Raw genomic sequence first — 112,994 nt, 5'->3', positions numbered from 1 at the left:
CGAACCCGCGGCGGCGGTAGAGGCCCTGCGCCGTCTCGTTGTCCGCCCGCACCTCCAGCAGCACCACCGGCGCTCCCCGCCGGTCGGCCTCGGCCAGCAGCGCGTCGAGCAGCCGGGCGCCGATCCCCTCGCCCTGCCGTGCGCCGGTCACCCCGATGGTGGCCACGTGCGCCTCGTCGTCGTAGGCGATCAGCCCGGCGTACCCGACGATCCCGCCGTCGTCCTCGGCCACCAGGTAGTGGCGGGTGTCGGTGCGGGAGAGCTCGTCGCGGTACATCGCCGCGGTCCACGTGTCGGGGGCGAAGAGCTCCTCCTCCAGCCCCATCACGGCGGGCAGGTCCGCGAGCGTCATCGGCCGCAGCCGGGTCACCGCGTCACGGCCTTGATCGACGTGGGCGGCACGGCGTCCGGGCGGCGCAGGTACAGCGGCACCAGGGGCGCACCCACCGGCTCGGCGAGCTGCTCCGCGGCCGCGCGGAGCAGGCCCGCCGTCGTCACCTCCGCCGGCGTCACCGGGCTGCCGAGCCGCTCCGCGAACGCGGGGTCGCCCGCGAACGGGCCGGCCCCGCCGAACTCCTCCGGGCGGATGACCCCGGGGCCATCGACCCGCCGGCCGGCGTCGTCGTAGGCGGCCCAGTAGACCTCCTTGCGGCGGGCGTCGGTCACCACCGTGCGCGCGCCGCTCCCGATCGCGTCGAGGGAGCAGACGCCGACCACCGGCAGCCCGCGGGCGTCGGCGAGCGCGGCGGCGGTGACCACTCCCACCCGCAGCCCGGTGAACGGCCCGGGGCCCAGGCCGGTGACGACGGCCTCGACGTCGCCCAGCGCGAGGCCGGCGTCGGCGAGCGCGCCCTCGATGGCCGGGGTCAGCAGCTCGGCGTGCTTCGTGCCCGAGGGGACGGCGCGCTCGGCGAGCACGTCGGCGCCACCGTCGGGGGTCCACCGGGCGAGCCCCGCGACGAGCGTCGGGGTGGCGGTGTCGAGCGCGAGGACCAGCACGACCGATCAGCGTAGGCGAGTGCCGGCGGCCACCTCGTGGACGATCTCCAGCCCGTCCTCCTCGTCGACCTGCTCCCCCACGGCGACGAAGCCCTCGGCGAGCACCAGGGCCAGAGACGCAGCGTTCCCCGGCGACACCGACGCGCGCACGGTCGTGACCCCGGGCGCCGCGGCCGCCTCCGCCAGCAGCGCGCGCAACGCCGCCCGGGCGTACCCCTGCCGCCGGTACCGCGGGTCGGTGGAGTAGCCGACCTCGACCGCGCCGGATGCGTCCGGCGGTCCGTGGAACCCGGCCCGGCCGACCGTGACACCCCGCTCGGGGTCGTGGACCACCCGGGTGATCCAGCGGGCGCTCCCCGGGTCGGCGACCACCTGCTCGGCCCGGATCCGCCAGACCGCGCGGCATTCCGGCCCGGCGAGGTACGGGCTCAGCGGCACCGGTGCGGCCGCCTCGGCCGCGGCCAGGTCGCCGTCGGCGAGCGCGCGCAGGGCGGCCGCACCCAGCGCGACCAGCTGCACCCGGCGCTCCACGGCCGCGAGGCTAGCCGGGAGGAGTCCCCCGGCGGGTCACGGCCTCAGCTCGCGTCGAGCCGGGCGGTCCAGCCCGGGCCGTGCGGCACGAGCAGGGCGGTGCGGACGTCGTCGTCGCGCCGGTCCAGCCGCACCTCCAGGTGCTCGTCGGCCAGCTGCTCCACCAGGCCCTGGCCCCACTCGACGACGGTCACCGACTCGTCGGTCGAGGCGTCCAGGTCCAGGTCGTCGACGTCGGCGTGCCCGCCGAGCCGGTAGGCGTCGACGTGCACCAGCGGGAGGCGGCCGCCGCGGTGCACCCGGGCGATGACGAACGTCGGCGAGGTGACCGGCTCCCGGACGCCGAGCCCCGCGCCGATGCCCTGGGTGAGGGCGGTCTTGCCCGCGCCGAGCGGACCCACCAGGACCACCAGGTCGCCCGGGCGGACCAGGGCGGCCAGCGCCTCGCCCAGGGCGTGCGTGTCGGCGAGGTCCGGCAGCACGTGCTCGCGCTTCACCGCTGCTCCTCGAGCGATCCGGCGACGGCGGTCAGGTCGGCCAGCAGCCCGGCCCGCGGGGCGCCGTTCGGGCCGAACCGGATGGCGGCCGACGGGTGGTAGGTCGCCCACACGGCGCGGCCGTCGACCTCGTGCGCGTGCCCCCGGACGGCGGCCAGGACGGTGCGCGGCCCGAGGAACCACTTGGCCGAGGAGAGCCCCAGCGCGACGACGACGGGGCAGCCGAGCAGCTCCAGCTGGCGGCGCAGCCAGCCGCTGCACCGCGCCACCTCCGGCGCCTTCGGGGTGCGGTTGCCCGGGGGCCGGCACTTCACCACGTTGAGCACCGCAGCCTCCGCGCGGTCCAGCCCGGCCTCGGCGAGGAGCTGGTCCAGCAGCGCCCCCGACCTCCCGACGAACGGCCGGCCGGTCTCGTCCTCGTTCGCGCCCGGCGCCTCGCCCACCAGCACGAAGCGGGGGCGGCCGGCGCGGGGCACGTCCCCGACGACCACGTGCTGCCGGGCCGCGGCCAGCTCGGGGCACGCGACGCAGGAACGGGCGGTCTCCGCGAGCGCGGCCCAGTCGGGAGCGGCCGCCGCGGCGCGGGCGACCTCGTCGGCGGCGGCGTCGAGCCGGGGCGGACGGGGCGCGGCCACCCCAGCACCCTAGCCGCGGCCGCCGGGGCGCCCCGGGGGCCGGGTCAGCTGGTGGCGCCGACGTCCGCCCCGGCCGCCACCCGGCGGAGCAACCGGGCAATCGCGCCGCTGACCTCGTCGGGCTGCTCGAGCAGCACCATGTGCCCGGCTCCGGGCACGACGACGAACTCGACGGCGTCCTCCCCGGTGCGCGCGAGCCGCTCGACGATGAGCTCGCTGTGCTCCTGGGGGATCATCGTGTCCTTGTCACCGGTGAGCACCAGCGTGGGCACCCGGCGCAGCGGCTCGAGGCGGCCGGTCTCGTCCAGGCCGGCCAGCGCCGGGTAGAACTCGGCGATGACGTCGACCGGCGTGCCCGCGATCATCGCGTCGACGTAGCGCACCAGCGCCGGGTCCACGTCGGACGAGCCGAACGACAGCGCCTTCGTCGCCGCGGACACCAGGTCGGCCGCCACCCGGCGGGTCCGCTCGGCGAAGGTCGGCCGGTGGCGCATCGTCCACGCGGCGACCGGCAGGACCGCGGCGCGCAGGCGGGTGAGCATCTCCGGCAGCCCGAAGCTGAGCTCGGCGAGGTTGCCGCTGGAGGTGGAGACCAGGGCGGCGCCCCGCACCCGGGTGCCGAACAGCTCCGGCCGCAGCGCCGCCAGCCCCATGATCGTCATGCCGCCCATCGAGTGCCCCACCAGGACCACCGGGCCCCGGGGGGCGCGGGCGTCCAGGACCGCGAGCAGGTCCCGGGCCAGCTGCTCGATCGTGGAGTGCTCCGGTGCACCGCGGCCGGACGAGCCGTGGCCGCGCTGGTCGTAGAAGACCAGCCGGGCCTGCGGCCGGTGCCCGTTCCCCGTGGCGAGGTCCGCGGCCAGCGTCCGGCGCTGGAACGCCCAGGACGCCATCGACAGCGAGTAGCCGTGCACGAAGACGACCGTCAGCGGCGCGTCGCGGGGGCCGATCTCCTCGACGGAGAGCAGCACGCCGTCGTCGGCCTGGACCAGGGCGGTGCGGTCGGCCGGCCGGGCGTCCGCGCCGAGCGGGTCGGCCTGGCGCAGCCGGCTCTCGGCCAGCGCCGTCGCCACCTCCGCCGCCGGGCCCAGCTCGGCGGCGCGCACCCGGCGGGCCGCGATGCGGCTGAGGGCGACCCCGGCCGCGGTGCCCGCGGCGGCCAGCCCGACCACGGCACCGACCACGCCGGCGGCGCGCGCCTTCGGGTGCCCGGTCTTCGGGTGCTTGCGGGCCATCAGACCGCCCCCGCCGACCCGACGTAGCGGCGGGCGAAGCGGCCACCGATCCGGGTGACCAGCTCGTAGTGGATGGTGCCGACGGCGTCCGCCCACTGCTGCGCGGTCGGCTCCCCGCCGTCGCCCGGTCCCCACAGGACCACCTCGTCCCCGGCGGCGATCGGTGCGTCGCCGACGTCGAGGACGAACTGGTCCATGCACACCCGGCCGGCGATGACCCGCTGCGCCCCCGCCGCGAGCACCGGCGCGGCGTTCCCCGCCGCCCGCGGCACCCCGTCGGCGTAGCCGGCGGGCACCAGGGCCAGCGTCGTCTCCGCGGCGGTCGCGTAGGTGTGCCCGTAGGAGACCCCAGCGCCGGCGGGCACCCGCTTGGTCAGCGCGACGCGGGCACGCACCGTCATCGCCGGCCGGAGCCCGTGCGCGGCAGGGTCGCCACCGAGCGGGTCCAGCCCGTAGACGGCCACGCCGGGGCGCACCATGTCGTACCAGGTGGCGGGCAGCGCGACCGTCGCCGCGGAGTTGGCCAGGTGCCGGCGGGCATCGGTGAGCCCGGCCGCCCGGGCCACCGCGACCGCCTCCTCGAAGACCCGCACCTGTGCGCCGATGGTCGGGTGGGTCGGGGCGTCGGCGTAGGCAAGATGGCTCCACAGCCCGGTGACGACGACGTCGCCGTCTGCCTGCGCCCGGGCGGCGGCCGCGACGAGGCCGGGCCACTCGGCGACGGGGGCGCCCTCGCGGGAGAGGCCGGTGTCGACGAACAGGTGCAGCCGCGCGGTCCGGCCGGTCGCCCGGGCCGCGGCCACCACCTCGGCCAGGCCCCAGGTCGCGTTGACCGACACCTCGACGTCGGCGGCCAGCGCGGCGGCGACGTCGGCTCCCGGGCCGTTCAGCCAGGCCAGCACCGGCGCGGTGACGCCGGCGGCCCGCAGCGCCAGCGCCTCGCTCACGACGGCCACGCCGAGCTGGTCGGCGCCCCCGGCGAGCGCCGCCCGCGCCGCGGGCACCATCCCGTGCCCGTACCCGTCGGCCTTGACGACCGCCATCAGCGGCCGGCCCACCCGCTCGCGCAGCGCCGCGGTGTTCGCCGCGATGGCGTCGAGGTCGACGACCACCTCGGCACCGGTCCCGTTCGTCACGCCCCCGAGTCTGGCAGGCCCGCCGGCGCGGTCCCGCGCACCCGGGCGACCGCGTCGGGCAGGTGCCGGACGACGTCACCGGCGACGAAGGGCCCGCGCGCCGCGGCGGCCTGCCCGGCCCGCCCGTGCACGTGCGCGGCGACCGCCGCCGCCTCGACCGCCGGCAGGTCCGCGGCGAGCAGCGCGCCGCCGATCCCCGACAGCACGTCGCCGGTGCCGGCGGTGGCCAGCCACGGGGTGCCGGTGCCGTTGACGAAGACGGTGCCGTCCGGGTCCGCGACCACCGTGGCGTCGCCCTTCAGCAGGACGACGGCCCCGAGCTCCGCGGCCAGCCGGCGGGTGGCCCCGATCCGGTCGTCCCCGGGCTCGGCGCCGAAGCGGGCGAACTCCCGGTCGTGGGGGGTCAGCACGGTGGGCGCCGTCCGGCCGCGCACCAGCTCCGGCTCGCGCGCCAGCAGGGTGAGCCCGTCGGCGTCGACGAGCACCGGCAGGTCGGTGGCCAGCACCTCGGCCAGCACGCTGCGGGCGTCGTCGCCGGTGCCGAGGCCCGGCCCGATCACCCACGCCTGCACGCGGCCGGCGTCCCCCGGCCGGCCCTCGGTGACGATCGCCTCCGGCCACGCGGCCCGGACGCCGTCGGCCGCCGTCCCGGCGTAGCGCACCAGCCCGGGCCGGGTGCGCAGCGCCGCCCCGGTGCAGAGGACGCCGGCCCCCGGGTAGGTGGCCGAGCCGGCGACGACGCCGACGACCCCCTGCGAGTACTTGTCGTCGTCGGCGTCCGGGAGGGGCAGCCGGGCGGCGGCGTCGGCGTCGGTCAGCTGCCGGGCCGACGGCGCCGGCAGGTGCGGGCCCAGCCCGATGTCCACCAGGTGCACCTGCCCGGCGCGGCCGCGGCCGGCACCGGCGACCAGGCCCGGCTTCACGGCCCCGAAGGTGACCGTGTGCATCGCCGGGAAGGCGTTCCCGGCCACGCCTCCGGTATCGGCGTCGACACCGCTGGGCAGGTCGACGGCGACCATCAGCGCCGGGCCCCGCGCCGCGCGCTCGACCAGCCCGGTGGCCGGCTCCCGCAGCCCGCCGGAGCCGCCGAGGCCGACGATCCCGTCGAGCACGAGGTCGGCGCGGTCGAGCACCGGCCCGGCCGCCGTCGCGTCGACGGTGCGCCCGCCGGCCCGGTGGAAGGCGGCGAGCGCGGCGGGATGGGCGCGGTCGGGGCTCAGCAGGACCGCGGTCGCGCGTGCACCGCGGGCGGCGAGCCGGGCGGCGGCGAAGAGCGCGTCGCCCCCGTTGTTCCCGGCCCCCGCCAGGACGGCGACGCGGGCGCCGTAGGGGCGGCCCAGCAGCCGCAGGCAGACGGTGGCCAGGCCCGCGGCGGCGCGCTGCATGAGCGCGCCGTCGGGGAGTGTGGCGAGCAGCGGGGCCTCGGCGGCGCGGACCTCCGCCGCGGTGTGCAGGTCGATCATGTGGCCTCCCGGGTCAGGCCCTCGGCGACCACCACCGCCGAGGCGATCCCGCCGTCGTGGCTCAGCGAGACGTGCCAGGAGGTGACGCCGAGCTGGGCGGCGCGGCCGGCCACCGAGCCGCGCACGGCCAGGTGCGGCCGCCCGTGCGCGCCGACGGTCACCTCGGCGTCGTGCCAGCGCAGGTCACCGGGGGCGCCGAGCGCCTTGGCGAGCGCCTCCTTGGCGGCGAACCGGGCGGCCAGCGACTCACCGGTCCGCGGGGCGCCCGACGGCGTCCGCTGCTCGTCGGCGGTGAACAGCCGGTCGCGGAGCCCCGGCGTCCGGGTCAGGGACTGCGCGAAGCGGTCGACCGGCACGACGTCGATGCCCACCCCGATGATCACGACGCCCAGTCTGCCGCGCCGGCGGCGACGCTGCTGGAACGGCCCGGCTGCAGGGAGCCGCGGCGCGCAGAGCGTGTCGTGGGGAGCAGCCGGGTCCTCCTCCCTCACCGCAGCGCGTCCCCCCTCACCGCCTGCGGTGCGGGAGGACACCCGATGATCAGGGAACCTGATCGTGGCCGCGGGCGGCGGCTACTCCACGGTGACGCTCTTGGCCAGGTTGCGCGGCTGGTCGACGTCGTACCCGCGGGTGTCGGCGATCTCGCAGGCGAGCACCTGCAGCGGCACCGTCGTCACCACCGGCGCCATCAGCGTGGGCGTGCGCGGCACCCGGATCAGCTCGTCGGCGAACGGGACGACGTCCTCGTCGCCCTCCTCGGCGATCACGATGGTCCGCGCCCCGCGGGCCCGCACCTCCTGGATGTTGGAGACGACCTTGCCGTGCACCGAGTTGCGGCTGCGCGGCGAGGGCACGATGACGACGACCGGGGTGCCCTGGTCGATGACGGCGATCGGCCCGTGCTTGAGCTCGCCGGCCGCGAAGCCCTCGGCGTGGATGTAGGCGAGCTCCTTGAGCTTCAGCGCGCCCTCGAGCGCCACCGGGAAGCCGACGTGGCGGCCGAGGAACAGGATGGTGCCCGCGTCGGCGAGCGACCGGCCCAGCGCCCGCACCGGCTCCATCTGCTCGAGCACCTCCTCCACGGCGTCGGGGAGCTTGCGCAGGTCCTCGACGATCGCGGCGATCTCGTCCTCGTACTTCACGCCGCGCACCTGGGCCAGGAAGAGCCCCACGAGGTAGCAGGCGACGACCTGGGCCAGGAACGCCTTGGTCGATGCGACGGCGATCTCGGGGCCGGCGTGGGTGTAGAGGACGGCGTCGGACTCCCGCGGGATGGTCGAGCCGTTGGCGTTGCAGATGGCCAGCACGCGGGCCTTCTGGTCCTTGGCGTGCCGCAGCGCCATGAGGGTGTCCATCGTCTCGCCGGACTGGCTGATGACGACGACCAGCGTCGAGCGGTCCAGCACCGGGTCGCGGTAGCGGAACTCGCTGGCGACCTCGACCTCGACGGGGATCCGGGTCCAGTGCTCGATGGCGTACTTGGCGATCAGGCCGGCGTGGTAGCTGGTGCCGCAGGAGACGACGAAGATCTTGTCGATGTCGCGCAGCTCCTGGTCCGACAGCCGGACCTCGTCGAGCACCAGCTCGCCGTCCTCGCCCAGCCGGCCGAGCAGCGTGTCGGCGATCGCCTGCGGCTGCTCGGCGATCTCCTTGAGCATGAACCAGTCGTAGCCGCCCTTCTCGGCGGCCGCGGCGTCCCAGTCGACGGTGTAGGCGGTCGGCTCGGCCGGCGCGCCGTCGAAGCCGGTGACCGTCAGGCCCCGGGTGCGGTCGATCTCCACGACCTGGTCCTGCCCGAGCTCGCGCGCCTGCTTGGTGTGCCCGATGAACGCGGCGACGTCGGAGCCGAGGAAGTACTCGGGGGTGCCGTCGGCGGTCTCCCCCACGCCGACCACCAGCGGGCTGCTGCGCCGGGCGGCGACCAGGGTGTCGGGCTCGGCGACGTGCGTGGCGACGAGGGTGAAGGCCCCCTCCAGCCGCCGGCAGACCGCGCGCATGGCCTCGGCCAGCCGCCCGGGACCCTCCAGCGTCGAGGCGTAGACGTCGGCCAGCAGGTGGGCGACGACCTCGGTGTCGGTCTCGGAGCTGAACTCCACGCCTGCGGCCTCGCACTCGGCCCGCAGCGCGGCGAAGTTCTCGATGATCCCGTTGTGGATCACCGCGACCGCGCCGTCGGCGGAGACGTGCGGGTGGGCGTTCCGGTCGGTCGGGCCGCCGTGGGTGGCCCAGCGCGTGTGCCCGATGCCGATGGTCGCGGCCGGGAGCGGCTGGTCGGCGAGCACCTTCTCCAGGTTGGCGAGCTTGCCGGCCTTCTTCGCCGAGCTCAGCGCGCCGTCGGCGACGACGGCGATGCCCGCGGAGTCGTACCCGCGGTACTCGAGCCGGCGCAGACCCTCCAGCACGACGGCCAGAGCGTCCTGGGGGCCGACGTATCCCACGATGCCGCACATTGGACCGAGGGTACCGGGGACCGCACCCCGTCCACGGCCCTGCGCATCCGCACGGCCCGGACGGGTGAGGTCGGAGCGGTCAGCCGACGCCGGCGACGACGGCCGCGAGCCGTTGCGCGACGGCGTCGGCCTGTTCCTGCGTCGGGGCCTCCACCATCACGCGGACCAGTTGCTCGGTGCCCGAGGGCCGCAGCAGCACCCGGCCGGTGTCGCCGAGCTCGGCCTCGACCGCGTTGACCGCCGCGGCGACCTCGTCGCTGGCGGCCACGGCGAGGCGGTCGGAGACGGGCACGTTGACCAGCACCTGCGGCAGCCGCTGCACCACGGAGGCGAGCTCGGCCAGCGAGGCGCCGGTGCCGGCCATCCGGCCGAGCAGGGCCAGCCCGGTGAGCAGGCCGTCGCCGGTGGTGGCGTGCTCGAGGAACACCAGGTGCCCGCTCTGCTCGCCGCCGAGGCTGAGGTCGTGGGCGCGCAGGGCCTCCAGCACGTAGCGGTCACCGACCGCCGTCGTGCTCACCGAGATGCCGGCGTCGCGCATCGTGTGGTGGAAGCCGAGGTTGCTCATGACGGTCGCGACGACCGTGTCGGACTTCAGCGCCCCGCGCTCGTGCAGGTCCAGCGCGCAGATCGCCAGGATGGCGTCGCCGTCGACGACCTCGCCGTCGGCGGTCACCGCCAGGCACCGGTCGGCGTCCCCGTCGTGGGCCAGGCCGATGTCGGCACCCCGCGCCCGGACGGCCTCGACCAGCGGCCCGAGGTGCGTGGAGCCCACGCCGTCGTTGATGTTCCAGCCGTCGGGCTCGCAGCCGATGGCGTGCACCGTCGCGCCGGCGCGCCGGTAGACCTCGGGCGCGGCAGCGGCGGCTGCGCCGTGGGCGGCGTCGACGACGACCGAGAGCCCGCCCAGGGGCCGGTCGACGGTCGACAGCAGGTGCTCGACGTAGGCATCGGTGCCGTCGGCCAGCGCGCTGACGCGGCCGATCGAGGCGCCGGTGGGGCGGTGCCCGTCGGAGGGGCCGGCGGTGACGGTCTGCTCGATCGCGGCCTCGACGGCGTCGGGCAGCTTGTGCCCGCCGCGGCTGAAGAGCTTGATGCCGTTGTCAGGCATCGGGTTGTGGCTGGCCGAGATCATGACGCCGAGGTCGGCGCCGCTGCGGCCGGTCAGCCAGGCCAGCGCCGGGGTCGGCACGACGCCGGCGAGGAGAACCTCGGCTCCCGCGCTCGTGAGGCCCGCGACGACCGCGGCCTCGAGCATCTCCCCGCTGGCGCGGGGGTCGCGCCCGACGACCGCGACGGGACGCGAGGTCCCGTCGCGGTCGGCGAGCACGCTTGCGGCGGCACGTGCCACCGAGAGGGCCAGCTCCGGCGTGAGGTCGGAGTTGGCCCGACCCCGGACGCCGTCGGTCCCGAAGAGGCGACCCACGGACGTACCGGTCAGCGCTTGGAGTACTGAGGCGCCTTGCGGGCCTTCTTGAGGCCGTACTTCTTGCGCTCCTTGACCCGCGGGTCACGGGTCAGGAAGCCGGCCTTCTTGAGGGCCGGGCGGTCCTCCGCCTCGACCTCGATGAGGGCGCGGGCGATGGCCAGGCGCAGCGCGCCGGCCTGCCCGGTGACGCCGCCACCCTTGAGGATGCCGACGACGTCGTACTGCTCGGCCTTCTCGAGGGTCACGAACGGCTCACGGATGAGCTGCTGGTGCACCTTGTTCGGGAAGTACTCCTCGAGGGAGCGGCCGTTGAGCTTGAACTGGCCGGTGCCCGGGAGCAGCCGCACGCGGACGACGGCCTCCTTGCGCCGGCCGACGGTCTGCACCGGACGCCCCTCGGCGTCGGTCACGGTCAGTGCGCTGGTCACTGGGCCACCTGCTTGATCTCGTAGGTCTGGGGCTGCTGCGCGGCGTGCGGGTGCTCCGGGCCGGCGTAGACCTTGAGCTTCTTCAGCATCTGCCGACCCAGCGTGTTGTGCGGGAGCATGCCCTTCACGGCGCGCTCGATGACGCGGTCGGGGTGGGTGCGCAGCTGGTCACCCACGTTGATGGTCTTGAGACCACCCGGGTGGCCGGAGTGCCGGTAGGCGAGCTTGTCGTCCCGCTTGGACCCGGTCAGCGCGACCTTGCCGGCGTTGACGATGACGACGAAGTCGCCGACGTCCACGTGCGGGGCGTACTGGGGCTTGTGCTTGCCGCGCAGGAGCTGCGCGGTCTGGCTGGCCAGTCGACCGAGCACCACATCGGTGGCGTCGATGACGTGCCAGGCCCGGGCGACCTCGCCGGGCTTGGGGGTGTACGTGCGCACGGCGCGCGTCCTCCGTCGTCGTCGGGATGGCTGGTGGGATCGCCTCGCCGAGCACGGGAGACGGATCTGCACGCGCGGCACCAGCCGGCACGCGCGCCAACCGGGCACGATACCAGCAGAAGGACCCTCGTCCCCCTCCGCCCTCGCAGGCTCGGGCGGAGCCTCTGGACGAGGGCCGTTCCAGCACGTCACCAGGCCCCTGGACGGAGGCCGTTCCAGCACGTCACCGCGCTCGGGGTCAGGTGACCTCGCGCAGGCGCCCGGTGTCGACGTCGTAGACCGTCCCCCGCACCTCGCGCGAGACCAGGTACGGGCAGTCGCGGAGCAGCCGCATCGACTCGCGCACGTCGGCGTCGACGTCGGTGAAGGTGCGCGCCGACCACGGCGGCCGCCGCCCGGTCTCGCGCTCCACCAGGTCGGCGAAGTCCACGTCGTTGCTCTTCTGCAGCCCGCAGTCGGTGTGGTGCACCAGCACGATCTCGCGGGTGCCGAGCAGGTGCTGCGAGATGGTCAGCGAGCGCACGGTGTCCTCGGTGACGACGCCACCGGCGTTGCGGATGACGTGCGCGTCACCGACCTCCAGGCCCAGGAGGGGGAAGAGCGGCATGCGGGAGTCCATGCAGGCCACGACGGCGACCTTCCGTGCGGGGGCCACCGGCTTGCTGCCGGGGAACCGCTCGGCCCACTCCGCGTTCGCCTCGAGCATCCGGTCGATCTCAGCCACGCCCGGACGATAACCGGGTGCCACCGCCGGCGCGCTCCCGGGCGACCACCTCCGCCAGCGCACCCGGGTCCAGCGCCGGGCGCCCGCCCGCGTGCGCGACCGCGGAGGCCCCCGCCGCGGCGCCGAGCCACGCCGCCTCCTCCGGGCCCCGCCGGCCGCGCAGGGCGGTGACCAGCGCCGCGACCCACGCGTCACCGGCGCCGGTGGGGTCGACCGGGGCGCCGCCCAGCCGGGGCACCAGCACCTCGCCGTCGGCCCACGCCGGCTCGGCCTCCCCCACGCCCGCCGCCACCCCGGGTGCCGGGCCGGCACGCCACACCACCAGGTCGCCCTCCGGACCGGTCGCCAGGGCCACCAGCCGGGGGCCGGCCACGAGCAGCCGCGCCGCGGCGTCCCGCGCGTCATCGGGCCCGGAGAGCCGGTGGCCCACCAGCAGCTCGGCCTCGGCGGCGTCGGCCCGGACGACGTCCGCCCGGGCGAGCACCGCCTCCCGCGTCCCGGCGTCCTCGGGCGCCCCGTCGGCCACCACCAGCGCCGTGGGCGGAGCCAGCTCGAGCGCCGCGCGCACGGCCGCACCCGGCTGCTGCAGCTGGAGGCTCAGCACCTCGCAGCCCGCGACCAGCCCGGCGGCGGCGGTGACGTCGGCAGCGGTGAGCAGCACAGCGGGCGGGACGTGCTCCACCAGCCGCCGCCGCCCGCCGTCCTCGACCAGGTCCAGCAGGAGCGCCGTCGTCGCCCCCGGGCGGGCGACCACCCCGGAGACGTCGATGCCGTCCGCGGCCGCCTGCGCCAGCGCGTCCCGCCCCGCGGCGTCGTCGCCCACGACGCCGACCAGCGCCACCGGGACACCGAGCTGCGCCAGCGCGACCGCCTGGTTGGCGCCCTTCCCGCCGAGCACCTCCGCGCGCCCGGTGACGGCGGCCGAGCCGCCTGCCTCCGGCACCGCCGGGAGCCGCAGGACCAGGTCGCGGCCGACCTGCCCCAGCACGACGACCGCTGCCACGCCCGCACCTCCCGGCCACCGCCGCTGTGGGGAGCACGGCGATGGGTGAGGATGTGCCCCGTGCGGACGGTCGAGGAACACCAGGCGGCGGTCAGCGCCCTCCTGCCCGCCCTGCCCGAGGAGACGGTGCCCCTGGCCGAGGCGCACGGGCGGGTGCTGGCGCGCGACGTCGTCGCGGAGGTGTCGCTGCCCGGCTTCGACAACTCGGCGATGGACGGCTACGCGGGCCGGTGGGCGGAGCTCGCCGGCCCCGACGGCGGCCCGGTGCGGCTCCCGGTGGCCGAGGACATCCCGGCCGGGCGCACCGACGTCGTCCCGTTGTCGCCGGGCACCGTCCACCGCATCATGACCGGGGCGCCGCTGCCCCCGGGCGCCGACGTCGTCGTCCCCGTGGAGCTCACCGACGGCGGCACCGACGTCGTGGAGATCCGCGACCGGCCCGCTGCCGGCAGCCACCTGCGGGCGGCCGGTGAGGACATCGCCGCCGGCACCGTCGCGCTCTCCGCGGGCGCCCCGCTCGGCGCCGCCCAGCTGGGGCTGGCCGCCGCGGTGGGCGTCTCGGAGCTCGTGGTGCGGCGCCGCCCCCGGGTGCTCGTCCTCTCCACCGGCAGCGAGCTCGTCGCGCCCGGGCAGCCGCTGGTGCGCGGCCAGATCTACGAGTCCAACTCCGCGCTGCTGGCCGCCGCGGTGGAGGAGGCCGGGGGCCTCCCGCGGCGGCTGCACTTCGTCCCCGACGACGTCGACCAGTTCCTCGCCACGGTGCGCGCCGAGGTGGCGACGGCGGACCTGCTGATCACCAGCGGCGGCGTCAGCGCCGGCGCCTACGAGGTCGTGAAGGACGCCTTCCGGGCGCTGGGCACCGTCGAATTCGGCAAGGTCGCGATGCAGCCCGGCGGCCCCCAGGGCGCCGGCACCGTCGACGGCGTCCCCGTGGTCACCCTGCCCGGCAACCCGGTCAGCGCCTTCGTCTCCTTCGAGGTGTTCGTCCGACCGGCGCTGCGCCGCGCCCTCGGGCACACCTCCCCCGACCGGCTGCGCGCGCCGGCCCGGCTGACCGGGCCGCTGCGCTCCCCCGCCGGCCGCCGCCAGTTCCTCCGCGGCCGCTACGACGGGGGCGAGGTCTCCCAGGTCGGCGGCCCCGGCTCGCACCTGGTCGCGCACCTGGCCCGCGCCAACTGCCTGGTCGTCGTCCCCGAGGACGTCACCGAACTGCCCGCCGGCGCCTCCGTGGACGTCGTGCTGATCGAGGGAGCCCTGCAGTGAGCGAGCCACGCCTCACCCACGTCGACGAGTCCGGGGCCGCCCGCATGGTCGACGTCTCCGCGAAGGCGGTCACCGCCCGCGAGGCCACCGCCGCCGGCCGCGTGCTGGTCAGCCAGGAGGTCGTCGGCCTGCTGCGCGGCGAGGGGGTGCCCAAGGGCGACGCGGTGGCGGTGGCGCGGATCGCCGGCATCGCCGGGGCGAAGCGGACGCCGGACCTGGTGCCGCTGTGCCACCCGATCGCGCTCCACGGCGTCACCGTCGACCTCGAGGTGGCCGACGACGCCGTCGAGATCACCGCCACCGCCCGCACCGCCGACCGCACCGGCGTGGAGATGGAGGCGCTCACCGCGGTGACCGTGGCCGGGCTGACGATGATCGACATGGTCAAGGCGGTCGACCCGCGGGCGGCGATCACCGACGTCCGGCTGCTGCGCAAGACCGGCGGGAAGAGCGGGGAGTGGACCCGGTGACCGCCGCGCTGCCGCCGGATGCCCGCGCGATGGTGCTCACCGCCTCCAACCGCGCCTACGCCGGCGTCTACGACGACCGCAGCGGTCGGGCGCTCGCCGACGGCCTGGCCGCGCTCGGCTTCGACGTCGAGGGCCCGCACGTCCGCCCCGACGACGTGACCGAGCTGGAGAACGTGCTGCGCAACGCCGTCGACGCCGGGTTCGACGTCGTCCTCACCACCGGCGGCACCGGGCTCTCCCCCACCGACGTCACCCCGGAGGCGACCCGGGCGGTGCTCGAGCGGGAGGCGCCGGGCATCGCCGAGGCGGTGCGCCGGTACGGGGCGGGGAACGGGGTGCCGACGGCGGTGCTCTCCCGCGGGCTCGCCGGCATCGCGGGACGCACCCTGGTCGTTAACCTGCCGGGCTCGACCGGCGGCGTGAAGGACGGCCTCGCCGTCCTCGGGCCACTGCTCCCCCACGTGGTGAGCCAGCTCCGCGGCGGTGACCACGCCTGACCGCCGCGGCGGTCAGGCGTGGTCACCGGCCGGCAGCGCGCGCACGCGCCGCGCACCGGACGCCCCGGCGAGCAGGACCGTCCCGGCGACGAGGACCAGCCCGGTGACGACGACGGCCCGGTAGCCGGCCACGCCGTCGAGTGCCAGCTGACCCGCCAGCGACGGAAGCAGCGCGACCCCGAGGACGGCGACACCCAGCCGCCCCGCGGCGGTGGTCGAGGGTCGCGGGAGCGCGGCCGCAGCGACGGCGACGAGCGCCACCGCCCACCAGCCGGTCGGCTGCCCCAGCGCCAGCAGCCACGGCCCGGGCTCGTCCAGCGGCCGGGCTGCGACCCACCCGGCCGTCGCGACGACCGGCGCCAGGAGCGTGACGAGCGCCGGGACGGCGACCAGCCACCGGTCCCGCCGCGGCACCCGTTCCGCGGGGACGAGCACGGCGGCGAGCAACGTCACCGCGCACGTCACCAGGGACAGCACCGCCGGCACCGCCGACGGCCCGCCGAGTCGGGAGGTCGTGGCCAGCACCAGGCCGATCAGGGCGGCGGCGGCGAGCGGCCGGGCGGTCGCCGCACCGCGGACCAGGCAGACCGCCAGCGCCACGAGGAGGACGTCCACGGCGTGCGCGAGCACCGCGCCCGGCGCGGCGACCAGCGGTCCGGGCAGGGGCGGCGCGGGCACGCCGGGCACCAGGCCGTGGACCCACGCCGTCGTCGCCAGCCCGATCGCCCCCTGGGTGGCCAGCGCGACACCGCCCGTCAGGGCGACCAGGCGCACCGTCCGCCCGGCCGCGACGGCGCGGAGGGAGGCTCCCGGCGCACCGAGGCGCAGCCGCACCGCCAGGCGCAGGACGTCGAGGCGGTCGGCCGGCGTGGGGCTGCCGAACTCGGCGTACTCCGGGTCGTCGGTGGTGGCCGCGGCCAGGTACGTCTCCACCATGTCGTCGGCCCACCGGGACCTGGCCGGCTCGGGGAGGAGGCGGAGCAGCCTGCGGTACCGCTCCTCGAGGGGGCTCATGCCGGGCGCACCGCCAACCGCCCCCGGACCGCCCGGGCGTTGGCCTCGAGGCGCGCCACCTCCGTCTCCAGCACCTGCCGACCCGCGCCGGTGAGCCGGTAGTACCGGCGCACCCGCCCGGCGTGGACCTCCTCGCGCTCGGGCTCGATGGCCCCCTCCGCCGCCAGCCGGTCCAGGACCCCGTAGAGGGTGCCGACCCGCAGCCGCACCCGGCCCCCGGAGAGCTGCTCCACCTCGCCGATCACCCCGTAGCCGTGCCGCGGGCGGTCGGCGAGGGCGGCCAGCACGAGGAAGGCCGGCTCGGTCAGGGGCCTGGGCGTCACGTCCGGGATGCTATCGCTCGCATGCCTCGGATGACGATGCATCGGCCCACGAGGTACCGCTAACCGGAGATCGCGATCCGCTCGGTGCGGGTGTAGACGTTGCAGCCGTCACCGCGCAGGAAGCCGACCAGGGTGATGCCGACCTCGCGGGCCAGCTCCACCGCCAGGGACGACGGCGCCGAGACCGCCGCCAGCACCGGGATGCCGGCCATGGCGGCCTTCTGGGTCAGCTCGAAGCTGGCGCGGCCGCTCACCATCAGCACCTGCCCGGCCAGCGGCAGCCGGCCCTCGCGGACGCCGTCGCCGATCACCTTGTCCACGGCGTTGTGCCGGCCGACGTCCTCCCGGAGGGCGAGCAGCTCCCCGTCGGCGGTGAACAGGCCCGCCGCGTGCAGCCCGCCGGTCTTGTCGAAGACCTGCTGGGCGGCCCGCAGGCGGTCGGGCAGCGCCAGCAGCACCTCCAGCGGCAGCTCCACGGCGTCGGCGGCGACGTCGAACGCGGTCTTGGTGCGGATGGCGTCGATGCTGGCCTTGCCGCAGACGCCGCACGAGCTCGACGTGTAGAAGTTCCGCTCCAGCCCGGTGTCGGGCACCGGGACGCCGGGCGCGAGGTCGACGTCCACGACGTTGTAGGTGTTGCGGCCGTCGGCGTCCACCGAGTCGCAGTAGCGCAGGCCCGCGACGTCGTCGGCCCCGCGGATGACGCCCTCGGTCGCCAGGAACCCGTGCACGAGGTCGAAATCGTCGCCGGGCGTGCGCATGGTGATCGCGAGGGCGGTGCCGCCCAGGCGGATCTCGAGCGGCTCCTCGGCGGCGACCGTGTCGGGCCGGGTGGTGTGCTGCGGACCGCGGATGCGCAGCACCGGGGTGCGGCTGGTGACTCGTCCCACGCGGGCGACGGTACCCATGCCGCGGGCCTACGGTGACGACGTGGACCCCCTGCCCCCGTACGCGGCCGTGGTGCTGGCCGGCGGCCGGGCCGAGCGGCTCGGCGGGCAGGCCAAACCGCAGCTGCGGGTGGGCGGGCGGACGCTGCTCGCCACCGTCCTCGACGCGGTCGCCGGTGCGCGGCCCAGGGTCGTGGTCGGGCCGGCGCAGGAGGTCCCGGAGGGCGTCCTGCTCACGCGCGAGGCACCGCCCGGCGGGGGTCCGGTGGCTGCGCTCCGCGCCGGGCTCGAGCCGGTGGACGCCCCCACCGTCGTGGTCCTCGCCGCCGACCTCCCCTTCCTCACCGCCGGCCTGGTGTGGGAGCTGCTCCGGCGGCTGCGCCGCGACGGCGTGCTGGTGGTCGACGGCACGGGCCGGGACCAGTTCCTGCTCGGCGCCTGGCGCACCGGTGCGCTGCGCGCCGCGGTGGCCGACCCGGCCGGTCCCCGGGCCCTGCACCGCGTGGTGTCCGCGCTCGACGTCGACCGCTGGTCCCCGCCGGTCGAGCCGGGCCGGCCCGCACCCTGGCTGGACTGCGACACCCCGGAGGAGCTGGCACGGGCCCGCGCGGTAGCCGGCGGACCACCCGGGTAGGGCCCCGGGCATGCGCATCGTCATCGCCGGGGCCCACGGGCAGGTCGCCCGCCGCCTCGGCCGTCTCCTGTCCGGCCGCGGCGACACCGTCGTCGGCCTCGTCCGCAACCCCGACCACCGGGCCGACCTGGAGTCCGACGGCAGCACGCCCGCGGTGCTCGACCTGGAGTCCGCCTCGGTGGACGACGTCGTCGAGGTGGTGCGGGGTGCGGACGCCGTCGTCTTCGCCGCGGGCGCCGGTCCGGGCAGCGGGGCGGCACGGAAGGACAGCGTCGACCGGGGCGCCGCGGTGCTGCTCGCCGACGCCGCCGAGCGGGCCGGCGTGCGGACCTACCTGCTGGTCTCCTCCATGGGCACCGACCTGGTGGCCGGGAGCGGCACGCCCGAGGGGCTGGACGACGTCTTCGCGGCCTACCTGCGCGCCAAGCTCGCCGCCGAGCAGGACCTGCTCGCCCGCCCCGCCCTCGGGGTGACGGTGCTGCGCCCGGGCGGGCTCACCGACGACCCCGGGACGGGCCGGGTCACCCTCGACCGGCACGTCGAGCGGGGGGAGATCCCGCGGGACGACGTCGCCGCCGTCCTGCTGGAGTTCCTGGACCACCCGCGCGACGGCGCCGTCGTCGAGCTCGTGGCGGGCGGCACACCGATCCCCGAGGCGGTCGCCGCGGTGCCGTGACCGGGCCCCGGCGTCACCCGTCCCGGCGGGCCCGGGTGACGCCGGTGCGGGCGGCGAGCCCGGCGTCCGGCGGGTAGTCGACGGCGAGCAGGGTCAGCCCGTGGGCGGGCGCGACCGGCACCTCGCTGGCGCGTTCGGTGCGCCGGAGCAGGCCCACCGGCCAGTCGAGCGGCCGACGCCCCTCCCCCACCGCGATGAGCGCACCCACGAGGCTGCGCACCATCGAGTGGCAGAACGCGTCGGCCGAGGCGTCGATGCGGACCACATCGCCGCCGGGACCCTCGCCGGTGCGGGAGACGTCCAGCCGCAGCAGCGTGCGGATGGTGGTCGCGCCCTCGCGCCGCTTGCAGTAGGCCGCGAAGTCGTGCTCGCCGAGCAGCAGACCGGCGGCGAGGTCCATGGCCGTGGCGTCGAGCCGGCGGGCCCAGGCCACCGTGTCGGTGCGGCGCAGCGGCGGAGGCCCGGCGGGGTCGTCGGTCAGCCGGTAGGCGTAGTGGCGGGCCAGCGCGGCGAACCGCGCGTCGAAGTCCGGGTGGGCCTCGGTGACCGCGCGGACCGCCACGTCCGGCGGCAGCACCCCCCGGAGCCGGCGAACCAGCTTCGGCGCCTGCTTCACCCACAGCTCACGGGGCACGTCGCAGTGCGCGACCTGCCCGCTGGCGTGCACGCCGGCATCGGTGCGGCCGGCGACGGTGAGGTCGACGTCCCGCCGCAGCACCGTGGCCAGGCCGCGCTCGAGCTCCTCCTGCACGGTCCGCACCGCCGGCTGGCGGGCCCAGCCGTGGAAGCCGGTGCCGTCGTACTGCACGTCGAGCCGGAGACGGACGAGCCCGCCACCGGGTTCGGTGGCGGGCTCATCCTGGCGCTGGTGCGTGGTCAGCGGCCGGTCGCGTTCTTCAGTGTCAACGCGGGTCGGGCGCGGCGTCGCCGCCCTGGTACTGCTGGCTGGCCGTGGCGGCGTCGCCGAGCTCGGCGGCCTCGACCTCCGCGGCGGCGGCGCGGGCCACCTCCGGCGAGAGGGCGGGGTCCTCCACGACGGCGGCGTTCTCGCGCTGCGGCTGCGGCGTCACGTCGCCGTCGTCCTGGCGCTCGTCGTCGGGGTTGTAGAGGTCGGTGACGACCTCCTGTGCCTCGTCGCTGACGGTGCCGTCGGTCACGGCCGGCGAGGTGTCGCCACCGGGACCGGTGGTCTCACCCTCGAACGTGGCCCCCTGGTCGCCGCCGCCGGCGGAGACGCCGGAAGCGCCCGCGCCCGGGACGTCCTGGGGCTCGCTCATCGGGCGTCCGTGCCCTCGGCGTCGGCGTCCGCGGCCGGCGCCTCGGCGACGACCTCGTCCGGCGAGTCGGCCGAGTCGGCCGAGTCGGCGGAGTCCACGCTGTCGGCGGACTCCGGGCTGTCGACGGAGTCGGCGGAGTCCGTGGGCTCGACGACGTCGGCCGTGACCTCGCCGGCCGCCGCGGCGGCGCCGGCACCGCTGGCGAACTGGGTGCCGCGAGCACGCTCGGCCTCGCCGACGGCCTGCTGCCCCACGGTCAGGGCCTCGACCAGCTCGATGACCGCCATCGGGGCGTTGTCGCCCTTGCGGGGACCCACCTTGGTGATGCGGGTGTAGCCGCCCGGCCGGTTCTCGAAGCGAGGACCGATCTCGGCGAACAGCGTGTGGACGACGTCCTTGTCACGGATGGTCGTCATCACCTGACGACGGGCGTGCAGGTCACCGCGCTTGGCGAAGGTCACCAGCTTCTCGGCCAGCGGACGCAGCCGCTTGGCCTTCGCCTCGGTGGTGGTGATCCGCCCGTGCTCGAACAGCGAGGTGGCCAGGTTCGCCAGCATCAGCCGCTCGTGCGCCGGCGAGCCGCCGAGACGGGGGCCCTTGGTGGGGGTGGGCATGTCGGTCCTTCCTCAGGCGGCCGGGCGCTCGGTACCGGCTGCATCCGTGGTGCAAAGCGTCTGTGGTGCGTCGTCCAGTGTTGCGCCTCGGACGGCGGTGCCGGGCAGCGGGTCACCCCACCGCCCGGCTGCGCCGTCCTCAGAGCTGCTCGGTCTCCTGGTAGGAGCCGTCGTCGTACTGCGCCTGGTCGTAGCCCGCGGCGTACTCGCCGGTGCCCTGGTAGGCGTCGGTCTCGTACCCCTCGTCGTAGCTCTCGATCGAGGTGGGGATGAACCCGGGCGGGCTGTCCTTGAGCGCCAGGCCCATGGCCGCCAGCTTCATCTTGACCTCGTCGATCGACTTGGCCCCGAAGTTCCGGATGTCCAGCAGGTCGGCCTCGGAACGCGTGACGAGCTCACCGACGGTGTGCACGCCCTCGCGCTTGAGGCAGTTGTAGGACCGGACGGTGAGGTCCATGTCCTCGATCGGCATCGAGAAGTTCGCGATGTCGGCGGCCTCGGCCGGGCTCGGCCCGACCTCGATGCCCTCGGCGTCGACGTTCAGCTCGCGGAGCAGGCCGAACAGCTCGACCAGGGTCGACCCGGCGGACGCGATGGCGTCGCGCGGGGCGATGGAGGGCTTGGTCTCGACGTCGACGACGAGGCGGTCGAAGTCGGTGCGCTGCTCGACGCGGGTCGCCTCGACGGCGTAGGTGACCTTGAGGACCGGCGAGTAGATGGAGTCGACCGGGATGCGGCCGATCTCCTGGCCGGGCTGCTTGTTCTGCGGGGCCGGCACGTAACCGCGGCCGCGCTCGACCACCAGCTCGATCTCCAGCCGACCCTTGCCGTTCAGGGTGGCGATGTGGAGGTCGGGGTTGTGCACCTCGACCCCGGCCGGCGGCGCGATGTCCGCGGCGGTAACCTCGCCCGGGCCCTGCTTGCGCAGGTACATGGTCACCGGCTCGTCGGAGTCGGAGCTGACGACCAGGCCCTTGAGGTTCAGGATGATCTCGGTGACGTCCTCCTTGACGCCCGGCACGGTGGTGAACTCGTGCAGGGTGCCCTCGATGCGGATGCTGGTGACAGCGGCACCGGGGATGGACGACAGCAGCGTGCGACGCAGGGAGTTGCCGAGGGTGTAGCCGAAGCCGGGCTCCAGCGGCTCGATGACGAACCGCGAGCGCTGCTCGGTGATGGTCTCCTCGGTCAGCGTGGGGCGCTGTGCGATGAGCATTGCGTTTCTCCTTCAGGTCCTCCGGCACCCGCCATATGACGCCGTGAGGGGGTGGTGCCGGCGGGGCGGACATCTGTCCGCCCGCCCCGCCGTCGTGCAGGTGACGTGCTGGAACGGCCCCCTCGCAGGGTCCCGGCCCGAGCGGAGCGAGGGTCGGGGGGCGAGGGGGTCCTTCCGCTACTTGGAGTAGAGCTCCACGATCAGCTGCTCCTGGACCGGGGTGTCGATCACCTGGCGGGCCGGGATGCCGTGCACGAGCACGCGCAGCTGGCTGCTGATGACCTCCAGCCACGGCGGCACGGGGCGCTCACCGGCACGGGCCTGGGCGACCTCGAACGGCATCATGGTGCGCGACTTCTCGGCGACCTCGATAATGTCGTTCTCGCTGACCCGGTAGGACGGGATGTCGACCTTGCGGCCGTTCACCCGGATGTGGCCGTGGCGCACCAGCTGGCGGGCCATGTCGCGGGACTCGGCGAAGCCGGCCCGGTAGACCACGTTGTCCAGCCGCGACTCGAGGATCTGCAGCAGGACCTCACCGGTCTTGCCGGTCTTGCGGTTGGCCTCTTCGTAGTAGCCGCGGAACTGCTTCTCCAGCACGCCGTAGATGCGGCGGGCCTTCTGCTTCTCACGCAGCTGGAGCAGGTACTCGCTGTCCTTGCTGCGGCCACGGCCGTGCTCGCCCGGCGGGTACGGCCGGATCTCGATCGGGCACTTGGCGGACTCGCACTTGCTGCCCTTGAGGAACAGCTTCATCTTCTCGCGCCGGCACAGGCGGCAGTCGGCTCCGGTGTAACGGGCCACGTCTATCTACCTCGTTCGATCTCGTCGGTGGCCGGTCAGACCCGGCGGCGCTTCTTGGGGCGGCAGCCGTTGTGCGGCTGCGGGGTGACGTCCTGGATCTGCCCGACCTCGAGGCCGGTGGCCTGCAGCGAGCGGATAGCGGTCTCGCGGCCGGAGCCGGGACCCTTCACGAAGACGTCGACCTTGCGCATGCCGTGCTCCTGCGCCTTGCGGGCCGCGTTCTCGGCGGCCATCTGCGCGGCGAACGGCGTCGACTTGCGCGAGCCCTTGAAGCCGACGTGGCCGGCGGAGGCCCAGCTGATCACGTTCCCGGTCGGGTCCGTGATCGACACGATCGTGTTGTTGAACGTGCTCTTGATGTGCGCGGCACCGTGAGCGACGTTCTTCTTCTCCTTGCGGCGGACCTTCTTGGCACCGGCCGCGGCGCGAGCCCTGGGAGGCATGAGTCTGTCGGTTCCTTCTCTTCGTGGCCTAGAGAGGCAGCACGCGGGCGCCTCGTCGCTCCCCCCTCACGGGCTCTGCGACGACGCGCTCTCGCGGCTTACTTCTTGCCGGCCTTCTTCTTGCCGGCGATGGTCTTGCGCGGGCCCTTGCTCGAGCGCGCGTTGGTGCGGGTGCGCTGACCGTGCACCGGCAGGCCACGGCGGTGCCGCAGGCCCTGGTAGCAACCGATCTCCACCTTCCGGCGGATGTCGGCGGCCACCTCGCGGCGGAGGTCACCCTCGACGCGGAAGTGCTCGTCGATGTAGTCGCGCAGCTTCAGCAGGTCCTCGTCGCTGAGGTCCTTGGCGCGCAGGTCGGGGTCGACCCCCGTCGCGGCCAGGGTCTCCTGGGCGTGGTGCTTGCCGATGCCATAGATGTAGGTGAGCGCGATCTCCATCCGCTTCTCGCGGGGCAGGTCGACGCCAGCCAGTCGTGCCATGTTCGGGTACTCCCTCAGCCCTGGCGCTGCTTGTGCCGGGCGTTGTCGCAGATGACCATGACCCGGCCGTGCCGGCGGATCACCTTGCACTTGTCGCAGATCTTCTTCACCGACGGCTGGACCTTCACCGGTGCCGCCCCTCATTCCTCGAAATCGATGTGCCGGGACCCCGCACCTCGTGCGGGTCCGCGACGGTCACTTGTAGCGGTAGACGATGCGACCGCGCGTCAGGTCGTAGGGCGAGAGCTCCACGACCACGCGGTCCTCGGGCAGGATGCGGATGTAGTGCTGCCGCATCTTGCCGCTGATGTGGGCGAGCACCCGGTGCCCGTTCTGCAGCTCGACCCGGAACATCGCGTTGGGCAGCGGCTCGACGACGCGACCCTCGACCTCGATGGCCCCGTCCTTCTTCGCCATGCCGTGCACGCGCTCCTTGACTCGGTGGTACTGGTTCCTCGTGCGCCCGCGCCGGGACCCGGCTGGACGCGCTCGGAGATTGCAGATCGGGTGGTGCAGGCGCTCTCGCAGAGGGCGCTCCGGGTCATGCGGCCACAGCACGACGGCGGAACGGCGCTAGCGCCACAGAGGATCGTACCCCGCTGCCCCACGAGTCACCAACCCGCCCCTGGGGTGACGACCCGCACCCCCGCACCGCGCTGGAACGGCCCCGTCGCAGGGACCCACCGTGAGCGTGCGAACGGTGGGGAGCGACGGGGTCCTTTCTCAGGTGCGAGGGGTGATCCCGAAGGGGGCGAGGCCGGCGACGCCGCCGTCCTCGGCGGTGAGGACCCACGGACCCTCGGGCGTGATCGCGACCGTGTGCTCGAAGTGCGCGGCGCGCGACCCGTCCTTGGTGACGACGGTCCACCCGTCCTCGAGCTCCACCGTCGCCGGGTCCCCCACCGTCACCATGGGCTCGATCGCCAGCGCCAGCCCGGGGACGAGCTTGGGCCCGCGACCCGGCCGCCCGTAGTTCAGCACGTGCGGGTCCTGGTGCATCTCGGTGCCGATGCCGTGCCCGCCGTAGTTGTCCACGATGCCGTAGGGGTGCTGCTCCCGGCGGATCTCCTGCTCGACCGCGGAGCTGATGTCGGTGAGCCGGCCACCGGCCACCGCCCGTGCGAGACCTGCCCACATGGACCGCTCGGTGACGGCCATGAGCGCCGCGTCCTCCGCCGAGGGCTCCCCCACGGTCATCGTCACGGCGGAATCACCGTGCCAGCCGTGGAGGATGGCGCCGCAGTCCACGGAGATGTTGTCGCCGGCCGCGAGGGTCCGGTCCTTCCGCGGGATGCCGTGCACGATCTCGTCGTTGATCGACGCGCAGATGCTGCCGGTGAACCCGTGGTAGCCGAGGAACGAGGGCACGGCGCCGGCGCTGCGGATGTGGTCCTCGGCGATGGCGTCGAGCTCACCGGTCGTCACACCCGGCCGGACGGCCGCGCGGACGGCGGCGATGGCCCCGGCGACGACGAGGCCGGCCCCGCGCATCAGCTCGATCTCGTGCGGCGTCTTGATCTGGATCATGCGTCCACTCCACTTCGCGAGCAACGGAAGACGGCCGAGGAGCCCTGCCGTCATCCGCTGCGCCGCTTCTCCACCGCGCCCGACCGCCGGGTCAGACGGCAGCCGGCTGACCGGCCTCGCCGTCGCCGTCGGCACCGAGCGCGCGCAGTGCGCGGGAGGTGACCTCCTCGACGGAGCCGATCGCGTCGATGCGCGCGAGCAGCCCTTCGCCCTCGTAGAAGCCGGACAGCGGTGCGGTCTGTTCCCGGTACACCTCCAGCCGGTGCCGGACGGTCTCGGGCTTGTCGTCGTCGCGCTGCACCATCTGGCCGTCGACGAGCATGCGCCGGCCGGAGAGCCGGCGGACCAGCTCCTCCTCGTCGACGACCAGCTCGAGCACCCGGTCCAGCCCGTGCCCGAGCTCCTGCAGCGATTCGCGCAGCTGCTCGGCCTGGGCGATGGTCCGCGGGAAGCCATCGAGCAGGAAGCCGCCGACGGCGTCGGCCTCGGCCAGCCGGTCCTTGACCATGGCGACGGTGATCTCGTCGGGGACGAGGTCACCGGCGTCCATGAAGACCTTGGCCTTGCGGCCGAGCTCGGTCTGCCCGCTCACGTTGGCCCGGAAGATGTCGCCCGTCGAGATGGCGGGGACACCGAGCTTGCCGGCGATGATCTGCGCCTGGGTGCCCTTGCCCGCTCCGGGCGGCCCCAGGAGGACGACGCGCACTACTTCAGGAACCCTTCGTAGTTGCGCTGGTTGAGTTGCGTCTCGATCTGCTTCACCGTCTCCAACCCCACTCCGACCATGATCAGGACGGCCACGCCGCCGAACGGGAAGTTCTGGTTCTGCCCCTCCTGCGTGATGGCCAGGAAGAAGTTCGGCAGGACGGCGACCACGCCCAGGTAGATCGACCCCGGCAGCGTGATCCGGGACAGCACGTACTGGAGGTACTCCGCCGTCGGCCGACCGGGGCGGATGCCCGGGATGAACCCGCCGTAGCGCTTCATGTCGTCGGCCCGCTCCTCCGGGTTGAACGTGATCGACACGTAGAAGTACGTGAAGAAGACGATCAGGCCGAAGAAGACCGCGATGTGGACCGGGCTGCTCTGGTCGATGATGTACGTCTCGAAGAACTGGCGGACGCCACCGGTCTCGGTGCCCTGCAGCTGGACGACGAGCTGCGGCAGGTACAGCAGCGACGACGCGAAGATCACCGGGATGACGCCGGCCTGGTTGACCTTGAGCGGCAGGTAGGTGGACGTCCCCCCGTACATGCGCCGGCCGACCATCCGCTTCGCGTACTGCACCGGGATGCGCCGCTGCGCCTGCTCGACGTACACGACCGTGCCGATGATGACGACGGCGAAGGCGCAGACGACGGCGAAGACGATGCCGCCGCGGGTCTGCAGGATCGAGCCGCCCTCGGCCGGGATGCGCGCGGCGATCGAGGTGAAGATCAGCACGGACATGCCGTTGCCGATGCCCTTCTCGGTGAGCAGCTCGCCGAGCCACATGATCAGCGCGGTGCCGGCCGTCAGCGCGATCACCAGGACCACGGTCGTCCAGATGGACTCCGACGGGATGATCTGCTCGGAGCAGTTCGGGAAGAGCTGCCCGCTGCGGGCCAGCGCGATGATGCCGGTGCTCTGGAGCACGGCCAGCGCGATGGTGAGGTAGCGGGTGTACTGGGTCAGCTTGGCCTGACCCGACTGCCCTTCCTTCTTCAGCTGCTCGAAGCGCGGGATCACCACCACCAGCAGCTGCACGATGATGCTCGCCGTGATGTACGGCATGATCCCGAGCGCGAACACCGAGAGCCGCAGCAGCGCCCCACCGGAGAACAGGTTGACCAGCGAGTAGAGGTCGCGCTGGTCGGATGCCTGGGCCTGCTCGAGGCAGCTGTTGATCGCCTCGACCGAGACCCCCGGTCCGGGGACCGCGGCACCCAGCCGGTACACGGCGATGATCGCCAGGGAGAACAGCAGCTTGCGCCGAAGATCTGGCGTCCGGAACGCCGCGGCGAACGCCTGCAGCACGAGCCCTCCCCTTGTCGGTCGGTCGAGATTAGCAATCGGTCCGGCGGCCTAGCGGGCCGCCGGACCGAATGCGATAGAACGGCCACCCTTCAGGGGCCCGCGCCGAGCGTGCGAGGCGTGGGGGGAAGGGTGGTCCTTCTAGATGCGGGTGGTGCTGCCCCCGGCAGCGGCGATCTTGTCGGCCGCCGAGCCCGAGAACGCGTGGGCGTGGACGTGCACCTCGATGCCGCCGAGGTCGCCGGTGCCGAGCACCTTGACGGGCTGGCCGCGGCGCACCGCGCCGGCTTCGGCCAGCGAGTCGGGGTTGATCGACCCGCCCTGCGGGAAGAGCGCCGCGATCCGGTCGAGGTTGACGACCTGGAAGACGACCTTGTTGTTGTTCTTGAAGCCCGAGAGCTTGGGCAGCCGCATGTTCAGCGGCGTCTGCCCACCCTCGAACCGCGCGGAGACGGTGCCCCGCGCGCCGGTGCCCTTGGTACCGCGCCCGGCCGTCTTGCCCTTGGAGCCCTCACCGCGACCCACGCGGGTCTTCTTGGTGTGGGCGCCGGGGGCCGGCCGCAGGTGGTGGACCTTCAGAGTCATAGCGAGTCTTTCCTCAGACCTCTTCGACGGTGACCAGGTGCGGCACCGTGGCGACCATCCCGCGGATCTCGGGACGGTCCTCCTGGACGACCGAGTCGTTGATCTTCTTCAGGCCCAGCGAGCGCAGCGTCTGGCGCTGGTTGGGCTTGGTGCCGATCGCGGACTTGATCTGGGTGACCTTCAGCTGCGCCATCTCAGACCCCCTGACCCGCACGGGCACGGAGCATGGCGGCCGGGGCGACGTCCTCGAGGGGCAGGCCGCGGCGGGCCGCGATCTCCTCAGGGCGGACGAGGTCCTTCAGCGCCTGCATCGTGGCGTGCACGATGTTGATCGGGTTCGACGAACCGAGGCTCTTGGAGAGCACGTCGTGGATCCCGGCGCACTCGAGCACGGCGCGCACCGGGCCACCGGCGATGACACCGGTACCGGGGCTGGCCGGCTTGAGCAGCACGACGCCGGCGGCCGCCTCACCCTGCACCGGGTGCGGGATGGTGCTGGCGATGCGCGGCACCTTGTAGAAGTGCTTCTTGGCCTCCTCGACACCCTTGGCGATCGCCGCGGGCACCTCCTTGGCCTTGCCGTAGCCGACGCCCACGGTGCCGTCACCGTCGCCCACGATCACCAGGGCGGTGAAGCTGAAGCGCCGACCACCCTTGACGACCTTGGACACGCGGTTGATGGCCACCACGCGCTCGATGTAGTTGCTCTTCTCGGCGGGCGCGCCTCCGGGGCCCCGCCCGCCGTCACGGCGGTCCCGGCGGTCGTTGCCGCCGCCGGCGCCGCCGCCGCGTCGCTGTGGTCCTGGCATCAGACGTCCCTCTCGATCTGCTCGCTCGTGCTGGTGGGGTGGGTGGTCATCAGAAGTCCAGCCCACCCTCGCGGGCACCGTCGGCCAGCGCGGCGATGCGCCCGGCGTAGCGGTTGCCACCGCGGTCGAAGACGACCGCCGTGATCCCGGCGGCCTTCGCGCGCTCGGCGACCAGGGCGCCGACCTGACGGGCCAGGGCCGACTTGTCGCCCTGGGCCCCGCGCAGGCCGGCGTCCATGGTGGAGGCGCTCACCACGGTGCGGCCGACGGTGTCGTCGACGACCTGCACGTGGATGTGGCGGGAGCTGCGCTTGACCACCAGGCGCGGACGCTCCGGCGTGCCGGAGACCCGCTTGCGCAGCCGGTTGTGACGACGCAGCCGCGAGGTGCGGCGCGCCGTGCTGATGTCGGTGCCGACGGGCTTGCGGCCGCCGGCGGTCTTCCCGTTGGTGGGAGCAGTTGCCTGAGCCATCACTTACCCGTCTTCCCGACCTTGCGCTTCACGATCTCGCCCTGGTACCGCACGCCCTTGCCCTTGTACGGGTCGGGCTTGCGGATCTTGCGGATCTTGGCCGCCACCTCACCGACCAGCTGCTTGTCGATCCCGCTGACCCGCAGGCGGGTCGGGGACTCGACCGCGAAGGTGATGCCCTCGGGGGCCTTCACCGGCACGGGGTGGCTGAAGCCCAGGGCGAACTCGAGGTCCGAGCCGCGCGCCTGGACGCGGTAACCGACACCGACGATCTCGAGGGTCTTGGTGTAGCCCTCGGTGACGCCGGTGATCATGTTGGCGATCAGAGTCCGCGAGAGCCCGTGCAGGGCGCGGTTCTGCCGCTCGTCGTTGGGGCGCTGCACCCGCAGCGTGCCGTCCTCGTCGCGCTCGACGGTGATCGGCGTGGCGACCGTGTGGCGGAGCTCGCCCTTGGGTCCCTTCACGCTGACCGTCTGACCGTCGATGGCGACGTCCACACCACCGGGCACGGCGATCGGGAGTCGTCCGATCCGTGACATCTTCGCTCGCTCCTCTTACCAGACGTAGGCGAGGACTTCCCCGCCCACGCCCTTCTTGGTCGCCTGCTTGTCGGTCAGCAGCCCGGTCGAGGTCGAGATGATCGCCACGCCGAGCCCGCCGAGGACCTTGGGCAGTGCGGTGGACTTCGCGTACACCCGCAGACCGGGCTTCGAGACCCGGCGGACCCCGGCGATGCTGCGCTCGCGGTTGGGGCCGTACTTCAGGTCGATCACCAGCTGCTTGAAGGGGTTGCCGTCCTTGTCGACGTCGTCCACGCGCCAGCCGGCGATGTAGCCCTCCTGCTGGAGGATCTCGGCGATGTGCGTCTTCAGCTTCGACGACGGCATGACCGCGGAGTCGTGGTACGCCTGGTTGGCGTTGCGCAGACGCGTCAGCATGTCTGCGATCGGGTCGGTCATGGTCATGACGTGAGTGGTGCCTCTCTCGCCGCGGTTCCTCGTGCGCCGGGTCTCGGGGACTTGGCGCCGGGCCTCTCGGCGATCGGTGGTGCCTGGTGGATAGGTCGTGCTGCGTGCTCAGCCTGCGACAGGCCCCGTCCCGGGCCCCACCCCGAGCTTGCGAGGGGTGGGGAGGACGGGGTCCTTCACCAGCTGGACTTGCGCACGCCGGGAAGCTCCCCGGCGTGAGCCATCTCCCGCAGGCAGATCCGGCACAGGCCGAACTTGCGGAAGACCGAGTGCGGGCGACCGCACCGCTGGCAGCGGGTGTAGCCGCGCACCTTGAACTTCGGGGTGCGGGCCGCCTTGTTGATCAGCGCCTTCTTGGCCATCTCTTCTCTCCTGCCCGGCTCAGCGGACGGTCGTGACGACGGGCTGGCCGGCGAAGGGGAAACCGAGCTGGCGGAGCAGCTCGCGACCCTCCTCGTCGTTGGTCGCGGTCGTGACCAGGGTGATGTCCATGCCGCGGGGACGGTCGATCTTGTCGACGTCGATCTCGCGGAACATCGACTGCTCGGTCAGACCGAAGGTGTAGTTGCCGTTGCCGTCGAACTGCTTGGCGCTCAGCCCGCGGAAGTCGCGGATTCGCGGCAGGGCCAGCGACAGCAGGCGGTCGAGGAACTCCCACATGCGGTCGCCGCGGAGGGTGACCTTCGCGCCGATCGGCATGCCCTCGCGCAGCTTGAACTGCGCGATCGACTTGCGGGCACGGACGACGGCCGGCTTCTGGCCGGTGATGGCGGTCAGGTCGCGGACCGCGCCGTCCATCAGCTTGGCGTCGCGGGTGGCCTCGCCGACGCCCATGTTGACGACGATCTTCGTCAGGCGCGGGATCTGCATGACGTTCTCGTAGCCGAACTCCGACTGGAGGGCGGGGACGATCGTCTCGCGGTAGTGGGCGAGCATGCGGGGCAGCTCACGGGTGGGTGCGCTCATGAGGTTCAGAGGTCCTTACCGGTGCGCCGCGAGACCCGGATGCTGCGGCCTTCCTCGTCCTTGCGGTATCCGACCCGGGTCGGCTTCTCCTCGGAGTCGACCACCATCACGTTGCTCACGTGAATGGCCGCCTCCTGCGTGACGATCCCGCCCTGCTGGGCGCCACGCTGGTTGGAGCTGATGCGGGTGTGCTTGCGCACGCGACCCACACCCTCGACCAGCACGCGCTGCAGCTTCGGGTAGGCGGCGATGACGCGCCCCTTGGCACCCTTGTCCTTGCCGGACAGGACCAGGACGGTGTCGCCCTTCTTGACCTTCATCGACGGCGTCTTGCCGTTGCTGGCGGCAGCCATGATCACAGCACCTCCGGGGCGAGCGAGATGATCCGCATGAAGCGCTTGTCGCGGAGCTCCCGGCCGACGGGGCCGAAGATGCGCGTACCGCGCGGGTCGCCGCTGTCACGGATGATGACCGCGGCGTTCTCGTCGAAGCGGATGTAGGAGCCGTCGGGACGACGCCGCTCCTTGACCGTGCGGACGACGACGGCCTTGACCACGTCGCCCTTCTTGACGCCGGCGCCCGGCAGCGCGTCCTTCACGGTGCCGACGATCACGTCGCCGATGCCCGCGTAGCGTCGCCCGGAGCCGCCGAGAACCCGGATGCAGAGGATCTCCTTCGCACCGGTGTTGTCGGCGACCCGCAGCCGCGACTCCTGCTGGATCACGTCCTACTCCCCAATACTTGTGGTGACAGCCGGGCCGGAACGGTGAACCGGCTGTCCGGCACTCGCGTGCGGACGCACCGGCGGCAGCTGCCACCGGTGCGTCCGAAGCGCGGGTGCCGGGATGCGGCGCGCACCCGGGGTGCGCGCCAGTCGTCCAGGGTACTCCTACCCGTCACGACCCCGGAGGGCCGCCTCTTACTTGGCCTTCTCGATGACCTCGACCAGCCGCCACCGCTTGGTGGCCGACGTCGGCCGGGTCTCCATGATCTGCACGCGGTCACCGATGCCGGCGACCCCCTGCTCGTCGTGCGCCTTCAGCTTGCTGGTCCGGCGGATGACCTTGCCGTAGAGGCCGTGCTTCACGCGGTCCTCGACCTCGACGACGATGGTCTTCTCCATCTTGTCGCTGACGACCAGGCCCTCGCGGACCTTGCGGTAGCCGCGGCCGGCCAGGCCGGGGCCCGACGCCTGCTGGGTCTCGCTCATGCCACACCCTCGCTCGGGGCGACCGAGAGACCCAGCTCGCGCTCGCGCATGATCGTGTAGATCCGGGCGATGTCGCGGCGGACGGTCTGCAGTCGCCGGTTGTTGTCCAGCTGGCCGGTGGCCACCTGGAACCGCAGGTTGAACAGTTCTTCCTTCGACTCGCGCAGCCGCGAGGCGAGCTCATCCACGGAGAGCTCGCGCAGCTCGGGAGCGGTCAGACCAGCGGCCATCACACTTCTCCTTCACGCGTGATGAAGCGGCACTTCATCGGCAGCTTGTGGATCGCGCGACGCATGGCCTCGCGGGCCACGGGCTCGGCGACACCGGACAGCTCGAACAGCACGCGGCCGGGCTTGACGTTGGCCACCCACCACTCGGGCGAACCCTTACCGGAACCCATGCGGGTCTCGGCGGGCTTCTTGGTCAGCGGGCGGTCGGGGTAGATGGAGATCCACACCTTCCCGCCACGGCGGATGTGCCGGGTCATCGCGATACGCGCCGACTCGATCTGCCGGTTGGTGACGTAGGCCGGCTCCAGGGCCTGGATGGCGTACTCACCGAAGTTGATCTCGGTACCGCCCTTGGCCCGGCCGGAGCGGCTCGGGTGGTGCTGCTTGCGGTGCTTGACGCGCCGTGGGATGAGCATGGCTCAGCTCTCCGTGTTCTCGGTCGTCGCCTCGGCGGCGGCCGTGCCCTGCGGGCCGGCTGCCTCGGCGACGGTCTGCTCGGGAGCGACCTCACCGGAGGTCTGCGCGACGACGGCGTCGGTGGTGTCGGCCACCGGCCCCGTCGTGGACTCCGCCGCGGCGCGCCCGGCCTCGGTGCCACCGGCGGTGGTGCCCGAGGAGCCCGAGCGGCGCTGGGGCCGCTGCGCGCGCTCACGGCGCTGCTGACGCTGGGCGAGTGCCTCGAGGGCCTCCCGCTCGGCGCGCGAGCCGCTGACGTCGCCCTTGTAGATCCACACCTTGACGCCGATGCGACCGAAGGTCGTCCGGGCCTCGTAGATGCCGTAGTCGATGTTCGCGCGGAGCGTGTGCAGGGGCACGCGGCCCTCGCGGTAGAACTCCGACCGGCTCATCTCGGTGCCGCCCAGGCGACCGGAGCACTGCACCCGGATGCCCTTGACCTGCGGGCTGCGCTGGGCCGACTGCATGGCCTTGCGCATCGCGCGGCGGAAGCTCACCCGGCTGGAGAGCTGCTCGGCGACGCCCTGGGCGACCAGCTGCGCGTCCGACTCGGGGTTCTTCACCTCGAGGATGTTCAGCTGCACCTGCTTGCCGGTGAGCTTCTCGAGCTCGCCGCGGATGCGGTCGGCCTCGGCGCCGCGGCGGCCGATGACGATGCCGGGGCGGGCGGTGTGGATGTCGACGCGGACCCGGTCACGGGTGCGCTCGATCTCCACCTTGGAGATGCCGGCCCGCTCCATGCCCTTGGACATGAGCTTGCGGATCGCGACGTCTTCCTTGACGTAGTCCTTGTACAGCTTGTCCGCGTACCACCGGGACTTGTAGTCGGTGGTGATCCCGAGCCGGAACCCGTGCGGGTTGACCTTCTGACCCACTATCGGGTCCCTCCCCTCGTGTTGTTGGTGGACTGCTGGGTGGCCGGGCCCGACTGGCCGGTGTCCCGGCGCGCCTTGCGCGACTTCTGCGCGAGGACGGCGCTGCTGGCCACCTCGCTCACCTCGACGGTGATGTGGCTGGTCCGCTTGTTGATGCGGAACGCCCGGCCCTGCGCCCGCGGACGGATCCGCTTGAGCGTGGGGCCCTCGTCGACGTAGGCCGCGCTGACCACGAGCGCAGCCGGGTCCAGCTGCAGGTTGTGCTCGGCGTTGGCCACCGCGCTGGCGACGACCTTCGCGACCGGCTCACTGGCCGACTGCGGGGCGAAGCGCAGCAGCGCGAGGGCCTCGTCGGTCGGCAGGTAGCGGATCAGGTCCACCACGCGGCGGGCCTTCATGGGGGTCACGCGGACGAACCGGGCCGTAGCCCGGGCGACCGGCGCCTCCTGTCCCAACTGGGAAGTCATCTGAATCTCTCTCTACCTGGTCAGCCCCGCCGCGAGCGGCGGTCGTCCTTGACGTGCCCACGGAAGGTGCGCGTGGGCGCGAACTCCCCGAGCTTGTGCCCGACCATCGCCTCGGTGACGAAGACCGGGACGTGCTTGCGGCCGTCGTGCACCGCGAGGGTGTGGCCGAGCATGTCCGGGATGATCGTCGAGCGGCGCGACCAGGTACGGATCACGTTCTTGGTGCCCTTGGCGTTCTGGGCGTCCACCTTGGCGAGCAGGTGGTCGTCGACGAACGGGCCCTTCTTCAGGCTGCGTGGCATATCTGTCGGACTCCTCTACCCGCTCAGCGCTTCTTGTTGGTGCGCCGGCGGCGCACGATCAGGGCGTCACTGGCCTTCCGCTTGCGCGTCCGGCCCTCCGGCTTGCCCTTCGGGTTCACCGGGTGGCGACCACCGGAGGTCTTGCCCTCACCACCACCGTGCGGGTGGTCCACCGGGTTCATGGCGACACCGCGGACGGTCGGGCGCTTGCCCTTCCACCGCATGCGGCCGGCCTTGCCCCAGTTGATGTTCGACTGCTCGGCGTTGCCCACCTCGCCGACGGTCGCGCGGCAGCGCACGTCGACGTTGCGGATCTCGCCCGACGGCATGCGCAGCTGCGCGAACCGGCCCTCACGGGCGACCAGCTGGACGCTGGTCCCCGCCGAGCGGGCGATCTTGGCGCCGCCACCGGGACGGAGCTCGATGGCGTGAACCACGGTGCCGACCGGGATGTTCCGCAGCGGCAGGTTGTTGCCCGGCTTGATGTCGGCCGCGGGGCCGCACTCCACCGTGTCGCCCTGCTTGAGCCGGGCCGGCGCGATGATGTAGCGCTTCTCGCCGTCGGCGAAGTGCAGGAGCGCGATCCGCGACGTGCGGTTGGGGTCGTACTCGATGTGCGCGACCTTGGCCGGCACGCCGTCCTTGTCGGCCCGGCGGAAGTCGATCACCCGGTAGGCGCGCTTGTGCCCGCCGCCCTGGTGACGAGCGGTGACCTTCCCGTGCACGTTGCGCCCGCCACGACCGTGCAGCGGTCGGACCAGCGACTTCTCGGGGTGGTCCCGCGTGACCTCGGCGAAGTCGGCGACGCTGGAGCCGCGTCGGCCCGGCGTCGTCGGCTTGTACTTGCGGATAGCCATTGCTGACTCAGTCCTCTATCTCTGGTCCGAACGGTCACGGCGCTCAGGCGCCGGGACCACCGAAGATCTCGATGCGGTCGCCGGCAGCCACGGACACGATGGCGCGCTTGGTGTCCTTGCGCTTGCCCATCTGCGCGCCGCGGCTGCGCTTGCGCTTGCCCTGGCGGTTGATCGTGTTCACGCCGAGGACCTTCACCTTGAAGATCTGCTCGACCGCGATCTTGATCTGCGTCTTGTTGGCATCCGGGCGCACGATGAACGTGTACTGGTTGCCGTCGAGCAGCCCGTAGCTCTTCTCGGAGATGACCGGGGCGAGCAGGACGTCCCGGGGGTCGCGGACGCTCATGCCTTCTCCTCGGTGGTCTCTTCGACGGTGCCCTCGCCGGCGGCGGGAGCGATGGACGGGATGCCACCCGGGGTCTCGTGGGTGGCGAGGTCGGGCAGGTCGGCGCCGGAGCGCTTGCCCTTGGCCGGGCCCGCCACGAACTCCGCCAGCGCCGTCTCGGTGAAGACCACCTCGTCGGACACGAGCACGTCGTAGGTGTTGAGCTGGCCGGCCTCGATGAGGTGCACCTCGGGGACGTTGCGCAGGCTCACCCAGTTGAGGACGTCGTCGCGGTCGAGGACCACGAGGACGCGCGCGGCCTGGGTGACGGCCTTGAGCGTCGCGAGGGCGGCCTTCGTCTTCGGGGCGTCGCCGTCGACGAACGCGGAGACCACGTGCACCCGGCCCTCGCGGGCCCGGTCGGAGAGGGCACCGCGCAGCGCGGCGGCCTTCATCTTCTTCGGGGTCTTCTGCTCGTAGTTGCGCGGCTGCGGCCCGTGGACGGTGCCACCACCGGCGAACTGCGGCGCGCGGGTCGAGCCCTGGCGGGCGCGGCCGGTGCCCTTCTGGCGGTACGGCTTGGCGCCACCACCGCTGACCTGGCCCCGCGTCTTGGTGGCGTGCGTGCCCTGGCGGGCGGCAGCCAGCTGCGCGACGACGACCTGGTGCATCAGGGAGACGTTCGCGTTGGCGTCGAAGAGCTCACCGGGCAGCGTGACGCTGCCGGAGGTCTCCCCCGCCGGGGTGCGGACGTCGACCTGCCGGTCGGTGCGCGTCTCGGTCGATGAGGTCACTTGTCGTCACTCCCCACGGGACCGCCCTTGACGGCCGAACGGACGAGCACGAGGCCGCCCTTCGGGCCGGGGATGGCGCCCTTGATCAGCAGCAGACCGCGCTCGGTGTCCACCTTGTGGACGACCAGCGACAGGGTCGTGGTCTTGACCGCACCCATGCGGCCGGCCATGCGCAGGCCCTTGAAGACCCGGCCCGGCGTCGAGGCGCCACCGATGGAGCCCGGCGACCGGTGCTTGCGCTGGGTGCCGTGCGCCGCGCCGAGGCCCTTGAAGCCGTGACGCTTCATGACGCCGGCGGTGCCCTTGCCCTTGCTGGTGCCGATGACGTCGACCTTCGCGACGCCGTCGAACACCTCGGTGGTCAGCTCCTGGCCGACCGTGTAGCTCCCCGCGTCCGAGGTGCGCAGCTCCACCAGGTGGCGCCGCGGCGTCACGCCCGCCTTGGTGAAGTGCCCACCCTCGGGCTTGTTCACCTTGCGCGGGTCGATCTCACCGAAACCGAGCTGCACGGCCGAGTAGCCGTCCACCTCGGGGGTGCGCACCTGGGTCACCACACACGGGCCCGTCTTGACGACGGTCACCGGCACGAGGCGGTTGTTCTCGTCGAAAACCTGGGTCATCCCCAGCTTCTCGCCGAGGAGACCACGGAATGTGCTCGCCATGTCTGCTGACTGCCCTTACTGGATGTTGACGTCGACCGAGGCCGGCAGGTCGATGCGCATGAGCGCGTCGACCGTCTTCGGCGTCGGGTCGAGGATGTCGATGAGCCGCTTGTGGGTCCGCATCTCGAAGTGCTCGAAGGAGTCCTTGTACTTGTGCGGAGACCGGATCACGGCGTACACGTTCTTCTCCGTCGGCAGCGGCACCGGGCCGACGACGCGCGCTCCGGTCTTCGTCACCGTGTCCACGATGCGCCGCGCCGAGGCGTCGATGGCCTCGTGGTCGTAGGCCTTCAGCCGGATGCGGATCTTCTGTCCCGCCATCGCCTGTTCTCGCTCCTGCCGATCGGTTGTGAAAGATCAAGTGGGTCTGCTGACCCGGTGGGTCCGAGACCCGGGGGTTGGCTCCCGCGGTGCGTCCGCGGAGCCCATGGCCGGGCGGCGGCCGGAGCCCCGGCCGCCGCCCGTCAGGGTGTTACTTGATGATCTTGGTGACGCGCCCGGCGCCCACGGTGCGGCCACCCTCGCGGATGGCGAACCGCAGACCCTCCTCCATGGCGATGGGCTGGATGAGCTCCACCGTCATCTCGGTGTTGTCGCCCGGCATGACCATCTCGGTGCCGGCGGGCAGGGTCACGACGCCCGTCACGTCCGTCGTCCGGAAGTAGAACTGGGGACGGTAGTTGTTGAAGAACGGCGTGTGACGGCCACCCTCGTCCTTCGAGAGGATGTAGACCGAACCCTCGAAGTTGGTGTGCGGGGTGATCGAGCCGGGCTTCACGACGACCTGGCCGCGCTCCACGTCCTCGCGCTTGATGCCGCGGAGGAGCAGACCCACGTTGTCGCCGGCCTGGCCCTGATCGAGCAGCTTGCGGAACATCTCGACGCCGGTGACGGTCGTCTTCGTCGAACCCTCGCGGATACCGACGATCTCGATCTCCTCGGAGACCTTGACGATGCCACGCTCGACGCGGCCGGTGACGACCGTGCCACGACCGGTGATGGTGAAGACGTCCTCGACCGGCATGAGGAACGGCTTGTCGATCTCGCGCTCCGGCTCCGGGATCGCGGTGTCGACGGCGTTCATCAGCTCCATGAGCTTGTCGCCCCACTCGGCGTCGCCCTCGAGGGCCTTCAGCGCCGAGACGCGGACCACGGGGACGTCGTCGCCCGGGAACTCGTACTCGCTGAGCAGCTCGCGGACCTCGAGCTCGACGAGCTCCAGGATCTCCTCGTCGTCCACCATGTCGGCCTTGTTGAGGGCCACCACGATGTAGGGGACGCCGACCTGGCGGGCCAGGAGGACGTGCTCCTTGGTCTGCGGCATCGGGCCGTCGGTCGCCGCGACCACCAGGATCGCGCCGTCCATCTGCGCAGCACCGGTGATCATGTTCTTGATGTAGTCGGCGTGCCCGGGGCAGTCGACGTGAGCGTAGTGACGGCTCTCCGTCTGGTACTCGACGTGCGCGATCGAGATCGTGATGCCGCGGGCCTTCTCCTCGGGCGCCTTGTCGATCGAGTCGAAGGCGGACGCCTCGTTGAGGTCCGGGTACTTGTCGTGCAGGACCTTGGTGATCGCCGCGGTCAGCGTCGTCTTCCCGTGGTCGATGTGCCCGATGGTGCCGATGTTGACGTGCGGCTTGGTCCGCTCGAACTTGGCCTTGGCCACTGGGTTCCTCTCCTCGTGGTTACGCAGGTGGTGCGTGCTCTGGGGGTTGCGGGCTGTGCTCGGGGAGCGCGGGCGGGGCCGCCCGCATTCCGGTTACTCGCCGGTCGCCTTGGCGATGATCTCCTTGGCGACGTTGGCCGGGACCTCGGCGTACGAGTCGAACACCATCGAGTAGCTCGCCCGTCCCTGGGTGCGGCTGCGCAGGTCGCCCACGTAGCCGAACATCTCCGACAGCGGGACCAGGGCCCGGACGACGCGGGCGCCGGAGCGCTCCTCCATCGCCTGGATGATCCCGCGGCGGGAGTTCAGGTCGCCGATGACGTCGCCCATGTTCTCCTCGGGCGTCGTGACCTCGACCGCCATCAGCGGCTCGAGCAGGGCCGGGTCGGCCTTGCGCGCAGCCTCCTTGAAGGCGATCGATCCAGCGATCTTGAAGGCCATCTCCGAGGAGTCGACCTCGTGGTACTGGCCGTCGAGGAGGAGCGCCTTGACGCCCACCATCGGGTAGCCGGCCAGCACGCCGTACTGCATGGCGTCCTGCATGCCCTGGTCGACCGAGGGGATGTACTCCTTCGGCACGCGGCCGCCGGTGACCTTGTTCTCGAACTCGTAGGTCGCCGAGTCGGAGCCCATCGGAAGCGGCTCGATCGCGATCTGGACCTTCGCGAACTGGCCGGAACCACCGGTCTGCTTCTTGTGGGTGTAGTCGTACCGCTCGACGGCCTTGCGGATCGTCTCGCGGTAGGCCACCTGCGGCTTGCCGACGTTGGCCTCGACGTTGAACTCGCGGCGCATGCGGTCCACCAGGATCTCCAGGTGGAGCTCGCCCATGCCCGAGATGACCGTCTGGCCGGTCTCCTCGTCCAGCTTCACCTGGAAGGTCGGGTCCTCCTCGGCGAGCTTCTGGATCGCGGTGCCCAGCTTCTCCTGGTCGCTCTTGGTCTTCGGCTCGATGGCGACCGAGATGACCGGAGCGGGGAAGGTCATCGACTCGAGGATCACCGGCTTCTGCGGGTCGCAGAGGGTGTCACCCGTCGTCGTCTGCTTGAGGCCGTTGACCGCGACGATCTGGCCGGCGCCCACGCCCTCGCGCTCCTCGCGCTTGTTCGCGTGCATCTGGTAGATCTTGCCGACCCGCTCCTTGCGGTCCTTGGTGCTGTTGAGCACCGGGGACCCGGCGTCCAGCCGGCCGGAGTAGACGCGGATGTAGGTCAGCTTGCCGAGGTGCTGGTCGGTCTGGATCTTGAACGCCAGCGCGGAGAACGGCTCGTCCTCGTCGGCGTGCCGCAGCACCTCGGTCTCGCCGTCCATCGCCGTACCGACGATCGACTCGACGTCCAGCGGGCTGGGCAGGTAGTCGGTGACCGCGTCGAGCAGGGGCTGCACGCCCTTGTTCTTGAAGGCGGTCCCGGTCAGGACCGGGTTCACCTGCGCGGCGATCGTCGCCTTGCGGATGGCGGCCTTGAGGCGCTCGACCGAGATCTCCTCGCCACCGAGGTAGGCCTCCATGAGCGAGTCGTCGAAGTCCGCGATGTTCTCGAGGAGCTTCTCGCGGTACTCGGCGGCCTGGTCGGCGAGCTCCGCGGGGATCTCCTCGACCGCGTAGTCCTCACCCATCTTGGTCTCGCCGCGCCAGGTGAGCGCCCGCATCTGCACCAGGTCGACGACGCCGATGAAGTCGGCCTCGGCACCGATGGGCAGCTGCAGCACCAGCGGGTTGGCCCCGAGGCGCTCGACCATCATGTCGACGCAGCGGAAGAAGTCGGCACCGGTGCGGTCGAGCTTGTTGACGAAGCACATGCGCGGGACGCCGTACTTCTCCGCCTGGCGCCAGACCTGCTCGGTCTGCGGCTCCACGCCGGCCACACCGTCGTAGACGGCGACCGCACCGTCGAGCACCCGCAGCGACCGCTCCACCTCGACGGTGAAGTCGACGTGCCCGGGGGTGTCGATGATGTTGATGTCGAAGCCGTTCCAGGAGCACTTCGTCGCGGCGGACGTGATGGTGATGCCGCGCTCCTGCTCCTGCTCCATCCAGTCCATCGTGGCCGCGCCGTCGTGGACCTCACCGATCTTGTAGTTGATACCGGTGTAGAAGAGGATGCGCTCGGTCGTGGTCGTCTTGCCGGCGTCGATGTGCGCCATGATCCCGATGTTGCGGGTCTTGGCGAGCTGGGCCTCGTTGCTGGCCATTCCTTACCCCTCTTGCTGGTTGTCCGTGTGCGGGTGCCGGGGATCGCCCGGGGGTCCCGCCGACGGCGGGCGCTGGTGGTTACCAGCGGTAGTGCGCGAAGGCCTTGTTCGACTCGGCCATCTTGTGCGTGTCCTCGCGCCGCTTCACAGCAGCACCCAGACCGTTGCTCGCGTCGAGCAGCTCGTTCATCAGGCGCTCGGTCATCGTCTTCTCGCGGCGGGCCCGGCTGTACTGGATGAGCCAGCGGAGGCCGAGCGTGGTGCTGCGCGAGGCGCGGACCTCGACCGGGACCTGGTAGGTCGCACCACCGACGCGGCGGCTGCGGACCTCGAGGGCCGGCTTGACGTTGTCGAGCGCGCGCTTGAGCGTGACGACCGGGTCGGTGTCGGTCTTGGCGCGGGCACCCTCGAGGGCGCCGTAGACGATCGCCTCGGCGACCGAGCGCTTGCCGTCGACCAGCACCTTGTTCACCAGCTGGGTGACCAGCGGCGACTGGTAGACCGGGTCGGCAACCAGCGGACGCTTCGGCGCGGGGCCCTTGCGCGGCATTAGCTCTTCTCCTTCTTCGCGCCGTACCGGCTGCGAGCCTGCTTGCGGTTGCGGACACCCTGGGTGTCCAGCGAGCCACGGATGATCTTGTAGCGGACGCCCGGCAGGTCCTTCACACGACCACCGCGCACGAGCACCATCGAGTGCTCCTGCAGGTTGTGGCCGACGCCCGGGATGTAGGCGGTCACCTCGATGCCACTGGTGAGGCGGACGCGAGCGACCTTGCGCAGCGCCGAGTTCGGCTTCTTCGGCGTCGTCGTGTACACGCGCGTGCAGACGCCGCGACGCTGGGGCGAACCCTTCAGCGCCGGGGTCTTGGTCTTCTCGACCTTGTCCTCGCGGCCCTTGCGGACCAGCTGGTTGATCGTGGGCATGGGTGGCCTGGATCTCCTACCTGCGCTGGGGTGGTGCTCGTCTGTTTGCTGCTCTACGGGTGGTGCTCGGGTGCCGGCTCCTGGTCGGAACCTCCCCGACCCCGGTCGTGTTCCACGTCCGGTCCACGCGGTCGGGCGTGTTGCCCTCCCCCGGACCGGTCCGCTGCCAGACCGAGCTCGGATGCCCCTCGCGACCCCGGCGCCGCCACCCTCCGGCGTGACCGGGGGGTGGTTTCCCGGCGACCGGAGGTTCGACACCTCCGGGCACCCAGGCGCACCGCGAACGGGAGCAGGCCCAGGACACCCTGGGCACGGCTGACCACGATACCCGGGCCCGGACAGGCGGTCAAAGCCGGGTCCCTCACACCGGTCGACACGTCGACCGGGGGCCCCTCCGGCAGCGCAGGTCGTCGGGACACTACCGCCGCCGGGAAGCCCGCGACAGCTCCCCCGCCCGCCCGCGCGGCGACCGCTACCGTGCGGGAGGCGCCAACCGTGGCGCCGCGGAGCAGAGGAGCGCACGTGCGGATCGGCATCCAGGCCAGCTACAGCGGCGGTTTCCAGGAGACGGCGGCGGAGATCCGCGACCTGGAGGCCGCCGGCCTCGACCTCGCCATGGTGGCGGAGGTCTACACGTTCGACGCGGTGAGCCAGCTGGGCTACCTCGCGGCGGTGACCGAGCGCGTGGAGCTGCTCAGCGGCATCCTGCCCATCTACAGCCGGACGCCGGCGCTGACTGCCATGACCGCGGCCGGCCTGGACTTCGTCTCCGGCGGGCGGTTCACCCTGGGCCTGGGCGCCTCCGGTCCGCAGGTGATCGAGGGCTGGCACGGCCTGCCCTACGACGCCCCGCTGCAGCGCACCCGCGAGATCGTCGAGATCTGCCGTCAGGTGTGGCGCCGCGAGCGGTTGCAGCACGAGGGGAAGAAGTACTCGATCCCGCTGCCCGCCGAGCAGGGCACCGGCCTGGGCAAGCCGCTCAAGCTGATCAACACGCCGGTCCGCGAGCGCATCCCGGTGATGCTCGCGGCGCTCGGCCCCAAGAACGTGGAGCTGGCCGCCGAGATCGCGGAGGCCTGGGAGCCGATCTTCTTCGTCCCGGAGAAGGCCGCGTCCGTCTGGGGCGACTCGCTGGCCGCCGGCAAGGCCAAGCGCGACACGGCCCTCGGCGAGCTGCAGGTGATCACCGGCGTCCCCGTGGCCATCGGCGACGACGTCGAGGGGCTCCTCGACTTCGTGCGCCCCTCGCTCGCCCTGTACATCGGCGGCATGGGCGCGCGGGGCAAGAACTTCTACAACGACCTCGCCGTCCGGTACGGCTACGAGGCCGAGGCGAAGACGATCCAGGACCTCTACCTGGACGGGAAGAAGGACGAGGCGGCCGCGGCGGTGCCCGACGAGCTGGTGCGGGCGTCGTCCCTGATCGGTCCTGAGGGGTACGTCGCCGAGCGCATCGCCGCCTTCGCGGAGGCCGGTGTCACCACGCTGATGCTGCAGCCGCTCGACGGCAGCCGCGAGGCCCGCCTGCGCACGGTGGAGACCATGAAGCGGCTCGCGGGCTGATCCTCCCCGCGGCGATCACCACGAGAGCCGCCCCGCAACCGCCACAGCCGCGGTGCGGGGCGGCTCTCGCCGTTGCACGGCGGGTCAGGCGCCGAGGTCGGTACCCGTCCGGCGTCCTCCCTCACCGCAGAGGGTCCTCCCTCACCGTCTGCCGTGGGGGTGGAAGCGCGATGATCAGGGAACCTGATCCCGGCGCGGCCCCGGACGCGGAAGGGCCCCCAGGTCAACTGCTGACCTGGGGGCCCTTTCGTCACTGCCTAGCGGGCGTCAGCCCCGCCAGTCGTACTCCTCGAGGCGGACGGCCTCGCCGGTGCCCTGACCGAAGACGTCCGGGCTGTAGTACTGCCCGTCCTCGTAGCCGGCCATGGTGTAGACGGCGGCGCGCGCCTCCTCGGTCGGCTCGACCGTGATGTTCCGGTAGCGGCTGATGCCCGTACCCGCCGGGATCAGCTTTCCGATGATCACGTTCTCCTTGAGGCCGAGCAGGCTGTCGCTCTTTCCCTGGATCGCGGCGTCGGTGAGCACCTTGGTCGTCTCCTGGAAGGAGGCGGCCGACAGCCACGACTCGGTCGCGAGCGAGGCCTTGGTGATGCCCATGAGCACCGGACGGGCCGAGGCCGGCTCGCCGCCCTCGGCGACGACGCGACGGTTCTCGGTCTCGAACAGCGTCCGCTCCACCAGCGCACCGGGCAGGAACTCCGTCGCGCCCGAGTCGATGATGGTCACCCGCTTCAGCATCTGGCGGATGATCACCTCGATGTGCTTGTCGTGGATCGACACACCCTGGCTCCGGTAGACCTCCTGGACCTCGCGGACCAGGTGCAGCTGCACCTCGCGGGGGCCCATGATCCGCAGCACCTCGTGCGGGTCGACCGCACCTTCGGTGAGCTGCTCGCCGACCTCGACGTGGGCGCCGTCCTCGACCCGCAGCCGCGAGCGACGCGACAGCTTGTCGTAGACGACCTCGTCGGAGCCGTCGTCCGGGGTGATGGTGAGCTTGCGGAACTGCTCGCCGTCCTCGATCCGGACCGTGCCGGCCAGCTCGGCGATCGGGGCCTTGCCCTTGGGGACGCGGGCCTCGAAGAGCTCCACCACACGCGGCAGACCGTGGGTGATGTCCTCACCCGCGACACCACCGGTGTGGAAGGTGCGCATCGTCAGCTGGGTGCCGGGCTCACCGATCGACTGGGCGGCGATGATGCCGACCGCCTCGCCGACGTCCACCAGCTTGCCGGTCGCGAGCGACCGGCCGTAGCAGGTGGCGCAGGTGCCGAGCAGCGACTCGCAGGTCAGGACGCAGCGGACCTTGACCTCCGCGACGCCGGCGTCGACGAGCTGCTGGATGAGCACGTCACCCAGGTCGGCGTTGGCCGGGGCGATGACCGTCCCGTCCTCGGCGACGACGTCGGCGGACAGCGCGCGGGCGTAGACGCTGGTCTCCACGTGGGGGTCACGGGTGACCACGCCGTCGACCAGCGTGCCGATCGGCATGAGGACGCCGCGGTCGGTGCCGCAGTCCTCCTCGCGGATGATGACGTCCTGCGAGACGTCCACCAGACGACGGGTGAGGTACCCGGAGTCGGCGGTGCGGAGCGCCGTGTCGGCCAGGCCCTTGCGGGCACCGTGCGTGGAGATGAAGTACTCCAGCACGGACAGACCCTCCCGGAAGTTGGCCTTGATCGGCCGCGGGATGATCTCGCCCTTCGGGTTGGCGACCAGGCCGCGCATACCGGCGATCTGGCTGATCTGCATCATGTTGCCTCGGGCGCCCGAGTTGACCATGACCCAGACCGGGTTGGTGGTCGGGAAGTTGTCCACCATCGCCTGGCTGACCTCGGCCCGCGCGCGGGTCCAGATCTCGATCAGCTCGCCACGGCGCTCGGCGTCGGTGATGACGCCGCGCTCGTACTGCTTCTCGATCTTCGCCGCCTCGGCCTCGTGCCGGTCGAGGATCTCCTGCTTGACCGGCGGCGTGACGACGTCGTCGATGGCGATGGTGACGCCCGACCGCGTGGCCCAGCGGAAGCCGGCCGCCTTGAGGGCGTCCAGCGTCGCCGCGACCTGCACCTTGGGGTAGCGCTCGGCGAGGTCGTTGACGATCGCCCCGAGCTCCTTCTTCGGCACCTGGTAGTTGACGAAGCGGTAGTCCTCGGGCAGGGCCTCGTTGAACAGCACCCGGCCCAGGCTGGTCTCGACGACCGCCGGCTGGCCCGGCGCCCAGTCCTCCGGCTGCTCCCACGGCTCGTTCACGGTGCCGTTGTCGACGCCGAAGACCTCGTCGAGCCGGATGTAGGCCCGCTCCTGCAGCGCCAGGGCACCCATGTCGAACGCCATGAGCGCCTCGGCCGGCGAGGCGTAGGCCGCGGGCTTGCCACCGTCGGCCTCGTGCCGCGAGGGCACGACGGTCGTCAGGTGGTACAGGCCCAGCACCATGTCCTGGGTCGGCGCGGTGATCGGGCGACCGTCGGCCGGGCTCAGGATGTTGTTCGAGCTCAACATCAGGATGCGGGCCTCGGCCTGGGCCTCGGCCGACAGCGGCAGGTGCACCGCCATCTGGTCACCGTCGAAGTCCGCGTTGAACGCGGTGCAGACCAGCGGGTGGATCTGGATGGCCTTGCCCTCGACCAGCTGCGGCTCGAAGGCCTGGATGCCCAGGCGGTGCAGCGTCGGCGCCCGGTTCAGCAGGACCGGGTGCTCGGTGATGACCTCCTCCAGCACGTCCCAGACGACGGGACGCGCGCGCTCCACCATCCGCTTGGCGGACTTGATGTTCTGCGCGTGGTTGAGGTCGACCAGCCGCTTCATGACGAAGGGCTTGAACAGCTCCAGCGCCATCTGCTTGGGCAGGCCGCACTGGTGCAGCTTCAGCTGCGGGCCGACGACGATGACCGAACGGCCCGAGTAGTCGACGCGCTTGCCGAGCAGGTTCTGGCGGAACCGGCCCTGCTTGCCCTTGAGCAGGTCGCTCAGGGACTTCAGGGGACGGTTGCCCGGGCCGGTGACCGGCCGGCCGCGGCGGCCGTTGTCGAACAGCGCGTCCACGGACTCCTGGAGCATCCGCTTCTCGTTGTTCACGATGATCTCGGGCGCGCCGAGGTCGAGCAGCCGCTTGAGCCGGTTGTTCCGGTTGATCACGCGGCGGTACAGGTCGTTCATGTCGCTGGTGGCGAAGCGGCCACCGTCGAGCTGCACCATCGGGCGCAGGTCCGGCGGGATGACCGGGACGCAGTCCAGCACCATGCCCATGGGCGAGTTGCGGGTCTGCTGGAACGCCGCGACGACCTTGAGCCGCTTGAGCGCGCGCAGCTTGCGCTGGCCCTTGCCGCTGCGGATGGTCTCGCGCAGCGAGGCGGCCTCGGCGTCGAGGTCGAAGCCGGCGAGCAGCTTCTGCAGCGCCGCGGCGCCCATGCCGCCCTCGAAGTACTCGCCGAAGCGGTCCCGCAGCTCGCGGTACAGCGACTCGTCGGCGATGAGCTGCTTGACCTCGAGCTTGCGGAAGGTGTCCATCACCTCGTCGAGGCGGTCGATCTCCCGCTGCGCGCGGTCGCGCAGCTGGCGCATCTCGCGCTCGCCGCCCTCGCGCACCTTGCGGCGCACGTCGGACTTGGCACCCTCGGCCTCGAGCTCGGCGAGGTCGGCCTCCAGCTTCTGCTGGCGGGCCTCCACGTCGGCGTCGCGCCGGTTCTCCAGGTTCGACTTCTCGGCGCTGATCTCGGCCTCGATGGTCGGGAGGTCGCGGTGGCGCGCCTCGTCGTCGACCGAGGTGATCATGTAGGCCGCGAAGTAGATGATCTTCTCGAGGTCCTTGGGCGCCAGGTCGAGCAGGTACCCCAGGCGGGACGGCACACCCTTGAAGAACCAGATGTGGGTGACCGGGGCGGCCAGCTCGATGTGCCCCATCCGCTCACGCCGCACCTTGGCGCGGGTGACCTCGACGCCGCAGCGCTCGCAGATGATGCCCTTGAACCGGACGCGCTTGTACTTGCCGCAGTAGCACTCCCAGTCCCGGGTGGGACCGAAGATCTTCTCGCAGAAGAGACCGTCCTTCTCCGGACGCAGCGTCCGGTAGTTGATGGTCTCGGGCTTCTTCACCTCACCGTGGCTCCACTGGCGGATGTCGTCGCCGGTGGCCAGACCGATGCGGAGCTCGTCGAAGAAGTTGACGTCGAGCAAGGTGTGACCCCTTTCAGGGGCTAGTGCTTCGCTTCTATGGCTTGGGGTGGGTGGCCGGCCGGCCCCGACTGCTCAGGGCCGGCCGGCGGCCGATCAGACGTCCTCGACGCTGGAGGGCTCGCGGCGGGACAGGTCGATGCCCAGCTCCTCCGCGGCCCGGAAGACCTCGTCATCGGTGTCGCGCAGCTCGATCGCCTGGCCGTCGCCCGACAGCACCTCGACGTTGAGGCAGAGCGACTGCAGCTCCTTGAGCAGCACCTTGAACGACTCGGGGATGCCCGGCTCGGGGATGTTCTCGCCCTTGACGATCGCCTCGTAGACCTTGACGCGGCCGAGGATGTCGTCGGACTTGATGGTGAGCAGCTCCTGCAGCGCGTAGGCCGCGCCGTAGGCCTGCATCGCCCAGCACTCCATCTCGCCGAACCGCTGGCCACCGAACTGCGCCTTACCACCCAGCGGCTGCTGCGTGATCATCGAGTACGGGCCGGTCGAGCGGGCGTGGATCTTGTCGTCGACCAGGTGCAGCAGCTTGAGGATGTAGACGTAGCCCACCGAGATCGGCTCGGGGAACGGCTCGCCGGAGCGACCGTCGAACAGGCGCGCCTTGCCGGTCGGCTGCACCATCCGGTCGCCGTCGCGGTTCGGCGTCGTCGAGCCGAGGAGGCCGATGATCTCGTCCTCCTTGGCGCCGTCGAACACCGGCGTCGCGGTGCGGGTACCCGGAGCCGCCGACCGCGCGGCCTGCGGCAGGTTCTTCGCCCAGTCCGGGTCGCCGTTGACCTCCCAGCCCTGCTTGGCGATCCACCCGAGGTGGGTCTCCAGCACCTGGCCGACGTTCATGCGGCCGGGCACGCCGAGCGGGTTCAGGACGATGTCGACCGGGGTGCCGTCCTCGAGGAAGGGCATGTCCTCCTGCGGCAGGATCTTCGAGATGACGCCCTTGTTGCCGTGGCGCCCGGCGAGCTTGTCGCCGTCGGAGATCTTGCGCATCTGGGCGACGTAGACCCGGATCAGCTCGTTGACGCCGGCGGGCAGCTCGTCGCCGTCCTCGCGGGAGAACACGCGGACGCCGATGACCTTGCCGGACTCACCGTGCTTGACCTTCAGCGACGTGTCGCGGACCTCGCGGGCCTTCTCGCCGAAGATCGCGCGCAGCAGCCGCTCCTCGGGGGTCAGCTCGGTCTCGCCCTTCGGCGTCACCTTGCCGACGAGGATGTCGCCGGGGACGACCTCGGCACCGATGCGGATGATGCCGCGCTCGTCGAGGTCGGCCAGCACGTCCTCGGAGACGTTCGGGATGTCCCGGGTGATCTCCTCGGCACCGAGCTTGGTGTCGCGGGCGTCGACCTCGAACTCCTCGATGTGGATCGAGGACAGGACGTCGTCCTGCACGAGGCGCTGCGACAGGATGATCGCGTCCTCGTAGTTGTGGCCCTCCCACGGCATGAAGGCGACGAGCAGGTTCTTGCCCAGCGCCATCTCGCCCTGGTCGGTGCAGGGACCGTCGGCGATGACCTGGCCGACCTCGACCCGCTGGCCCTCGTCGACGACGGGGGTCTGGTTGATCGAGGTGCCCTGGTTCGAGCGGCGGAACTTCAGCAGCCGGTAGGTCTGCCGGGTGCCGTCGTCGGCCATCACGGTGATGTAGTCGGCGGTGGAGTCCTCGACCACACCGGCCTTCTCCGCCACGACGACGTCGCCGGCGTCGACGGCGGCCCGCAGCTCCATGCCGGTACCCACCAGCGGGGCCTCGCTGCGCAGCAGCGGCACCGCCTGGCGCTGCATGTTGGCGCCCATGAGCGCGCGGTTGGCGTCGTCGTGCTCGAGGAACGGGATCATCGCCGTCGCGACCGAGGTCATCTGCCGCGGCGAGACGTCCATGTAGTCCACCTGCTCGGGCGAGAGGTAGTCGACCTCGCCACCCTTGGTGCGGACCAGGACGCGCTCCTCGGCGAGGCGGCCCTGCGCGTCGAGCGGGCTGTTGGCCTGCGCGACGACGAAGCGGTCCTCCTCGTCGGCGGTCAGGTAGTCGATCTGGGTGGTGACCTGGCCGTTCTCGACCTTGCGGTACGGCGTCTCGATGAAGCCGAAGGCGTTCACCCGGCCGAACGAGGACAGCGAGCCGATCAGGCCGATGTTCGGGCCTTCCGGCGTCTCGATCGGGCACATCCGGCCGTAGTGGCTCGGGTGGACGTCGCGGACCTCCATGCCGGCCCGCTCACGCGACAGACCACCCGGGCCCAGCGCCGACAGGCGGCGCTTGTGGGTCAGGCCCGCGAGCGGGTTGGTCTGGTCCATGAACTGGGACAGCTGGCTGGTGCCGAAGAACTCCTTGATGGAGGCGACGACCGGCCGGATGTTGATCAGGGTCTGCGGCGTGATCGCCTCGACGTCCTGGGTGGTCATGCGCTCGCGGACCACGCGCTCCATGCGGGAGAGGCCGACCCGGATCTGGTTCTGGATCAGCTCGCCGACGGTGCGCAGGCGGCGGTTGCCGAAGTGGTCGATGTCGTCGACGCCGTGGTCGGCCTCGCCGGCGTGCAGGCGCACCACGTACTCGATGGTGGCGACGATGTCGTCCTCGGTCAGCGTGCTGGTGCTCTGCGGCACCTCGACGCCCAGCTTCTTGTTGACCTTGTACCGGCCGACCTTGGCCAGGTCGTAGCGCTTGGGGTTGAAGAACAGGTTCTCCAGCAGCGCCTGCGCCGACTCGCGCGTCGGCGGCTCGCCCGGCCGCAGCTTGCGGTAGATGTCGAGCAGGGCCTCGTCCTGCCCGGCGATGTGGTCCTTCTCGAGGGTGGCCAGGACGGTCGGCGACCACTGGAAGTGCTCGCGGATGCGGTCCTCGGTCCAGCCCAGCGCCTTGAGCAGCACGGTGACCGGCTGGCGGCGCTTGCGGTCGATGCGCACGCCCACGGTGTCGCGCTTGTCGACGTCGAACTCCAGCCACGCACCGCGGCTGGGGATGACCTTGGCGCTGAAGACGTCCTTGTCCGAGGTCTTGTCCAGCGTCTTGTCGAAGTAGACGCCGGGGCTGCGGACCAGCTGGGAGACGACGACGCGCTCGGTCCCGTTGATGACGAAGGTGCCCTTGTTCGTCATGATCGGGAAGTCGCCCATGAACACCGTCTGCGACTTGATCTCGCCGGTGGTGTTGTTCATGAACTCGGCGGTGACGAACAGCGGCGCCGCGTAGGTCATGTCCTTGTCCTTGCACTCCTCGAGGGACGCCTTGACGTCCTCGAAGCGCGGGTTGGAGAAGGACAGCGACATCGAGCCGCTGAAGTCCTCGATCGGGGAGATCTCCTCGAGGATCTCGGCCAGCCCGCCGACGGCGTCGGCCTGCTCCTCGGGCGAGAGCGTCGCGCGCCACTCGGGGCTGCCCACGAGCCAGTCGAAGGAGGCGGTCTGGAGCGCCAGGAGGTCGGGGACCTCGAGGGGCTCGGAGATCTTGGCGAACGAGACGCGCAGCGGCGCGCCGGGGATCTTCTGCTGGTCGGCCTCGCCAGTGCGGGGACCGTCCTGCGTGGCCGGGGTCGTCTGGGTGGTACCGGACTCGGTGGTGCCGGGGGTGATGCTGGTGGGGCGAGAGCCTGCCAAGATGCGTCCTTCCAAGGACCTCACGACGTGCGGGCGGTGGGCTGCGGGGTCGTCCTGGGTCGTCGTCGGTGATGGCGAGGCTGTCCGCGACGGCCGCGATCGCTCGCCGGACAGGTCAGCACGGGCGTCGCCCGGGAGATTCCCGGGCACCCGTCGTGACCCGTCTCGGCGGGCAGGCAGTCAGAGGGCAGCGCAACAGGAGACCCTACCCCCACCGGAGCGCCGTGTCCACGTCGGGGGCACCGGTGGGACCGGTGCCACACCCGCGGGACGCGCAGGCCCGGAGGGACCCGGCGGGGGCGTGCGCCGGACCCATGATGACAGCGGAGGGTCCGTGGTGGGACCGCCACGCCGTCGGCCCTCCCGGACGGCCGCCGCTCAGGAGGTGGTGAGCAGCGTGAGCTCGCTGATCTTCCACCCGCCGTCCACGGTGACCATGCGCACCTGCACCGTCTGCACGCAGGACTGCGCCCCCTCGGGCGTGACCTGGCACTCCGACCCCTCGGGGGGCTGCTGCCCGCCGGTGTTCACCGAGCGGACCACGTACTGCCCGAAGACGACGAGCGTCGCGGTGTCCTGGGCCTCGTTGATCTGCTGCAGCCCGACGTCGCCGACCTCGTAGCTGGTCGTGGCCGACACCTGCTCGTAGGTGTCGATGATCCCGCCCTGCGAGAGGTCGCGCTCGTACTGCTCCCGCAGCTCCCCGGTGAGCACCGCGAGCTTGCCCTCGACGCTGCCCTGCGAGTCCTGGTAGTCGTAGGCGTAGAGCGCCCGGACGCCGTCCCCCGCGGCCTCGATGACGCCGGTCTGCACGTAGCGCGGGTCCAGCCGCTCCCGCAGCAGCACCCCGGTGCCGACGGCGGCCAGCAGGCACAGCACGGCGAGGACCGCGACCGGCGCGCGGCCGGGGCGCCGGCGGCGCGGGACGGGGTTCGCGCGCGGCGCCGCGGCGTGCCGGCGGGGCGATGCCGCCCGCCGGGTCGCGGGCCCGGCCGGGGCCTCCGGGGCGGCGACCGGGCTCCCGTGCGCGGAGACCGGGCCGTCCTCGCGCTCGCGCCGGCTCCCCGCGACGCGCGGCCGCGGGGTGGGCCGGGCCGCGGGTGCGGGCCGGGGACGCGCCGTGGGGCGCGGGCGGTCGGCCGGTTCCTGGCTCATCGGTGCCTCACCCTCCCCGGATCGCGGACAGCAGCCACCGGCCGTCGACCTCGGTCAGCTCGACCTCGATCCGGTAGCGCAGCAGCTGGGCCTGCTCGTCGGCGTTGCTCTTCTGGGTCGACTCGATGACCAGCAGCGCGGTCGCCTCGCCCGCGTCGGCCCGGGTGATGCCGGCCCCGACGACCTCGGTGCTGACGACGGCCTCGGACTCGACGATCTGCTGGCGGCGCTCCTCCAGCTGGGCGACGGTCTCCTCCCCCAGCTCACCGGTCGCCACCTGCTCGATCTCGCGGATGTCGTCGTCGAGGGTGAGGTGGTCGAAGGAGGTCAGGTCGACCACGTGCGCGCGGGCGGCCTGCAGCGCGTCGACGTAGTCGTCGGTGCGGATGGTCGACGGCTCCGGCCGGGTGGCGAGGAGGAAGGCGGCGGCGCCCAGCAGCACGACCAGCAGGACCGCGAGCAGCGGCACCACCGGGACCGCGGGGCGGCGGTCCGCGCTGTCGGCCGGGGCACCCTCGGCCACCGGATCCTCGTCGGCCGCTCCGACGGCGGCGACGGCGGGCTCCTCGTCCGCGGGGGCCTCGGGCGCACCGGCGCCCGGGGCGTCCCCGGGCGTCCGCGACCACGCGTTCCTGATCACCGGCGCATCCTCCTTCGTCAGCTCGGGGTCCGGGCCCGCGGCGCACCGCGACCGACCCGGACGGGTGGGGTCAGGCCGCGGTGCGGGCGAAGGGGCTGGCGCCCAGCAGCTCGCCGAGCAGCTCCTCCAGGCCGGCCAGCACGGGGGGCCGGGCGCCGCCGCCGCTCTGCGGCCCGGTCCCGCCGACGCCGCCGGAGCGCCCGATGTTCTGCTCCCCGCGGATGCTGGTGCCGGTCTCGTCGACGCCGTCCCCCGGGTCCGGGTCGGCCCCGTCGACGACCGCGCAGCGCACCGCGTCGGTGTCCAGCGCCTGCACCGCGCCGGGGCCCGGCAGCGCGCCGGTGGGGACGTAGCCGCTGGTGCACGCGTGCGGGTCGCCGGCGTTCAGGACGAACCCGAAGTGCGCCCGCATCGTCCCGCCGTCGTCGCGCACGACGCTGAAGCCGCCCGAGACCACGTCGGGGTAGGTCACCAGCAGCTGCTCGACGCCGTCCAGGCGCGGGACCGTGACCCGGTTCAGGACGTCGAGGTTGCGGATGAGCGGGCCGAGACCGGGGCCGGCCTCCTCGACGAGGCGCTGCAGGGCGTCGCCGGCCTCGGGCGCGGTGCCCAGCAGGCCGCGGAGGTCGGCGTCGCTGGCCACCAGCGTGTCGCTCACCAGCCGCAGGTCGGCCGCCCACTGCTCGATCGCCGAGCGCCCGGCCACCTGGGTGTCCAGCACCGTCCGGCTGTCGCGGATGAGCGCGAGCGTCTCGGGCAGCGACTCCTGGGCCCGGGCGAGCAGGAGGTCGCCGTTGTCGATGAGCCGGCCGAGGTCGTCCCCGGCCCCGGCGAACGCCCGGCCCAGCTCGTCGACGACGATCCGCAGGTTCTCCCGGTCCAGCGAGCCGACCAGCTCGTCGACGTTCAGCAGCAGCTGCTCGACCGGCACCGGGATCGCGGTCCGCTCCTGCGGGATGACCGCGCCGTCCTCCAGGAAGGGTCCCTCCCCGTCGTCGGGCACGAGGTCCACGTAGTGCTCGCCGACCGCGCTGCGGGTGGAGACCACGGCCCGGGTGTCGGCGGGGATGGGCTCGGCGCCGGGGTCGATGGTGAGCGTCACGCGCACCCCGTCCTCGACCAGGTCCATGCCGGTCACCCGGCCGACGGAGACCCCCCGGTAGGTCACCTCGGCGTTCTCGAAGATCCCGCCGGAGTCCCGGAAGTCGGCGGACACCTGGTAGCCCGTGCCGAGGAGCACCCGGTCCAGGCCGACGTAGGTGAACCCGAGGTAGGCCATCCCGAGGACGGCCACCAGGGCGAAGGCGGTGAGCTGCAGCTTCACGGTCCGGGTGATCACGGCCGGCCCCCCAGCAGGTCGGGGAGGCCGACGAGGCCGCCTTCCCCGGGGACCCGGCCGACGATGCCCTCCGGGAGCAGCGCGCCCAGCCCGGTCCGCCGGCCGGGGTCGGCCGTGCCCGCGCCGCCCGGCGGGGCAGCGGAGCCGTTGCCGGGCGGGGTGCCCGGGACGCCGCACCGCTCCCCGGTGAGGTCCCCGGGCGCGAGCTCCTCCAGGGCCCCGGTGAGCGGGTCGACGGCGTAGCGGCAGAGCACCTCGGTGAGGTCCAGGTCCAGCGCGGCGGTCATGTTGGTGAACAGGCCGTAGCCACCGGTGCGCAGGTCCTGCCGGTAGTTCAGCGCCGACAGCGAGCTCGCGGGGAACGGGTAGGTGAGCAGCAGGTCCAGCGAGCCGGCCAGGTCGGGGCCCGCGGAGGCGAGCTGGGTGAGGATCGGCTGCAGCAGCTCGAGGTCCTCCACGGTGTTCGCGCCCGCCTGCTCGATGACGCGGGTGCCGACGTCGCCCAGCCGGGCCAGGCTGTCCAGCATCGAGACCAGCAGGTCGCGCTGCTGGTCCACCACGTCGAGGCCGGGGCCGATGGCGTCCAGGGCCGTCTCGATGGTCCCGGTCCGCTCGGCCAGGCTCGCCGCGAGCGCGTCCACGCTCTCCAGCGCCCGGCTGATCTCCGACCGCTGGGCGTCCAGCCCGCCGAAGAACGTGTCCAGCTGCGCCAGCGTGCTGCGGATCGCCGTCTCCCGGCCCTCCAGCGCGGTCCCGAGCTCCCGGGTGATGGTCTGCAGCTGCGTCAGCCCGCCGCCGTTGAGGACGAGGGACAGCGCGCCGAGCAGCTCCTCGACCTCGACGTTGCGGTTGGTGCGGTCCAGCCCGATGCGCGCGCCGTCCGCCAGCACGCCCTGCGGCTCCTCGCCGCCGGGGGGCGCCAGCTCGACGAACTTCTCGCCCAGCAGCGAGGTCTGCTGGATCATCGCGACGGCGTTGGCCGGCAGCTCGACGTCGCCGTTGACCGACAGCGTCACCACGGCGGTCCAGTCCTCGCCCAGCTCGATCTCCTCCACCCGGCCGACCGGCACGTCGGCGACGCGCACCCCGGACTGCGGCACCAGGTCCAGCACGTCGAGGAACTCCACCTGCACGGTGAAGGGCTCGTCCCCGAGATCGGCCCCACCGGGCAGGTCCAGGGAGTAGGCGCCGCGGAAGCCGCACCCGGCGAGCAGCAGCACGCTGCCGGCGAGGGCGGTGACGCGCGCGAGGTGCCGGGTCACCGCGGGGCTCCGGCCAGGTCGGGCAGCCCGATGAGCGGACCACCGCTGCGGCCGCCGGGGGCGCCGCCGCCGAAGAGCTCGGTGAGCAGCTCCTGCAGGTCGCTCACGCCGTTGCCGTCGACGTCGTCGAGGGTGCCGTCGGCGTCCGCGTCCCCGGAGAGCAGCCGGGTGCAGATCTGCTCGATCGGCGGCAGCTGCAGGCCCTGGGTCAGCGGGTCGGTGAGCACGTCGGGCACCAGGTCGAGGTCGAGCCGCAGCCGCCCGGTCGCGCCCAGGAGCTGGCAGACGATGACCTCGGGGCTGGTGGCCCCCAGCGAGTTGTCCCGCGTGTCCAGGGTCCCGTAGTCGGGGTTGTAGGCGTGCGACAGGTTGCCCAGCGCGGCGGGCGCGACGTCGAGCACCTCGGCGAGCGCGTCGCGCTGCTGGACCAGCGCCAGGGTGACGTCGGCCAGCCGGTCGACGTTGGTGCGCAGCAGGTCGGTGTTGTCCCGGACGAAGCCCGCGACGTCCCCGAGCGCCTGGGACAGCAGCCGGATCGCGGTGGCGAGGTCCTCGCGCTCCCCCTCGAGCAGGTCTGCGACGGCGGCCAGGTTCTCGTTGAAGAGCCCGACCTGGTTGTCGATGCCGGCCAGCGCGCTGGTGAACCGCTGCAGGTTCTCGACCGAGTCGAAGAGGCCGTCGCGGTTCTCGGCCAGCGTCTCCACCGCCTGCGAGAAGCCGGTCAGCGTCCGGTTGAGGGCGTCCCCGTTGCCCTGCAGGTTCGCTGCCCCGACGTCGATGAGGTCCGCCAGAGCACCGTCCGCGTTCGCCCCCGTCGGCCCCAGCGCCGTCGACAGCTCGTCGAGCGCGCCGTAGACCGCGTCGAGCTCCACCGGGGTCGCGGTGCGCTCGACCGGCACCTCCGCGCCGTCCCGCATCGTCGGCCCGCCGGAGTACACGGGGGCGAACTGCACGTACCGGTCGGAGACCAGGGAGGGCGCGAGCACCACCGCGTCGGCGTCGGCCGGGATGTCGTAGCCGTCGTCGATCAGCATCTCCACCCGCACGCGGTCGCCCTCGGGCCGCACGTCGGTGATCTCGCCGACGTCGATGCCGAGGATGCGGACGTCGGAGCCGGCGTAGAGCCCCACCGCCTGCCCGAACCACGCGGTGACCCGGTACTGGCCGGCGGGCCGGAGCACCGTCCAGCCGAGGGCACCGACCAGGACCACCGCCGCGGCCAGCGCGACGCCGCGCTGCAGGGAGCCGCTCATCCGTTCCCCTCCCGGCAGGACACCGGCGCGCCCACGACGCCCGGCCCGCCGCAGACGATGCTGCCGACCACGCCGGGCAGCAGGTTGTCCACGAAGCTGTCGAACCACCGGCCGTTGCCCAGGGTGTTGGTGAACACCCGGACGAAGGGCGCCAGCCGGTCCACGGTCTGCGCGATGTTCTCCCGGTTGCGCGCCAGGATGTCGGTGACCCGGGAGAGCTGCGCCAGGGCGGGCGTCAGCGCCGCGCGGTTGTCGGCGACCAGCCCCGACAGCTGCGCGGACAGCTCCTGGGTGCTGGTCAGGATCGCGTCGATCAGCTGCCGCCGCTCCTGCACCTCGGCCAGCAGCGTGTTCGAGTCGACGATCAACCGGGTGAACTCGCCGTTGCGGTCGGCGAGCACCTCGGTCACCGTCCGCGTCGCCGAGAGCAGCTCCCGCAGCTGGGCGTCGCGGGAGGCGATGGTGCCCGACAGCCGGGCCAGCCCGTCCAGCGAGCTGCGCACCTCGTCGGGGGTCTCGGCGAAGGTCTCGGCCAGCACCTCGAACGAGCCGGCCAGCTGGGCGGTGTCCAGGTCCTGCACCGTCGTCGAGAGGTCGGCGAAGGCCTCGACGACGTCGTAGGGCGAGGCGGTGCGGGTCAGCGGGATGCGCTCGTCGGGGTCCAGCGGCGCGCTCCCCCGCGGCACGAGCGCCAGGTACTTCGCGCCCAGCACCGTCTCGATCTTGATCGCGGCCTCGGAGCGGTCGCCGACGAACGCGTCCCGGACGCGGAACTCGACGGTCACCGCGCCGTCCTCCAGCGAGAGGCTCTCGACGCTGCCCACCTTGACGCCGGCGACGCGGACGGGGTCGTCGGGCCGGAGGCCGGCCGCCTCGGAGAACTGCGCCCGGTAGACGGTGCCGCCCCCGATGAGCGGCAGCGACTGCGCGTTGAACGCCAGCAGCACGAGGACGACGATCACCGCCAGGCTGACCGCGCCGATCGGCACGGGGTTGCGGCTGCGGAAGGGCCGGGACGCGCGGGCCATCAGGCGCACCCCCGCTCACCGTTGCGCAGGCCACCGGTGGGGACCTCGACGGCGTTCTCGGTGCCGTCGGGGCCGCTCACGGGCAGGACGACGTTGCCCGAGGCCCCGCAGAGGAAGAAGTTGAACCAGCTGCCGTTGACCGCCGTCCGGGTGACCAGGTCGAGCTTGGTGGGCGCGAGCTGGAGGAAGTCCTCCAGCACGTCCCCGCTGTCGGCCAGGTTCGTCGACAGCGCCTCCAGCCCCCGGATGTCGGCGGTCAGCGGCGCGCGGACGTCGACGAGCAGGTCGGTGGTGGCCCGGGCCAGCCCGTCGACCGTCTGCAGGGAGTCGAAGATGGCCTCGCTGTCGCCGGCCAGCCCGGTGACGAACTGCTGCAGGCTCACGACCAGGCCCGACAGCTGCTCGTCGCGGGCGGCGACGCTGCCGAGCACGGTCGTCAGGTTGTCGATGACGCTGCCGATGACGGCGTCCTCGTCGGCCAGCGAGCCGCTCAGCGACGCGATGTGCCGCAGCAGGCTCTGCACCGTGCCGCCCTCGCCCTGGAAGACCTGGATGATCTCGAAGGAGAGCCGGTTGACGTCCGCCGGCGAGAGCGCCTGCAGCAGCGGCTGGAACCCGCCGAAGAGGGTGGTGAGGTCCAGCGCGGGGGTGGTCTGCGCCAGCGGGATCAGCGCGTCCTCCTCGAGGACGCGGCCGGCCGAGCCGTCCCCCTCCTCGAGGGCGACGTAGCGCTGCCCCACCAGGTTGCGGTAGCGGATGGTGGCCCGGACACCGGCCGGCAGCGGCACGTCGGCGCTGACCTCCAGGGCCACCTCGGCGACGGGGCGCTCGGTCCCCTCGGCCAGCCCGATGGCGGTCACCTGGCCGACCCGGACGCCGGCGATCCGGACCTCGTCCCCCTCGACGAGGCCGGCGACGTCGGTGAACTGCGCCCGGTACGCGCGGTGGTCCCCGTAGCCGGCGTTGGTGATGGTGCTGACCAGCACGTAGCTGGCCAGCACGGTGACGAGCGCGAACGCCACCAGCTTGGTCACCGGCGCGGCCAACCCGCGCAGCGCGCCCCTCACCGGAACGCCACCTGGGTGCCGCGCAGGACGGGGGCCAGCGAGGAGACGGCGAGGTCGGAGACCTGCTCGGGCCCGGTCCCGGTCTGGTGGGCGAGGATGCTGCGCACGAAGTCCAGCTCCGCCGTCGACCCGGCGAGGTCGGAGGGCAGGGAGTCGCCGAGCCGGGGGTTGGGGTCGCCCGCCCCCTCGGGCACGTCGTCGGGGTCCCGGCCACCGAGGCAGAAGGGGTTGCCCGAGACCGGGTTGTCGGCCGAGTCCACGCCGTCCTCCGGCGGGGTCGGGCAGTAGTACTCGCCGCGCTCGGCGGCCCGGATCAGCCCGTCGATGTCGTCCAGCCCCTGGCAGTCGGGGCCGCTGCGGTCGAGGTACGCGGGCTGGTCGCCGGGCACGTAGGCGTTGCGCGGCGGCAGCGTGACCACGATGTTCAGGTCGAGGGAAGGGTCGCCGTCGGCGCCGAACGCCTCGCTGATCATCGGGTTGAAGCGGGTGAGGCCCTCCAGCAGGCAGGGGTACACCGGCGAGTACTCGGCGAAGACGCCCAGCACCGGCCGTGCGGTCTCGGCCAGCGAGATGATGTTCCGCTCGTTGACCTCGAGGAAGCCCGCGGTGGCGTCACCGGCCGCGCGCCCGACGGTGAAGGTCCGGCGCAGCTGCTCCTGCTGGTCGACCAGGGTGGTGCTGGTGACGGCGAGGTTGTCGAGCACCGCCAGCAGGTCGTCGGCGGCCGACTCGTAGGTGTCGGCGAAGTCGGCCAGCCCGGTGATGTCGGCCTGCAGGTCCGGCAGCACGGTGTTCAGCTCACCGACGTACCGCCCCACCGCGGCCAGGTTGGCGCCCAGCCGGTCGCCCCGCCCGCGCAGCGCGTCGGCGACGGCGCCGAGCGTGGTGGCCAGGTCCTGCGGCTCGACCGCCTGGAGCAGCGGCAGCAGGCCGTCGATGACCCGCTGCAGCTCGATGGCGTTCTCGCTGCGGTCCTGGCCGATCACGTCGCCGTCGGCGAGGCGCTCGGCGGAGGGCTGCTCGGGCAGCTCGAGGGAGACGAAGCGCTCGCCGAACAGCGTCTTGGGCAGCAGGCGCGCGGTGACGTCGGCCGGGATCTCCTCCAGGAACTCGGGCCGGATGGCCAGCTCGATCTCCGCGCCGTCGGCGCGCGCCCGGACCTCGCGGACGTCGCCCACGATGACCCCCCGGACCTTGACGTCGGAGGCCTCCTGCAGCTGGTTGCCGACCGTGTCCGCCTGCAGCGTCACCCGGGCCACCTCGGTGAACGCCTTCTGGTAGGCGGCCACGGCCAGGCCCAGCAGCAGCACCAGCACGACCAGGAAGGCCAGCCCCTGCAGCCGCCGGCGGACCACCGCCCCGCGCGCGCTCATCTCCCGCTCACCCCGCGATCCGGACCGTCGTCGTGGAACCCCAGATCGCCAGCGACAGGAACAGGTCGATGACCATGACCGCGACGATCGAGAAGCGCACCGCGCGGCCGACCGCCAGGCCCACGCCGGCGGGGCCGCCGCCGGCGCGGAAGCCGTAGTAGCAGTGGCTCAGGATGATGACCACGGCGAAGACGAGGACCTTGAGGAACGACCAGAACACGTCCTGCGGCGGCAGGAACAGGTTGAAGTAGTGGTCGTAGGTGCCGGCCGACTGCCCGTAGGCCTGCGTGGTGATGGTGCGCGTGGCGAAGTAGCTGCTGAGCAGGCCGAGCACGTACAGCGGGATGACGGCGATGAAGCCGGCGACGATGCGCGTGGTCACCAGGAAGGGCAGCGACGGCACCCCCATCACCTCGAGGGCGTCGATCTCCTCGTTGATCCGCATCGCGCCGATCTGGGCGGTGAACCCGCAGCCGACCGTCGCCGACAGGGCAAGCCCGGCCACCAGCGGGGCGATCTCCCGGGTGTTGAAGTACGCGGAGAGGAACCCGGTGAAGGCCGAGGTGCCCAGCTGGTCGAGCGCGGCGTAGCCCTGGAGCCCGACCTCGGTCCCGGTGAAGAAGGAGAGGAAGGCGATGACGCCGACCGTCCCGCCGATCACGGACAGCGCGCCCGACCCGAACGTCACCTCGGCCAGCAGCCGGAGGACCTCCCGCTTGTAGCGCCGCAGGGTGCGCGGCACCCAGCCGAGGGCCCGCCCGTAGAAGCTGAGCTGGTCGCCGAGGTCGTCGAGCGTGTCGAGCGGCCGCCGGTACACGGTCGTGACGACGCGGCGCAGCCGGAGCCGGACCCGGTCGGCGGGTGAGAGGAGCGCCATCACGCCCCCTTCGGCGGGACGAGCTGGAAGTACAGCGCCGTCATCACGAAGTTGACCGCGAACAGCAGCAGGAAGGTGATCACGACCGCCTGGTTGACGGCGTCCCCCACCCCCTTGGGTCCGCCACCGGCGCCCAGCCCCTTGTAGGCGGCGACGATGCCTGCGATCAGCCCGAAGACCAGCGCCTTGATCTCCCCGGACCAGAAGTCCTCCACCTGGGCCAGCGCGCTGAAGGAGGCGAGGTAGGCCCCCGGCGTGCCGCCCTGCAGGACGACGTTGAAGAAGTAGCCGCCGGCCACCCCGACGACGCTGACCAGGCCGTTGAGCAGGGTGGCCACCACCATCGCGGCCAGCACGCGCGGGACGACGAGCCGCTGGATCGGGCTGATGCCCAGGACCTCCATCGCGTCGATCTCGTCGCGGATCTTGCGCGCGCCGAGGTCCGCGCAGATGGCCGACCCCCCGGCGCCGGCGATCAGCAGGGCGGTGACGATCGGGCTGGCCTCGCGCAGCACGGCGAGCACCGAGGCCGACCCGGTGAACGACTGGGCGCCCAGCTGGCGGGTGAGCGACCCCAGCTGCAGGGCGATGACGGCGCCGAAGGGGATCGCGACCAGCGCCGTCGGCAGGATGGTCACGCTGGCGACGAACCAGGTCTGCTGGACGAACTCCCGCACCTGGAACGGCCGCTTGGGCACGGCCCGCAGCACGTCGAGGGCGAAGGCGAACAGCTTCCCGCTCGCCGCCAGCGGCCGGGTCGGCGAGTACCTGCCGTCGAGCAGCCCGGGCGCGGCCGGCTTCCCGCCGGCGCTCACCCGTCGCCCCCTGCCCGCGGCAGCACGACCGTGGGGGCCGTCGCGCCGGGCTCCGCCGCCCAGTGCCGGCCACCCGGCGCCGGCGTCGGGCCGAAGAGGCCCGCGTCGGCCTGCGCGAGCAGGTCCGCGGGCAGGGATGCCCGGATGGCCGCGGCCGTGGCGGGGTCGAACTCGTGCAGCATGCGGGCGACCCGCTCCTGCCGGCGGCGCACGGCCCTGCGCTCCGGCAGGCCCGGGGAGGGGTCGAGCTGCGGCGGGACGGCGTCCCCACCGGTGGCGCCCTTGGGCCCGACGCCGTTGTGCTGGTCGCCGCCGCGCGCCTCCAGCGCCGCCATCTCGGCCTCGACCTGGGCGACGTCCTTCTCCTCACTCATGCCGATCGGGCCCTCGCGGCGGCCGTTGAGGAACTGGCGGACCACCGGCTCCTGCGAGGTGAGCAGTTGCTCCCGCGGGCCGAACATCGCCAGGTGGCGGCGGAAGAGCAGCCCCAGGTTGTCGGGCACGGTGCGGGCGGTGCCGATGTCGTGGGTGACGATGAGGAACGTCGCGTCGATCTGGGCGTTGAGGTCGACGATCAGCTGGTTGAGGTAGGCCACGCGGACCGGGTCGAGCCCGGAGTCGGGCTCGTCGAACAGGATGATCTCGGGGTCCAGCACCAGGGCCCGGGCGAGGCCGGCGCGCTTGCGCATGCCCCCGGAGATCTCGCCCGGGAGCTTGCCCTCGGCGCCCTGCAGCCCGACCATGTCCATCTTCTCCAGGACGATCCGCCGGATCTCGGACTCGCTCTTGCGGGTGTGCTCGCGCAGCGGGAAGGCGATGTTGTCGAACAGGTTCATCGAGCCGAAGAGGGCGCCGTCCTGGAACAGCACGCCGAAGAGCTTCCGGACCTCGTAGAGGCGGGACTCGCTGGTGCGCACGATGTCGGTGCCGGCGATGGCGATCGAGCCGCGCTCGGGCTTGAGCAGGCCGACCAGGGACTTCAGGAAGACCGACTTGCCGGTGCCGGAGGGCCCCAGCAGGACCGAGATCTCGCCGGGCGGCAGCGTGAGGGTGACGTCGCTCCAGATGTTCTGGCTGCCGAACGACTTGGTCAGCCCCGAGACCTCGACTGCGACGCCCACGTGCCCCTGCCTCCCGTCCCGGCTCCGCCGCCGGTTCCACGCCCTCCGCGTCGGCGGGTCCCGGCCGTGCGCTGCTCCGCGATCCCGCTGCGTGCGGAGGGATCGCACCGCTCCACTACCGGTCAGTAACGATCACGCTCGGCGGAGGTTACGTGTGTCACCGGGTTTCGGTGACGCGGGTCTCCACCTCCGGCCGCGAAACCACCCGGACATGCGACAGGGGCCGTCCTCCCGAAGGAGGACGGCCCCTGTGCGGCGAAGCCGCGAGGCAACGCGCTGGAACGGCCCGGCGCAGGGTCCCGGCCCGAGCGGAGCGAGGGCTGGGGGGGCGCCGGGTCCCTTACTTGACGGTGACGGTGGCGCCGGCGCCCTCGAGAGCGGCCTTGGCCTTCTCGGCGGCGTCCTTGGCGACCTTCTCCAGGACCGGCTTCGGCGCGTTGTCGACCAGGTCCTTGGCCTCCTTGAGGCCGAGCGAGGTCAGGCCGCGCACCTCCTTGATGACCTGGATCTTCTTGTCACCGGCGTTCTCGAGGATGACGTCGAACTCGTCCTGCTCCTCGGCGGCGGCACCGGCGTCGCCACCGCCACCACCGGCGGCGGGGGCGGCCCCGACGGCGACCGGGGCAGCAGCGGTGACCTCGAAGGTCTCCTCGAACTGCTTCACGAAGTCGGACAGCTCGAGGAGGGTCATCTCCTTGAACGCGTCGAGCAGCTCCGCGGTGGACAGCTTGGCCATGGTGTCTCCTTCTTGGGTCAGTCGGTGCTGGCCGCGGCGTCGGCGGCGTCAGCGTCGGGGGTGGTGTCAGCAGCAGCGGCTTCGGGAGCGCCGGCCTCGGCGGGCTTCTTCTCCTTGAGCGCCTCGGCGAGCCGGGCGACCTGCGACAGCGGGGCCTGGAACAGCCCGGCAGCCTTGGTCAGGTTGCCCTTCATGGCGCCGGCCAGCTTGGCCAGCAGCACCTCGCGCGGCTCGACGTCGGCCAGGGCGGTGACCTCGGCGGGGCCGACGGTGCGGCCCTCGACGACGCCGCCCTTGACGACGAGCAGCGGGTTGGCGCGCGCGAAGTCGCGGATGGCCTTGGCGGCCTCGACGACATCGCCCTCGATGAAGGCGATCGCGGTCGGGCCGTTGAGCAGCGGGGCCAGGTCGGAGTGCCCGACCGAGTCCGCCGCCCGCTTCGTCAGGGTGTTCTTGACGACGGCGTAGCTGCTGCCCTCACCGAGGGAACGGCGCAGCTGGGTCAGCTGCGCCACGGTCAGCCCGCGGTACTCGGTGAGCACCGCCGCGCTGGACGACTGGAACCGCTCGGTGATCTCGTCGATCACCGCGGCCTTCGCCTGCGTGGGCATGGGCCTCCTCTCGTCTGTCGGGCGACTGCTGGACGCTGCACGACTGCGTGCGACGGAGGGCCCGGAGACGAGGAACGCCCCGGCGCAGGACGCACGGGGCGAGGGGCGGGCGCGGACGCCGGCCGATCGAACCGTCCTCCTGCGCGGGTCGCCCGGAGCTCCGGGACCTTCGATCGCACGCGGACGTGCGACGACCAGCGGTCTTGGGGGGAACGGGAGCAAGAGTACGCGATGACCGCGGGAAGGCGGTAACCGCCCGGGTGGAAGACGCCGGATCACGTGATCTCGGCGCGCCACAGGGCCGGAAGGGCCGAGATCGCGGGATCCCGGCAGGGGGAGCAACGCGCGGGGCCCCGCTCCGCGGTGCGGAACGGGGCCCCGGTCGGGCGACGGGCTGCCTACGCGGTGGGCTCGTCCACCGTCAGGTTGCGGGTGCGGTTCGGGTCGACCGGGATGCCCGGGCCCATGGTGGTGGAGATGGTGACCTTCTTCAGGTACCGGCCCTTCGCCGAGGACGGCTTGGCGCGGAGCACCTCGTCGAGGGCGGCGGCGTAGTTCTCCACCAGCTTGGCCTCGTCGAAGGAGGTCTTGCCGATCACCAGGTGCAGGTTGGCCTGCTTGTCGACGCGGAAGTTGATCTTCCCGCCCTTGATGTCGTTGACGGCCTTGGTGACGTCGGGGGTCACCGTGCCGGTCTTCGGGTTCGGCATCAGGCCACGGGGCCCGAGGATGCGGGCGATGCGGCCGACCTTGGCCATCTGGTCCGGCGTCGCGATCGCGGCGTCGAAGTCCAGGAAGCCGCCCTGGATGCGCTCGATCAGGTCGTCGGAGCCCACGACATCGGCGCCGGCGGCCTCGGCCTCGGCGGCCTTGTCGCCGGTCGCGAAGACGATGACGCGGGCGGTCTTGCCGGTGCCGTGCGGCAGGTTGACCGTGCCGCGGACCATCTGGTCGGCCTTGCGCGGGTCGACGCCCAGGCGCATGGCGACCTCGACGGTGGCGTCGTAGGCCGTCGTCGACGTCTCCTTGGCCAGCGTGGCGGCCTGGAGCGGGCTGTACAGGTTGTCGCGGTCGACCTTCTCGGCCGCTGCGCGGAACTTCTTGCCGTGCTTCGCCATGGTGGTTCCTCTCCCCCGGACGTCGCCGGGGATCGCGTGGTTCACGGGCCAGGCGTGGCCCTCCCACGTGAAGGACCCCGTCCTCCTCAGCCCTCGCTCGCTCGGGCCGAGCCTCTGGACGAGGCCGTTCCATCGGGTGTCAGTTGGTGACGGTGATGCCCATCGACCGGGCGGTGCCGGCGATGATCTTCTCGGCCTGGTCGAGCGAGTTGGCGTTGAGGTCGGCCATCTTGGTGGTGGCGATCTCGCGGACCTGGTCACGGGTGACCGTGGCGACCTTGGTCTTGTGCGGCTCGCCCGAGCCCTTCTCGACACCAGCGGCCTTCAGCAGCATGCGCGCCGCCGGCGGGGTCTTGGTGACGAACGTGAAGGACCGGTCCTCGAAGACCGAGATCTCCACGGGGATGACGTTCCCGCGCTGCGACTCGGTCGCGGCGTTGTACGCCTTGCAGAACTCCATAATGTTGACGCCGTGCTGGCCCAGCGCCGGACCCACGGGCGGGGCGGGGGTGGCCGCACCGGCGTTGATCTGGAGCTTGATGACCGCGGTCAACCGCTTCCTGGGGGGCATGCTTCCTTCTCCGGTTCAGATCGGGTGGTGAGGTCTTCGGGCCTGTCGCTCAGATCTTCTGGACCTGGCTGAACGAGAGCTCGACGGGCGTCTCGCGGCCGAAGATGGAGACGAGCACCTGCAGCTTCTGCTGCTCGGCGTTGATCTCGTTGATGGTGGCGGGCAGCGTGGCGAAGGGGCCGTCCATGACGGTGACCGACTCGCCGACCTCGAAGTCGACGACGGCGGCCGGCGCGGCGGCGGCGCCGCCACCCGTGCTCGCGGCCGCGGTCTCGGTGGCCCGCGGAGCCTGCGGCGTGGTGGCCGGGGCGAGGATCTTCACGACCTCGTCGATCGTCAGCGGCGAGGGCTTGGAGGTCGCGCCGACGAAGCCGGTGACGCCGGGGGTGTTGCGCACCGCGCCCCACGACTCGTCGTTGAGCTCCATGCGCACCAGCAGGTAACCCGGCAGGACCTTGCGGTTGACCTGCGAACGCTTGCCGTTCTTGATCTCGGTGACCTCCTCGGTGGGCACCTCGATCTGGTAGATGTAGTCCTCCACGTCGAGGGACTGGATGCGCGCCTCGAGGTTGGTCTTCACCTTGTTCTCGTAGCCCGCGTACGAGTGGACGACATACCAGTCACCGGGGGCGATCCGCAGCGCCTTGCGCAGCGCCTCCACCGGGTCCTCGTCCTCCTCCACCGCGACGTCGGAGTCCTCGGCGGGCGCGGCCTGGGGGTCGGTGGCCAGGGTGTCGGGGTCACCGGTCTCGATCTCCGGCGCCGCGTCGGCGACCTCGCCGTCGGAGATCGCAGCACCCGCGGCCAGGTCGGCGGTGTCGCCGGACCCCTCGGCGGCACCGGCCTCGCCGGCGCCGGTCTCGACATCAGCGGTGCCGCGCTCGTCGAATCGGGCGTCGTCCAGGTCGGTGCCCTCGACCGCGTTGTCGGTCTCGAAGGGCTCGCGGGGGTCCGTCACAGGGGGTCTCTTCCTTGTCAGGGGGCGTTCAGGCGCGGGGGCGGGTCAACCGAAGACGGCGAGCACGCCCTGCGCGAAGAGCAGGTCGAGGCCGGCCACCAGCGCGACGATGAACGCGACGAACACGATCACCACGGTCGTGTAGGTGATCAGCTCCCGCCGGCCGGGCCAGATGACCTTGCGCAGCTCGGCGACCACCTCGCGCAGGAAGCGCATGATCGAGCGGCGCGGCCGCATCTCCTCGGCGCGCGCCCGCTCGGCCGCGGCCCGCGACCGGGTCGGGGAGCCCTCGCGGTCCGACGCCGTGACCGACCGCGCGGCGCGGCGGGAGGGCGCGGCGGCCTCGTCGTCCTCCTCGCCGTCGGCGGTGATCCGTCCCCGTCGGCGGGCGGCCCGGTCGCCCCGCGGCGCGGCGACGACCTTGTCCTCGTCGGCCTCGGCCTCGCCGGCCACCTCGTCCTCGGCGGCCTCCAGCGCGGCGGCGTCGTCGACACCCGGCGCCTCGCGGTCCAGCTGCTCGTCGGTGAGCTCGGCGTCGGAGGCGGCGCGCGCGTCGTCGTCGCGGCCCGGCTTCTCGTCGCTCACTGCGCCTCGCTCGCCTCGTCGGTGGTGGCCACTCCCGCGAGGGCCGTCGGTCGGTCGTGCCGTGTCCTGCTGGCAGGGGTGACAGGACTTGAACCTGCAGCCTGCGGTTTTGGAGACCGCTGCTCTGCCAATTGAGCTACACCCCTGTGCCCTGGGTGGGCCCCGGGCGTCTCGCCGCCACGCCGGCACCGGCCCCGAGGTGGGATCCGGGGCACGCCGGTGGCGGGGTCAACAGGCCCCGGTGCCAGCCAGTGTACGGGACCGCGGCGGCGGGGAGCCAACGTCCCACCGGGGGCCTCCCTCGCGGGAGCACCCGCGCGCGAGGGAGGCCCGCTCGGGACCGGGCGGGCGACCCCCAGGGCGTGGTCTTTGACACGATGGGTCCCATGACCGACGCCTCCGCCACGGAGACCGCCCGCACCTCCGAGCTGCCGCCCGCCGCGCGCCGCATCTCCCGTCGCATCGGCGCCATCGCCGAGTCCGCGACGCTGGCCGTGGACGCGAAGGCGAAGGCCCTGAAGGCCGCCGGGAAGCCGGTGATCGGCTTCGGCGCGGGCGAGCCGGACTTCCCGACGCCGGACTACGTCGTCGAGGCCGCGATCACCGCCGCCCGGACGCCGTCGATGCACCGGTACACGCCCGCCGGCGGCCTGCCCGCGCTCAAGGAGGCGATCGTCGCGAAGACCGCGCGCGACTCCGGCCTGCAGCTGACCCCGGCCCAGGTGCTGGTGACCAACGGCGGCAAGCAGGCGGTCTACGAGGCGTTCGCGACGATGCTCGACCCCGGCGACGAGGTGCTGCTGCCCGCGCCGTACTGGACCACCTACCCCGAGGCCATCCGGCTGGCCGGCGGCGTCCCGGTGCCGGTGGTGGCCGACGAGCAGAGCGGCTACCTGGTCTCGGCGGCGCAGCTCGAGGCCGCCCGCACCCCCCGGACGAAGGCGCTGCTGTTCTGCTCGCCGTCCAACCCCACCGGGGCGGTGTACCCGCCCGAGCAGGTGGAGGAGATCGGCCGCTGGGCGCTCGACGCAGGCCTCTGGGTGCTCACCGACGAGATCTACGAGCACCTGACCTACGGCGGGCTCACCGCGCCGTCGATGCCGGTGCTGGTGCCCGAGCTCGCCGACCGCTGCATCGTGGTGAACGGGGTCGCCAAGACCTACGCGATGACCGGGTGGCGGGTGGGCTGGATCGCCGGCCCGGCCGACGTCGTCAAGGCGGCGACCAACCTCCAGTCGCACGCGACGTCCAACGTCGCCAACGTCTCCCAGGCGGCGGCGATCGCCGCGCTGACCGGCGACCTCTCGGCGGTGGCCGAGATGCGGACGGCGTTCGACCGGCGCCGGCGGACCATCGTGCAGATGCTGCGCGAGATCCCCGGCGTGGCCTGCCCCGAGCCGCACGGCGCCTTCTACGCCTACCCGTCGGTCAAGGGCCTGCTCGGCCGGCCGATCGGCGGGCGCACCGCCGAGACGAGCGCGGAGCTGGCGGAGCTGATCCTCGAGCAGGCCGAGGTCGCGGTCGTGCCGGGCGAGGCGTTCGGCACCCCCGGCTACGTCCGGATGTCGTACGCGCTGGGCGACGAGGACCTCGTCGAGGGGGTCTCGCGACTCCAGCGGCTGCTGTCCACGGCCGGCTGACCGCGGCCGACCACGACCCGGGCGTCAGCCGGGACGGACCACCGCACGGGCGAGGGAGAGGACCTTCTCCCCCTCGCTCGTGACGGTCAGGTCGACCCGCACCCGCCCGTCGTCCAGCAGGGCGGCCACCGTGCCGCGGACGGTCAGCTCGGCGCCCCGGTCGTCGTCGGGGACGACGACCGGGCGGCCGAAGCGGACCTGGTAGTCGAGCAGCGCTGCCGGATCACCGGTCCAGTCGGTGACCGCCCGCGCGGCCAGCGCCATCGTGAGCATGCCGTGGGCGATGACGCCGGGGAGGCCCACCTCGCGGGCGACCCGCTCGTTCCAGTGGATGGGGTTGAAGTCGCCCGAGGCGCCGGCGTAGCGGACCAGGTCGGCGCGGGTGACCCGCACGACCAGCTCGGGGAGCTCGGTGCCGACCTCGGCGGTCATGCCGCCCCCCGCGCGACGAGCATCGAGGTGGCCGTGCAGACCGGCTCGCCCTCCGCCGTCGCCAGCTCCACCCGGGCGGTCAGCAGGTCGTTGCCCGCGACGGTGCGGGCCGCGTCGATCGTGGTCGTGGCGACCAGCCGGTCGCCGGCGCGGATCGGCCGGTGGTGGGCGAACTTCTGCTCACCGTGCACGACCCGGCTGTAGTCCAGACCCACCTCGTCGTCGGTGAGCACCACGAACGCGGCCTCCAGGCTCACCACGATGGCGAAGGTCGGCGGCGCGATCACGTCGCCGTGGCCCGCGGCGCGGGCGGCCTCGACGTCGTGGTGCACCGGGTCGGTGGCCCCGACCGCGGCCGCGAACTCGGCGATCTTCGCCCGGCCGACCTCGTAGACGGCAGAGGGCGGGTAGCTGCGCCCGACCAGTGCCCGGTCCAGCGCCATGCTCCCGCCCTCGCTCAGCAGCCGGGGACCGTCAGCGGGTCTCGCGGTGCAGGGTGTGCTTGCGCTCGCGCGGGCAGTACTTCTTCAGCTCGAGCCGGTCGGGGTCGTTCCGCCGGTTCTTGCGGGTGATGTAGTTCCGGTTCTTGCACTCCTGGCAGGCCAGGGTGATCTTCGGACGGACGTCGGTGGCTGCCACGGGAGCGCTCCTAGCCTTGTGGGACAGGCCCCGGGTCCGGGACCTGCTGCCGCACCGACCGGAGGCCGGAACGGCGACGGACCCGGCTTGCCGGGTCCGTCGGGAGTAGCGGTGACCGGACTTGAACCGGTGACACAGCGATTATGAGCCGCTTGCTCTACCAGGCTGAGCTACACCGCCGGGATGACCACGCGGGCCGGTCTCGCGACAGGACCGGTCGGTCGGGTACTGCCAGAGCCCCTTTACGGAATCGAACCGTAGACCTTCTCCTTACCATGGAGACGCTCTGCCGACTGAGCTAAAGGGGCGTGCTCCGAGGAGCCGTCGAAGACTCTACCTGATGCCCGGCACCGCCTCGCAGGGGGTCCCGGCGAGCCCCGTCACGTCCGCACGTACAGGCGGCGGTGAGTGGCGCCGGGCGCAGCGGATCGGACGCCGGTGCGCGCGAGCAGCCACTTCTCCAGCCGGTCCTCCGGCAGCGGGCGGCTGATCAGGAAACCCTGCAGCTTGTCGCAGCCCATCGCGATGAGCTGGTTGCGGGTCATCTCGTCCTCGACGCCCTCGGCCACCACGCACAACCCGAGGTTGTGGGCCAGCTCGATGATCGACCGCGCGATGAAGGACTCCCCCTGGCTGGTGGCCATGGACAGCACGAAGGACTTGTCGATCTTCACCTCGTCGATCGGCAGCTGCCGGAGCTGGGAGAGCGACGAGTAGCCGGTGCCGAAGTCGTCCATCGACAGCCGGAGCCCCAGGCCGTGCAGGTCCTCCAGCACGGCGCTCTCCCGCACCGAGTCGTCGACGACGCTGCTCTCGGTGAGCTCGAGCACCAGCAGCTCACCGGGGACGCCGTGCCGCTCCAGGGCGCCGCGGACGCGGTCGACCAGGTCGGGTTCGCTGAGCGAGAACGCCGACACGTTGACCGCGACCGACAGCGAGATCCCCTGGTCCAGCCAGCGCCGGCAACGGGCCAGCGCGAGATCCAGGACGTGGTCGGTCACCGCCCCGATCCGGCCGATCTGCTCGGCGAGCCCGATCACGTCCTCGGGCGGGATGCTGCCGAAGCGCGGGTGGGTCCAGCGGACGAGGGTCTCCACGGACACGATGTCGGAGGTCTGCGCGTCGATGACCGGCTGGAAGACCACGCCGATCTGCCCGTCGGCCATCGCCTGGGCGAGCTCGGTGCCCAGCTGCAGGCGGCGCAGGCTCTGCTGGTCGAGCACCGGGTGGTAGCTGGCGACGCCACCGGACTCCCCGGCCGCCAGCAGGGCGACGTCCGCCCGCTGCATCAGGGTGCCGGCGTCGGTGCCGTGCTCCGGCGCCGCGGCGACGCCGATGGTCAGCGAGACCTCGAGGTCCAGCCCGGCCACGCGGACCCGCGTGGCCGCCGCCTCGCGCAGCCGCCGCGCGGCCTGCTCGGTGGCGGCCAGCGAGAGCCCGGGGAGGAGGACCGCGAACTGCTCGCGCTCCATCCGGGCCAGCAGGGCGCGCGGCGGGGCGTGCTCGCGGAGCAGGCCGGCGGTGACCAGGAGCAGCTCGTCGCTGGCGGCGTGCCCCAGGGTGTCGGTGACGTCGGCGTAGGTGCCGAGGGAGGCGAGGATGAGCCCCGCCCCGGGGCCGGCGGGCTGCGCGGTGAGCAGGTCGTCGATCTCCGCGGCGAGCCGCTGGCGGTTCGGCAACCCGGTGAGCCGGTCGTGGTCGGCGTCGAAGCGGATGCGGGTCAGCAGTTGCTGCTGCCGGATCGCCGCGTTGACGTGGGTGAGCATCGACTCCAGCGCGCCGCGCTCGCTGCGGCCGAAGGACACGATGTCGCTGCGGCGGTCGCAGACCTCGAGGTAGCCCGGTTCACCGGCGGCCGTGGTCACCGGTGCGCCCAGCAGCTCGGACACGCCCCGGCGCGCCAGCGCGGCGGTGTCGCGCTCGTCGGCGCGGCCGGCCGAGACGCGGATCGCCCCGCCCGTGGAGCCGACGGCGCGGCGGCGCAGCGGGTCGTCGGAGTCGCCGGGTCCGTCGTACCAGTCCGCACCGTCCTCGGCGGCCACCACCAGGCGGGGCCCCTCGTCGAGGTAGGGCGGCAGCCAGAGGGCCACCCGCTCGGCGTTGAGCAGCTCGCGCACGGCCTGGACGATCTGCCGGGTGCCGGCGTCGTCGGGCGCCACCTGCTCGACCCGGCGGGCGAACTCGTAGACCCGCTCGAGGGAGTGGCTCTGGCGGGTCACCCCGGCGAAGCGGCGGTAGACCAGCACCAGCGCGACGACCAGCGGCACGACCAGGAGCAACGACCACGCGGTCGTGTGCAGCAGCAGGAGGATCGCCAGGCCGATCGTGACGGCGACCGGCTGCACCACCACGACCGGGACGAAGAGGCTGGTCCAGATCGCCCGACCGGGATACCCCTGGGTGAGCGTGATCGCCGCGGCCACGAGGCCTGCGCCCACGACGTTCGCGGCGAAGACGGCGACCAGGCTGGACAGCCAGGTCGAGGGCGTGGCGAGGCCACCGGTCGGCAGCACCGCGAGGATCGCGGTGGCCACCCCGGCCTCCAGCACGGCCACGGCGGTGTTGAAGACGACCTTGGCCGTGGGGAGCCGGTGGGCCAGCAGGACGACGGCGACCGCAACGGCACGCGTGGCGGCCGTCCACGCGCCACCGACCTCCAGGAGCGCGATGACGAAGGCCACCTCGCTCGCCGAGCTGTGGAAGCTCTGCCGGCGGAACTCGACGTGGACGTTGACGCCTTCCGCGGCGACCGAGGCGAAGAGCACCAGCAGGAGTACCGCGGCCGGGACGACCAGCGGCTGGCTGGTGAGCAGCAGCGCGGCCACCGGGCAGGCGAGCGACAGCCCGAGCAGCGCCGGCATCCACGGACTGCGCACCGCGGGCGGCCGGCGAGGCTCGCGAACGTGCTGCTCAGGCTCCTGCAACTGCGCTCTCTCCCGGGTCGTGGGGCGGGCGAAGGCTAGCAGCGACCTCGATCACCGCCAGCCTCGTCCGCCCCGGAAGAGTCAGTCGACCCCGGTGCAGGACAGCGCGTTCATGGGCAGTGACGCTCCGGGGCTCCGCTTCTCGGAACGGCCACCCGGGAGACGCGTGCGGAAGGTCAGGACGACTGACGGGTCCACTTGACGCCGCGGGTCCACTTCACGCCGCGGGTCCACTTCACGCCGCGGGCCTGGGCGGTGCACTGCACGGTGCTGTTCATGACGTCTCCCTGTGGGCACGACTGATTGGCTGAGCGGCAGCCATCCATACGCGCGGGGGCAGAGCGTCGTCGAATACGGACCGCGCGGGAGACACTCCTTCCCGTCACGGGTCCCCACAAGCATCTCGATCACGACACGCCGCCGGAGACGCCATGTCGTGACCATCCGCCACCCTTTTCACACGCCAAGTGATCCACTTCACCGGCGCGCGGGCCCGCGGCCGGCCACCGGACGTCACGTCGTCCACACCCGCCGACCGGAGGACACGGGGACGGGTGAACCTCCGTCCACAGTGTCCACAGATCGTGTCCACAGGCAGTGGACGACGGCGGGCGGCTGCTTACGCTCCCGCGCGTGCACCCCGACCGAGACGACCGCGAGCGCGGCTCGACGCTCCCGTTCGTCCTGGTCTGCTGGCTCGTCGCGGCGCTCATGGCCTTCGGGGCGATCGCCGCGTCCGACGCCTTCCTGGAGCAGCAGGAGGTGCAGTCGATCTGCGACGGCGCGGCCCTGGCCGCCGCCAACCAGGCCGACGAGGCGGTCGTCTACGCCCACGGGGTGGGCACCGAGCTCCCCCTCACCCGCGCCGCCGCCCAGGCCGCGGTCGGCGACCAGCTCGCCGACGGCGGGGTCACGCTGGACAGCTGGGCCGCGGAGACCGACGGCGCCGAGGTGACCGTGCGCTGCACCCGCCACGTGGACATCGCCTTCGGCTGGCTGTTCCTGGGCGGGCAGCAGCTCGAGCGCACCGCCGTCTCCAGCGCGCGGGCCCCGACGACGCCCTGATCCGGGCGGGGAAGCGCGACGGCCCCCGACCTGGTGGTCGGGGGCCGTCGTACCGGGCGTGGCGGGTGAAGGATTCGAACCTTCGTAGGCTAAGCCGACGGATTTACAGTCCGCTCCCATTGGCCACTCGGGCAACCCGCCGCGATGGGTACGCGGGAGAGAGTAACAAGCCAGGGGCCCGGCACGTGACGGGTCCCCACCGACGGGGCGTCCGGACGCCCCGTCCCGCACGGAGAGGAAACGACATGGCCGACTCATCCTTCGACGTCGTGAGCAAGGTCGACCGCCAGGAGGTCGACAACGCCCTGAACCAGGCGGGCAAGGAGCTCTCCCAGCGGTTCGACTTCCGCGGCACCAACGCGACCATCGCGTGGGCCGGCGAGGACGGCGTCACGCTGCAGGCCGACACCGAGGAGCGCGTCTCGGCGGCCCTCGAGGTGTTCAAGGAGAAGCTGATCAAGCGGAACATCTCGCTCAAGGTGCTCGACGCCGGTGAGCCCCAGGCCTCGGGGAAGACCTACAAGATCGGCGCGCGGATCAAGCAGGGCATCGAGTCCGACACCGCCAAGAAGATCGCGAAGCTGATCCGCGACGAAGGCCCCAAGGGCGTCCAGGCGCAGATCCAGGGCGACCAGCTGCGCGTGAGCGGCAAGAAGAGGGACGACCTGCAGGCGGTGCAGCAGCTCCTCCGCGGCGCCGACCTCGACGTCGCCCTCCAGTTCGACAACTACCGCTGAGCCGCCGGGGGCCGGCTCTCGAGGGCCGGCAGCCGGGGGCACGGCTCCGGGCGGCGGGCCCGGTCGCTGCGCGCCGGGCCGTACTCTCGGGAGCCGGCGTCCACCCCGGGCGCCCGACGACCCCCGGAAGGCCGCAGTGACTGCCCGCAGCAAGATCGCCGCCCTCGGCGGCGCAGTGGCCGTCGGCGGCTTCGTCGTCCTCGCGGCGAACTACGTCCCGCCCAACGAGCGCGCGCAGGTCGGCGAGGGGGTCGAGCTGCTCAGCGGCTCCCTCGTCGGCGCCGGTTCCAGCGCCCAGCAGGCGGCCATGCAGGGCTGGACGGCCGGGTTCACCGCCGTCCAGCCCCGCGTGGACGTCAGCTACGACCCCATCGGCTCCGGCGGCGGCCGCGAGCAGTTCCTCGCCGGTGGCACCGACTTCGCCGGCTCCGACGCCGCTCTCGACGAGGAGGAGCTCGCCGAGGCCGAGGAGCGCTGCGGCCCCTCGGGCGTGTTCGAGCTGCCGAACTACATCTCCCCCATCGCCGTCGTCTACAACCTGCCCGGCGTCGACGGGCTCAACCTGTCGCCCGCGACCCTGGCCGGGATCTTCGACCAGCGGATCACCCGCTGGGACGACCCGGCGGTCGCCGCCGACAACCCCGGCACGGGACTGCCCGACCTGCCGGTCGCCCCGGTGAACCGCGCGGACGAGTCCGGGACCACCGAGAACTTCACCGAGTACCTGGCCGAGGCGGCCGACGGCGCGTGGCCGCACGAGCCCGACGGCAGCTGGCCGGTGCCCGGTGGCGAGGCGGCCCAGGGCAACTCCGGGGTCGTGGCCGCCGTCCGCGGCGGCGAGGGCACCATCGGTTACGCCGACCTCAGCCAGGCCGGCGATCTCGGCATCGCCGACATCGGCGTGGGCGGCGAGTTCGTCGCCCCGTCACCCGAGGCCGCCGCGGCCGTCGTGGAGAACAGCCCGCGCCTCGAGGGCCGCGGTGAGCACGACGTCGTCATCGAGCTGAACCGGGACACCACCGGCTCCGGCGAGTACCCGATCGTGCTGGTCAGCTACCACATCGGCTGCATGGAGTACGACGACCCGGCGGTCGCCGAGCGGCTGCAGGCCTTCATGGGCTACGTGGTCAGCCCCGAGGGGCAGCAGGCCGCCGCCGAGGTCGCCGGGTCGGCCCCCATCTCCGACGGCCTGCGGGCGCAGGCGCTCGCCGCGATCGACGCGGTCCGCGCGACTTGACGTCCGAGTCGGCCGCTCAGCGCTGGCCGAGCTCGCGGGCCATCTGCTCCAGGCGGGCGATCCGCTGCGGCATCGGCGGGTGGCTGGCGAACAGCGAGGCCAGGCCCTGCCCGCGGAACGGGTTGGCGATCATCAGGTGGCTCTGGGTGACCAGCCGCTCCTCCTGCGGCAGCGGGCGGGCCGCCGTCCCGCGCTCGATCACGCGGAGGGCGTCGGCCAGCGCCAGCGGGTCCTGCGACAGCTGGGCCCCGGAGGCGTCGGCCTGGTACTCGCGGCTGCGACTCACCGCCATCTGCACCAGGCCGGCGGCCAGCGGGCCGAGCAGCATGAGCAGCAGGCCGCCGAGGGCGTTGCCGCCACCCCGGTCCTCGTCGGAGCGGCCACCGAACAGCGAGGCGAACATCGCCATGTGCGCGAGGTAGGTGATGACCGTCGCCATCGCCCCGGCGACGGAGCTGATCAGGATGTCCCGGTTGTAGACGTGCGACAGCTCGTGCGCGAGGACGCCGCGCAGCTGCCGCCGGTCGAGCAGCTCGAGGATGCCCTGGGTGACGCAGACCGCCGCGTTGCGCGGGTTGCGGCCGGTGGCGAACGCGTTGGGCTGGTCGGTCGGGCTGACGTAGAGCCGGGGCATGGGCTGGCGCGCCTCGGTCGCGAGCTCGCGCACCATCGCGTACAGCTGCGGCGCCTGTGTCTCGGTGACCGGGAAGGCCCGCATCGCGCGCAGCGCCAGCTTGTCGGAGTTGAAGTAGGCGTAGCCGTTGACCCCCAGCGCGACGACCAGGGCGATGACCAGCCCGCCGCGGCCGCCGATCAGGGCGCCGGCCATGAGGATCAGCCCACCCATCAAGCCGAGCAGGAGGGCGGTCTTCAGTCCGTTGGTCATGCGCTGCACGTCCGGTCCAACGCCGCGCCGGAGGTGGCCGTTCCCTGCACGGGTGCGCCCACTCCCTCGCCGTGGTGAGGGACACCGGTCGCCTGTCCGGCGACCTGGTCCGCGAGTCGGCGGACCGCCGCGACCCTGCAGCGCCGTCTCGTCGCCCGCGAAGCCCCGCCCGCGGTGGCGCCCGCCCCGCGCGCGGGGGTCACGGATGCGTGGACGCCGAGGAACGCGGGGGCTGCGTGCGTCCACTCACGCGGGTGTGGTCCGGACCGAGCCGACGAGCGGACTACCGTGGACGTGCCCGTTCGCACAGCGACGGGAAGTGAGCCCGGCAGCCCTCCGGACGGTCGACGAGCCGCAGCCCCCGGGTCGGCTCGCGACCGCTGAGGGACCGACCGGAGCTCAGCCCTCCACCGCGGTGGGGGAGGCGCCGACCGGCGCGCCGTCCACCCACGGGCGGGACGAGTGCTTGGCCTTGAAGTAGTCGCCACCCTTGCGGACGGCGTCGTCGGTGCCCCACGCCTGCGGCACGTCGGAACGCTTGATCATCTGCGGGATGTGCTTCGAGCAGTGGATGTAGGCCTCGACCACGTCCACCCGCACCCACCGCTCGGGCTTCCGCCCGCCGTCCTGCAGGAGCGCGTCGAGCACGCCGACCGGCAGCGCCCCCTGCGCCAGCAGGTCCTCGTTCTCCAGGATGGCCGCCCGACCGTTGACGTGCAGCCCGATGGCGTCCCCGCAGAAGTCGATGAACAGCAGCCCGATGTGGCGGTTCTCGACGATGTTGCCGAGGCTGGCCATCACCCCGTTGCCCCGGTATTCGGGGTAGGCGAGGGTGCGCTCGTCCAGCACGCAGACGAACCCGGGAGGGCCGGCGCGGAAAGAGCAGTCCGCCTCGCCGCCGCCGTCGGCGGTGGCGACGAAGACCATCTCCATGCGGGAGATGTACTCCCGCATCTGGTCGTTGACGTGGTCGAGCATCTGGTGGTTGTAGAAGCCCCGGGCGCGCGGCTTGGTGCCGAAGCGGTCCTGGAGCAGGTGCTCACCGAAGGAGCCGGGCATGGGAAGTCCCTCTGTTCGGACGATGCGCGCGGTCAGTGGACGGGGGCCGTCGACGGTTGCCCCAGCAGCGGCCCGAAGGCGGCCATCGGGGTGTCGGGCTGGGCCATGAGCGAGGTCAGGGTCGGGGCGTCGAGCGGCCGGGCGAAGAAGTAGCCCTGAGCGATGTCGCAACTGAGCTCCTGCAGCTCGCGCACGTGCTCGCTGCGCTCCACCCCCTCGGCGACGGTCTCCAGCCGCAGGGCCTTGGCGAGGGACACGATGGTCCTCGTGACGGCCGACTCCTCGGCGTTGTCACCCCCGAGCCCGTCGATGAAGGACTTGTCGATCTTCAGGACGTCGATCGGGAAGCGCTGCAGGTAGGTCAACGACGAGTACCCGGTGCCGAAGTCGTCGATGGCCAGCCGCACGCCGAGGTCCTTGATCGCCTGCAGCGTCTCGATCGTCGACACCATGTCGTGCATGAGCACCGACTCGGTGATCTCGAGGACGAGCTGCTCGGCCGGAAAGCCCGAGTCGGCCAGCGCCGCGGCCACCTCGTCGACCAGCCGCGGCTGGGTCAGCTGCCGACCGGACAGGTTCACGCTCATGACCAGCGGCGGGTGGTCCGGGAACTGGTCCCTCCACACCCGGCCCTGCCGGCACGCCGCCTGCAGCACCCAGCGACCCAGCTCACCGATCATGCCGGTCTCCTCGGCCACCGGGATGAACTCCAGGGGCGGGACCAGTCCCCGCTCGGGGTGCACCCACCGCAGCAGCGCCTCGACGCCGACGAGGGTGTTGGTGCGCAGGTCGATCTGCGGCTGGAAGTGCAACATGAACTGCTCGCGCTCGAGGGCCCGGTGGAGGTCGTTGACGATCTCCAGCCGGCGGACGGCGCCCGCGCGCATGTGCGCGTCGAACACCTCGTGACGGGCGCGACCGGACTCCTTGGCCCGGTACATCGCGGCGTCGGCGTCCCGCAGCAGGGTCGGGGCGTCGGCCTCGGCGCCCCGGCCGACGGCGATCCCGATGCTCGCGGTCACGAACATCTCCTCGCCGCCGACGTCGAACGGCTGCGCGAGCGCGGCCGTGATGCGCTCGGCGAGACCCTCGGCGTCCCGCTCGTCGACGACGGACTCGGCCAGGAGGACGAACTCGTCGCCACCGAAGCGGGCGACGGTGTCCCCGGGCCGCAGCACGGCGCGCAGCCGCATGGCGGCGCTGCAGAGCAGGGCGTCCCCGGCCGCGTGGCCCAGGCTGTCGTTGACCAGCTTGAAGTGGTCGAGGTCGACGAAGACGACGGCGACGCCGCCCCGGCTCCGCTGGGCCAGCGCCACCTCCAGCCGGTCGAGCAGCAGCGTGCGGTTCGGCAGCCCGGTCAGCGGGTCGTGCAGCGCGTGGTGGGTCAGCCGCTCGCGGGCTGCCTCCCGCTCGACCACCCGGCCCAGCTGGTTGCCGATCTGGCCCATGACCTCGCACAGCGCCTCGTCCGGCTCGAGGCGCTCGGAGGCGAAGAACTCCAGCACCGCGGCGACGTCGGACCCGACCATCACGGGGAAGGCGAAGGCCGCGGCCAGGCCACCGGCACGGGCCGCGTCGCGGCGCGGGAAGTTGTCGTCGGCGGTGACGTCGGTGATCCAGCAGGGCTCCTTGGCGGCGAGCACCCGGCCGGGCAGGCCGGTGCCCGCCAGGAACGGCGTGGACGTCGTGGCCTGCAGGAAGGCGGCCAGCCGCTCGTCGTCGGGGTGCACCCACACGTTGGTGGGCTCGAGGATCTGACCGGCGTCGTCGGCGAGGTAGATGTGCCCGACCGGCCAGCCGGTGTGCTCGGCGATCATCCGCAGGCCGGTCTCCAGCGCCTCGCGGCCGCTGGAGGACTCGTTCGAGGCGACGCTGACCCGCTGCAGGAGCTTGACGAACCCGGCTTCGCGGGCGAGGGCCTCCTCGGCACGCTTGCGCTCGGTGATGTCGCGGAGGATGCCGGTGAAGAACCGGCCCTCGCCCTCGGCCCAGTGCGACAGCGAGAGCTCCACCGGGAACTCCGTGCCGTCCTTGTGCTGGGCGTGCACCTCGACCGTGGAGCCGATGACCCGCGGCTCCCCCGTCAGCAGGAACCGGCCCATGCCGCGCTCGTGGGCGTCGCGGTAGCGCTCGGGCATGAGGATGGTCAGCGGCTTGCCGATCACCTCGGCCTCGTCGTAGCCGAACATGGCCTGGCCACCGCGGTTCCAGCTCACGATGAGGCCGCGCGCGTCGGCGGAGACGATCGCGTCGTTGGCCGACTCGGTCACCGCCCGGTACTTCATCTCCAGCTGCGCGAGCGCGGCCGCGGTGTCCTCTCGGGCTCCCACGTCCTGGAACCAGCACACCGCGACCGGCTCGCCCTCGTGGGAGACCAGGGACGTGACGTACTCGACGGCGAGCGGCCGGCCGTCCACGCGGACGAGCGTCGCGGACCCGCGACCGGGCTGGCCGGTGCTCAGCGGCGTGCACATCGGGCACTCCGCCACCGGCTCCCCGGCCGGACGACCGTGGTGGCGGTCGTGGACGGTGGTGCCCAGGAGCAGCGTGCGGACGGTGCCGAGCATCTGGGCGGCCGCATCGTTGGCGACGACGCAACGGCCGTCGACGTCGACGGCGTAGACACCGTGCTCGGTCACGGCCAGGAGCCGTTCGGAGAGGCTGGGTGCCGAGATGCCGGCGTCGACGACTGGCCGGCGCCAGGGCCGCAGGGTCCGAATCATGACCACCGCATCGGTCGGCTCGACGCGCTCCTTGAACAACTCCGCGCTGGTCGCGCCATTCCTCCCCCGTCAGGGTTGGTGCAGCGACGGCCCTTCAGTTGTGCCGTCGAGCAGCCGACTGCTACCGCGTGACCGTTTCCAGGGGCCGCACCACTCCGACCCACTGCCCGTACTGCTCCCTGCAGTGCGGGATGTCGTTGACCGCGGGGAACGGCACCGTCTCCGTGGCGCCCGCCGACTTCCCCACCAACCGTGGTGGCCTGTGCGCCAAGGGCTGGTCATCGGCCGAGCTGCTCACCCATCCCGAGCGGGTGACGCGGCCGCTGGTGCGCGCCGTCCCGGGGGACCGCACGAGCGCCCTGGTGGAGTCGAGCTGGGACGAGGCCCTCGGCCGACTGGTGACGGCGATCCGGCGCACGCAGGCGCAGCACGGCCGGGACGCGGTCGGCTGCTTCGGCGGCGGCGGCCTCACCAACGAGCAGGCCTACCAGTTCGGCAAGTTCGCCCGCGTCGCGCTGCGGACGCGCTCGATCGACTACAACGGCCGCTTCTGCATGTCCTCTGCCGCCGGCGCGGCGGTGCGGGCGTTCGGCCTCGACCGCGGGATGCCGTTCCCCCTGTCCGACCTCGCGGAGGCCGACGTCGTGCTGGTCGTCGGCGGCAATCCGGCCGAGACCATGCCGCCGGCCATGCAGCACCTGGAGACCGGCCGGGCCTCCGGAGCGCTGCACGTGGTCGTGGATCCCCGGCGGACGGCGACCGCCCGGCAGGCCGGCCTGCACCTGCAGCCGCTGCCCGGCACGGATCTCGCGCTGGCCAACGGCCTCCTGCACATCGTGGTCGCCGAGGGGCTGGTGGACGAGGACTACGTGGCCGCGCGAACGACGGGGTTCGACGCCGTCCGGGCCGCCGTCGCCGGCTACTGGCCCGACCGGGTCGAGCGGATCACCGGTGTGCCCGTCGCCCACCTCCGCCGCACGGCGTTCGCGCTGGCACGGGCCGAGCGGGCGGTCGTGCTCACCGCCCGCGGCGCCGAGCAGCACCGGTCGGGTACGGACACGGCGCAGGCCTGGATCAACCTGGCGCTGGCCCTCGGGCTGCCCGGGCGGCCGGGCAGCGGCTGGGGCACGATCACCGGGCAGGGCAACGGCCAGGGCGGCCGTGAGCACGGGCAGAAGGCCGACCAGCTCCCGGGCTACCGCAAGCTCGACGACCCCGCCGCCCGGGCGCACGTCGCGGCCGTCTGGGGCGTCGACCCGGACGACCTCCCCGGCCCGGGGCCGTCGGCATTCGAGCTGCTCGACGCCCTCGGCACCGACGGCGGCGTGCGCACCCTCCTGGTGCTCGCCTCCAACGTCGCCGTCTCGGCGCCGGACGCGCGCCGCGTGCTCAGCCGGCTGCGCGAGCTGGACTTCCTGGCCGTCAGCGACTTCTTCCTCTCCGAGACGGCGGCGCTGGCCGACGTCGTGCTGCCCAGCGCGATGTGGGCGGAGGAGGAGGGCACCATGACCAACCTGGAGGGACGGGTGATCCACCGGCGCCGCGCCGTGCCGGCACCTCCGGGGGTCCGCGACGACCTGCAGCTGCTGGCCGAGCTGGCCGGGCGGCTCGGTGCCGGGCACCTGTTCAGCGCCGACCCGGCGACGGTCTTCGCCGAGCTGGGCCGGGCGTCGGCCGGCGGGCCGGCGGACTACTCGGGCATCACCCTCGCGCGGATCGACGCCGAGCAGGGCGTCTTCTGGCCGTGTCCCGCGTCTCCCGACGGCGCGCCCGAGCACCCCGGGACCCCGCGGCTGTTCACCGAGCGGTTCGCCACGCCGGACGGCCGGGCCCGTTTCCTGCCGGTCGAGCACGTGGCGCCGCACGAGGAACCGGACGACGACTATCCCTACGTCCTGACCACCGGCCGGGTGCTGGCGCAGTACCAGTCGGGCGCGCAGACGCGGCGCACGCCGAGCCTGCACGGGCTCGCCCCGGTCCCGCGGGCCGAGCTGCACCCGGACCTCGCCGCCCGCGTGGGCGTGGCCCAGGACGACGTCGTGGAGCTGTCCACCCGGCGCGGCCGTGCCCGGTTCGCCGCCACCGTCACCGACACCATCCGTCCCGACGTGGTCTTCGCCCCCTTCCACTGGGGCGGGGAGGCCAGCGCCAACGCCCTCACCGACCCTGCCCTCGACCCGACGAGCCGGATGCCGGCCTTCAAGACCTGCGCGGTGGCCGTCACGCGGGTCGGCCGCGCGGAAGCCGCCACCCCGCCGACCCCGGCACCGGCCGCTGCGCCGTCGCCGACCGTGCCCGCGGGCACCGTGCTGGGAAGCCCCCGCCGAGGCGTCCTCCCCGAGCCGCCGCACGACTCCCGGAGCCCGCTCGTCGTCGTCGGCAACGGCATGGCCGGCGCCCGGTTCGTGGAAGAGCTCCTGCGCCGGGGTGGCGACGAACGCTTCCGGATCACCGTGCTCGGGGAGGAGCGCCACGGCAACTACAACCGGATCCTGCTGTCCCCGTTGCTGGCCGGCGAGAGGCGGGAGGAGGACCTCCTCCTCAACGACCACGACTGGTACGCCGAGCGCGGGGTGGTCCTGCGGGCCGGCACGCCGGTGACCGGGGTCAACCGCGCCGCCCGCCTGGTCACCTGCGCGGACGGGTCGACGCTGCCCTACGAGCACCTGGTGCTGGCCACGGGCTCCCGCAGCTTCGTCCCGCCCCTGACCGGTCTCCGGACGGCGACCGGGGACCTGGTCCCCGGCGCCTTCGCCTTCCGCACCGTCGACGACGTGCGGGCGATCCTGGGCGCGGTCCGCACCGCCCGCAGTGCCCTGGTCCTCGGCGGCGGCCTGCTGGGCCTGGAGGCCGCCCGCGCCCTCCAGGCGCACGGCCTCCGGGTCGACGTGGTGCACGCCGGGGCGCACCTCATGGAGACCCAGCTCGACGGCGATGCCGGTGAGCTCCTCCGGCGCGGGGTCGAGGCCCTGGGGATCGGGGTGCACGTCGGGGTGGTCGCCAGCGGGGTGCGGGGCACGGACCGGTTCCGCGGCGCGCTCCTCGACGACGGCCGCGCCATCGACGCCGACCTCCTCGTGGTGGCGGCTGGGGTGCGGCCGGAGACCGCCCTCGCGCGGGCCGCCGGCCTGCCGGTCGAGCGCGGCGTCCTGGTCGACGACCAGCTGCGCACCGGCGACCCCCGCATCTCGGCCATCGGTGAGTGCGCCGAGCACCGCGGCCGGGTCTACGGGCTGGTCGCCCCGGTGTGGGAGCAGGCGACGGTCCTGGCCGACGTGCTCACCGGCAGCGAACCCACGGCCGAGTACCTCGGCAGCCGGACCGCCACCAAGCTCAAGGTCGCCGGGCTCGACGTCGCCACCATGGGCGCCAAGGCTCCCGGCCCGGATGACGAGCACGTGGTGATCTCGGAGCCGCGCCGCGGGGTCCACCTGTCGGTCGTCATCCGTGACGACCGGCTGGTCGGGGCGACCTTGATCGGCGACACCCGCCAGGCCGCCTCGCTCGCCCACGCCTACGACCGGGGCACGCCGCTGCCGGCAGAACGGCTGCGGCTGCTCGTCAGCGGGGCCGGCTCCCCTGCCCCGGTCGACGTCGGTGACCTGCCGCCGGACGCCCGCGTCTGCCAGTGCAACGGCGTCTCCAAGCAGGCGGTCTGCGACGCCGTCGCGGCCGGCTGCGGCTCGCTGGGTGCCGTCATGGAGCGCACCCGGGCCGGAACCGGCTGCGGATCCTGCCGGGAGGACCTCCAGCGGCTCGTCGAGCGCCCCGTCGACCACGGCCCCGCGGACGAGGAAGTGCCCAGCACGATCCCGCCGCCACGACAGCCGGACGGGCCCAGCCTCGCCGGCCGACCCATGGGAGTGCCCCGATGAGCACGCAACGGACGACCGTCCCGCGGCCGGCCGACGTCGAGCAGCAGCGCGTGCGGCGGCGCACCGGCGGCCGCTGGATCGACGACTGGCGTCCGGAGGACCCCGAGTTCTGGGAGCAGACCGGGCGGCGGATCGCCCGCCGCAACCTCTTCTTCTCGGTCTTCTCCGAGCACATCGGCTTCTCGGTCTGGAGCCTGTGGTCGGTCCTGGTCCTGTTCCTGCCCGAGACGGTGTACGGCATCGACCCGGCGGGCAAGTTCCTGCTCACCACGCTGCCCGCCGCTCTCGGCGCGGCCGTCCGGCTGCCCTACACCTTCGCCGTCGCGCGCTTCGGCGGGCGGAACTGGACGATCGTCTCCGCCCTGCTCCTGCTCGTGCCGACCGTGGCCACGGCGGTGGTGCTGGAGCCCGGCGTCTCCTACGGGACGCTGCTGCTCGTCGCCTGCCTGGCCGGGGTGGGCGGCGGCAACTTCGCCAGCTCCATGGCCAACATCAACGCGTTCTACCCGGACCGGCTCAAGGGGTGGGCGCTCGGCCTCAACGCCGGGGGCGGCAACCTCGGCGTCCCCGTGGTGCAACTGCTCGGGCTGCTGGTGCTGGCCACGGCCGGCACCGCGCACCCCCGGCTGCTGCTGGCCGTCTACATCCCGCTGATCGTCGTCGCGGCGGTGGGTGCCGCGCTCCTGATGGACAACCTGACGACGGCCAGCAGCCGGCCAAAGGTCATGCGGGAGGCCATCCGCGAGCCGCACACGTGGATCCTGTCGCTGCTCTACATCGGCAGCTTCGGATCGTTCATCGGCTTCTCGTTCGCCTTCGGGCAGGTCCTGCTCACCCAGTTCAGCGGCTCGTTCGCCACTCCGCTGGCCGCCGCCTCGCTGACCTGGCTCGGCCCGCTGCTCGGCTCGCTGATCCGCCCGGTGGGGGGATCCCTCGCCGACCGGTTCGGCGGCGCGCGGGTCACCTGCGTCACCTTCGCGGCCATGGCGGCCGCCGCGGCCGCGGTCTGGACGGCCAGCCAGCTGGGCTCGCTCCCCCTGTTCGTCGCCGGCTTCGTGGCGCTGTTCGTGCTCAGCGGCATGGGCAACGGATCGACGTACAAGATGATCCCGGGCATCTTCCGGCTCCAGGCCATGGACGCCGTGGCGGCGGGCGAGGACTCCGCGACCGCCGACGCGCGGGCGCTGCGGCTGTCCGGTGCGGTGATCGGCCTGGCCGGCGCCATCGGTGCCTCCGGTGGCGTCCTGGTCAACCTGGCCTTCCGCCAGTCGTTCCTCACGACGGGCACCGGTGACGCGGCGTACGTGGGGTTCATCGGGGCCTACGTCCTGTGCCTCGGGACCACCTGGGCCGTCTACCTGCGGCGCGGCTCGCGCGCCTCGGGCCTGTGACGGCGGCCCGTCGGCGATCATGTGGTGGTCCTGGGTGACCAGCCGGTCGTCCTCGGACGTCCGGTCCGACGCCGCGCCGGAGGTGGCCGTCCCCGCCCGGGGTGCGACCTCGCCCTTGCCCTCGCCGGAATGAGCAACACGGAACGGCTGTTGGGCGACACAGATCTCGTCGTGTCCGGATCCACATCCCGGCGCGGACACACGCACGTAACGTTGGCCGGTGGAGGTACACCACTCATGACTGCGATCGATCGCCCCCAGGCGGCCCCCAGCTCCGCTCCGGGCGGCCTGGTCAAGAGCGTCGTCGAGCTGGACCGCGTCGTCATCCGGCTGGCCGGTGACTCCGGCGACGGCATGCAGCTGACCGGCAACCGGTTCACCAGCGAGACGGCGTCGTTCGGCAACGACCTCAAGACGCTGCCCAACTTCCCCGCCGAGATCCGCGCGCCGACGGGGACCCTGCCGGGCGTCAGCTCCTTCCAGCTGCAGTTCGCCGACCACGACGTCATGACGCCGGGTGACGCCCCGGACGTGCTCGTCGCCATGAACCCCGCCGCGCTCAAGGCCAACCTGGCCGAGCTGCCCGGGGGCGGCCTGCTCATCCTCGACTCCGACGAGTTCACCCCCCGCAACCTCGCGAAGGTGGGGTACGCGACCAACCCGCTCGAGGACGGCTCGCTCGAGGGCTGGCAGACCGTCAGCGTCCCGCTCACCTCGATGACGCTGGACGCGCTCGCCGACTCGGGCCTGGGCAAGAAGGAGGCCGAGCGGAGCAAGAACATGTTCACGCTGGGCCTGCTCAGCTGGATGTACCACCGGCCGACCGAGGGCACCGTCCGGTTCCTCGAGCGCCAGTTCCGCCGCAAGCCGGAGATCGCCGCGGCCAACATCGCCGCGTTCCGCGCCGGCTACAACTACGGCGAGACCACCGAGGCCTTCGCCGTCTCCTACGAGATCAAGCCGGCCCCGATGAAGCCGGGCCGCTACCGCAACATCTCGGGCAACCAGGCGCTGGCGCTCGGGCTCGTCGCCGCCGGCCAGCGCTCCGGGCTCCCGGTGTTCCTGGGCGCCTACCCGATCACCCCGGCGTCGGACATCCTGCACGAGCTGTCCCGCCACAAGGCGTTCGGCGTCCGGACCTTCCAGGCCGAGGACGAGATCGCGGGCATCGGCGCCGCGCTGGGCGCCTCCTTCGGCGGCGCCCTCGGCGTGACGACGACGTCGGGACCCGGCGTCGCCCTCAAGGCCGAGACCATCGGCCTGGCGGTCATGACCGAGCTGCCGCTGGTGATCGTCGACGTGCAGCGCGGTGGCCCCTCCACCGGGCTGCCGACGAAGACCGAGCAGAGCGACCTGCTGCAGGCGATGTTCGGCCGCAACGGCGAGGCCCCGGTCCCGGTGATCGCGCCGCGCTCGCCCGGCGACTGCTTCGACGCCGCGGTCGAGGCCGCGCGGATCGCGCTGGCCTACCGGACGCCGGTGATGCTGCTGTCGGACGGCTACCTGGCCAACGGGGCCGAGCCGTGGGCGATCCCGGACACCGGCTCGCTGCCCGACCTGGCGCCGGCGGTCGGCTTCGCCACCGAGCCCAACGGCGAGGACGGCGAGTTCCTCCCCTACCTGCGCGACCCCGAGACCCTGGCACGTGCCTGGGCCATCCCGGGCACCGCGGGGATGCAGCACCGCATCGGCGGGCTGGAGAAGGCCGACCGGACCGGGAACATCTCCTACGACCCGGCCAACCATGACTTCATGACCCGCACCCGCCAGGCGAAGATCGACGGCATCGCCGCCACGATCCCGCCCACGGATGTCGACGACCCCGACGGCGACGCCCGCGTCGCCGTCATCGGGTGGGGTTCCACCTACGGGCCGATCGGTGCCGCCGCCCGGCGGATCCGGGGCTCCGGCCGCAAGGTCGCCCAGATCCACCTGCGGCACATCAACCCCTTCCCGGCCGACCTCGGCGAGGTCCTGGCCCGGTACGACCGGGTGATCTGCCCGGAGATGAACCTGGGGCAGCTCGCCCTGCTGCTGCGCGCCAAGTACCTGGTCGACGTGCAGAGCCACACCCAGGTGCGCGGTCTGCCCTTCCGCGCGGCCGAGCTGGCCGCCGTCATCCAGGACGCCATCGACACCGTGACCCCCGCAGCTGCGAACGGAGCAGTCCAGTGACCACCGTCGAACTCGGCATGCCCGACGCGCCGACCCCGATCGACGCCGCCATCGCCCGCTCGCTCGAGCAGCACGGTCCGAAGCTGACCGAGCTCAAGGGCAAGGACCTCAAGACCGACCAGGAGGTGCGCTGGTGCCCCGGCTGCGGTGACTACGTCATCCTCAACGCCGTCCAGAGCTTCCTGCCGAGCCTGGGCATCGCCCGCGAGGACATGGTCATCGTCTCGGGCATCGGGTGCTCGTCGCGCTTCCCGTACTACATGAACACCTACGGGATGCACTCGATCCACGGGCGGGCCCCGGCGATCGCGACCGGTCTGGCCGCCGCGCGCCCCGACCTGTCGGTCTGGGTGGTCACCGGGGACGGCGACGCGCTCTCGATCGGCGGCAACCACCTGATCCACGCGCTGCGCCGCAACGTGAACATGACGATCCTGCTGTTCAACAACCGGATCTACGGCCTCACGAAGGGCCAGTACTCGCCCACCTCCGAGGTCGGCAAGGTCACCAAGTCCACGCCGATGGGGTCGCTGGACCACCCCTTCAACCCGGTGTCCCTCGCGATCGGCGCGGACGCCACGTTCGTCGGCCGGGCGATGGACTCCGACCGGAAGGGCCTCACCGAGGTGCTGCGCCAGGCGGCGGAGCACAAGGGCACGTCGCTGGTGGAGATCTACCAGAACTGCAACATCTTCAACGACGGCGCCTTCGAGCTGCTGAAGGACCCGGCCACCGGCCCGATGTGGACGATCCCGCTGCAGCACGGGGAGCCGCTGGTGTTCGGGCCGGACGGCGCCTCGTGCGTGGTCCGCGACGACTTCGGTGGCCTGCGGGTGGCCGAGACCAACCAGGTCGACGCGAGCGAGATCGTCGTGCACGACGCCACCCGGCAGGACCCGTCGTACGCGTTCGCGCTGTCGCGGCTGTCCACGCAGGACCTGCGCTACACCCCGATGGGCGTGTTCCGGAAGATCGAGAAGCCGAGCTACGAGGCGATGATGGCCGAGCAGCTGCACGAGGCCCGGCTGCAGGGCCCCGGCGACCTCGACGCCCTCCTCGCCGGCGGCGACACCTGGGAAGTGACGGCCTGACGGCCTAGGTCGCGACCGCGGGCCCGTCCTCCTCCGGGAGGGCGGGCCCGCGGTCGTTCCCGGGGCAGGCGCGCAGGACGTCGCCCAGCACGGTCAGCGCGCCGCGCAGCTCCTCCCGGGTGGGGGCGGCGAAGCCGACGACGAGGCCGGCGCGCCGGTCGCCCCCGACGACGGTGTGGCGGCCCAGGCCGTCCAGTGCCACGCCGCGCGCCGCGGCCGACGCCCGCACCTCCTCCTCCACCGCGGGGTCCGGCAGCGGCACGAGGACGTGCGCCCCCGCGGAGTCCCCCTCGGCCCGGCACCCGGCGGCCACGACCGCGCCCCGCACCTCGTCCGCCCGGGCGACCAGCTCGCGCCGCAGCCGGCGCAGGTGCCGGGCGAGGTCCCCCGAGGTCGCGAACGCCGCGAACACCCGCTGGCCGGCCCGCGCCGGCCGGGTGCCCGTGGCGGTGCGGCGGGCCAGCAGCGCAGCCCGCAGCGGCCCGGGGGCGACCACCCAGCCCACGCCGAGGGTGGGGCTGAGGATCTTCCCGGCCGTGCCCAGGTGCACCACGACGTCGGGCCCCAGCGCCCCCAGCAGCGGCAGCGGCGCGACGTCGTAGCGCAGCTCGCCGTCGTAGTCGTCCTCCAGCACCCACCAGCCCTCGGCGCGGGCCCGGGCGACCAGCGCCAGCCGGCGGGCGGCGGACATCCGGCGGCCCAGCGGGTACTGGTGGGCCGGCGTGCAGTAGACGGCGGCCAGGTCCGGCGGCAGCGCCTCGACGACCAGCCCGTCGTCGTCGACGGCGGCCGGGACGACCTCGACCCCGGCGTCCCGGAGCGCACCGGCGACCCGCTGGTAGCCGGGGTCCTCCACCGCGACGCGGCTGCCGGGCGGCAGGGTGCGGGCCAGCTCGCCCACCGCGGCGGAGGTGCCGGCCGTGGCGAGCACGTCGTCGGGGCCGGCGGCCAGCCCGCGGTGGCGCAGCAGGTGCTCCGCGACGGCGGACCGGAAGGCCGGGTCCCCGGCAGGCTCCGGGCGGGCGTCGGGTGCGGCGTCGCCGGCCGCCCGCCAGGCCCGGCGCCAGGCCCCGCGGTCCAGCACCTCCAGGCACGGCGACCCGGCGCGCAGGTCGACCAGCGCCGGGGCCTCCGGCGTCCGGACGGCGGGGACGGCGACCGCCGCCGGGGCCGCTGTCACGGCACCGAGGACGTAGGTGCCCGCGCCGCGGCGCCCGCCGAGCCACCCCTCGGCGAGCAGCTGGTCGTAGGCGGCGACGGGCACGGTGCGGCTGACCCCCAGCGCGGCGGCGAACGCGCGCGTCGACGGCAGCCGGTCCCCCGGGCGCAGCGTGCCGTCGGCGGCCGCGGCCCGCAGCGCGTCGGCCAGCTGCACCGACAGCGGCGTCCCCGATGCGCGGTCGAGCAGCACCGGCGGGACGTCGACCACGGCGCTCCTGCCGTTGCGGGGAAGTGGACTGCCGGAAATCTAGCGGATTGGCCGTTCCGGCGGTCCACCCTCGCGATCCAGGATCGATGTCGTGGACACCGCCGCACCGCTCTCCCCCACCGACCGCAGCACCGTGCGCCGGGGCGCCAAGCGCGCCCGCACCGACCGCGCCGACCTGCACGCCGTGCTGGACGCCGGTTTGATCGGCCACCTCGGCGTGCTGCTCGGCGAGGCGCCGGTGGTCCTGCCGACCGGTTACGGGCGGCACGGCGACACCCTCTACCTGCACGGCTCGACGGGCGCGGCGACGCTCCGGGCGGCCGCGGCCGGGGCGCCGGTCTGCTTCACCGTCACCCACCTGGACGGCATCGTCTACGCGCGCTCGGCCTTCCACCACTCGGTCAACTACCGATGCGCGGTGGTGCACGGCGCGGCGCGGCCGGTGACCGACCCCGCCGAGCGGCTGCTCGCGCTCGAGGTGCTGACCGAGCACCTGGCCCCCGGCTCCTGGGCGGCGACCCGCCGGCCGGACCGCAGGGAGCTGGCCGCCACCGCCGTGCTCGCCCTGGACCTCGCCGAGGCGAGCGTGAAGATCCGCACCGGCCCGCCGGGCGACGACGCGGGCGACCTGGCGGGCCCGGTGTGGGCCGGCGTCCTCCCGGTGCGCACGGTGCTGGGCGAGCCGGAGCCGTGCCCGCTCCTGCCACCCGGCGCCACCGTGCCGCCGCGCGTGGCCGAGCGGGCGCTCAGCCCTGCGGGGTGACGCGCAGCAGCTGGTCGGCGTCGTCGCCGTTGTCGGTGGTGACGTAGAGCGCGCCGTCGGCGCCCTGCTCGAGCGCGCGGATGCGCCCGTGGGTGCCGTCCAGCTCGGGCAGCCGGAACTGCTCGACGAGCGCGCCCTGCTCGTCCAGCCGCAGCGCCAGCACGTGCTGCCCGCGGAGCGCGCCCAGCAGGAGCAGCCCGTCGTAGTCGCCCCACTGGTCGCCGTCGAGGAAGGTGCCGCCGCTGGGCGCGATCGGCGGGGCGCCGGAGTCCCACACCGCGGGGATCGCGCCCTGGATGGACGGGTCGGTCATCGGCACGCTCTCGTCGTAGCTGCCGCTGCCGACGGGGTCCCAGCCGTGGTTGCCGCCCGGCCGGAGCAGGTTCACCTCGTCGTTGCGGTCGGGGCCGTGCTCGACGGAGTAGACCTGGTCGGTGCCCGGCCGGAGGGCAAGGCCCTGCACGTTCCGGTGCCCGTAGGTCCAGATCAGGTCCTCGGCGCCGTCGTCCGGGCCGGCGAAGGGGTTGTCCGGCAGCGGCTGGCCGGTCGCCGGATCGGCGCGGAGCACCTTGCCGGCCAGCGACCCGAGGTCCTGCGGGGTGGTGCCGGCGGCGGTGTCCCCGGTGCCGATCAGCAGGGCCCCGTCCGCCCCGAACGCCAGCCGGCAGCCACCGTGCCGCCCGGAGCCCTCGTTCACCGGGATGCCGCCGATCAGCGGGTCGTCGGCGCGGGTGGCCGAGCTCCAGTCGGCGGCGGCGGTCCAGGCGATCACCTCGACCGAGGCACCGTCGCCGCCGGTCACGCCCTGGCAGGTGTAGAACCGCCGGTCCTCCGCGAAGCCGGGGTCCAGCGCCAGCCCCATGAGGCCGGTCTCGCCGGTGGCGAACAGGTCACCGAAGTCGGCCCGCACCTCCTGCACCGTGCCGCCGGGGAGGACAGCGGTGAGGCCGCCCGCACGCTCGTCGACCAGCAGCGTGCCGTCCTCGGCCTGGGCGACGTCCCACGGGTGGTCCAAGCCGTCGGCGACGACCTCGACCTGCAGCGAGGGGGCAGCGGCGGGGGGCTCCGTGGTCGGCGGGGTGGCCACCGAGCCGGCGTCCTCGTCGGCGCCGCCGCAGGCGGTGAGGCAGAGGACGGCGCCCATGCACGGTCCCGCCGCGAGCGCGCGAGCGGTGGGTGGCATGGGGGTCCTCCTGCTAGCTGGTACGCGTGACCACGTAGTCGCAGAGGGCGGACAGGGCATCGCGGACGTCGCCCTGCGGCACCCCGTCGAGCCGGGCCCGCGCCCGGTCGGCGTACTCGCGGAGGACGTCGGTGGCGCGCGCCAGCGAGCGGGAGGAGCGGAGCAGCGAGAGCGCCTCGGCGTGCTCCTCGTCGTCGGTGACCGGGCCGGCCACGAGCTCGCGCAGCCGGGCCTCGTCGGGGTCGTCGCCGGCCAGGGCGAAGAGCACCGGCAGGGTGGCGACCCCCTCGCGGAGGTCGGTGCCCGGGGACTTCCCCGAGACGTCGTCGGTGCTGACGATGTCGATCAGGTCGTCGGAGATCTGGAACGCGACGCCGACCTCCTCGCCGAAGTCCGTGAGCGCCGCCACGAGCGCGGCGTCGACCCCGGCGAAGGAGGCCCCGAAACGCGCCGAGGTGGCGACGAGCGAGCCGGTCTTGTCGGCCAGCACCTGCAGGTAGTGGGCGACCGGGTCCTCGCCCGCCTGGGCGCCCACGGTCTCCTTGATCTGCCCGGTGACCAGCCGCTCGAAGGTCCGCGCCTGGATGCGCACGGCCTCGGGGCCGAGGTCGGCCAGGATGTCGGAGGCCCGGGCGAAGAGCAGGTCGCCGGTGAGGATGGCGATGCTGTTGCTCCACCGGCTGTTGGCGCTCGGCGCCCCCCGGCGCACGGCGGCCTCGTCCATGACGTCGTCGTGGTACAGCGTGGCCAGGTGGGTCAGCTCGCAGACCACGGCACCCTGGGTGACCTCCGCGGCCGAGGCGTCGCCGAGCTGCGCGGCCAGCAGCGCCAGCATCGGCCGGAAGCGCTTGCCCCCGGCGGCCATGAGGTGACCGGCCGCCTCGCGCACGAACGGGTGCTCGCTGCCCACGGCGACGGCGAGCTCGGCCTCCACCCGGGCCAGCCCGTCCGCCAGCGCCTCCCCCAGCTCGCCGTCGGGCAGCCAGGGGCCGATGGTCGACGCCGGGGTGGAGATCCGGTGCCAGACCTCGGGGTGAGTGCCGTCGACAGCGGCACGGGCTCCGGTCATCAACCGACGAAGATAGCCGCCCGCCCGGCGAGGTCGAGCACCGCCCCGGGGACGATGCCGAGCGCGAGGGTCGCCGCCGCGGTCACCGCGAGCACCAGGGTGGTGGGCACCCCGGGCACGCCCACGGTCGGGCCGTCGGCGACCGGCTCCGAGAAGTACATGAGCACGACGACGCGGAGGTAGAAGAAGGCGGCGACGGCGCTGGCCAGCAGCGCGACGACGGCCAGCGGCCAGGCACCCTGCTCGATCGCCGCCCGGAACACCGCGAACTTGCCGGTGAAGCCCGCGGTGAGCGGGATCCCCGCCAGCGCCAGCAGGAACAGCGTCATCACGGCCGCGGTGATCGGCGAGCGCGCGCCGAGCCCGGCCCACTGCGACAGGTGGCTCGCCTCCCCGTCGCCGTCGCGCACGAGCGTGAGGACGGCGAAGGCGCCGAGCGTGGTGATGCCGTAGGCGAGCAGGTAGAACATCGTCGCCGCGAGCCCGGACCCGGTCCCGGCTGCACCGAGGCCGATGACGCCGGTGAGCAGGAAGCCGGCGTGCGCGACCGACGAGTAGGCCAGCATGCGCTTGAGGTCGGTCTGGGTGAGGCCGAGGACCGCGCCCACGACCATGGAGGCGATCGCGGCGGCGTAGACCAGCGGCCGCCACGTCCACTCCGCGGTGCCGAAGGCGACATACAGCAGCCGGAGGATCGCGCCGAAGGCCGCGACCTTGGTGCAGGCGGCCATGAACGCGGTCACCGCGGTCGGGGCGCCCTGGTAGACGTCGGGCGTCCAGGTGTGGAACGGGGCGACGCTGGCCTTGAACAGCAGCCCGACGACGAGCAGCGCGAGGCCGAGGACCAGGAGCACCCCGCCGCCGTCGGTGCCCACCGCCGCGCGGACCTCGCTCAGCCGGACGCTCCCGGCGGCGCCGTAGACCAGCGCCAGCCCGTACAGGAAGAACGCCGAGGCGAAGGCGCCGAGGAGGAAGTACTTGACCGCCGCCTCCTGGGACAGCAGCCGGCGCCGGCGGGCCATGCCGCTGAGCAGGTACAGCGGCAGGCTCAGCACCTCGAGCGCCACGAACATGACCAGCAGGTCGTTGGCCGCGACGAACAGCATCATGCCGCCGATCGCGAAGGTCGCCAGCGGGTAGACCTCGGTCTGCACCCGCGGCACGGTGGCCAGCTCCCGGTCGCGCGGGCTGCCCGCGGGGACGGCGGCGCTCACCACGAACGCCGACCGCGCCGGGTCCAGCGACCGCTCGGCGAACAGCAGCAGGGAGAGCGCGCCCAGCCCGGCGATCGTGGCCTGGAGCAACAGCGCGGCGCCGTCGACGGCCAGGGCACCGACGGCGGTCACCTCCCGGGTGCCCGCGAGCAGCACCGTCGCGGCCAGCGCCCCGACGGTGCCCGCCAGCGCGAGGCCCACCTGGACGGGGTGCCGCACCGACCGCGGCACGAAGGCCTCGACCAGGATGCCGGCGCAGGCCGCGCCGAACACCAGCAGCAGGGGGGCCAGCGCCGCCCAGGAGAGGTCGGGTGCCTCGATCATCGGTCGGTCCCTCCGGAGGCGGCGCCCATGTCGTCGAGGGTGGCGACGACGGCCGGTTCGATCAGGTCGATCAGCGGCTGCGGGTAGACCCCGAGCACGAGGATCAGCGCGACCAGCGGCGCGACGACGGCGATCTCCCGCCGGCCGAGGTCGGCCACGCGCAGCGATCGCTGCGGGGCGGGGAGCGTGGCGGTCGCCGTCGCGCCACCACCGCCGGCGCCCGGCAGCGGCTCGGCCGGGTCCTCCTGCAGCAGCACGCCGCGGGCGGGCCCGTGCATGGTGCGCTGGTACATGAGCAGCACGTAGAGCGCGGCCAGGATGATGCCGAGCGTCGCGAGCACCGTGAAGACCGGCCGCTCGGGGAACGAGCCGATCAGCACGAGGAACTCGCTGACGAAGCTGCCGGTCCCCGGCAGGGCCAGCGACGCCAGGCCAGCCACCAGGAACGCCCCGGCCAGCAGCGGCGCCTTCGCCGCCACCCCGCCGTAGTCGGCGATGCGTCGGGAGCCGCCGCGGGCGATGAGCATGCCGACCACCAGGAACAGCAGGCCGGTCGCCAGCCCGTGGTTGACCATGTACAGCACCGCGCCGGTGCCGGCCTCGGTGGTGAAGGCGAAGATGCCCAGCGCGATGAAGCCGAAATGCGAGATCGAGGTGTAGGAGACCAGCCGCTTCATGTCGCTCTGACCCATCGCCAGCAGGGCGGCGTAGAGGATGCCGACCACCGCCAGGACCAGCACGAACGGGGCGTAGAACCGGGAGGCGTCCGGGAACAGCGGCAGGCAGTAGCGGATGAACCCGAAGGTGCCCACCTTGTCGAGGACGCCCACCAGGAGCACCGCCCCGCCGACGGGGGCCTCGGCACCGGAGTCGGGCAGCCAGGTGTGCAGGGGCACCAGCGGCGCCTTGATCGCGAACGCGATGAAGAAGCCCAGGAACAGCAGGCGCTGGACGTCGGGGTCGATGTCGAGGCGCGTCAGGGTGTCGAAGGCGAAGGTGCCCTCGCCGAGCACGCCGGCGCTGACGACGTAGACGCCGATGACCGAGGCCAGCATGACCAGCCCGCCGACGAGGCTGTAGACGAAGAACTTCACCGCGGCGTACTGCCGGCGCGGCCCGCCGAAGCTGCCGATCAGGAAGTACATCGGGACGAGCATCGCCTCGAAGAACACGTAGAACAGCAGCAGGTCCGTGGCGACGAAGACGCCGACCATCATCGCCTCGAGCAGCAGCAGCCAGGCGAAGAAGACCCGCACCGGGCGGGGGCCGCCGTCCGCCTCGTGCCAGGAGGCGGCGACCACCAGCGGCACCAGGACGCCGATGAGCAGCACCATCACCAGCGCGATGCCGTCGACGCCGAGGGCGAAGTCGGAGCCGAAGTCGGGGATCCAGGGCACCGACGTCGTGAGCTGGAACCGCGGCCCGCCCGCGTCGAAGGCCAGCGTCGTCAGCACGGCCAGCAGCAGCACCACGAGGCTGACGCCGAGGGCCACCTGCTTGGCGAGCAGGGCCCGCTCGCGGGGCAGGGCCGCGACCACCGCGGCCCCGATCGCCGGCACGGCGATCATCGCCAGCAGCCAGGGGAAGTCGCTCACCGCAGCACGTCCTCTCCGAAGTACCCGTCGGCGCTCCCGACCACCTGCACGCTCATCCCGACGTCACCGCCAGCAGGGCCCCGGCCACGACGACCGCGCCGCCGAGCATCCCCAGGGCGTAGGTGCGCACGAAGCCGGTCTGGGCCCGGCCCAGACGCGACGAGGACCCACCCAGGCCGGCGGCCAGGCCGTTGACCGCGCCGTCGACACCGCGGTTGTCCACCCACACCAGCGCCCGGGTGAGCCACTGCCCCGGTCGCATGAACAGCGACTCGTTCACCGCGTCCGCGTAGAGCGCGTTGCGCGCCGCGCGGGTGACCGGCGAGACCCGGACCGGCGCGGCGACCGGCACCTCGCGGCGGCCGACGAACAGCCAGGCGGCGAGCACCCCGAGCAGCATCACCAGGGTGACGACCAGGCCGATCACGGCCGGGGCCACGACGTGCTCGGCCTCCGCCGGCTCGCCGAACACCGGCTCCAGCCAGCCCGAGAGCGGGAACACCGAGACCAGCAGGGCACCGGAGGCGACCGACCCGACGGCCAGCACCACCATCGGCGCGGTCATCACCGGTGGCGCCTCGTGCGGGTGCACCCCCTCCTCCCACCGCGCGCGGCCGAAGAAGGTCATGAGCATCAGCCGGGTCATGTAGAAGGCGGTCAGCCCGGCGCCGAGCACCGCGACGCCCCCGAGCACCCAGCCCCAGACGTCGTCCCGGTCCAGGGCCGCCTCGATGATCGCGTCCTTGGTGAAGTAGCCGGAGAGGAACGGGAAGCCGATGAGCGCGAGGTAGCCAAGGCCGAAGGTCGCGAAGGTGATCGGCAGCTTGTTCCACAGCGCCCCGAAGCGGCGCATGTCCACCGAGTCGCGCATCGCGTGCATGACCGACCCGGCGCCGAGGAAGAGCCCGGCCTTGAAGAAGCCGTGCGCGAGCAGGTGGGCGAGCCCCGCGACGTAGCCGGCCGGGCCGAGGCCGACGGCCAGGAACATGTAGCCGATCTGGCTGACCGTCGAGTACGCCAGCACCTTCTTGATGTCGTCGTAGGCGCAGCCGGCGATCGCCCCGATGAGCAGGGTCAGCGCACCGACGGCCAGCACCACCGCCCGCGCGGTCGGCGTCAGGTCGTAGATGGGCGCCGAGCGGGCGATGAGGTAGACGCCGGCGGTGACCATGGTCGCGGCATGGATGAGCGCCGAGACCGGGGTGGGGCCCTCCATCGCGTCGGGCAGCCACGCCTGCAGGGGGAACTGGCCGGACTTGCCGCACGCGCCGAGCAGCAGGAGCAGGCCGATCGCGGTGATCGTCCCGCCGGCGAGGGTGCCGACCGTGCCGAAGACGCCCGCGTAGGAGGTGGTGCCCAGCTGGGCGAACATGATGAAGATCGCCAAGGCCAGGCCGACGTCGCCGACCCGGTTCATGATGAACGCCTTCTTGGCCGCGGTCGCCGCGCCGGGGCGGGTGTACCAGAAGGCGATCAGCAGGTAGGACGCCAGGCCGACGCCCTCCCACCCGACGTACAGGGCCACGAAGCTGTTGCCGAGGACCAGCAGCAGCATCGCCGCCACGAAGAGGTTCAGGTAGGCGAAGAACCGGCGGCGGCCCGGGTCGTGCGCCATGTAGCCGATCGAGTAGACGTGGATCAGCGAGCCGACCCCGGTGATCAGCAGGGCGAAGACCGCCGACAGCGGGTCGAACAGCAGCCCGGCGGTGACGTCGAGCTCGCCGGTGGCGATGAAGGTGAACAGCTCGACGTCGGCCGGCGCCCCGTCCTGGCCGGCCAGCTGCACCGTGCACAGCACGGCCAGCACGAACGCGGTCGCGACCGTCGCCGCCCCCAGCAGGTGGCCCCAGCGGTCGGTGCGGCGGCCGCCCAGCAGCAGCACCGCCGCGCCGGCCAGCGGCAGCGCGATGAGCAACCACGACCAGCCGAGCAGCCCGTCCGCGGGCAGCGTCTCAGACACAGGTGTCCCCGTCTCGCCGTCAGTACTTCAGCAGGTTGGCGTCGTCGATCGAGGCGGACCTGCGGGTCCGGTAGATCGACATGATGATCGCGAGGCCGACGACCACCTCGGCGGCGGCGACGACCATGACGAAGAGCGCGATGATCTGCCCGTCGACGGTGCCGGTGGACCGCGCGAAGGTGATGAGCGTGAGGTTGACGGCGTTGAGCATCAGCTCGACGCACATGAACACCACGATCGCGTTGCGCCGCACCAGGACGCCGACGGCGCCGATGGTGAACAGGATCGCCGCGAACACCAGGTAGTAGGAGAGGCTCACCGGTGCTCACCGCCCTCGCGGCCGCCCGGGGTGTCGCTGACCGTGGGGTCCAGCGCGCCCAGCGCGGCGTCCGGGGAGCCGAGCTGGTGCCGGCCGGCGCCCCGGGGCGCGGGTTCCACCCGCTGCGGCTCGATGCCGGTGGCGAGGCTGTCCTCCGCGATCCCGCCGTCGGGCAGCATCCCCGGCGCGGCCACCGAGGTCGCGCGGGCGTAGACGCCGGGGCCGGGGAGGGTCTGCGGCCGGTCGGTGAGGAAGCGCGCCCGCGACAGCTCCTTCTGGCCGCTGCGGCTGCCGGGCGCCCGCTCGACCTGGGTGAACACCAGCGCACCGACGGCGGCGACGATCAGCAGCGCCCCGGTGACCTCGAAGGCCAGCAGGTAGCGGGTGTAGAGCAGGGCCGCGATCGCCTCGACGTTGCCCGCGTCCGGCCCGCCCGGCCCGGCCTGCACCCCCGCCAGCCCGACCACGGGCAGGTCCTGGGTGGCGCGGGCGATGCCGGCGCCGACGAGCGCGGCGAACCCGATGCCCAGCAGCGTCGCCGCCACGCGCTGCCCGCGGAGCGTCTCGACCACCGAGTCCGAGGAGTCCCGGCCCACCAGCATGAGCACGAAGAGGAACAGGATCATGATCGCGCCGGTGTAGACGATGATCTGCACGGCACCGAGGAAGGGCGCGGACTGGACGACGTAGAAGACGCCCAGCGAGAGCATGGTCAGCACCAGCCAGAGGGCGGAGTGCACGGCGTTGCGGCTGAGCACCATGCCCAGGGCCCCGGCCAGGGCCAGCGGGCCGAGGATCCAGAAGACGACCGCCTCGCCGGTGCCGATGACGACCGCGGCGTCCGGCGTCACGACCGGACCTCCGGTTCGCGCAGGTAGTAGTCCTTCTCGTCGTCGCCGAGCCGCATGGCGTGCGGGGGCGCCTCCATGCCGGGCAGGAGCGGGGCCATGAGCTGCTCCTTGGTGTAGATCAGGTCGCGCCGGTTGTCGTCGGCCAGCTCGAAGTCGTTGCTCATGGTCAGCGAGCGGGTCGGGCAGGCCTCGATGCAGAGCCCGCAGAAGATGCAGCGCAGGTAGTTGATCTGGTAGACCGCGCCGTACCGCTCGCCGGGCGAGTAGCGGGCGTCCTCGGTGTTGTCGCCGCCCTCCACGTAGATCGCGTCGGCGGGGCAGGCCCAGGCGCACAACTCGCAGCCGACGCACTTCTCCAGCCCGTCGGGGTGCCGGTTGAGCACGTGCCGCCCGTGGTAGCGCGGCTTGGTCACCTTCGGCTCGAACGGGTACTGCTCGGTGGTCACCGTCCGGAACATCTGCGCGAAGGTGACGCCGAAGCCCTGGGCGGGCGCCGGCACCAGCTTGTCGCGCAGCCCGGGCCGGGCGACGTGGCGTCCGGACGTCGCACCGGCGGGGCGCTCGACCTCGCCGCGCCCCCGACGGGCGGGGGCCCGGTCGTCGCTGCGGCTGTCACTCATCGCCGTCCTCCTGGGAAGTGGTCGGGGTCGTGCGGCGCCCGGTGCCGACGACCGCGCCGTCGGTGGCGACCGGCTCGCGGCGCAGCCGCGGGGAGGGCGGCACCACGAGGTCCATCGGCGGGACGGGGAAGCCGCCCTCGGACCGGCTGGGGGTGCCGGCCGGGCGCCGCCCCCCGCCGGCCGGCGGCAGGACGTCGGGCTCGGGGTCGGCGGCGTGCACGCCCCCCGCCGCGGCGTCCTCGGCCATGAGCCGGGTGTCCCGGTTGGCCGAGCGGGCGCCCACCGCGAGGCCCAGCAGCACCAGGACCGCGACGGGGACGCCGACGAACAGCGCCACCTGGCCGGTGGAGAGATCGGCCTCGCGGGAGAGGGTCCGCATCGTGGCGACGACGAGGATCCACACCAGCGCGACCGGGACCAGCACCTTCCAGCCGAAGCGCATGAACTGGTCGTAGCGCAGCCGGGGCAGCGTGCCGCGCAGCCAGATGAAGACGAACAGCGCGGCGACGACCTTGAGGAAGAACCAGAGCAGCGGCCACCACCCGCTGTTCGCGCCGTCCCAGATCGAGATCGGCCAGGGCGCCCGCCAGCCCCCGAGGAAGAGCGTGGCGGCCAGCGCGGAGACGGTGACCATGTTGATGTACTCGGCGAGGAAGAAGAGCGCGAACTTCAGCGACGAGTACTCGGTGTGGAAGCCGCCGACGAGCTCGCTCTCGGCCTCCGGGAGGTCGAAGGGCGCGCGGTTGGTCTCGCCGACGACGGCGATCGCGTAGATGACGAAGGAGACCGGCAGCAGCACCGCGAACCAGCTGGGGCCGGTGAACTCGAGGCCGAACAGGGAGACCTCGTTGCCGTCGGCCTGGGCGGCCACGATCTCCGACGTCGACATCGAGCCGGCGTAGAGGAAGACCGCGACGATGGAGAGCCCCATCGCGATCTCGTAGCTGATCATCTGGGCCGCGCTGCGCATGCTGCCCAGCAGCGGGTAGGTCGAGCCGGAGGCCCAGCCGCCGAGCACGATGCCGTAGATGCCCATGGCCGACATGGCCAGGATGACCAGCACGCCGATCGGGGCGTCGGTCAGCTGCAGCGGCGTCTGCTCGCCGAAGATGCTGACCACGGGGCCCAGCGGGATGACCGAGAAGGCGACGAACGCCGGGATGGTCGCGATGACCGGGGCCAGGAAGTAGACCGGCTTGTCCGCGAGCGCCGGCATGATGTCTTCCTTGAACGCCAGCTTCAGCCCGTCGGCGAGGCTCTGCAGGGAGCCGCGCGGCCCGACGCGGTTGGGGCCGATCCGCTGCTGCATGCGGGCGACGACCTTGCGCTCGAGGACGATGGCGAACAGCGTCATCAGCACCAGGACGGCGAAGACGCCGACCACCTTGATCAGCACGATCCACCAGACGTCCTGGCCGAAGTCGGCCAGCGTCGGCTGCTCGGGCGAGGCCCAGGGCGTCATCGCGCGTCCCCCAGCGGGTGGGTCGTGGCGCCGGCCGGCACCGGGGCGGCCGACAGCCGGACGACGCCGCCGGGCCCGGTGCCCAGCGCCGTCCGCACCTCGCTGCCGGGTGAGCGCATGGGCAGCCACACCACCTGGTCGGGCATCTCGGTGACCGCCACCGGGAGGCTGATCGAGCCGGTCGCCCCGCTCACGGTGAGCCGGTCGCCGTCGGCGAGGCCCAGGCGGGCGGCGGTGCCGGCGCCCACGCGGGCCACGGGGGGCCGGGCGGTGCCGGCGAGCTCCGGCTCGTCGCGCTGCAGCGTGCCGACGTCGAGCAGCTGGCGCCACGAGGCGAGCACCGCCTCGTCCTCCCGCAGCGCGGGCGCGTCCGGTGCGTCGACGTCGGGGAGCACGTCGGCGGCGGCCGTGCGGCGCGCGCCCAGGGAGGCGAGCGCGGCCCGCGCGACCTCGGGCGCGGGGAGCCGCAGCTCGACGCCCATGGCCTCGGCGAGGCCGTGCAGCACCCGGCCGTCGGCCAGCTGCCCGGTGCCGTGCAGCGTGGCGTCGAAGGACCGCCACCGGCCCTCCCAGTCCAGGTAGCTCCCGGCCTTCTCCGGCGCCGCCGCCACCGGCAGGACGACGTCGGCGCGCTCGGTGACCTCCGTCGGGAACATCTCCAGGCTCACCACGAACGCCGCCGCGTCCAGCGCCGCCAGCGCCGATGCGGGGTCGGGCAGGTCCGCGGGGTCGACGCCGCCGACGAGCAGGCCGGGCAGCCGGCCGGCGCGGGCGGCGGAGAGGATGCCGGTGAGGTCGCGGCCGGGCGCGGCGGGCACCGCGGCGGGGTCCACGCCCCACACCGCCGCGACCTCGGCGCGGGCCGCGGGGTCCTCGACGGTGCGGCCGCCGGGCAGCAGCGTGGGCAGGGCTCCGGCCTCCACCGCGCCCCGCTCCCCGGCCCGGCGGGGCACCCAGGCAACGCGGGCACCGGTCGCCCGGGCCAGCGCCAGCAGCGCGGTGAGCGCGCCGGGGGCCTCGGCGAGGCGCTCGCCCGCGAGCAGCACGGCTCCCGGCTGCCGGAGCGCCTCGACGGCGGGGCCGCCCCAGCTGCCCTCGGCGAGCGCGTGCAGCGAACGGGCCTCGGCGCCCGGCAGGGTGGTGAGCACCGTGGCCTGCAGCTTCGCGGACGCGCGGGTGGCGAAGGGCGCCAGGTCGAACACGGCGAGGCTGCCGGTGCGCACCGCCCGCCGCAGGCGGAGGAACAGGATCGGCGACTCCTCCTCCGGCTCCAGGCCGGCGAGCAGCACCGCCGGGGCGGAGCCCACGTCCTCGTAGGTCACCGCACCGGTCGCCGGCCCGGTGCCGGCCACGACCGCGCCCAGGAAGGCCAGCTCCTCCGGCGAGTGGGCGCGGGCGCGGGCGTCGACGTCGTTGGTGCCCAGGGCCACCCGGGCGAAGGTGGCCCAGGCGTAGGCGTCCTCGACGGTGAGCCGGCCGCCGGGCAGCACGCCGACGCCGCCCTCGGCGCGGGCCCGGCGCAGGCCGTCGGCCGCCGCCGCCCAGGCCTCGGGCCAGGAGGCGGGCTCCAGCCGGCCGTCCCGCCGGACCAGCGGCGTGGTCAGCCGCTCGTTGGCGGTGGCGTAGCGGAAGGCGTAGCGGCCCTTGTCGCAGGTCCACTCCTCGTTGACCGCCGGGTCCTCGCCGGCCAGCCGCCGGGTGACCTTGCCGCGCCGGTAGTCGCTGCGCATGGCGCAGCCCGACGCGCAGTGCTCGCAGACGCTGGGCTCGCTGCGCAGGTCGAACGGGCGGGCGCGGAACCGGTACTGCGCGCTGGTGAGCGCCCCGACCGGGCAGATCTGGGTGGTGTTGCCGGAGAAGTAGGAGGAGAACGGCTCGTCCTCGTAGATCGCCACCTGCTCCAGCGCGCCCCGCTCGAACAGCTCGATGAACGGGTCGCCGGCGATCTGCTGGGAGAACCGGGTGCACCGCGCGCAGAGGACGCAGCGCTCGCGGTCGAGCAGGATCTCGCTGCTGATCGGCAGCGGCTTGGGGTAGGTGCGCTTCTGGTCGACGAACCGGCTCTCGGCGCGGCCGTTGCTCATCGCCTGGTTCTGCAGCGGGCACTCGCCGCCCTTGTCGCAGACCGGGCAGTCCAGCGGGTGGTTGACCAGCAGCAGCTCCATCGTGCCCTGCTGCGCCTTGTCGGCGACCGGGCTGGAGAGCTGGGTCTTCACGACCATGCCGTCGGTGACGGGCATCGTGCAGGAGGCGGCGGGCTTGCGCTGCCCCTCCACCTCGACGAGGCACTGCCGGCAGGCGCCGACGGGCTCGAGCAGCGGGTGGTCGCAGAACCGCGGGATCTGGATCCCGACCATCTCGGCGGCGCGGATGATCAGCGTCCCCTTGGGGACGGCGACGTCGAACCCGTCGATCGTGCAGTGCACCGCGTCCGGCGGGGTGTGCGGGCCCGGTGCGCCCGGCGGGACGGCCGGCGCGGGCTGGGGGCTGGTGGGGGTGAGTGACATCAGGCGGCTCCGGCCTTCACGGGCTCGATCGGCAGGCGGGTCCGGCCGAGCCGGGCCTGCTCCTCGGGGGGCAGCAGCGCGACGTAGTCGTCCCTGAAGTACTTCAGCGAGCTGGTGATGCAGCTCGTGGCGCCGTCACCGAGGGCGCAGAACGACCGGCCGAGGATGTTGTCGCAGGTGTCGAGCAGGATCTCGAGGTCCTCCGCGCGGCCGCGGCCGTGCGCGATCCGCTCCAGGACCTGCACCAGCCAGTAGGTGCCCTCGCGGCACGGCGTGCACTTGCCGCAGCTCTCGTGCGCGTAGAACTCGGTGAAGCGCAGGGTGGCCTCGACGATCGAGTCGGTCTCGTCGAACACCATGAGGGCGGTGGTGCCGAGCATGGAGCCCGCGGCCGCCACCGAGTCGAAGTCCAGGGGCACGTCGAGGTGCTCGGCGGTGAAGTAGGGCGTCGAGGAGCCGCCGGGCGTCCAGAACTTCAGCTCGTGCCCCGGGCGGACGCCGCCGGCCATCTCCAGCAGCTCGCGCATCGTCGTCCCCATGGGGGCCTCGTACTGGCCCGGCCGCACCACGCGGCCCGACAGCGAGTAGATCTTCGGCCCCGGTGACTTCTCCGGCCCGAACGCCTTGAACCACTCGGCGCCGCCGCGGACGACGAAAGGCACGCTGGCCAGCGTCTCGACGTTGTTGATCACCGTCGGGGCGCCGTAGAGCCCGGCGACGGCGGGGAACGGCGGCTTGAGCCGTGGCTGGCCGCGGTAGCCCTCCAGCGAGTCCAGCAGCGCCGTCTCCTCGCCGCAGATGTACGCGCCGGCGCCCGCGTGCACGACCAGCTCCAGGTCGTAGCCCGAGCCGAGGATGTCGGTGCCGAGGTAGCCGGCCGCGTAGGCCTCGCCGACGGCGTTGAGCAGCCGCCGGTGGGCGTGCACCGCCTCGCCGCGGACGTAGATGACGGCGAACGTCGACCGGATGGCGTAGGCCGAGATGATCACGCCCTCGATGAGGGAGTGCGGGTCGGCCATCATCAGCGGGAGGTCCTTGCAGGTACCGGGCTCCCCCTCGTCGGCGTTCACCACGAGGTACTTGGGCATCGCCGCCGGCCCGGTCGGCTCTTCCCCGGGCTTGGGCTGCGGAATGAAGCTCCACTTCATGCCGGTCGGGAAGCCGGCGCCGCCGCGGCCGCGCAGCCCGGACTCCTTGACCATGCCGACCAGCTCGTCGGGCGCCATCGACAGCGCCGTGCGCAGCGCCGAGTAGCCGTCGAGCCGCTCGTAGGTCGACAGCCGCCACGAGTTCTCGGCTCCCCAGCGGGAGGTGAGGACGGGGGTGAGGGGCATCGGTCAGCGCCTCCGCTTCGGTGCTCGGCCCTGGATGGTGCGGGAGGGCCCGTCGGAGCCCTCACCGGCCGGCGGCGGGACGTCGGGGCCCTGGTCGCCGGTGCCGGGCTTCGCGCCCGCCGGCGTCTCGGTCCCGGTGCTGCCGTCGGGGAGCCGGCGGCCGGCGGGCTCGGGGGCGTCGGGGTGGGAGCCGGCGGCGCCGGCCTCCTCCGCCGGGGTGTCCGCGGCGGCGACGCGCGCGTCCGCGGCCTCCTGCCCGGGGGTCTCGCCGGTGGTGCCGGACGGTCGGACGGTCTCGCGCGGCTCCCCCGCGTCCGCCGGCTCGGGCTCCGGCCCCCGCATCGGGGGCGCGGACTCGCCCCGCTCGGCGGCCAGCCGCAGCCCGCGCAGGGTCGGCCCGTACTCGCCCGGCGCGTCGACGGCGGCGGCCGCGGCGGCGTCGTCGGCGTGCTGGGAGAACCCGGCGAGCTGGCGGGAGATCCCGCGGAAGTCGGTGAGCGGGGCGCCGCGGGTGGGCAGCGGCTTCTCGCCCCGGCGCAGCGCGGCGACCAGGGCGCGGGCGCTCTCGACGTCCTGCTGGTCGTAGAACTCGTAGTCGACGGTGACCACCGGCGCGTAGTCGCAGGCGGCGAGGCACTCGGCGTGCTCGAGGGTGATCGAGCCGTCGGCGGCGGTCTCGTCGTGGTGCACGCCGAGGTCGGCCGAGAGCGCGTCCATGATCCGCTGCCCGCCCAGGACGGCGCACAGCGTGTTGGTGCAGACGCTGACGAGGTGCCGGCCGGTCGGGCGGCGCTTGTACATCGTGTAGAAGGTCGCGACCGCGCCGACCTCGGCCTTGGTCAGCCGCAGCTCCTCGGCGCACAGCGCGACGCCCTCGGGGGTCACGTAGCCCTGGTAGCTCTGCACCAGGTGCAGCATCGGCAGCAGCGCCGACCGGGCCACCGGGTAGCGGGCGATGATGTCCCGCGCCTCGAGGCGGGCGCGTTCGGGCAGCGGCGGCACCTCGGCGAGGGAGCCGGCGTCGACCGGGCTGGAGTCCAGGCCGGTGACCGCCGTCCCCTCGGGGCTGCCTGGCAGAGCGCTCATCTGTCCACTCCCCCCATCACGGGGTCGATCGAGGCGATCGCGGCGATGACGTCGGCGATCATGCCGCCCTCGCTCATCGCCGCCGTGGCCTGCAGGTTCACGAAGCTGGGGTCGCGCACGTGGACGCGCCACGGGCGGGTGCTCCCGTCGCTGACGACGTGGTAGCCGAGCTCGCCGCGCGGGGACTCGACCGGCACGTACACCTGGCCGGCCGGCACCCGGAAGCCCTCGGTGACCAGCTTGAAGTGGTGGATCAGGGCCTCCATCGACTGGCCCATGATGTGCGCCACGTGCTGGTGGGAGTTGCCCATGCCGTCGGGACCGAGGGAGAGCTGCGCCGGCCAGGCGATCTTCTTGTCCTCCACCATCACCGGCCCCGGCTCCAGCCGGTCGAGCGCCTGCTCGATGATCCGCAGCGACTCGTTCACCTCGGACATGCGCACGAGGTAGCGGCCCCAGGCGTCGCAGGTGTCGGCGGTCGGCACCTCGAAGTCGTAGGTCTGGTAGCCCAGGTACGGCTCGACCTTGCGCAGGTCCCAGGGCAGCCCGGCGGCGCGCAGGATCGGTCCCGTCACGCCGAGCGCGACGCAGCCGGTCACGTCGAGGTAGCCGACGTCCTTGAGCCGGCGCTGCCAGATCGGCTGGCCGGTCAGCAGCCGGTGGAAGTCCGCGACCCGCTTGGGGAAGAACTCCAGGAACTCGCGGATGTGCTCGACCGCGCCCTCGGGCAGGTCCTGCGCCAGCCCGCCGGGGCGGATGTAGGCGTGGTTCATCCGCAGGCCGGTGATCTCCTCGAGCAGGTCGAGGACGAGTTCCCGCTCGCGGAAGCCGTTCGTCATGCCGGTCAGGGCGCCCATCTCCATGCCGAAGGTGGCCAGGGCGACCAGGTGCGAGGCGATGCGGTTGAGCTCCATGACCAGCACGCGGATGGTCTGGGCGCGGGGCGGGGCCTCGATGCCGAGCAGCTTCTCCACCGCCAGGCAGTAGCCGGCCTCGTTGAACAGCGGTGCGAGGTAGTCCATGCGGGTCACGAAGGTCGTGCCCTGCACCCAGTTGCGGTACTCGGTGTTCTTCTCGATGCCGGTGTGCAGGTAGCCGATGACGACCCGCGCCTTGGTGACGGTCTCGCCCTCGAGGTCGAGGACGAGCCGGAGCACGCCGTGCGTGGACGGGTGCTGAGGGCCCATGTTGACGACGAGGCGCTCCTCGCCGTGCGGATCGGCCCCGAGGGTGACGTCCCAGTCCCCGCCGGTGACGGTGTAGACGCGGCCCTCGGTGGTCTCCCGCGAACCCGCGTACGGGTCGGCGGGGTCGTAGGTCGTGCTCATCGGTAGGCCCTCCGGGTGTCCGGCGGCGGGATCGTCGCGTCGTGGTACTCCACCGGGACCCCGCCCAGCGGGTAGTCCTTGCGCTGCGGGAAGCCGTCCCAGTCGTCGGGCATGAGGATCCGGGTCAGCGCCGGGTGGCCGTCGAAGACGACGCCGAACATGTCGTAGGTCTCCCGCTCGTGCCAGTCCGCCGTCGGGTAGACGGCGGTGACCGACGGGACGTGCGGGTCCTCCGCGCTCACGGCCACCTCCAGCCGGATGCGGCGGCGGTAGGTCATCGACGTCAGGTGGTAGACGACGTGCAGCCGGGGCCGGCCCGGCGCGACCGCGGGGCCGCCGCTGTCGAGGTAGTCGACGCCGGAGACGCTGCTGCACAGCTCGAACCGCAGCGCCTCGTCGTCGCGCAGCGCCCGCACCAGGGTGAGCAGGTGCTCGCGCGCCACGAAGTAGGTGATCTCGCCGCGGTCGACCAGGACGCGCTGCACCGCGGCCGCGTAGGTGCCCTCGCCGACGGCGTCGACCAGCGCGTCGGTGACCTCGTCGAACCAGCCGCCGTAGGGGCGGTCGGTCGAGTGCAGCGCGACCGCGCCGCCGGGCTCCACGCGGACGAGCCCGCCGAAGCCGGACGTGTCCCCGCTGCCGGAGACGCCGAACGCGCCCTTCCGGAAACCGCCCGCGGGCGCCGTGGCGTCGTCGTACCCGGCCTCCTCGCGGCCCGGGACGACCGCCCCGCCGTCGTTGCTCACCGGCTCCCCCTCTCCCCGGGGAGCAGCACCGCGTTGCCGCCGCGCTGCTCGATGGCGAACTGCCCGGTCCGGCCCTGGGCGGCCGCCTCCTCGTAGGCGCGGCGCTGCTGCTTGTCCGCGCGCACGGTCGAGGGCATCTCGACGAGCAGGTCGCGCGCGGTGCCCTCCTGGCGCGCCCGCTCCAGCTCCCGGGCCCGCTTGGGGCCCAGCGGCTCGTGCTGGATCTTGTGGTGCAGCTTGAGGATGGCGTCCATGAGCATCTCCGGCCGCGGCGGGCAGCCGGGCAGGTACATGTCCACCGGGACGACGTGGTCGACGCCCTGGACGATCGCGTAGTTGTTGAACATCCCGCCGGAGCTCGCGCACACGCCCATCGAGAGCACCCAGCGCGGCTCGGGCATCTGGTCGTAGATCTGCCGCAGGACCGGGGCCATCTTCTGGCTGACCCGCCCGGCGACGATCATCAGGTCGGCCTGCCGCGGCGAGGCCCGGAAGACCTCCATGCCGAAGCGCGCCAGGTCGTAGCGGCCGGCCCCCGAGGCCATCATCTCGATCGCGCAGCAGGCCAGGCCGAACGTCGCCGGCCACAGCGACGACTTGCGGGTCCAGTTGACCAGCTTCTCGACGCTGGTCAGCAGGACGCCGCTGGGGATCTTCTCCTCGAGACCCATGGTCAGACTCCCCTCAGTCCCACTCGAGCCCGCCGCGCCGCCACTCGTAGGCGAAGGCGATGAAGACGGTGCCGATGAACGCGACCATCGCGACCAGACCCCACACGCCGAGCGCGTCGTTGGCGACGGCCCACGGGTAGAGGAAGACGATCTCGATGTCGAAGACGATGAACAACATCGCCGTCAGGTAGTACTTCACCGGGAACCGCCCCCCGGTGAGCGGCTGGTCGACCGGCTCGATGCCGCACTCGTAGGCGGCGAGCTTGGCGCGGTTGTGGCGCCGCGGCCCCACGAACGGGGCGACGGCCACCGAGAACAGCGCGAACGCGGCGGCGAGCACGAAGAGCCCGACGATCGGGGCGTAGGTCGAGAGCATCAGCGGCACCCTAGGGTGATGGTGGTCACGTACGGGTCACGGTCCGGCCACAGAGCGTCTGTGTCGGGGCGGGACGTCACGGCAGCCACTCAGGTCGCCGGGGTGAGTCGGAGGAGCACGGCGAGCGCGCGGTCGACCAGGTCGCCGTCGCGGCCGTCGGACAGGTTGCCCATCACCCGCAGCATCGCGTCGGTGACGGCCGGCCGGCGCAGGCCGCGCGCCATCGCCACCCGCACCACGGCCGGCCGGGCCAGCAGCGCGAGGAAGCCCAAGCCCAGCCGGTGGTGGCGGCCCAGCTCCGCCCGCAGCCGGTCGGGGTAGCGCCGCAGGACCGCCTCCCGCGTCGCGCCCTGCGGCCGGGCGAGCGCGGCGACGGCGGTCTCGGCGGCCATCCGGCCGCTCTCGATCGCGGCGCTGATCCCCTCGCCGTTGCAGGGGTTGACCGTGCCGGCGGCGTCCCCGGCGAGCAGCAGCCCGCGGGTGTAGGCCGGGCCACGGCTCAGCGCCATGGGCAGCCCCGCGCCGCGGAGCGGGCCGACGGCGTCCTGCTCGCCCAGCCCCTCCTCGGCGGGGAAGAGGTCCAGCCAGCGGCGGAGGACCGACCGGCGGTCCGCCCCGGTGCCGCGCCGGGTGTCGAGCAGCCCGTAGCCGACGTTCGCCGTCCCGTCGCCCATGCCGAAGATCCAGCCGTAGCCGGGCATGGTCTCGCGGGAGGGGCCTGCCGGGGTCAGGTCGAAGGCGATGTCGAGGTACTCGTCGTCGCTGCGCCGGCTGCGCACGTACCCCCGCAGGGCCACCCCGAGCGGGCGGTCGGTGCGGCGCAGCAGGCCGAGCCGCTTGGCCAGCCGGCCGGAGAGCCCCTCCGCGGAGACGACCAGCGGCGCCCGCCAGGTGACCGGCTCCCGGTCCGCGGCCTCGCCCCGGACGCCGGTCACCCGCCCCGCGTCGTCCAGCAGCGGTTCGGTGACGGTGGTGCCCGTGACCAGCCGGGCGCCGGCGGACCGGGCGTGCCCGGCCAGGAGCGCGTCGAGCTCGCGGCGGGTGCGCACCAGGCCGTGGTCGGGCCAGGAGTCCAGCCGTGGCCAGTCCACCTCGGCGACGCGCCCGCCGCCGTGCACCCGGAGACCGCGGCGGCGCACCCAGCCGGGCCCGTCGGTGGCGACGCCCATGTCGTGCAGCGCCTGCACGCCGCGCGGGGTCAGCCCGTCGCCGCAGACCTTCTCCCGAGGGAAGTCGGCCTTCTCCAGCAGCGCGACGTCGAGCCCGGACGACGCCAGGTGCCAGGCGGCGCTGGACCCGGCCGGGCCGGCGCCGACGACCACGACGTCGGCGGCGTGCGCCGCTGCCGTCCGCGCCATCTCGCCCCTCCGGTCCGTCGCCGAGCTCCTGCACCGCTTGTGAAAAGCTTCACAAAGTGGTCGGACCCGAGTCTAGGCCGTGCTGTGATCTAGCCGACAGTCCCCCCTCGGTGCAGGGCGTCGAGCACCTCCTCGTCGGAGGTCTCCGAGAAGTCCTCGTAGGCCTGCCCGACCGCCCGGAAGCCCCGCGGCGCGAAGGGGCACTCCAGGTCGTCGACGACGCCGGCGAGCTCGGCGAGGGCCGTCCGCGGCGCCACCGGGACGGCGACGGTGAGCCGCGCCGGCCCGCTCGCCCGCACGGCGGTGACCGCGACCCGCATGCTGGCGCCCGTGGCGAGGCCGTCGTCGACGAGCACGACGTGGCGGCCGGCGACGACGGGGGCCGGGCGGCGGCCGCGGTAGGCCCCGGTCCGGCGGCGGAGCTCGGCGAGCTCGCGCTCCCGCACCGCCGCCACCGCGTCCGGGGCCGGGTCGACGCGCTCGCGCACCGAGGTCACCCAGACGGTCTCCACGCGGTCGCCGACCGCGGCCAGCGCCCCCATCGCCAGCTCCGGGTGCCCGGGTGCGCCCAGCTTGCGGACGACGAGGACGTCCAGCTCCGCGCCGAGGGCGAGCGCCACCTCGGCGGCGACGAGGGCACCGCCGCGGGGCAGCCCGAGCACCAGGGCGCCGGCGTCCGCCCGGCCGGTCAGGGCGGTCGCCAGCTCGCGGCCGGCTGCCCGCCGGTCGGCGTACCGGGCCCCTGGCATGCCGGCTCCCTCAGACCGGCTGCGGCCCGGACGGCGGCGGCGCCGCCGGGTCGGCCGGATCGGGGACGGGCGTGGGCGCCGGCCCGGGCGGCGGCACCGGGTCCACCGGCCCGGGCGGCGGCACCGGGTCCACCGGCCCGGGCCCGGAGCCGGCGGCTGCGGAAGGGGCGGGCTCGTCATGGGACGACGCTAGGCGACCGATCGCGGCGGCCCCACCCCTTCGCGCAGGCAGCCGTCACCTCCTGCGCGCGCCCCAGCCCTTGCAGGCAGCCGTTCCCGCACCCGCGAGGGGTCGGGTGGCGCAGGCAACCGTCAGAAGGGCGGTGGTTCGACGACCGCCGGCGGTGGGCGGGGTGGTGCGGGGAGCGCCGGTTGGGCCTCCAGATCGCGGAGGCCGGGTGGCCGGGTGCTGCGGGTGACGCCGCTGGGTGTGGTGACCTGCAAGGTGCCGTCGGGGAGCAGCTCG

General features: G+C 73.2%; 112 protein-coding genes, 4 tRNA genes and 3 pseudogenes (1 of these 119 running past the window's edge). 15 read left to right on the top strand and 104 right to left on the bottom strand.

Annotation, left to right across the window (positions count from 1 at the left end):
* The 15 genes from rimI to E9529_RS01335 all read right to left on the bottom strand — a co-directional run.
* Positions 1-352: the 5' portion of a ribosomal protein S18-alanine N-acetyltransferase gene (rimI, locus tag E9529_RS01405; protein ID WP_236829320.1), read on the bottom strand. 77 nt of this gene lie to the left of the window's left edge; 352 of the gene's 429 nt are visible here — the first part of the coding sequence; its start codon is at positions 350-352; its stop codon lies off the left edge, out of view.
* 14 nt (positions 353-366) lie between these two features.
* Positions 367-999, bottom strand: a complete 633-nt coding sequence (tsaB, locus tag E9529_RS01400; protein WP_236829319.1) for a tRNA (adenosine(37)-N6)-threonylcarbamoyltransferase complex dimerization subunit type 1 TsaB — start codon at positions 997-999, stop codon at positions 367-369.
* Between the two features lie 6 nt (positions 1,000-1,005).
* On the bottom strand, positions 1,006-1,530 hold the full coding sequence (locus E9529_RS01395; RefSeq protein ID WP_236829318.1) for a GNAT family N-acetyltransferase: 525 nt from the start codon (positions 1,528-1,530) through the stop codon (positions 1,006-1,008).
* A 44-nt stretch (positions 1,531-1,574) separates the two neighbouring features.
* Complete coding sequence (gene tsaE / locus E9529_RS01390; protein ID WP_236829317.1) at positions 1,575-2,027, bottom strand: tRNA (adenosine(37)-N6)-threonylcarbamoyltransferase complex ATPase subunit type 1 TsaE; 453 nt, start codon at positions 2,025-2,027, stop codon at positions 1,575-1,577.
* Positions 2,024-2,662, bottom strand: coding sequence for a uracil-DNA glycosylase (locus tag E9529_RS01385; protein ID WP_236829316.1), 639 nt, complete (start codon positions 2,660-2,662; stop codon positions 2,024-2,026). The genes tsaE and E9529_RS01385 overlap by 4 nt, the downstream gene beginning before the upstream one ends.
* A 44-nt stretch (positions 2,663-2,706) precedes the next feature.
* Positions 2,707-3,897 (bottom strand): alpha/beta fold hydrolase, encoded by a 1,191-nt coding sequence (locus E9529_RS01380; protein WP_236829315.1) that lies wholly within the window; start codon positions 3,895-3,897, stop codon positions 2,707-2,709.
* On the bottom strand, positions 3,897-5,033 hold the full coding sequence (gene alr / locus E9529_RS01375) for an alanine racemase (RefSeq protein WP_236829314.1): 1,137 nt from the start codon (positions 5,031-5,033) through the stop codon (positions 3,897-3,899). Before alr ends, E9529_RS01380 begins: the two co-directional genes overlap by 1 nt.
* Positions 5,030-6,496, bottom strand: coding sequence for an NAD(P)H-hydrate dehydratase (locus E9529_RS01370; protein WP_236829313.1), 1,467 nt, complete (start codon positions 6,494-6,496; stop codon positions 5,030-5,032). The genes alr and E9529_RS01370 overlap by 4 nt, the downstream gene beginning before the upstream one ends.
* Complete coding sequence (locus E9529_RS01365; RefSeq protein WP_236829312.1) at positions 6,493-6,879, bottom strand: holo-ACP synthase; 387 nt, start codon at positions 6,877-6,879, stop codon at positions 6,493-6,495. Before E9529_RS01365 ends, E9529_RS01370 begins: the two co-directional genes overlap by 4 nt.
* A gap of 189 nt (positions 6,880-7,068) precedes the next feature.
* Entirely contained in the window at positions 7,069-8,946 is a 1,878-nt protein-coding gene (glmS, locus tag E9529_RS01360; protein WP_236829311.1) for a glutamine--fructose-6-phosphate transaminase (isomerizing), read from the bottom strand.
* Between the two features lie 79 nt (positions 8,947-9,025).
* On the bottom strand, positions 9,026-10,369 hold the full coding sequence (gene glmM, locus E9529_RS01355; protein ID WP_236829310.1) for a phosphoglucosamine mutase: 1,344 nt from the start codon (positions 10,367-10,369) through the stop codon (positions 9,026-9,028).
* 11 nt (positions 10,370-10,380) lie between these two features.
* Positions 10,381-10,800, bottom strand: coding sequence for a 30S ribosomal protein S9 (gene rpsI, locus E9529_RS01350; protein WP_374201291.1), 420 nt, complete (start codon positions 10,798-10,800; stop codon positions 10,381-10,383).
* Entirely contained in the window at positions 10,797-11,240 is a 444-nt protein-coding gene (rplM, locus tag E9529_RS01345; RefSeq protein WP_236825773.1) for a 50S ribosomal protein L13, read from the bottom strand. The genes rpsI and rplM overlap by 4 nt, the downstream gene beginning before the upstream one ends.
* A 238-nt stretch (positions 11,241-11,478) precedes the next feature.
* Complete coding sequence (locus E9529_RS01340) at positions 11,479-11,964, bottom strand: carbonic anhydrase (RefSeq protein WP_308195242.1); 486 nt, start codon at positions 11,962-11,964, stop codon at positions 11,479-11,481.
* Positions 11,957-12,967 carry a PfkB family carbohydrate kinase gene (locus E9529_RS01335; RefSeq protein ID WP_236829309.1) on the bottom strand — a complete coding sequence of 337 codons (1,011 nt, stop codon included), beginning with the start codon at positions 12,965-12,967 and terminating at the stop codon, positions 11,957-11,959. Before E9529_RS01335 ends, E9529_RS01340 begins: the two co-directional genes overlap by 8 nt.
* Before the next feature lie 60 nt (positions 12,968-13,027).
* On the opposite strand from E9529_RS01335, the gene glp reads away from it, so the two are divergent.
* Genes glp through E9529_RS01320 form a run of 3 tightly spaced genes read left to right on the top strand, consistent with a single transcriptional unit; the run spans position 13,028 to position 15,197 of the window.
* Positions 13,028-14,230, top strand: coding sequence for a gephyrin-like molybdotransferase Glp (gene glp, locus E9529_RS01330; RefSeq protein ID WP_236829308.1), 1,203 nt, complete (start codon positions 13,028-13,030; stop codon positions 14,228-14,230).
* On the top strand, positions 14,227-14,700 hold the full coding sequence (moaC, locus tag E9529_RS01325) for a cyclic pyranopterin monophosphate synthase MoaC (RefSeq protein ID WP_308195241.1): 474 nt from the start codon (positions 14,227-14,229) through the stop codon (positions 14,698-14,700). The genes glp and moaC overlap by 4 nt, the downstream gene beginning before the upstream one ends.
* Positions 14,697-15,197, top strand: coding sequence for a molybdenum cofactor biosynthesis protein B (locus E9529_RS01320; protein ID WP_236829307.1), 501 nt, complete (start codon positions 14,697-14,699; stop codon positions 15,195-15,197). The genes moaC and E9529_RS01320 overlap by 4 nt, the downstream gene beginning before the upstream one ends.
* A gap of 12 nt (positions 15,198-15,209) precedes the next feature.
* Here the strand turns inward: E9529_RS01320 and E9529_RS01315 are convergent, their stop codons facing one another.
* Genes E9529_RS01315 through fdhD form a run of 3 tightly spaced genes read right to left on the bottom strand, consistent with a single transcriptional unit; the run spans position 15,210 to position 17,424 of the window.
* Entirely contained in the window at positions 15,210-16,211 is a 1,002-nt protein-coding gene (locus E9529_RS01315; protein ID WP_236829306.1) for a hypothetical protein, read from the bottom strand.
* Entirely contained in the window at positions 16,208-16,534 is a 327-nt protein-coding gene (locus E9529_RS01310; protein WP_236829305.1) for a PadR family transcriptional regulator, read from the bottom strand. Before E9529_RS01310 ends, E9529_RS01315 begins: the two co-directional genes overlap by 4 nt.
* A gap of 59 nt (positions 16,535-16,593) precedes the next feature.
* Positions 16,594-17,424 (bottom strand): formate dehydrogenase accessory sulfurtransferase FdhD, encoded by an 831-nt coding sequence (fdhD, locus tag E9529_RS01305; RefSeq protein WP_236829304.1) that lies wholly within the window; start codon positions 17,422-17,424, stop codon positions 16,594-16,596.
* Between the two features lie 40 nt (positions 17,425-17,464).
* Between fdhD and E9529_RS01300 the strand changes: the two genes are divergently transcribed.
* Together E9529_RS01300 and E9529_RS01295 are read left to right on the top strand one after the other, a co-directional pair.
* Positions 17,465-18,055: a molybdenum cofactor guanylyltransferase gene (locus E9529_RS01300; protein ID WP_236829303.1), complete on the top strand. Its 591-nt coding sequence runs from the start codon at positions 17,465-17,467 to the stop codon at positions 18,053-18,055.
* 10 nt (positions 18,056-18,065) lie between these two features.
* Positions 18,066-18,731 carry an NAD(P)H-binding protein gene (locus E9529_RS01295; RefSeq protein WP_236829302.1) on the top strand — a complete coding sequence of 222 codons (666 nt, stop codon included), beginning with the start codon at positions 18,066-18,068 and terminating at the stop codon, positions 18,729-18,731.
* 13 nt (positions 18,732-18,744) lie between these two features.
* Here the strand turns inward: E9529_RS01295 and truA are convergent, their stop codons facing one another.
* The 37 genes and pseudogenes from truA to rpsL form a co-directional block, all read right to left on the bottom strand.
* Positions 18,745-19,539 carry a tRNA pseudouridine(38-40) synthase TruA gene (gene truA / locus E9529_RS01290; protein WP_236829301.1) on the bottom strand — a complete coding sequence of 265 codons (795 nt, stop codon included), beginning with the start codon at positions 19,537-19,539 and terminating at the stop codon, positions 18,745-18,747.
* A 94-nt stretch (positions 19,540-19,633) separates the two neighbouring features.
* The gene (locus E9529_RS01285) at positions 19,634-20,008 is read right to left on the bottom strand and encodes a hypothetical protein (RefSeq protein WP_236829300.1); all 375 of its coding nucleotides are present in this window, start codon (positions 20,006-20,008) and stop codon (positions 19,634-19,636) included.
* Between the two features lie 266 nt (positions 20,009-20,274).
* Positions 20,275-20,622, bottom strand: a pseudogene (rplQ, locus tag E9529_RS22920) (50S ribosomal protein L17); the annotation flags it as partial.
* A gap of 139 nt (positions 20,623-20,761) precedes the next feature.
* The gene (locus E9529_RS01275) at positions 20,762-21,838 is read right to left on the bottom strand and encodes a DNA-directed RNA polymerase subunit alpha (protein ID WP_236829299.1); all 1,077 of its coding nucleotides are present in this window, start codon (positions 21,836-21,838) and stop codon (positions 20,762-20,764) included.
* A 177-nt stretch (positions 21,839-22,015) separates the two neighbouring features.
* On the bottom strand, positions 22,016-22,642 hold the full coding sequence (gene rpsD / locus E9529_RS01270; protein WP_236829298.1) for a 30S ribosomal protein S4: 627 nt from the start codon (positions 22,640-22,642) through the stop codon (positions 22,016-22,018).
* Between the two features lie 35 nt (positions 22,643-22,677).
* Positions 22,678-23,085: a 30S ribosomal protein S11 gene (gene rpsK / locus E9529_RS01265; RefSeq protein ID WP_012950456.1), complete on the bottom strand. Its 408-nt coding sequence runs from the start codon at positions 23,083-23,085 to the stop codon at positions 22,678-22,680.
* Positions 23,086-23,183: 98 nt separating this feature from the next.
* On the bottom strand, positions 23,184-23,564 hold the full coding sequence (gene rpsM / locus E9529_RS01260; RefSeq protein WP_236829297.1) for a 30S ribosomal protein S13: 381 nt from the start codon (positions 23,562-23,564) through the stop codon (positions 23,184-23,186).
* A 14-nt stretch (positions 23,565-23,578) separates the two neighbouring features.
* On the bottom strand, positions 23,579-23,692 hold the full coding sequence (gene rpmJ, locus E9529_RS01255; RefSeq protein ID WP_012950458.1) for a 50S ribosomal protein L36: 114 nt from the start codon (positions 23,690-23,692) through the stop codon (positions 23,579-23,581).
* Between the two features lie 67 nt (positions 23,693-23,759).
* Positions 23,760-23,981: a translation initiation factor IF-1 gene (infA, locus tag E9529_RS01250; RefSeq protein WP_012950459.1), complete on the bottom strand. Its 222-nt coding sequence runs from the start codon at positions 23,979-23,981 to the stop codon at positions 23,760-23,762.
* 306 nt (positions 23,982-24,287) lie between these two features.
* The gene (gene map, locus E9529_RS01245; protein WP_236829296.1) at positions 24,288-25,091 is read right to left on the bottom strand and encodes a type I methionyl aminopeptidase; all 804 of its coding nucleotides are present in this window, start codon (positions 25,089-25,091) and stop codon (positions 24,288-24,290) included.
* A 91-nt stretch (positions 25,092-25,182) separates the two neighbouring features.
* A complete protein-coding gene (locus E9529_RS01240) occupies positions 25,183-25,797 on the bottom strand; it encodes an adenylate kinase (RefSeq protein WP_236829295.1) in 615 nt (204 codons plus the stop codon).
* Entirely contained in the window at positions 25,797-27,107 is a 1,311-nt protein-coding gene (gene secY / locus E9529_RS01235; RefSeq protein ID WP_236829294.1) for a preprotein translocase subunit SecY, read from the bottom strand. Before secY ends, E9529_RS01240 begins: the two co-directional genes overlap by 1 nt.
* Before the next feature lie 138 nt (positions 27,108-27,245).
* Positions 27,246-27,683 carry a 50S ribosomal protein L15 gene (gene rplO / locus E9529_RS01230; protein WP_374201296.1) on the bottom strand — a complete coding sequence of 146 codons (438 nt, stop codon included), beginning with the start codon at positions 27,681-27,683 and terminating at the stop codon, positions 27,246-27,248.
* Positions 27,684-27,702: 19 nt separating this feature from the next.
* Entirely contained in the window at positions 27,703-27,882 is a 180-nt protein-coding gene (gene rpmD / locus E9529_RS01225; protein WP_236829292.1) for a 50S ribosomal protein L30, read from the bottom strand.
* Position 27,883: 1 nt separating this feature from the next.
* Positions 27,884-28,498, bottom strand: coding sequence for a 30S ribosomal protein S5 (gene rpsE / locus E9529_RS01220; RefSeq protein ID WP_026857030.1), 615 nt, complete (start codon positions 28,496-28,498; stop codon positions 27,884-27,886).
* Positions 28,499-28,547: 49 nt separating this feature from the next.
* A complete protein-coding gene (gene rplR / locus E9529_RS01215) occupies positions 28,548-28,970 on the bottom strand; it encodes a 50S ribosomal protein L18 (RefSeq protein ID WP_236829291.1) in 423 nt (140 codons plus the stop codon).
* Complete coding sequence (rplF, locus tag E9529_RS01210; protein ID WP_236829290.1) at positions 28,970-29,509, bottom strand: 50S ribosomal protein L6; 540 nt, start codon at positions 29,507-29,509, stop codon at positions 28,970-28,972. Before rplF ends, rplR begins: the two co-directional genes overlap by 1 nt.
* A 15-nt stretch (positions 29,510-29,524) precedes the next feature.
* The gene (gene rpsH / locus E9529_RS01205) at positions 29,525-29,935 is read right to left on the bottom strand and encodes a 30S ribosomal protein S8 (RefSeq protein WP_236825792.1); all 411 of its coding nucleotides are present in this window, start codon (positions 29,933-29,935) and stop codon (positions 29,525-29,527) included.
* Positions 29,936-30,114: 179 nt separating this feature from the next.
* On the bottom strand, positions 30,115-30,300 hold the full coding sequence (locus tag E9529_RS01200) for a type Z 30S ribosomal protein S14 (RefSeq protein ID WP_091929101.1): 186 nt from the start codon (positions 30,298-30,300) through the stop codon (positions 30,115-30,117).
* A gap of 19 nt (positions 30,301-30,319) precedes the next feature.
* Positions 30,320-30,874: a 50S ribosomal protein L5 gene (rplE, locus tag E9529_RS01195; RefSeq protein WP_374201295.1), complete on the bottom strand. Its 555-nt coding sequence runs from the start codon at positions 30,872-30,874 to the stop codon at positions 30,320-30,322.
* Between the two features lie 35 nt (positions 30,875-30,909).
* Entirely contained in the window at positions 30,910-31,224 is a 315-nt protein-coding gene (rplX, locus tag E9529_RS01190) for a 50S ribosomal protein L24 (RefSeq protein ID WP_236825810.1), read from the bottom strand.
* A gap of 35 nt (positions 31,225-31,259) precedes the next feature.
* Positions 31,260-31,628 carry a 50S ribosomal protein L14 gene (gene rplN, locus E9529_RS01185; RefSeq protein ID WP_091929103.1) on the bottom strand — a complete coding sequence of 123 codons (369 nt, stop codon included), beginning with the start codon at positions 31,626-31,628 and terminating at the stop codon, positions 31,260-31,262.
* A gap of 195 nt (positions 31,629-31,823) precedes the next feature.
* Entirely contained in the window at positions 31,824-32,114 is a 291-nt protein-coding gene (gene rpsQ, locus E9529_RS01180; RefSeq protein ID WP_236829289.1) for a 30S ribosomal protein S17, read from the bottom strand.
* Positions 32,111-32,344 carry a 50S ribosomal protein L29 gene (rpmC, locus tag E9529_RS01175; protein WP_236825794.1) on the bottom strand — a complete coding sequence of 78 codons (234 nt, stop codon included), beginning with the start codon at positions 32,342-32,344 and terminating at the stop codon, positions 32,111-32,113. Before rpmC ends, rpsQ begins: the two co-directional genes overlap by 4 nt.
* Positions 32,344-32,760, bottom strand: a complete 417-nt coding sequence (gene rplP, locus E9529_RS01170) for a 50S ribosomal protein L16 (protein WP_014377986.1) — start codon at positions 32,758-32,760, stop codon at positions 32,344-32,346. Before rplP ends, rpmC begins: the two co-directional genes overlap by 1 nt.
* A gap of 3 nt (positions 32,761-32,763) precedes the next feature.
* Positions 32,764-33,675, bottom strand: coding sequence for a 30S ribosomal protein S3 (gene rpsC, locus E9529_RS01165; protein ID WP_236829288.1), 912 nt, complete (start codon positions 33,673-33,675; stop codon positions 32,764-32,766).
* Between the two features lie 113 nt (positions 33,676-33,788).
* Positions 33,789-34,142, bottom strand: a pseudogene (gene rplV, locus E9529_RS01160) (50S ribosomal protein L22); the annotation flags it as partial.
* A gap of 20 nt (positions 34,143-34,162) precedes the next feature.
* Positions 34,163-34,444: a 30S ribosomal protein S19 gene (gene rpsS / locus E9529_RS01155; RefSeq protein WP_236825796.1), complete on the bottom strand. Its 282-nt coding sequence runs from the start codon at positions 34,442-34,444 to the stop codon at positions 34,163-34,165.
* Between the two features lie 23 nt (positions 34,445-34,467).
* The gene (gene rplB / locus E9529_RS01150; RefSeq protein WP_073421345.1) at positions 34,468-35,301 is read right to left on the bottom strand and encodes a 50S ribosomal protein L2; all 834 of its coding nucleotides are present in this window, start codon (positions 35,299-35,301) and stop codon (positions 34,468-34,470) included.
* Between the two features lie 43 nt (positions 35,302-35,344).
* Positions 35,345-35,647, bottom strand: a complete 303-nt coding sequence (rplW, locus tag E9529_RS01145; protein WP_091929110.1) for a 50S ribosomal protein L23 — start codon at positions 35,645-35,647, stop codon at positions 35,345-35,347.
* A complete protein-coding gene (gene rplD / locus E9529_RS01140; RefSeq protein WP_236829287.1) occupies positions 35,644-36,420 on the bottom strand; it encodes a 50S ribosomal protein L4 in 777 nt (258 codons plus the stop codon). The genes rplW and rplD overlap by 4 nt, the downstream gene beginning before the upstream one ends.
* Complete coding sequence (gene rplC / locus E9529_RS01135) at positions 36,417-37,082, bottom strand: 50S ribosomal protein L3 (protein ID WP_236829286.1); 666 nt, start codon at positions 37,080-37,082, stop codon at positions 36,417-36,419. The genes rplD and rplC overlap by 4 nt, the downstream gene beginning before the upstream one ends.
* Positions 37,083-37,097: 15 nt before the next feature.
* A complete protein-coding gene (gene rpsJ, locus E9529_RS01130) occupies positions 37,098-37,403 on the bottom strand; it encodes a 30S ribosomal protein S10 (RefSeq protein WP_091929113.1) in 306 nt (101 codons plus the stop codon).
* Between the two features lie 151 nt (positions 37,404-37,554).
* The gene (tuf, locus tag E9529_RS01125; RefSeq protein WP_236829285.1) at positions 37,555-38,748 is read right to left on the bottom strand and encodes an elongation factor Tu; all 1,194 of its coding nucleotides are present in this window, start codon (positions 38,746-38,748) and stop codon (positions 37,555-37,557) included.
* 93 nt (positions 38,749-38,841) lie between these two features.
* Positions 38,842-40,941: an elongation factor G gene (fusA, locus tag E9529_RS01120; protein WP_236829284.1), complete on the bottom strand. Its 2,100-nt coding sequence runs from the start codon at positions 40,939-40,941 to the stop codon at positions 38,842-38,844.
* A gap of 79 nt (positions 40,942-41,020) precedes the next feature.
* Positions 41,021-41,491, bottom strand: coding sequence for a 30S ribosomal protein S7 (rpsG, locus tag E9529_RS01115; RefSeq protein WP_091929116.1), 471 nt, complete (start codon positions 41,489-41,491; stop codon positions 41,021-41,023).
* Positions 41,491-41,865, bottom strand: a complete 375-nt coding sequence (gene rpsL, locus E9529_RS01110; protein WP_012950487.1) for a 30S ribosomal protein S12 — start codon at positions 41,863-41,865, stop codon at positions 41,491-41,493. The genes rpsG and rpsL overlap by 1 nt, the downstream gene beginning before the upstream one ends.
* Before the next feature lie 522 nt (positions 41,866-42,387).
* On the opposite strand from rpsL, the gene E9529_RS01105 reads away from it, so the two are divergent.
* The gene (locus E9529_RS01105) at positions 42,388-43,428 is read left to right on the top strand and encodes an LLM class F420-dependent oxidoreductase (RefSeq protein ID WP_236829283.1); all 1,041 of its coding nucleotides are present in this window, start codon (positions 42,388-42,390) and stop codon (positions 43,426-43,428) included.
* 267 nt (positions 43,429-43,695) lie between these two features.
* Here E9529_RS01105 and E9529_RS01100 read toward each other — a convergent pair whose 3' ends face one another.
* From E9529_RS01100 to E9529_RS01005, 20 genes are all read right to left on the bottom strand, one after another.
* Complete coding sequence (locus E9529_RS01100) at positions 43,696-47,601, bottom strand: DNA-directed RNA polymerase subunit beta' (RefSeq protein ID WP_236829282.1); 3,906 nt, start codon at positions 47,599-47,601, stop codon at positions 43,696-43,698.
* Between the two features lie 93 nt (positions 47,602-47,694).
* Positions 47,695-51,087, bottom strand: coding sequence for a DNA-directed RNA polymerase subunit beta (rpoB, locus tag E9529_RS01095; RefSeq protein ID WP_374201294.1), 3,393 nt, complete (start codon positions 51,085-51,087; stop codon positions 47,695-47,697).
* A gap of 492 nt (positions 51,088-51,579) precedes the next feature.
* Positions 51,580-52,356, bottom strand: a complete 777-nt coding sequence (locus E9529_RS01090) for a hypothetical protein (RefSeq protein WP_236829280.1) — start codon at positions 52,354-52,356, stop codon at positions 51,580-51,582.
* A 7-nt stretch (positions 52,357-52,363) separates the two neighbouring features.
* Positions 52,364-52,996: a hypothetical protein gene (locus E9529_RS01085; protein WP_236829279.1), complete on the bottom strand. Its 633-nt coding sequence runs from the start codon at positions 52,994-52,996 to the stop codon at positions 52,364-52,366.
* Between the two features lie 70 nt (positions 52,997-53,066).
* On the bottom strand, positions 53,067-54,335 hold the full coding sequence (locus tag E9529_RS01080) for an MCE family protein (protein ID WP_236829278.1): 1,269 nt from the start codon (positions 54,333-54,335) through the stop codon (positions 53,067-53,069).
* Positions 54,332-55,597 carry an MCE family protein gene (locus E9529_RS01075; protein ID WP_236829277.1) on the bottom strand — a complete coding sequence of 422 codons (1,266 nt, stop codon included), beginning with the start codon at positions 55,595-55,597 and terminating at the stop codon, positions 54,332-54,334. Before E9529_RS01075 ends, E9529_RS01080 begins: the two co-directional genes overlap by 4 nt.
* Positions 55,594-56,850 (bottom strand): MCE family protein, encoded by a 1,257-nt coding sequence (locus E9529_RS01070; protein WP_236829276.1) that lies wholly within the window; start codon positions 56,848-56,850, stop codon positions 55,594-55,596. Before E9529_RS01070 ends, E9529_RS01075 begins: the two co-directional genes overlap by 4 nt.
* The gene (locus tag E9529_RS01065; RefSeq protein ID WP_236829275.1) at positions 56,847-57,878 is read right to left on the bottom strand and encodes an MCE family protein; all 1,032 of its coding nucleotides are present in this window, start codon (positions 57,876-57,878) and stop codon (positions 56,847-56,849) included. Before E9529_RS01065 ends, E9529_RS01070 begins: the two co-directional genes overlap by 4 nt.
* Complete coding sequence (locus E9529_RS01060; RefSeq protein ID WP_236829274.1) at positions 57,878-58,945, bottom strand: MCE family protein; 1,068 nt, start codon at positions 58,943-58,945, stop codon at positions 57,878-57,880. The genes E9529_RS01065 and E9529_RS01060 overlap by 1 nt, the downstream gene beginning before the upstream one ends.
* Positions 58,942-60,318 (bottom strand): MCE family protein, encoded by a 1,377-nt coding sequence (locus E9529_RS01055; RefSeq protein ID WP_236829273.1) that lies wholly within the window; start codon positions 60,316-60,318, stop codon positions 58,942-58,944. Before E9529_RS01055 ends, E9529_RS01060 begins: the two co-directional genes overlap by 4 nt.
* A gap of 7 nt (positions 60,319-60,325) precedes the next feature.
* Positions 60,326-61,195, bottom strand: a complete 870-nt coding sequence (locus E9529_RS01050) for an ABC transporter permease (RefSeq protein ID WP_236829272.1) — start codon at positions 61,193-61,195, stop codon at positions 60,326-60,328.
* Entirely contained in the window at positions 61,195-61,944 is a 750-nt protein-coding gene (locus E9529_RS01045; protein WP_374201293.1) for an MlaE family ABC transporter permease, read from the bottom strand. Before E9529_RS01045 ends, E9529_RS01050 begins: the two co-directional genes overlap by 1 nt.
* Positions 61,945-62,006: 62 nt before the next feature.
* Positions 62,007-63,131 carry an ATP-binding cassette domain-containing protein gene (locus tag E9529_RS01040; RefSeq protein ID WP_308195240.1) on the bottom strand — a complete coding sequence of 375 codons (1,125 nt, stop codon included), beginning with the start codon at positions 63,129-63,131 and terminating at the stop codon, positions 62,007-62,009.
* A 340-nt stretch (positions 63,132-63,471) separates the two neighbouring features.
* Entirely contained in the window at positions 63,472-63,867 is a 396-nt protein-coding gene (rplL, locus tag E9529_RS01035; RefSeq protein WP_236829270.1) for a 50S ribosomal protein L7/L12, read from the bottom strand.
* Positions 63,868-63,884: 17 nt separating this feature from the next.
* Positions 63,885-64,478: a 50S ribosomal protein L10 gene (gene rplJ / locus E9529_RS01030; RefSeq protein WP_091929128.1), complete on the bottom strand. Its 594-nt coding sequence runs from the start codon at positions 64,476-64,478 to the stop codon at positions 63,885-63,887.
* 398 nt (positions 64,479-64,876) lie between these two features.
* The gene (gene rplA, locus E9529_RS01025) at positions 64,877-65,596 is read right to left on the bottom strand and encodes a 50S ribosomal protein L1 (RefSeq protein WP_236829269.1); all 720 of its coding nucleotides are present in this window, start codon (positions 65,594-65,596) and stop codon (positions 64,877-64,879) included.
* A gap of 139 nt (positions 65,597-65,735) precedes the next feature.
* Entirely contained in the window at positions 65,736-66,167 is a 432-nt protein-coding gene (rplK, locus tag E9529_RS01020; RefSeq protein ID WP_236829268.1) for a 50S ribosomal protein L11, read from the bottom strand.
* 49 nt (positions 66,168-66,216) lie between these two features.
* Entirely contained in the window at positions 66,217-67,125 is a 909-nt protein-coding gene (nusG, locus tag E9529_RS01015) for a transcription termination/antitermination protein NusG (protein WP_236829267.1), read from the bottom strand.
* 45 nt (positions 67,126-67,170) lie between these two features.
* The gene (gene secE, locus E9529_RS01010; protein WP_236829266.1) at positions 67,171-67,710 is read right to left on the bottom strand and encodes a preprotein translocase subunit SecE; all 540 of its coding nucleotides are present in this window, start codon (positions 67,708-67,710) and stop codon (positions 67,171-67,173) included.
* A 70-nt stretch (positions 67,711-67,780) separates the two neighbouring features.
* Positions 67,781-67,856 (bottom strand) — tRNA-Trp (locus tag E9529_RS01005).
* A gap of 240 nt (positions 67,857-68,096) precedes the next feature.
* Between E9529_RS01005 and E9529_RS01000 the strand changes: the two genes are divergently transcribed.
* Positions 68,097-69,350, top strand: a complete 1,254-nt coding sequence (locus E9529_RS01000; RefSeq protein ID WP_236829265.1) for a pyridoxal phosphate-dependent aminotransferase — start codon at positions 68,097-68,099, stop codon at positions 69,348-69,350.
* 24 nt (positions 69,351-69,374) lie between these two features.
* Here E9529_RS01000 and E9529_RS00995 read toward each other — a convergent pair whose 3' ends face one another.
* The 6 genes from E9529_RS00995 to E9529_RS00970 form a co-directional block, all read right to left on the bottom strand.
* Positions 69,375-69,782, bottom strand: a complete 408-nt coding sequence (locus tag E9529_RS00995) for a MaoC family dehydratase (protein ID WP_236829264.1) — start codon at positions 69,780-69,782, stop codon at positions 69,375-69,377.
* Positions 69,779-70,225 carry a MaoC family dehydratase N-terminal domain-containing protein gene (locus E9529_RS00990; RefSeq protein ID WP_236829263.1) on the bottom strand — a complete coding sequence of 149 codons (447 nt, stop codon included), beginning with the start codon at positions 70,223-70,225 and terminating at the stop codon, positions 69,779-69,781. Before E9529_RS00990 ends, E9529_RS00995 begins: the two co-directional genes overlap by 4 nt.
* A gap of 31 nt (positions 70,226-70,256) precedes the next feature.
* Complete coding sequence (gene rpmG, locus E9529_RS00985; protein WP_014378026.1) at positions 70,257-70,421, bottom strand: 50S ribosomal protein L33; 165 nt, start codon at positions 70,419-70,421, stop codon at positions 70,257-70,259.
* A 106-nt stretch (positions 70,422-70,527) separates the two neighbouring features.
* Positions 70,528-70,601 (bottom strand) — tRNA-Met (locus E9529_RS00980).
* A 55-nt stretch (positions 70,602-70,656) separates the two neighbouring features.
* Positions 70,657-70,729: transfer RNA gene (locus E9529_RS00975), tRNA-Thr, on the bottom strand.
* A 72-nt stretch (positions 70,730-70,801) separates the two neighbouring features.
* The gene (locus tag E9529_RS00970) at positions 70,802-73,282 is read right to left on the bottom strand and encodes a bifunctional diguanylate cyclase/phosphodiesterase (protein ID WP_236829262.1); all 2,481 of its coding nucleotides are present in this window, start codon (positions 73,280-73,282) and stop codon (positions 70,802-70,804) included.
* Positions 73,283-73,978: 696 nt separating this feature from the next.
* Between E9529_RS00970 and E9529_RS00965 the strand changes: the two genes are divergently transcribed.
* Complete coding sequence (locus E9529_RS00965; RefSeq protein WP_236829261.1) at positions 73,979-74,410, top strand: pilus assembly protein TadG-related protein; 432 nt, start codon at positions 73,979-73,981, stop codon at positions 74,408-74,410.
* A gap of 59 nt (positions 74,411-74,469) precedes the next feature.
* On the opposite strand, the gene E9529_RS00960 is transcribed toward E9529_RS00965, so the two are convergent.
* Positions 74,470-74,551, bottom strand: a tRNA-Tyr gene (locus E9529_RS00960).
* A gap of 104 nt (positions 74,552-74,655) precedes the next feature.
* On the opposite strand from E9529_RS00960, the gene E9529_RS00955 reads away from it, so the two are divergent.
* Both E9529_RS00955 and pstS read left to right on the top strand, forming a co-directional pair.
* Entirely contained in the window at positions 74,656-75,147 is a 492-nt protein-coding gene (locus E9529_RS00955; protein WP_236829260.1) for a YajQ family cyclic di-GMP-binding protein, read from the top strand.
* 136 nt (positions 75,148-75,283) lie between these two features.
* Entirely contained in the window at positions 75,284-76,384 is a 1,101-nt protein-coding gene (pstS, locus tag E9529_RS00950; RefSeq protein ID WP_236829259.1) for a phosphate ABC transporter substrate-binding protein PstS, read from the top strand.
* A 16-nt stretch (positions 76,385-76,400) separates the two neighbouring features.
* Here the strand turns inward: pstS and htpX are convergent, their stop codons facing one another.
* The 3 genes from htpX to E9529_RS00935 all read right to left on the bottom strand — a co-directional run bounded on the left by htpX (position 76,401) and on the right by E9529_RS00935 (position 81,052).
* Positions 76,401-77,270, bottom strand: a complete 870-nt coding sequence (htpX, locus tag E9529_RS00945) for a zinc metalloprotease HtpX (RefSeq protein ID WP_236829258.1) — start codon at positions 77,268-77,270, stop codon at positions 76,401-76,403.
* A gap of 399 nt (positions 77,271-77,669) precedes the next feature.
* Positions 77,670-78,329: a pyridoxamine 5'-phosphate oxidase family protein gene (locus E9529_RS00940; protein ID WP_236829257.1), complete on the bottom strand. Its 660-nt coding sequence runs from the start codon at positions 78,327-78,329 to the stop codon at positions 77,670-77,672.
* 32 nt (positions 78,330-78,361) lie between these two features.
* Positions 78,362-81,052, bottom strand: coding sequence for an EAL domain-containing protein (locus tag E9529_RS00935; RefSeq protein ID WP_236829256.1), 2,691 nt, complete (start codon positions 81,050-81,052; stop codon positions 78,362-78,364).
* 191 nt (positions 81,053-81,243) lie between these two features.
* On the opposite strand from E9529_RS00935, the gene E9529_RS00930 reads away from it, so the two are divergent.
* The 4 genes from E9529_RS00930 (at position 81,244) to E9529_RS00915 (ending at position 89,584) form a co-directional block, all read left to right on the top strand.
* Positions 81,244-84,927 carry a molybdopterin-dependent oxidoreductase gene (locus E9529_RS00930; protein WP_236829255.1) on the top strand — a complete coding sequence of 1,228 codons (3,684 nt, stop codon included), beginning with the start codon at positions 81,244-81,246 and terminating at the stop codon, positions 84,925-84,927.
* Positions 84,924-86,318, top strand: a complete 1,395-nt coding sequence (locus tag E9529_RS00925; RefSeq protein ID WP_236829254.1) for a NarK/NasA family nitrate transporter — start codon at positions 84,924-84,926, stop codon at positions 86,316-86,318. Before E9529_RS00930 ends, E9529_RS00925 begins: the two co-directional genes overlap by 4 nt.
* 237 nt (positions 86,319-86,555) lie before the next feature.
* Positions 86,556-88,493 (top strand): 2-oxoacid:acceptor oxidoreductase subunit alpha, encoded by a 1,938-nt coding sequence (locus E9529_RS00920; RefSeq protein WP_236829253.1) that lies wholly within the window; start codon positions 86,556-86,558, stop codon positions 88,491-88,493.
* Entirely contained in the window at positions 88,490-89,584 is a 1,095-nt protein-coding gene (locus E9529_RS00915; RefSeq protein WP_236829252.1) for a 2-oxoacid:ferredoxin oxidoreductase subunit beta, read from the top strand. Before E9529_RS00920 ends, E9529_RS00915 begins: the two co-directional genes overlap by 4 nt.
* 4 nt (positions 89,585-89,588) lie before the next feature.
* On the opposite strand, the gene E9529_RS00910 is transcribed toward E9529_RS00915, so the two are convergent.
* Positions 89,589-91,013 (bottom strand): PLP-dependent aminotransferase family protein, encoded by a 1,425-nt coding sequence (locus E9529_RS00910; protein ID WP_236829251.1) that lies wholly within the window; start codon positions 91,011-91,013, stop codon positions 89,589-89,591.
* 91 nt (positions 91,014-91,104) lie between these two features.
* Between E9529_RS00910 and E9529_RS00905 the strand changes: the two genes are divergently transcribed.
* A complete protein-coding gene (locus E9529_RS00905) occupies positions 91,105-91,776 on the top strand; it encodes a pyridoxamine 5'-phosphate oxidase family protein (protein WP_236829250.1) in 672 nt (223 codons plus the stop codon).
* Here E9529_RS00905 and E9529_RS00900 read toward each other — a convergent pair.
* The 18 genes and pseudogenes from E9529_RS00900 to E9529_RS00815 form a co-directional block, all read right to left on the bottom strand.
* Positions 91,760-92,959: a sorbosone dehydrogenase family protein gene (locus E9529_RS00900; RefSeq protein WP_236829249.1), complete on the bottom strand. Its 1,200-nt coding sequence runs from the start codon at positions 92,957-92,959 to the stop codon at positions 91,760-91,762. The genes E9529_RS00905 and E9529_RS00900 overlap by 17 nt on opposite strands.
* Positions 92,960-92,972: 13 nt before the next feature.
* Positions 92,973-94,028 carry a polyprenyl synthetase family protein gene (locus E9529_RS00895; protein ID WP_236829248.1) on the bottom strand — a complete coding sequence of 352 codons (1,056 nt, stop codon included), beginning with the start codon at positions 94,026-94,028 and terminating at the stop codon, positions 92,973-92,975.
* Positions 94,028-95,566 (bottom strand): NADH-quinone oxidoreductase subunit NuoN, encoded by a 1,539-nt coding sequence (gene nuoN / locus E9529_RS00890; protein ID WP_236829247.1) that lies wholly within the window; start codon positions 95,564-95,566, stop codon positions 94,028-94,030. Before nuoN ends, E9529_RS00895 begins: the two co-directional genes overlap by 1 nt.
* Positions 95,563-97,161, bottom strand: a complete 1,599-nt coding sequence (locus tag E9529_RS00885) for an NADH-quinone oxidoreductase subunit M (protein ID WP_236829246.1) — start codon at positions 97,159-97,161, stop codon at positions 95,563-95,565. Before E9529_RS00885 ends, nuoN begins: the two co-directional genes overlap by 4 nt.
* Before the next feature lie 52 nt (positions 97,162-97,213).
* Entirely contained in the window at positions 97,214-99,121 is a 1,908-nt protein-coding gene (gene nuoL, locus E9529_RS00880; RefSeq protein ID WP_236829245.1) for an NADH-quinone oxidoreductase subunit L, read from the bottom strand.
* A 19-nt stretch (positions 99,122-99,140) separates the two neighbouring features.
* A complete protein-coding gene (gene nuoK, locus E9529_RS00875) occupies positions 99,141-99,440 on the bottom strand; it encodes an NADH-quinone oxidoreductase subunit NuoK (protein WP_236829244.1) in 300 nt (99 codons plus the stop codon).
* Positions 99,437-100,291: an NADH-quinone oxidoreductase subunit J gene (locus tag E9529_RS00870; protein ID WP_236829243.1), complete on the bottom strand. Its 855-nt coding sequence runs from the start codon at positions 100,289-100,291 to the stop codon at positions 99,437-99,439. The genes nuoK and E9529_RS00870 overlap by 4 nt, the downstream gene beginning before the upstream one ends.
* Positions 100,288-100,911, bottom strand: coding sequence for an NADH-quinone oxidoreductase subunit NuoI (nuoI, locus tag E9529_RS00865; protein ID WP_255707785.1), 624 nt, complete (start codon positions 100,909-100,911; stop codon positions 100,288-100,290). The genes E9529_RS00870 and nuoI overlap by 4 nt, the downstream gene beginning before the upstream one ends.
* Positions 100,904-102,373 (bottom strand): NADH-quinone oxidoreductase subunit NuoH, encoded by a 1,470-nt coding sequence (gene nuoH, locus E9529_RS00860; RefSeq protein ID WP_236829242.1) that lies wholly within the window; start codon positions 102,371-102,373, stop codon positions 100,904-100,906. Before nuoH ends, nuoI begins: the two co-directional genes overlap by 8 nt.
* On the bottom strand, positions 102,370-104,880 hold the full coding sequence (locus E9529_RS00855) for an NADH-quinone oxidoreductase subunit G (RefSeq protein WP_236829241.1): 2,511 nt from the start codon (positions 104,878-104,880) through the stop codon (positions 102,370-102,372). The genes nuoH and E9529_RS00855 overlap by 4 nt, the downstream gene beginning before the upstream one ends.
* Positions 104,880-106,214: an NADH-quinone oxidoreductase subunit NuoF gene (nuoF, locus tag E9529_RS00850; protein WP_236829240.1), complete on the bottom strand. Its 1,335-nt coding sequence runs from the start codon at positions 106,212-106,214 to the stop codon at positions 104,880-104,882. Before nuoF ends, E9529_RS00855 begins: the two co-directional genes overlap by 1 nt.
* A gap of 3 nt (positions 106,215-106,217) precedes the next feature.
* Entirely contained in the window at positions 106,218-107,300 is a 1,083-nt protein-coding gene (gene nuoE / locus E9529_RS00845; protein ID WP_236829239.1) for an NADH-quinone oxidoreductase subunit NuoE, read from the bottom strand.
* Entirely contained in the window at positions 107,297-108,628 is a 1,332-nt protein-coding gene (locus E9529_RS00840) for an NADH-quinone oxidoreductase subunit D (RefSeq protein ID WP_236829238.1), read from the bottom strand. Before E9529_RS00840 ends, nuoE begins: the two co-directional genes overlap by 4 nt.
* Positions 108,625-109,374 carry an NADH-quinone oxidoreductase subunit C gene (locus tag E9529_RS00835; RefSeq protein ID WP_236829237.1) on the bottom strand — a complete coding sequence of 250 codons (750 nt, stop codon included), beginning with the start codon at positions 109,372-109,374 and terminating at the stop codon, positions 108,625-108,627. The genes E9529_RS00840 and E9529_RS00835 overlap by 4 nt, the downstream gene beginning before the upstream one ends.
* Positions 109,375-109,493: 119 nt before the next feature.
* A pseudogene (locus E9529_RS00830) lies at positions 109,494-110,045 on the bottom strand (NADH-quinone oxidoreductase subunit B family protein); the annotation flags it as partial.
* 13 nt (positions 110,046-110,058) lie between these two features.
* On the bottom strand, positions 110,059-110,421 hold the full coding sequence (locus E9529_RS00825; protein WP_236829236.1) for an NADH-quinone oxidoreductase subunit A: 363 nt from the start codon (positions 110,419-110,421) through the stop codon (positions 110,059-110,061).
* A gap of 89 nt (positions 110,422-110,510) precedes the next feature.
* Complete coding sequence (locus E9529_RS00820) at positions 110,511-111,779, bottom strand: geranylgeranyl reductase family protein (protein WP_236829235.1); 1,269 nt, start codon at positions 111,777-111,779, stop codon at positions 110,511-110,513.
* A gap of 89 nt (positions 111,780-111,868) precedes the next feature.
* Positions 111,869-112,528, bottom strand: coding sequence for a phosphoribosyltransferase (locus E9529_RS00815; RefSeq protein WP_236829234.1), 660 nt, complete (start codon positions 112,526-112,528; stop codon positions 111,869-111,871).
* Positions 112,529-112,994: the final 466 nt, after the last annotated feature.

This window comes from Blastococcus sp. KM273128 (genome assembly GCF_021698975.1).
In the GTDB taxonomy this organism is placed as follows: domain Bacteria; phylum Actinomycetota; class Actinomycetes; order Mycobacteriales; family Geodermatophilaceae; genus Blastococcus.
This window is presented reverse-complemented; position numbering and strand designations above follow the sequence as displayed.

Bases quoted from the DNA above. Each gene is read 5' to 3' on its own strand.
- rplK (WP_236829268.1), bottom strand. From the start codon at position 66,167: ATGCCCCCCAGGAAGCGGTTGACCGCGGTCATCAAGCTCCAGATCAAC.
- rplL (WP_236829270.1), bottom strand. From the start codon at position 63,867: ATGGCCAAGCTGTCCACCGCGGAGCTGCTCGACGCGTTCAAGGAGATG.
- E9529_RS01370 (WP_236829313.1), bottom strand. From the start codon at position 6,496: ATGATCGACCTGCACACCGCGGCGGAGGTCCGCGCCGCCGAGGCCCCG.
- E9529_RS01315 (WP_236829306.1), bottom strand. From the start codon at position 16,211: ATGAGCCCCCTCGAGGAGCGGTACCGCAGGCTGCTCCGCCTCCTCCCC.
- E9529_RS01050 (WP_236829272.1), bottom strand. From the start codon at position 61,195: ATGGCGCTCCTCTCACCCGCCGACCGGGTCCGGCTCCGGCTGCGCCGC.
- E9529_RS00925 (WP_236829254.1), top strand. From the start codon at position 84,924: ATGAGCACGCAACGGACGACCGTCCCGCGGCCGGCCGACGTCGAGCAG.
- rpsK (WP_012950456.1), bottom strand. From the start codon at position 23,085: ATGCCTCCCAGGGCTCGCGCCGCGGCCGGTGCCAAGAAGGTCCGCCGC.
- E9529_RS00825 (WP_236829236.1), bottom strand. From the start codon at position 110,421: ATGCTCTCGACCTACGCCCCGATCGTCGGGCTCTTCGTGCTCGCCGCC.
- E9529_RS01285 (WP_236829300.1), bottom strand. From the start codon at position 20,008: ATGAGCGAGCCCCAGGACGTCCCGGGCGCGGGCGCTTCCGGCGTCTCC.
- nuoN (WP_236829247.1), bottom strand. From the start codon at position 95,566: ATGATCGAGGCACCCGACCTCTCCTGGGCGGCGCTGGCCCCCCTGCTG.
- rpsS (WP_236825796.1), bottom strand. From the start codon at position 34,444: ATGCCACGCAGCCTGAAGAAGGGCCCGTTCGTCGACGACCACCTGCTC.
- rplA (WP_236829269.1), bottom strand. From the start codon at position 65,596: ATGGCGAAGCACGGCAAGAAGTTCCGCGCAGCGGCCGAGAAGGTCGAC.
- E9529_RS01295 (WP_236829302.1), top strand. From the start codon at position 18,066: ATGCGCATCGTCATCGCCGGGGCCCACGGGCAGGTCGCCCGCCGCCTC.
- nuoE (WP_236829239.1), bottom strand. From the start codon at position 107,300: ATGAGCGCTCTGCCAGGCAGCCCCGAGGGGACGGCGGTCACCGGCCTG.
- E9529_RS00895 (WP_236829248.1), bottom strand. From the start codon at position 94,028: ATGACCGGAGCCCGTGCCGCTGTCGACGGCACTCACCCCGAGGTCTGG.
- rplF (WP_236829290.1), bottom strand. From the start codon at position 29,509: ATGTCACGGATCGGACGACTCCCGATCGCCGTGCCCGGTGGTGTGGAC.
- rpsG (WP_091929116.1), bottom strand. From the start codon at position 41,491: ATGCCGCGCAAGGGCCCCGCGCCGAAGCGTCCGCTGGTTGCCGACCCG.
- rpsE (WP_026857030.1), bottom strand. From the start codon at position 28,498: ATGCCAGGACCACAGCGACGCGGCGGCGGCGCCGGCGGCGGCAACGAC.
- E9529_RS01055 (WP_236829273.1), bottom strand. From the start codon at position 60,318: ATGAGCGCGCGCGGGGCGGTGGTCCGCCGGCGGCTGCAGGGGCTGGCC.
- rpsQ (WP_236829289.1), bottom strand. From the start codon at position 32,114: ATGAGCGAGACCCAGCAGGCGTCGGGCCCCGGCCTGGCCGGCCGCGGC.
- E9529_RS00990 (WP_236829263.1), bottom strand. From the start codon at position 70,225: ATGGCGCTGGACCGGGCACTGGTCGGGCGCAGCTACCCGCCCTCTGCC.
- E9529_RS01070 (WP_236829276.1), bottom strand. From the start codon at position 56,850: ATGAGCGGCTCCCTGCAGCGCGGCGTCGCGCTGGCCGCGGCGGTGGTC.
- nuoF (WP_236829240.1), bottom strand. From the start codon at position 106,214: ATGCCCCTCACCCCCGTCCTCACCTCCCGCTGGGGAGCCGAGAACTCG.
- rplJ (WP_091929128.1), bottom strand. From the start codon at position 64,478: ATGCCCACGCAGGCGAAGGCCGCGGTGATCGACGAGATCACCGAGCGG.
- infA (WP_012950459.1), bottom strand. From the start codon at position 23,981: ATGGCGAAGAAGGACGGGGCCATCGAGGTCGAGGGTCGCGTCGTCGAG.
- E9529_RS00840 (WP_236829238.1), bottom strand. From the start codon at position 108,628: ATGAGCACGACCTACGACCCCGCCGACCCGTACGCGGGTTCGCGGGAG.
- rplP (WP_014377986.1), bottom strand. From the start codon at position 32,760: ATGCTCATCCCACGGCGCGTCAAGCACCGCAAGCAGCACCACCCGAGC.
- rplC (WP_236829286.1), bottom strand. From the start codon at position 37,082: ATGGCGAGCACATTCCGTGGTCTCCTCGGCGAGAAGCTGGGGATGACC.
- E9529_RS00930 (WP_236829255.1), top strand. From the start codon at position 81,244: ATGTCGTTGACCGCGGGGAACGGCACCGTCTCCGTGGCGCCCGCCGAC.
- E9529_RS00955 (WP_236829260.1), top strand. From the start codon at position 74,656: ATGGCCGACTCATCCTTCGACGTCGTGAGCAAGGTCGACCGCCAGGAG.
- E9529_RS00855 (WP_236829241.1), bottom strand. From the start codon at position 104,880: ATGTCACTCACCCCCACCAGCCCCCAGCCCGCGCCGGCCGTCCCGCCG.
- E9529_RS00900 (WP_236829249.1), bottom strand. From the start codon at position 92,959: ATGCCACCCACCGCTCGCGCGCTCGCGGCGGGACCGTGCATGGGCGCC.
- E9529_RS00935 (WP_236829256.1), bottom strand. From the start codon at position 81,052: ATGATTCGGACCCTGCGGCCCTGGCGCCGGCCAGTCGTCGACGCCGGC.
- E9529_RS00970 (WP_236829262.1), bottom strand. From the start codon at position 73,282: ATGCCGGCGCTGCTCGGGCTGTCGCTCGCCTGCCCGGTGGCCGCGCTG.
- nuoI (WP_255707785.1), bottom strand. From the start codon at position 100,911: ATGAGTGACAGCCGCAGCGACGACCGGGCCCCCGCCCGTCGGGGGCGC.
- E9529_RS01275 (WP_236829299.1), bottom strand. From the start codon at position 21,838: ATGCTCATCGCACAGCGCCCCACGCTGACCGAGGAGACCATCACCGAG.
- E9529_RS00920 (WP_236829253.1), top strand. From the start codon at position 86,556: ATGACTGCGATCGATCGCCCCCAGGCGGCCCCCAGCTCCGCTCCGGGC.
- map (WP_236829296.1), bottom strand. From the start codon at position 25,091: ATGATCCAGATCAAGACGCCGCACGAGATCGAGCTGATGCGCGGGGCC.
- rplW (WP_091929110.1), bottom strand. From the start codon at position 35,647: ATGAGCGTCCGCGACCCCCGGGACGTCCTGCTCGCCCCGGTCATCTCC.
- E9529_RS01090 (WP_236829280.1), bottom strand. From the start codon at position 52,356: ATGAGCCAGGAACCGGCCGACCGCCCGCGCCCCACGGCGCGTCCCCGG.
- nuoH (WP_236829242.1), bottom strand. From the start codon at position 102,373: ATGACGCCCTGGGCCTCGCCCGAGCAGCCGACGCTGGCCGACTTCGGC.
- E9529_RS01065 (WP_236829275.1), bottom strand. From the start codon at position 57,878: ATGGCCCGCGCGTCCCGGCCCTTCCGCAGCCGCAACCCCGTGCCGATC.
- htpX (WP_236829258.1), bottom strand. From the start codon at position 77,270: ATGACCAACGGACTGAAGACCGCCCTCCTGCTCGGCTTGATGGGTGGG.
- E9529_RS01380 (WP_236829315.1), bottom strand. From the start codon at position 3,897: ATGGCCCGCAAGCACCCGAAGACCGGGCACCCGAAGGCGCGCGCCGCC.
- E9529_RS00995 (WP_236829264.1), bottom strand. From the start codon at position 69,782: ATGACCGCCGAGGTCGGCACCGAGCTCCCCGAGCTGGTCGTGCGGGTC.
- rpmD (WP_236829292.1), bottom strand. From the start codon at position 27,882: ATGGCGCAGCTGAAGGTCACCCAGATCAAGTCCGCGATCGGCACCAAG.
- rpsJ (WP_091929113.1), bottom strand. From the start codon at position 37,403: ATGGCGGGACAGAAGATCCGCATCCGGCTGAAGGCCTACGACCACGAG.
- rplE (WP_374201295.1), bottom strand. From the start codon at position 30,874: ATGCTCGCCCACTACCGCGAGACGATCGTCCCCGCCCTCCAGTCGGAG.
- rplR (WP_236829291.1), bottom strand. From the start codon at position 28,970: ATGGCTCAGGCAACTGCTCCCACCAACGGGAAGACCGCCGGCGGCCGC.
- E9529_RS01200 (WP_091929101.1), bottom strand. From the start codon at position 30,300: ATGGCCAAGAAGGCGCTGATCAACAAGGCGGCCCGCACCCCGAAGTTC.
- rpsM (WP_236829297.1), bottom strand. From the start codon at position 23,564: ATGGCACGACTGGCTGGCGTCGACCTGCCCCGCGAGAAGCGGATGGAG.
- glmS (WP_236829311.1), bottom strand. From the start codon at position 8,946: ATGTGCGGCATCGTGGGATACGTCGGCCCCCAGGACGCTCTGGCCGTC.
- rplB (WP_073421345.1), bottom strand. From the start codon at position 35,301: ATGGCTATCCGCAAGTACAAGCCGACGACGCCGGGCCGACGCGGCTCC.
- fusA (WP_236829284.1), bottom strand. From the start codon at position 40,941: ATGGCCAGCAACGAGGCCCAGCTCGCCAAGACCCGCAACATCGGGATC.
- E9529_RS00940 (WP_236829257.1), bottom strand. From the start codon at position 78,329: ATGCCCGGCTCCTTCGGTGAGCACCTGCTCCAGGACCGCTTCGGCACC.
- E9529_RS00820 (WP_236829235.1), bottom strand. From the start codon at position 111,779: ATGGCGCGGACGGCAGCGGCGCACGCCGCCGACGTCGTGGTCGTCGGC.
- E9529_RS01000 (WP_236829265.1), top strand. From the start codon at position 68,097: ATGACCGACGCCTCCGCCACGGAGACCGCCCGCACCTCCGAGCTGCCG.
- E9529_RS00815 (WP_236829234.1), bottom strand. From the start codon at position 112,528: ATGCCAGGGGCCCGGTACGCCGACCGGCGGGCAGCCGGCCGCGAGCTG.
- rpmC (WP_236825794.1), bottom strand. From the start codon at position 32,344: ATGGCCGCTGGTCTGACCGCTCCCGAGCTGCGCGAGCTCTCCGTGGAT.
- rpsL (WP_012950487.1), bottom strand. From the start codon at position 41,865: ATGCCCACGATCAACCAGCTGGTCCGCAAGGGCCGCGAGGACAAGGTC.
- rplX (WP_236825810.1), bottom strand. From the start codon at position 31,224: ATGAAGGTCAAGAAGGGCGACACCGTCCTGGTCCTGTCCGGCAAGGAC.
- rpsH (WP_236825792.1), bottom strand. From the start codon at position 29,935: ATGACCATGACCGACCCGATCGCAGACATGCTGACGCGTCTGCGCAAC.